Origin of the sequence: Thermus amyloliquefaciens, from assembly GCF_000744885.1 — a bacterium.
Taxonomy (GTDB): Bacteria; Deinococcota; Deinococci; order Deinococcales; family Thermaceae; genus Thermus; species Thermus amyloliquefaciens.
In genome coordinates this window covers 1,588,282-1,698,019 of the sequence record NZ_JQMV01000003.1, presented here as the reverse complement: position 1 = coordinate 1,698,019, position 109,738 = coordinate 1,588,282, and the positions used below count along the sequence as shown (strand labels likewise).

The window sequence follows — 109,738 nt, the reverse complement described above, 5'->3', positions numbered from 1 at the left end:
GTGGTGCTTTGGAGCCGGGCCTGGGACGAGAAGGGGAATACCCAGCCCACCCGGGAGGAGTTCTTCAAGAAGTGGGGCAGGAACAACCGCTACCACTACAACGCCATCCAGGCCTGGCGCATTCTGCCCAACGGCCGGGTGGTGAACGGGGACAGGCCCTTGGGCCAGCAGGCCTTCGGGCCCATGGGCGGATGCGGGGGGGAGGTGTTTGATGGCTAAGCGCGTTTTGGTCCTTCTGGCCCTCCTGGGCCTGGCCGTGGGGGCCCGGTACAACCTGGGCACCCCCATCTCCGAGGAGCTTGCGGCCCAGTACGACCTTAGGCCCGTGGTCCTCCCGGACGGCCGGGGGCTTCCCCCGGGGGAGGGGAGGGTGGAGGAAGGGGAGCGGATCTATGCGGAAAAGTGCGCCTCCTGCCACGGGGCTAGGGGCGAGGGCTACCCCTTCAACCGCCTGGTGGCGGAGCCCTTCCCCATCACCCCGGATACCGAGCCCGCCGAGTTCGCCATCGGCAACTACTGGCAGTACGCCACCACCCTTTACGACTACATCCGCCGCGCCATGCCCTTCGGCGCTCCCGGCACCCTCACGGACGAGGAGGTCTACCACCTGGTGGCCTTCCTCCTCTACATGAACGGCATCATTGACGCCCAAGAGCCCATCAACCAGAAGACCCTGCCCCAGGTGCGGATGCCTGCCCGGGAGCTTCTGGAGTTGGATCCTGAAACCAAGCGCCGCTTCCCTTGGCTCACCTTGCCCTAGGATGAAGGCATGAGCGTTTCCCTGGCGGCGGCGTTTTTTGCGGGGGTGCTCTCCTTCCTTTCCCCCTGCGTCTTGCCCCTGGTGCCCACCTACCTGGTCTATTTGGGGGGGGAAAGGGGGCGCCCCCTTTTCAACGCCCTCTTCTTCGTTTTGGGTTTTGGGTTGGTCTTCTTCCTCTTGGGGCTACCCTTTACCTTGCTGGGAGGGCTTCTTTTTGAACACCGCCAGACCTTGGCCCGGGTGGGGGGAGTGGTCTTGATCCTCTTTGGCCTATATATGCTGGGCCTCAGGCCCCGATGGGGGGTGAACCTGCGCTACGAGGGGGAGACGGCCCGCCCCTTGGGGGCTTTTCTCCTGGGGGCTACCCTGGCCCTGGGCTGGACCCCCTGCATCGGGCCCATCCTGGGGGCCATCCTCACCCTGACGGCGGTGGGGGGTGGGGTGGGGTTGCTTGTGAGCTACATCCTGGGCCTGGCCGTGCCCTTTTTGTTGGTGGCCCTGTTTGCCGAGCGCATCAAGGGGTGGCTGCGGCGGGCGGGGCGGCTTTCCCACTACGTGGAGTTGCTGGCGGGGGTGGTGCTCCTGGTGGTGGGGGTTTTGCTTCTCACGGGGACCTACAGCGCCCTGAACGCCTTCTTCCTCCGGATTACGCCGGAGTGGCTGCAGAAGTACCTGTAGGGGTGAACCCGGGAGGTCTTTCCCCCTCAGGGGGACGATTGGCCCTCCGGGATACCCCTAAACTGGTATAGGCATGTTGCTTCGCTTGCAGGGGATCTCCAAGCGCTTTGGCCGGGACTGGGTGCTCCGGGACCTTTCCTTCACCCTGGGGCGGGGGGAGGTGGTGGCCCTGTTGGGTCCGAACGGTTCGGGGAAGACCACCCTCTTGCGCCTTATGGCTGGGCTTCTCAAGCCCACCCGGGGGCGGGTGGAGCGGGCGGGGGAGGCCCTCTTCCTGGCCAACCCCCCGGCCTTCCACCGCCACCTCACCGCCCGGGAACACCTTCTTTACGACCTGGCCTTTTACGGCAAGGGGGGGGACTGGAAGGGGACCTTGGCCCGCTTTGGCCTGCCCGAGGACCTGCCCCTCCTGGCTTTTTCCAGCGGCATGAGGAAGAGGCTGGCCCTGGCCCGCCTCAGCCTTCTGGCTCCCGAGATCTGGCTTCTGGACGAGCCGGAAACCGCCTTGGACCGGGAGGGGCGGGGGCTTCTCCTGGCCCTTTTGGCCGAGGCCCGCCAAAAGGCGGGGGTGGTCCTGGCCACCCACGACCGCCACCTGGCGGAGGAGGTGGCGGACCGGGCCTTGGAGCTGGGGGCATGAGGCTTCCTGCCGAGGGATGGCCGCAAGCCGCGGGAAGCGGTAGGGTAAGCGGGGTGGGACGGATTTGGCTTTTGGCCTTGCGGGATCTGCGCCTCGAGGTCCGAGACCGGGCCGGCCTCCTTTCCATCCTGGCCTTTTTTGCCGTGATGCTCTTCATCATGGCCCTGGCCCTGGGGCCGGAGGAGGAGCCCCTGCGCCGGGCCGCCCCTGGGGTGCTCTGGGTGGCCTTGGCCTTTGGGAGCACCTTGCTTTCCACCCGGGCCTTTGCCCTCGAGGTGGAGGAGGGCACCTTGGACGACCTCCTCCTGACCCCAGGGGGGAAGGAGTGGATCTACCTGGGCAAGCTTCTTTTCCAGATGCTCCTCCTCCTGCCCTTGGCCGCCCTGGCCCTTTTGATGGTGGCGGGCCTCTTTTACCTGCCCCTGGAGCGCCTTCTCCCCCTTTTCCTGACCCTGGCCCTGGGGGTCTTGGGGTACGCCAGCGTGGCCACCTTCTACGCCGGCCTCCTGGCCCGCCTTAGGGGGCGGGAGGTGCTTTTGCCCCTGCTCCTCTTCTCCCTGGTGGTGCCCGTGGTCCTGGCCTCGGTGCGGGCCACCACGGGCTTGGCGGAAGGCCTACCCCTGGCGGAGGTTTCCGCCTGGTGGCAACTCCTCTTGGTTTTTGATGTGGTCTACCTCACCGCCAGCGCCCTCCTTTTCCCGGTGGTTATGGAAGGGTAGGGCCTGGGGTATGGGGGCCACAGATTTTTAACCCTCCCCTTGGCTATGCTGGGGGCCGTGGAGGTCAAGATGCTAAAGGCAGCGCAACCCGACCGGCCGGATGCCCTCACCTGGGTCTTTCTGGGGCTAGGGCTTTTGCTCCTCCCCGTGGGGCTCTATTTGGCCCTCTCCGCTCCTCCCGATGTGAACCAAGGCTACCTGGCCCGCATCATGTACCTGCATGTGCCGGGGGCCTGGCTGGGCTATCTGGCCTTCTTCGTCACCTTCCTCTACTCCCTCCTCTACCTCTTCCGGCAGAACCCCAGGTACGACCGGGTGGCCCTGGCGAGCGCGGAGATCGGCCTGGTCTTCATGGGGCTGGCCCTGGTGACGGGGATGCTCTGGGCCCGGCCCACCTGGGGGGTCTACTGGACCTGGGAGCCCCGGCTCACCACCACCGCCATTCTCTTCGCCGTCTACGTGGGGTACTTCCTCCTCCGGGGGGCCATCGAGGACCCGGAGCTTCGGGCCAAGGCGGCGGCGGCGGTGGGCATCCTGGGCTTCATCAACGTGCCCATCAGCTACATGTCGGTGAAATGGTGGCGGAGCCTGCACCAGACCCAGTCCATTGACCTCACCACGGGGAAGATCCACATGGACCCGGCCATGCTTCAGGCCCTTCTTTTCAACCTCTTCGTCTTCACCCTCCTCTATTTGGGCTTTGTGCGCTTCCGTGCCCTTTTGGCCGCCCTCGAGGCCAGGAAGGAGGAGGCGTGAGCGAAATCTTCGTCACCTGGGTCTACGCCCTCACCTACCTCACGGTCTTCGGCTACCTGGCCTACCTCTTCTGGCGCTACCGGAGGGTGAAATGAGGGCCAAATACCTGGTGGGGCTTTTGGTCATCCTGGGGGCCTTGGCCTACTTGATCTTCGGCGGCCTGGGCCAGAACCTGGTTTACTTTCTCACCCCTTCCGAGTACCTCCAGGACCAGGCCCGCTACCAAAACCGTCCCGTGCGCCTGGGCGGCTTGGTGAAGGAGGGGACGGTGCGCTACGACAAGGACCAGCTGGAGCTCCGCTTCATCCTCACCGACGGGGTGGCCGAGGTGCCCGTGGTGCATAAGGGGACGCCTCCTGGCATGTTCAAGGAGGGGCAGGGGGTGGTGGTGGAGGGCCGTTTCCAGGAAGGGATCTTCCGGGGCACCAACCTCTTGGTGAAGCACTCCGAAACCTACCAGGCGCCCAAGGCGGGCTGGACCCCGGAGGAAGTGCGCAAGCTGATTGAGGAGGCCAAATGACCCCGGCCCTTCTGGGCAACCTGGGCGTCAGCCTGGCCCTGGCCTTTAGCCTGCTGGGCCTGGCCCTGGCCCTCCTTGCCTATTCCCAAGGGGATGGGCGCTTCCTCAAGGGGGCCAAGGCCTTGGTCCTGCCCGCCTTCTTGGCGGCCCTGGTGGCCTTTTTGGCCCTGGAATGGGCCCTTCTCACCCACGACTTCAGCCTGGCCTATGTGGCCCGGAACCACTCCACCCAAGACCCCCTTTGGGTCACCCTGGTGACCCCCTGGGCGGCCCTCGAGGGGAGCATCCTCCTCTGGGGTCTCCTGCAGACCCTCTACACCCTGCTGGCCAGCCGCAGGGCCTTAGATCCTTGGCGGGCCTCCCTGGTGCTGGCGGTGCTCTTTGGCGTCCAGGTCTTCTTCTTCGGGGTCATGGCCACCATCGCCAGCCCCTTTGAGACCCTGCCCAACCCCCCCATGGACGGCGCCGGGCCGAACCCGCTTTTGCAGAACCACTGGATGATGGCCGTCCACCCCGTGCTCATGTATCTGGGTTTCGTGGGCTTAAGCGTCCCCTTCGCCTACGCGGTGGCGGCCATGGCGGTGCGGCGCTACCAGACCTGGGTGGGGGAGACCCGGTGGTGGACCCTCATCGCCTGGGGCTTCCTCACCGCTGGGAAGGTGGCGGGGATGTGGTGGAGCTACGAGGTTTTGGGCTGGGGCGGGTACTGGGCCTGGGACCCGGTGGAGAACGCCAGCTTCATCCCCTGGCTCTTGGCCACCGCCTTCTTGCACACCGCCATCGTCCAGGAGGCCCGGGGGGCCTTTAAGGCCTGGAACTTCGCCTTCGTCACCCTGGCCTTCGCCGCCACGGTGCTCGGCACCTTCCTCACCCGGAGCGGGGTGATCCAGTCGGTGCACGCCTTCGCCGAGGGGCCGGTGGGGCCGGCCTTCTTGGGCTTCTTCCTCCTCGCCACCGGCTTGGGCTTGGGCCTCCTCTCCCGGGTCAGCCGGGAGGTGCGGGACCCTGTGGCCTTCCGGCTCCTTTCCCGGGAGGGGGCTTTGCTCCTTGGGGCCTTCTTCTTCGCCGGCTGGGCCTTGGTGGTGGTGCTGGGCACCTTTTACCCCTTGCTGGCCGAGGCCTTCACCGGGGCTAAGGTGAGCGTGGGGGCCCCCTTCTTTAACCAGGTTTCCGCGCCCCTCGGGGTGGGGATCCTCCTCCTCATGGGGGTGGGGCCCATCCTGCCCTGGCGGAGGCCTAGGGCGGAGGTCTTCCGCAACCTGTACCTCCTGCTGGCGGTCTTGCTGGTGGGTACCCTGCTTGGGCTTCTTCGGGGCTATACCGTGGGGGCTTCCTTGGCCCTGGGGCTTTTCCTTTACAACACCGCCGCCATCTTCCTTCTGGTGCGGGAGGGGGTGCTGGCCCGCCTTAGGGCCGGGCTTTCCCCTTGGGGGTTCTTGGGGAACCGCCGCCGGGTGGGAAGCCTTTTGGCGCACTTCGCCGTGGCCCTTATGGGCCTGGGCATCGCCTTCAGCCAGGCCTACCGCCTCGAGGCGGAAAAGACCCTCTACCGGGGCCAGGCCTGGGAGGCGGGTGGGGTGCGCATGGAGTTCCTGGGGGTGCGGGCCTTGGACGAGGGGCGGCGCTTTGCCGTGGAGGCCCTTTTGCGCACCGACCGCTTCGGGGAGGTGCGCCCCAGGCTCCACTTCTACCCCCAGATGAACGCCCCCCTGCCCGCCCCCAAGGTCCTCTACACCCCCGGCAACGACTACTACTTCCTCCTCATGGACTTTGACCGGGAGAAGGGGGGGTGGGCCTCCGTCCGGCTCATCGTCACCCCCCTGGTCTTCTGGATGTGGGTGGCCGGGGGGCTTTTGGCCTTGGCCACCCTGTACATCCTCTGGCCCGCGGGGAGGCCTGAGGAGCTCAAGGGGGTGAGCCCGGCATGAGGGGCTGGCTCTGGGTCCTGGTGGTCCTGGCCCTGGGAGGGCTTTTCTACTGGGGGATGCAGCGCAACCCCAAGGAGCTGCCCTCGGTCTTGGCCAAGGAGCGCCGACCGGCCCCCGACTTTACCCTTCCCCTCCTCCCCCCCTACCGGGAGGCGTGGGGGGAGACCCTGCGCCTCGCCGACCACCTGGGCCAGCGCCCCATCCTCCTCAACTTCTGGGCCAGCTGGTGCTACCCCGCCTGCTACGAGGAGGCCCCGGTCCTCGAGGCCACCTGGCGCCGGTATAAGGACCAGGTGCTGTTTGTGGGCATCAACACCCAGGACAAGGAGGGGGATGCCCTGCGCTTCATAGAGCAGTTTGGCCTCACCTTTCCCCAGGTCTTTGACCCCCGGGGCCGGGTGGGGGTGGACTACGGGATGTACGGGGTTCCAGAAACCTTCCTCATCGATCGGGAGGGCCGGGTTTTGCTCCGCCACGCGGGGGCCATTGACCAGGAAAGCTTGGAGAAGTACCTGAAGGAGGTGTTGCCGTGAGGGCTTGGCTGCTGGTCTTCTTCCTGGCCCTGGGGGTCTGGGCCCAGGAAGGCCCCGCCTCCCCGCCCCCGGACCTCCCTCCTGAGGTCTTCGCCATCGCCCGGGAGCTTCGCTGTCCCGTGTGCCAGGGGGAGTCGGCGGCGGAGTCCAACTCCGGGGTGGCGGTGGAGATGCGGCGCATCATCGCCGAGATGCTCCAGGAGGGCAAAACCAAGGACGAGATCAAGGCCTTCTTCGTGGACCGGTACGGGGAGTGGATCCTCTACGAACCCCCTAAGCGCGGGGTGACCCTTTGGGTCTGGGTGCTGCCGGTTTTGGGTCTGGCCCTTTTGGGCATGGGCCTGTTCGCCTACTTCCGGCCCAAGAAACCCCTGCCGCCTGAGCTTTTGGAGGAGGCGGAACGCCGTTTAAAGGAGCCCCCCGCATGATGGCTACCCTGATCTTTCTGGTCCTCTTTTTCCTCGGCCTGTACCTGGCCCTGAGGCCTCTTCGCGGACCCAGGGAACCCTTCCCCGAGCCTCCCAGGCGGGAGGAGCTTTTAAGGGAGCTGGAGGTCCTGAAAGAAGAGGTGCAGAACCTGGAAGGGGAGGAGAAGAAGCTGGCCCTGGCCCGGATGGTGGAGCTGGAGCGGGCCCTGGAGGGCTGGCGGCCGCCAGCGCCCCGCCCCTTCAACCCTTGGCCCGTGGCCCTGGCCCTGGGGGTGGTGGTCCTCCTGGGGGTAGGGCTTTGGCGCTACACCCTGCCCAGGCTTCCCGGGGAGACCACGGTCACGCAACGGGCCGAGGCCCGGGAGCTCAAGGCCCTGCAGGACAAGGCCAAGCGCACGGGGGAGGTGGCGGACCTCCTGGCCTGGGGAAGGCGGGCCTATGAGCTACAGGCTTTTGACCAGGCGGCGGAGGCCTACCTGGAGGTCTTGAGGAAGGACCCCAGGAACGTGGAGGCGGTGCGCCGGGTGGGGATTCTCCTTTTCATGGGGGGGCGGCTGGAGGAGGCGGAGATGTTCCTCCAGATTGCCCAGCACGCCGACCCCAAGGCGGCGGAGGGCTGGCTTTTCCTCGGGAACCTCTACTTCCAAAAGGGCCAGACAGAGGAGGCCATCGCCGCCTGGGAGAAGTACCTGGAGGTGGGCGGGGAGGCCAGGGAAAGGGTGGAGGGCCTCATCGCCATGGCCCGGGCCCAAGGGGGGAAGGATGGGAAGAGCGTGTACCAGGCGCGTTGCGCCGCCTGCCACGGGGCGGAGGCCCAGGGGGGGGTTGGGCCCAGGCTGAAAGGAAACCCCATCGTAAAGGCCCCGGAGGCGGTGCGGGAGATCGTGCTCAAGGGCCGGGGCCAGATGCCGGCGGTGCCCTTGGCCGAGGGGGAGCTTAAGGCCCTTCTGGACTACCTATCGGGCTTATGAGGCGGCGCGACCTCTTCTTCTACGTTCCCGTGGCCGTGGCCGGGGGTTTTTCGCTTGGTTTGGGGTGCGCACCTACAACCTCCGCTTCCGCTCCAGACCCGGGGCGGGGGAGCCCACCTGGAAGGAGGGGCCCAAGGTGGCGGTGGCCCGGCGGGGGGAGCTTGGGGTTTGGCAGGGGAAGCCCTTTGAATACCCCCTGCCCCTTGGGCCCCTAAAGGCCTTCCTCCTCCGCCTTCCCGAGCCCGTCCTCGGGGGGCTCTCCCTGGGGGAGGAGCACTACCTCGCCTTAAGCCGCATCTGCACCCACCAGGGGTGCACCGTGAACTACGTGCCCGACCCCGAGGCGGCCTCCATCCTCTACAACTTCCGCCACGAGAGGCCCTTTTTGGGATGCCCCTGCCACTTTGGGGCCTTTGACCCTCTCCTGGCGGGCAAGGCCATCTATGGGCCTCCCCGCTACCCCTTGCCCCGGCTCCGCCTCGAGGCGGAGGGGGATACCCTCTTCGCCACCGGGCACGAGGTACCCCTTAGGCCCATGGAGGGTTCTTAAGGGGGGCCCCAGAAAGACCTTGGGCATTGCCCTTCTTCCCCGCCTATTGCGGCAACCTCCAGGCAAGGGCGCTTAGTCTCCTAGCCGCACCCGCACGAAGCGGTCCTTCCCCCGCTGCAGGACCCGGGGACGGGAGAGGTCCACCTCCAGTCCCGGGTCCTCCACCAGCTCCCCGTCTATGCGCAGGCCCCGGTTCCCGATGAGCCTTCGGGCCTCGGCGTGGGAAGGGGTGAGGCCCGCCAAGGTGAAAAGCCTCGCCACCCAGATGCGCCCCTCCTTCAGCTCGGAGGCGGGGATGAGGACCTCGGGCAGGTCCTCAGGGATGAGGCCCTTGGCCACCTGGTCGTAGCGGGCCTCGGCCTGGCGCACCGCTTCCGGCCCCGCCTCCTTGTCCCTCCCCAGGGCCTCCCAGGCGTAGCCCAGGCTCTCGTAGAAGGACCGGTCGATGCGGGCGGGGAGGGTGGGAAGGGCGTAGGCGGCGGTGAGGAGACGGGCCAGGACCCGGTGGGCGGGGACGGGGCCCGCCTTTAGGAGGGTTTGGATCTCGTCCTCCTCCAGGTCCGTGAGGAGGCGGAAGTAGCTCTCAAGGAGGGCGTCGGGCACCCACATGAGCTTCTTGAACATCACCTCGGGGGGCTCCGCCACCCCGATGTAGTTGTCCAGGCTCTTGCTCATCTTCTCCCGCCCGTCCAGGCCCACCAGGAGGGGCATGAGGAAGGCCACCTGGGGCGCTTGCCCGTAGGCCCGTTGCACCTCCCGGCCCACCAGGAGGTTGAACCTTTGGTCCGTGCCCCCCATCTCCACGTCCGCCCGGATGGCCACGGAGTCGTAGGCCTGGGCGAAGGGGTAGAGGAACTCGTGCAGGGAGATGGGCACGCCCTCCTCGTAGCGCTTCTTGAAGTCCTCCCGTTCCAGCATCTGGGCCACGGTCATGAGGGAGGTAAGGCGCACCACCTCCTTGAAGGTGAGGCCCTCCAGCCACTCGGAGTTGTAGCGGAGCTCAAAGAGGTGGGGCTCCTGCCTGAGGATCTTTCCCGCCTGTTCCACGTAGGTCCTGGCGTTTTCCCGGGTTTCCTCGAGGGTAAGGGGCGGCCGGGTTTTGCTCCGGCCCGAGGGGTCCCCGATCATGCCCGTGAAGTCCCCGATGATGAGGACCACCTTGTGCCCCAGCTCCTGGAACTGGCGCATTTTCCTCAGGACCACCGCATGCCCCAGGTGCAGATCCGGCCGGGTGGGGTCGGCTCCCAGTTTGACCACCAGGGGGCGGTTCTCCTTTAGTTTTTCCAGGAACTCCTCCTCGGGGATGATCTCCTCGGCCCCCCGCTTGAGGAGGGCCAAGGCTTCTTCCAAAGAGGGCTTGATCTCGGCGCCCGCCATGAGCCCAAGTATACTGAAGGCAATGCGGAGCCTGCTCTTGTTGGCCCTTTTGGCCCAGACTTGACCGTTATACCCCTTTTGGGGTAAATGATTCCCATGACCCTGCGCGAAGCCCTATCCCAGGTTCCCGACCCCCGGGCCCACAACCGCCGCTACCCCCTCTGGGGCCTGCTGGCCCTGGTTCTTTTGGCCTTCCTCTCCCGCGTGGACTCCCTGCGCGGCGTCTCCCGCTTTGCCCGCGCCAACCCCCACCTCCTCCCCCACCTGGGCCTGCGCAAGGCCCCGGGCCACACCGCCCTCACCCAACTCCTTCACCGCCTGGACCCCCAGGCCCTGGCGGAGGCCCTGGCCAAGGTCTTCCCGGGAAGGGAGCTGGAAGGGGAAAAGGTCCTGGTGGCCGACGGCAAGGTGCTGCGAGGGAGCGGGAAGGGCAAGAGCCCCCAGGTCCGCCTGGTGGAGGCCTGGGCCCTTTCCCTGGGGCGCACCCTGGCCCAGGCCAGGGCGGAGGGAAGGGAGGACAAGGCGCTTCTGGAGCTTTTGGAGCGCCTGGGGGCCGAGGGGCTTGTGGGGAAGGTGGTGGTGGGGGATGCGGGGTTTTTGTACCCCGAGGTGGCCCGCCAGGTGCGGGCAAAGGGGGGGAGTACCTCCTGGTGGTGAAGGGGAACCAGGGGGGGCTTTTGGGGTGGGTGCGGGAGGTGTTTGCGGGGATGGCGCGAGGAGCCCTGCCTGGGGAGACGCGGGCGGAGTGGGTGCGGGAGGCAGACGGGGAGGTGAGGCGGTACGAGGTGTGGGCTTCTCCGGTGTTGCCCCCGGAGGTGGCGGCCTTTCCTGGGGCCAGGCAGGCGGTGCGGCTGGTGCGGGAGGTGGTGGTGAAGGGGACGGGGGAGGTGAGGCGGACGGAGGGGTACGCGCTCACGAGCCTGGGGCCGGAGGAGGCGGACGCCCGGGTGCTGGGGGAGATTTGGGTGGGGCGATGGGGGGTGGAGAATGGTTCCTTCTGGGTGCGGGATGTGCTTTTGCGGGAGGACGCCTTTCAGGTGCGGGGGCGAGGGGGTGAGGTGCTGGCGGTGTTGCGGGCGCACTTGGTCTCGTGGTTGAACTGGAAGGGGGTGCGCCGGAAGAAGGCGGCCTTGGAGGTTTTCTCCTTCAACCCCCTGGCTGCCCTGCGGTTCCTGGGGCTCTATGCAGAATAGCGGTCAAGTCTGCCTTTTGGCCTTGGGGCTTTACTGGTATGCGGAGCGCTACGGCCTGGCGGTGGGCTACCCCCCCTTCCTCCCGGTCTTCTACTGGAACTACACGGGCGAGGCCCGGTATGCCCTCCGGGTCAGTGGCCTCCACGATGCGGTGAAGGTCAAGGTGACGGGAAGCTTGCAGGAAGGCGAGCTCTCCGTGTCCCTCCTCAAGGAGGGCCGGTCCGTGGGGGAGCGGGTGTACAGGGGTAGCTTCCAAGAAGAGGTGCGCTTCCCCGTGGACGCAGGGGAGTACCTCCTCCGCTTTAGGCTTCAGGGGGCCAAGGGCCAGGTGCGCTACGACTGGGTGGCCACCAAGTTTGCCCCTTAGGGCGGGGTGTGCTACACTTAGGCCTGGTCTGCCCCTAGGGGGCACGAGGGGAGAACGATGGCGCAGAAGAAGCCCAAGAAGAACCTTTCCGCTCTCAAGCGGCACCGGCAGTCTTTGAAGCGCCGGCTTCGCAACAAGGCCAAGAAGTCGGCCATCAAGACCCTGAGCAAGAAGGCGGTCCAGTTGGCCCAGGAGGGCAAGGCCGAGGAGGCCTTGAAGATCATGCGCATGGCGCAAAGCCTCATCGATAAGGCGGCCAAGGGGTCCACCCTGCACAAGAACGCCGCCGCCCGCAGGAAGTCGCGCCTGATGCGCAAGGTGCAGAAGTACCTTTCCGCGGTGAGCGCCTAGGAGGGGGAGGATGGGCAAGGGCGACCGTCGCACCCGTAGGGGCAAGATCTGGCGGGGCACCTACGGCAAATACCGTCCGCGCAAAAAGAAGTAAGCCTTCGGCCCATGGCGGTGCCCGGGCATGGGGGTTGCCGCAAGATGGGGCTTTTCCCCCTGGCAGGGCCCCCGCCGGGGCGCAGGCCAAGGGGGCCCTTAGGCCTAGGGGAAGCCCCTAGGCCTTTTCTTTTTCCATCTCCCAGGTGAGGTCCCTCAGGAGCCAGCCCCGGCCCGGGGGGGCAAGTTCCCCCGAGGCCAGGGCCTGCACCAGGTAGCGGCGCACCAGGCCGAGGGGGACCCCTGAGGCGATCACCTCCCCCAGGTTGCGGGTGCCGTCTAGGAGGGCCTGGAGCTGACCGAACTCCTCCAGGGTCTTGCTTCTTTTCCCTTGGTACTTGATCCGCAGGGCGTACCAGGCGTAGCGGCGCAAGGGGTAGAGGTCCCCCTCCCTCACCCCCATGTAGGCCCTTTCCATGGCGATGAGGAGGGGCACGCCCCAGGCCTTGGCGGCGGCCCGTACGCTCTTGCCCCCTTGGAAGACCTCGTAGGGGGGTTTGGGGCGGATGGCCTCCAGGACCCGGCTTGGGGAGTCCACCAGGGTGCGGAACCGGTCCCACTCGTCGTTGACCCGGGCCCACTCCCCCAAAAGGGCGGAGAAGGGCATCAGGGGTGGCTCTGCGGTGGGCGGGGTTACGCCGAAGCGGAAAACCCCTTCCTGGGGGTGCAGGGGGAAGCTGAAGAGGGCCTCGAGGCCCTCCCAGTCCAGAATGGCCGCCCCCACCACCTCCCCCCCGCTGAAGCGCAAGGAGAGGGGCAGGTAACCCACGGAGAGTTCCAAGACCCCGGAACGCCGGTGGCCGTGGATCAGTTCCAGAAGCTCCACCAGGGGGATGGCGTTCAGGTTTCCTTCCAGAAGTATCCCTCCCCTATACCCAAGATTAAGGTACGCCCCTCCCCCCGGTAGCCCTCTAAGGCCTTGGCCACCTTTTCCAGGCTATCCTCCCAGGCCAGGGCGGCCACGGTGGGACCCGCTCCCCCCACGAAGGCAGCCAGGGCCCCCGCCTCCAGGGCGGCCTCGAGGGCCTCCAGCGCCCCCGGCATCAAGTGGGCGCGGTAGGGCTGGTGCAGGCGGTCGCGGCAGGCCTCCCGGAGGGCCTCGAGCCTACCCGAGTAGAGGGCGGCAGGCCAAAGGGCACTGCGGGCCAGGTTGAAGACGGCATCCCGTAAGGGGACCTGTTCCGGCAGGGCCGCCCGGGCCGAAGGGGTGGGCACCTCATAGGGGGGTATGGCCAGGACAAAGTAGACCCCTTGGGGCCTGGGAAGGGGGATGGCCAGGGGGGGGTCGGCCAGGGCGGCCACAAACCCCCCATAGACCGCCGGGGCCACGTTGTCGGGGTGGCCCTCCAGGCTGGCGGCTACCTGGAAAACCCCTTCCCGTCCCAGCCTTCCCCCCGAGTACCGGTCCGCCAAAGCCACCCCGGCCACCAGCGCGGCGGAAGAGCTTCCCATCCCCCTGGCCAGGGGGATGGGGTTGAAGGCGCGGATGAGGAGGGGTTCAGGGCGGAGGCCCAAGGCCTCCATTCCCGCCCGGTAGCCCTGGTGGATGAGGTTGTCCGTCCCCTCCACGTGGTCCTCGCCCTCGTAGAAAAAAGCGTCCTCCCTTGCGGGCTCGGCCTCCACCTCCAGGTAGAGGTCCAGGGCCACCCCTAAGGCGTCAAACCCCGAGCCCAGGTTGGCCAGGGTGGCGGGGACATAGAGGCGGGTTGGGTGATCCATACGTCCTACACCGCCCCCAGAATACCAGGAGCTTTCTGGGGTCTTGACAAGAAGAAGAAGAAGAAGAAGAAGAAGTCCTATCTTAGGGGTGGAGGTGGTACAATGAAGCTGGCCACGCTAGGAGGGCTTGTGTTTATGGTCTTGGGTTTGCCGGTGGCCATGGCTCAGGCCATGCCCTTCCCTCAAGAAGGGCCTTCTTGCCCATTGCCGGGCAATGAGATGGTGAAACCTCTAGAGAACCAGTGCTTGGACCCCGGCAATGGTGGCTCAGCGGTATGCGGGAGCTATAATTGCTTTACAAGGTGTGAGACTATAACGGTCAACAATTGCGTGTGGCGATGGGTTTGCGCAGCCTTTGCTGCGACATGTGTTTATTGGACCACAGATCCCAGGGGAAAGGCGGTCTGTGCATTAACAGCCTTTGTGTGCACTGCCTATGACTGGCAGCAAGTTTGCACCCCGAGGCAGGAGGAGAGATGCCAAACGTATTGCGTTCGCTAAGGGAAAGGTTTCGGACTTTGGTAGACATTGCTTTCTACTCTTCTTTAGCGGCGCTGCAATTTAAGCTGTGGCTCTCCGTTTTTGATGATCTTTTTCGCAATGAGAGGCTTGAAACCGGGGACGTTTTCGTGGTGTTTTGCCTCCTCCTGACCCTCTGGTTTGCCTATAGGCGCATAGGCCTACCTTATGCCAGCGCTCTTCTCGGAATGATCTGGGCTGCCTATCTTCAATCCGGGCACTGATAAGGCAGGAAGCTGCCTTCAAAGATCGTTTCTCAAGAAGAAGAAGAAGAAGCCCTATCTTAGGGGTGGAGGTGGTGCAATGAAAGCGAAGGGGGGTGTTGGGATGGCCTTTCGGAACCGAGAAGTCCCAAAAAGACTCCTCTCATTTGGGCTATTTGTGATTTTCACGGTTCTTGCGTTTCTTCTTGAACAGAAGGGCATTTGGGGTGGGTTGCAGCTGCTGTTGGGCTTGGGTGCGATTTTGGCCTTCTACCTGGGCTGGGGTAAGGGCGTGGTCCTTAACTTCCCGAAAGCCTTGGTCTTCTCCCTCTTTGCCGTAATCCTCTTTTACCTCTTCCTGGATTTGGTATTTCCTGGGACTTTTGCCTGTCGCCTGGGCGATATGGCCGTGGAGCCCTACGCTATAGGGGTCGTCTTGGCCCTGCTTCTTTTTCGCCCAGGGCGTGTTTCGAGTGTTTGAAGGGGACCGGTAGGGGTGGGTGGCGGAGTACAGACCCGCTTACCAGCCCGCCTTCTACCAGCATCCTTGCTAGGAGGGCTTGTGTTTATGGTCTTGGGTTTGCCGGTGGCCATGGCTCAGGCCATGCCCTTCCCTCAAGAAGGGCCTTCTTGCCCATTGCCGGGCAATGAGATGGTGAAACCTTTTGAGAAAGCGGGGGTGGAGGAGCAGGTTTCGCCCCTCAGCTGTGGCGCCCAGCCTTGTCTGGATCCGGGGGATGGCGGGGGTGGCGGAGGTGGATCAAGCCTCAATCCTGTCTGCTTCCTTGTCTGTCGACAGGTTTGCCGACCGGTTGTTGAGTATGCTTGTAGGCGCGTTGGGGGTGCGTGGTCTTGCGAGGCCGTTTCGCGAATTGTTTGTACCGAGGTTTGCCAAAATGTTTGTAGGTAGGAGGTGCTGCTATGGATAGATTTCAAAGGCTTTGGGGTCTTGCAAAGAGAACGCTAGCCTTGGGCATTTCTGTTGGGCTAGGGCTCTTAGCCCTCCGGTTTGAGGGTGTCCTCGGACCCGCTACCTTTGCCCTTGGGGTTATCTCCGGGGCCCTGTTGGACTATGTCTCCCTTGGGCAGGTGCGCTTAACGAACAGGATAGAAGTGGTGGCTCTCCTAGCAGCCACTTTGGCGGTTGGTTATTTCGTTGAGCTGGTTAGCCCGGGGTACTGGACCCGTTTCCTTCAAGGACCCGCCGGTACCCCGTATTTTTTGGGGCTTTTCCTGGGCGAGCTCCTTTTCTACTCATATAGCAAGGCCGAGGGTAAGGTTATCCGCTGAATGAGGGCAGGAGGAGGCGCTCATACCCGGGAAAAGGGCCAGGGCGCCTGCCCTCCTTCCAAAAGCCTCCGCGCCCGGGGAAGAGCCTCCGCCACCTCCCGGGCCAGGAGGCCGACCCCCTTTTCCTCCGCTAAAAGGTCCCCTGCCAGGCCGTGGAGGTAAACCCCAAGCCGGGCGGCGTCAAAAGGGGGAAGGCCTGCCGCCAGGAGGGCGGCGATGGCCCCAGAGAGCACGTCCCCCGTTCCCCCGGTGGCCAAGGCGGGGTTGCCGGTGGGGTTCACGGAGAGGCGGCCACCTTCCGCCACCACCGTGGGGTTTCCCTTCAGGACCACCACCTGCCCCGTGGCCTCCGCCAGGGCCTGGGCCGAGGCCAAGGGGTCCTGGGCCACCTCCTCGGGGGCCTTCCCAAGGAGCCTGCCCGCCTCCCCCGCATGGGGGGTGAGGACGGTGGGGATCCCCGCCTTGCGGTAGGCCTCAACCACCTCAGGCTGGAGGGCGTCGGCGTCCAGCACCGTGGGGAGCCGGGCTTCCAGGGCCTTCAGGGCCCACTCCCGCCCCCAAGGCCCCCGCCCATCCCCACCGCCAGGGCCTCCACCCGCATGGGCGGCAAGGCGGGGGCCAAGACGGGGTGGAAGACGGCCTCGAGGGGCTCCAGGGGCGTCCCTTCCGGGGCCACCAGGTGCACCAGCCCCGCCCCCATGCGGTAGGCGCCCAGGGCGGAAAGCACCGGGGCCCCGGCGTAGCGAAGCCCCTCGCCCCGAAACCCCCCTAAAACCCCCACCCGGCCCACGCTCCCCTTGTGGGCGGTGAGGGGGCGTCTTGGCAGGAGGGGCAGGAGGGCCTCCGGGGTGGCCACCTCGGGAAGGTCCTCCCGCTCCAGAAGGGCCTTGGGTAGGCCGATCCCCGCCAGGAAAAGCTGCCCGCAGGCCTCCCGCTTGAGGAAATGGGGAGTTTTGAAGGCGGCGAAGGCCACGGTGGCCGTGGCCTGCACATGGGGGGAATAGGGGAGCCCCGAGGGCAGGTCCAGGGCCAAGATGGGCAGGCCGGAGGCGTTCATCCGCTCCACCAGACCCCTGTGGAAGCCTTCCAGGGGCCCCTTCAGCCCGGTGCCGAAGAGGGCGTCCACCAACACCTCTTCCCGGTCCCAGGCGGCTTCCTCCAGGGAGCGGATCTTCACCCCGTGGGCCTGAAGAGCCCCTCGGGCCAGGAGGGCATCCCCCTGCTGGCCCTCTGCGGCGTAGACCCGCACCGCCACCCCCTCCAGGAGGAGGTGCCGGGCCAGGACCAGGCCGTCGCCGCCGTTATTCCCTTTGCCCGCCAGGATCACGGCGGGGGCCTTTCCGAATAGCTCCCTATAGACCCTTGCCGCCTTCATCCCCGCCCACTCCATGAGGAGGAGGGTGGGGTAGCCCATTTCGGCCGCCTTCTGGTCGGCCTCCCGCATGGCCTCAGGGGTAAAGAGCCTCAGGGAGGTGGCCATGGCTTCCAGAATACTCCGGAAAGTACCATGGATTTATGGGGTTGGGGAAAGCTCGTTCGCGGCTTAAGGAGGCCCGGAGGGTGGCGGTCCTAACGGGGGCGGGCATCTCCAAGCCCTCGGGCATCCCCACCTTCCGCGATGCCGAAGGGCTTTGGAAGGAGTTCAATCCCTTGGACTACGCCACCCCGGAGGCCTACGCCAGGGATCCGGAGAAGGTCTGGGGGTGGTACGCTTGGCGCATCGCCAAGGTGCGGGAGGCCCTTCCCAACCCCGCCCACCTGGCCCTGGTGCGCCTGGAAGAGGAGGTTTTGGCGCGAGGGGGGGAGTTTCTCCTGGTCACCCAGAACGTGGACGGCCTCCACGCCCGCGCCGGCAGCCGGAACCTGGTGGAGCTCCACGGCAACCTTCTTCGCGCCCGGTGCGAGGCCTGCGGGCACCGTTTCCCCCTCCCGGAGCCCTTCATCCCGCCCCCGCACTGCCCCCGCTGTGGGCATAGGGCCCGGCCCGACGTGGTCTGGTTCGGGGAGTTCCTGCCGGAAGGGGCTTGGGAGCGGGCGGAGGCCGCCTTTGCCCAGGCGGAGGTGGCCCTGGTGGTGGGCACCAGCGCCGAGGTGGAGCCCGCCGCCTCCCTGGGGCGCATTGCCTACGCTTCCGGGGCTTACCTCATTGAGGTGAACCCCGAGCCCACCCCCCTTACCCCCTTGGCCCACCTCTCCCTAAGGATGGGGGCGGTGGAGGGGTTGGGGGCCCTTTTGGATGAGGATGGCCTGGACCCGGCTTCTTGCTGATCTCGCCACCTTGGCCCGGGGTGGGGTGGTGGTCCTGGTCCTCCTCCGGGTAGGGGAAGGGCCCGAGGCCTTGGCGAGCGTGGTCCGCCTGCTCCTTTTGGGCTGGACCTTGGATGTTCTGGATGGCCTTCTGGCCCGGGCCTCTTCCCTGAGGGGCCGGCGTGGGGGCTTGGGGTGGCGGCCTTGGTGCTCCTTCTTTGGCGCTAGCCTTCCTCCCGGCGCCCGCGGAAGACCAGGCGGAAGGGGATTTCCTTAAGGTCCAGGTCCTCACCGATGCGGTTTCTCAGGTAGTTCTCAAAGGCCCGGGTCACGAACTCGGGGTGGTTCACAAAGAAAACGAAGGTGGGTGGGGCCACCTCGGGCTGGGTGGCGTAGAGGATCTTGAGGGGCTTGCCCTTGAAGTTGGGAAGCTGGACCTTGGCGGTCCACACGGAAAGCCAGCGGTTGAGCTCGGCGGTGGGGATGCGGGTGTGGTTGAGCTCGTGGAGGCGCACCGCCTCACTGAAGATCCTGTCCAGGTTCTGCCGGGTAAAGGCGGAGGTGTAGACGCGGGGCAGGTGCTCCAGGTGGGCGAGCTTTTCCTTCAGTTCCCGCCGCACCTTGGGGGCCTCCTCCTTCCGCACCAGGTCCCACTTGCTGATGACCAGGAGCACGGGCTTTCCCTTTTCCAGGGCGTGGTTGGCCAGCTTGAGTTCCCGGTCTCCCACCTGGAAGGGGTCTATGACCAGAAGGACCACGTCCGCTTCCTCAATGGCCTTGAGGCTTCGCCGGATGGCCAGCTCCTCCACCAAGGTTTCCGGGCGCTTGCGGATGCCGGCGGTGTCCACCAGGATGAAGGGCTGGCCGCGGAAGGTGAAGTGGACGTCAATGGCGTCCCGGGTGGTGCCGGGTTCCTCGGAAACGATGACCCGTTCCTCCCCCAAAATGGCGTTGAGGAGGCTACTTTTCCCGGCATTGGGCCGGCCCACGATGGCGAGCCTGATGCCCGCCACCTCCGGTTCCGACTCAATGTGCCTGACGGGAAGTTTGGCCCAGATGGCCTCGAGGAGCTCCTCCAAACCCCTGGCGTGCTCGCTGGAGGTGGGGATGGGCTCGCCGAAGCCCAGGGCGTAGAGGGGGCCCAGGTAGTGCTCGTGCTTGGGGTCGTCCACCTTGGTGGCCACCAGGATCACGGGCTTGCCCTTTTTGCGCAGGTACTCCGCCACCTCGTAGTCCGCCTGGGTGAGCTCGGCGCGGCCGTCCACGGCGAAGAGGACCACCTCGGCGTCCTCTAAGGCCTGGTCCACCTTTTCCTGGATCTTCTTTTCCCAGCGGTCCCCCGACCAAAGCCCCCCGGTGTCCACCAGGAGGAAGCGTCCCTTCTCGCTTTCCACCACACCTTCCTTGAGGTCGCGGGTAACCCCGGGAACATCGGCCACCACCGCGCTCCTTTTGCCCAGGAGGCGGTTGAAGAGGCTGGATTTGCCCACGTTGGGCCGGCCTACGATGACCACCTTATGCATCTTCACCCCAACAAACCGGGGTGGGGAAGCCCCCACCCCGCCTTTGAACAGTCTACCACAGGGGGTATACTTTCAGGGTATGCGGAAGCTGGCAGGTCTGGTGTTGCGGAGCCTGGGGTGGCGGTACCACATGCCGCCCCCTCCCAGCAGGAAGTACGTCCTCATCGGTGCCCCCCACACCTCCAACTGGGATTTCCCGATTGGCCTTTTGGCCCTATGGGCCTTGGGGATTCGCGCCCGCTGGTTGGGGAAGAAGGAGCTTTTCCGACCCCCCTTGGGCTGGCTCTTGAGGCTTCTCGGCGGCATCCCCGTGGACCGCTCCCGCCGGAACAACCTGGTGGACAGCGTGGCGGAGGTTTTTCGCCGGGAAGAGGAGATGGCCATCCTCATTACCCCAGAGGGTACCCGGGGGAAGGCCCCTTACTGGCGGACGGGTTTTTACCACATGGCCCTCAAGGCCCAGGTTCCCATTGCGCTGGGCTATGTGGATTTCCGGAGGAAGGAGGTGGGGATTGGGGGCTACCTTTGGCCCAGTGGGGACATAAAGCGGGATTTTGAATCCATCCGGGCCTTTTACCAGGACAAGGTGGGCCTTAGGCCGGAAAAGCAAGGGCCCATCCGCATCCGGGATGAGGAGGAGGTGGTGGCCTAAGCGCCCCGGGGTGGTTTGCGCCACGATGGTGCTCCAGAAAAGCTTCGGGCATCCCCCTTTTTTTCTGCCCAGGGGTCCCAGGCAAAGCCCGTGGCTTGGGGCAGCCCCCATGCACCGCCCCTTAGGCAAGCGGGAGCCTCGAGCCCCCCTTTTCATGGAGCAACCCCCTCCCTTGACGGAGGCGGAGCGCACCTGGGCGGTGGTGGCCCACCTGGCGCTCCTTGCTCTTTGGAACATGGTCCGAGGGGCTTTGGCGGCGGGCAAGGGGGAGAGCTACGCCTACGCCCTTATCCTGCGCCTGGTGCCCTAGCCTCCAGGACCACCACCGCCAGGGCGTGGCCCTTCTCGTGGCTTAGGGAGAGGTGGGCGAAAAGGCCTTCCGCCTCGAGGCGGGCCCTTACCCGCGGAGCAAAGCGCAAAACCGGTCTTCTCCCCTCCATCCCCACCCAGACCTCCTTCCAGGAGAGGTTTTCAGGCCAGCACTTCTGAAAGGCCTCCTTGGCGGCGATCCGGGCGGCCAGGCTGGGGACGGGGTCCTGATGGCGGAGGGCGTAGGCCAGCTCCTCCTCGGCAAAGAGCCGCCTCAAGGCCCTCTCCCCGTGCTGGGCGAGGAGCCTCCGCACCCGGGCGATCTCCACCAGGTCGGCGCCCAGGGCCCGGATCATCGGGGGTCAGGGCGGACGCACGCCCCCCGCCCCCGGGGGCTTTCCGGCCGGCTTCCTCCTGCGGCATCCTGAGGGGAAAATCCCGGTTTCCGCCCTCCTCGGCTCATGGCCCCATTCTAGGGGGCCTTTGGCTTGTGCCGGGGGGGTTGGTTGTGCTAGGGTACTCCGGTGCTGCCCAAGGCCTTCCTCTCCCGCATGGCGGAGCTATTGGGGGAGGAGTTTCCCCTTTTCCTCAAGGCCCTCACCCACGGGGAAAGGACCTATGGCCTGCGGGTAAACACCCTGAAGCTGGCCCCGGAGGACCTGGCGAGGATCGCCCCCTGGCCCTTACGGCCCATCCCTTGGTGCCCGGAGGGGTTCTACTACCCTCCGGAGGCCCGTCCCGGCCCCCACCCTTTCTTCTACGCCGGGCTTTACTACATCCAGGAGCCCAGCGCCCAGGCGGTGGGGGTGCTGGTGGACCCGCAACCGGGGGAGAGGGTTTTGGACCTGGCGGCGGCCCCCGGGGGGAAGACCACCCACCTTCTGGCCCGCATGGGGGGAAAGGGACTCCTTTTGGCCAACGAGGTGGACGGCAAGAGGATCCGGGGCCTTTTGGAGAACGTGGAGCGCTGGGGGGCGGGCCCAGCGGTGGTCCAGGCCCCCCTAGGGTTTTGGCCGAGGCCCTCGGTCCCTACTTCCACCGGGTGCTTCTGGATGCCCCCTGCTCCGGCGAAGGTATGTTCCGCAAGGACCCGGAGGCCATCCGCCACTGGGGGCCTGGGGCTCCCAAGAGGGCTTCCGAGGTCCAGAGGGCCCTTCTTTCCCAGGCGGCAAGGTTTCTTGGGCCAGGGGGGGTGCTCGTCTACTCCACCTGCACCTTTGCCCCCGAGGAGAACGAGGGGGTGGTGGCCCATTTCCTGAGGGAGCACCCGGAGTTCCACCTGGAGGAGGCCCGCTTCCACCCCCTTTTCGCCCCGGGGGTACCGGAGTGGGGGGATGGCAACCCCGAGCTAAGGAAGACCGCCCGCCTCTGGCCCCACCGCCTCGAGGGGGAGGGCCACTTCCTGGCCCGCTTCCGCAAGGAGGGGGGCGTCTGGGGCACGCCGCCCAAGGAGCGCATCCCTCCTTTGGGCCAGGAGGTCCGAAGGGCCCTCGGGGGCTTTCTGGAGGAAACGGGCCTGGTTCTGGAAGGGCCCATCTGGGAGCGCTCGGGCCACCTCTACCTGGTGCCGGAGGGGCTTCCCTCCCTGGCTGGCCTCAAGGCCCCTGCCCCTGGGCTTTACCTGGGCCAGGTGCAAAAGGGCCGCTTCCGTCCGGCCAAGGCCCTGGCCCTGGCCTTTGGGGCCACCCTTCCCTGGCCCAAGCTTCCCCGGGTGGCTTTCCCGCCGGAGGATCCCCGGGCCCTAGCCCTGGCCACGGGGGCAGGCGTGGCGTGGGAAGGGGAGGACCTCCCTTTGGCCCTTCTGGTCCTGAGGACGGAGGCGGGGGAGTTTCCCTTGGACTTTGGCAAGGCCAAGGCCGGGGTGTTGCGGCCGGTGGGTTTGGGGCTTTAGGCTTCGCACCGCACGCCCTAGGGTTTTCAGGGCTTCCTCGTGGTCAAAAGGGCCCCGCTGACTTCCGGGAAGCCTGGGGCGGGGAGGGCCTGGGGGCCATGGATGGGAAGCCCTTAGGCTTTCAGCCGAGAAAAGCCTTGGGCATGCCCTTTATTCCCCGGCTACGGCGGCAACCCCTTGGCACCTAACCTTCGCCAAAAAGGCCAAGCCCCTCGAGGGCCTCCCGCCACGAGGCGAAGGCCTCCTTTAGGGTTTTTTCGGGAAGGGGCTGGACGACGAGCCGGCCCAGGCCCAGGGGCACCACCCAGTGGAGGCTTTCCGAGACCTTCTTCTTGTCCCGGGCCAGGTAGGGGAGGAGGTCCTCCCAGGCCAGCCGGGGCAGGGGGGGTGGGGTCAGCCAGCGGAGGAGGCGGAGGGTGAGGGGAACCAGGTCCTCCCCTCCCAGGGCCCGACCCAACAGGGCGGCGTAGAGGAGGCCATAGGCCACCGCCGCCCCGTGGGGCAAGGCGTGGCGGGTGTAGGCCTCCAGGGCGTGCCCCAGGGTGTGGCCCAGGTTGAGGAGGCGCCTTTCCCCCTTTTCCAAGGGGTCTTGCTCGGTGATGGCGATCTTCACCCCCACCGCCTGGGCCAGGTAGGCCTCCAGCCTGGGGCTTTCCGGGGTGAGGCCTTCCACCTCCAAAAGCCCCTCGTCCCCGGAGATCAGCCCGTGCTTGAAGGCCTCCACCAGGCCCTCCCTGAAGGTGAAGGGCGGGAGGGTGCCAAGGGTCTTGAGCTCCGCATACACCCCTTGGGGGAAGTGGAAAGCCCCCACCAGGTTCTTCCCCTCGGGGAGGTTGAGGCCGGTTTTGCCCCCCACGCTGGCGTCCACCACGCTCAGGGTGGTGGTGGGGAAGGCAAGGTAGGGGATGCCCCGGAGGTAGGTGGCGGCCACGAAGCCCCCCAGGTCGGTGAGGGTGCCCCCGCCTGCCACCAGCAGGGTGGTGTTCCGGGGGAGGCCCCGTTGTGCCAGCCAGGAAAGGACCCGGCCGTAGACCTCCAGGGTCTTGGCCCCCTCCCCCCCCTCCAGCCCCAGGCGGTGGGGTACCCCTAGGGCCTCGGCCACTTCCTGGGCGAAGCCCTCCACCTTGCGGTCGTAGAGGAGGGCCTTGGGGCCCTCGGGCAGGTTCACCTCGGCCAGCACCCCTTTTCCGATTCGGATGGGGTAGGGAAAGGGTTTACGGACGCTTAGCCTTTGCATGGCTCCAAAGCTTCTCCACGATCTCCTCCACCACCTCCTCCACCTTCCGGCCGTCCGTGGAGACGTGGATGTGGGCCTCCTGGTAGATGGGCCTGCGGGCCTCGAGGAGGGTCCTTATGCGCTCCAGGGGGTTTTCCACCTGTAGGAGGGGCCTTTGCCCTGGTTTGCGGGTGGCCCGCTCCAGGATGGTCTCGGGGCTCGCCCAAAGGGCCACCACGGGGCCCCGCCCGAGGAGCATGGCCCGGTTTTCCGGGTCCACGAAGGTGCCCCCGCCCAAGGAGAGGACCAGAAAGTCCTTGGCCACCAGTTCCCGCACCGCCTCCTTCTCCATGCGCCGGAAGGCCTCCTCCCCCAGGTGGCGGAAGATGTCGGGGATGGAGAGGCCGGTGCGCCTTTCGATGTAGCGGTCCAGGTCGATGAAGTGGAGCATGAGGGCGCGGGCGAGCTCCCAGCCGATGCGGCTTTTCCCCACCCCCATGAAGCCGGTGAGACTTACGAAGGTGGCGGGACGGGGCACCTCGAGGCGGGTCATGGGGCCATCCTACGCCTTTAGTAGCTCCGGACCCGGGTTTTGTACCGCTCCACTCGTTCTTGTATCTCTTCCATAGTGTCCCCGCCAAACTTCTCCAGGTAGGCCTGGGCCAGCACGATGGCGGAGAGGGCGCAAAGGATCACGCTGGCTGCGGGTACGGCGGTGACGTCGGAGCGCTCCCTGGCGGCGTCCGCGGGCTCGTGGGTCACCACGTCCACGGTGGGAAGGGGTTTCATCAGGGTGGCGATGGGCTTTAGGGCGGCCCTCAGGATGAGTTCCTCCCCCGTGGTCATGCCCCCCTCGAGGCCCCCCGCCCGGTTGGTCTTGCGGTAAAAGCCCCGTTCCGGGTCCCAGTAGATGGGGTCGTGCACCTCCGAGCCCCGCCGCATGGCGTTCTCAAAGGCCGGGCCGATCTCCACCCCCTTCACCGCGGGGATGGAAAGGGCCATCTGGGCCAGGCGCCCGTCCAGCTTCCGGTCCCAGTGCACGTGGCTGCCCAGGCCCGGAACCAGGCCGCGGAAGCGGGCCTCAATCACCCCGCCCAGGGTGTCCCCTTCCGCCTTGGCCTGGTCTATGCGGCGGATGGCTTCCGCCTCCGCCTCGGGGTCGGTCATGCGCAGGGGGCTTTCCTCTATGCGGGGCACCAGGTCCCAGGAGAAGGGCACCCGGGCCCAAACCCCGGCCATCCCCGGCACGTACCCTACGCCTTCCACCCCCAGGAGGGAAAGGAGCTTCAGGGCCACCGCCCCCACCGCCACCCGCATGGCGGTCTCCCGGGCGCTGGCCCTCTCCAGCACGTCCCTAAGGTCCTTGTGCCCGTACTTGATGCCCCCCGAGAGGTCCGCATGGCCAGGGCGGGCAGCGGTGAGCGCCTTCTTGCGGGGCTCGTTCCCCGGGGCGGGGTCCATGATCTCCACCCAGTTCCGGTGGTCGGCATTTCGGATGGCCAAGGCCACGGGGGCCCCCGTGGTGCGGCCGGCCCTGACCCCGGCGCGGAACTCCACCCGGTCGGTTTCTATGACCATGCGCCGGCCCCGCCCGTAGCCCTTTTGCCTTTTTTCCAGCCAGGGGTTGATGTCCTCCTCGGTGAGGGGGAGGCCGGCGGGCAGGCCTTCAATGATGGCCAAGAGCTCGGGCCCGTGGGACTCGCCTGCGGTGAGAAACCTCATGGGGCTATTGTAAGGGTTACCGGAACACGGTTACGCAGGAAGAAAAAATCAAAAAGGCCCCCCTGGGCGAAGCCAGGGGGAGCCTTGTTCGGGCTCTTATTTACCAGCAGCGGCTATTGGAGGCAGAACGGCGAACAGAATATAGTCTAAAGTCCTGCCACCGGTGGTAATACCCTGCCCAGGCGCTGCTAGAGCAGTTTGTATTGCTGTAGGCTACGCTCATGCACTGGGAAGAGGGCCATCCCGAGTAGTAGCAGGGGGCTGGCCAATCGTTGCCAGCCCTTGCCGAAGTTCGCGTTTCCACGCTTCCCCAGATGACGGATCCTGTGCTACAGGTGGCCGTGGCATAGGCCTTGGCTCCTGCTGAGCCCGTGGTGGGCATGGCGGAGGCCGCCAGGCTGCAGGAGGGGAAGAGGGACTGGGGCGTAAGGCTTTGGACGAGGATGGGGAAGGTGTCTGGGCCTATTACCATTCCCCCGTCGGGGGTCCTGAGCTGGGGGGGTAGGTCTGGCTTGGGTAGGTCTTTAGGGTCCATGCCCTGTTTCATCAGGCGGACGATCTCCCGGAGCTTGGCCCGAAGAGCCTGGCGGTCTGCGTCGCTCAAGGGCAGGGGAAAGCGGCTTAGGGTGGCGAACTCCAAGACCATCACTGCCATTTCCTCACTCGCCCAGAGAGCGAGTTGTCTTTTGACCCAGGCGACTTCTTCCTCCCAATACTTTTTCTCCTCGTCCTTGACGGCCTTACCCATTTGTTCTTGGGCAAACTTTTCAAACTTCGCCACCCCTTCCTCGGTGAAGAGGGGAGGGTTGTAGTCCAACGAGACCCGTCCTTCCCCCATCATCTTGTAGTGGATCCCAGGGGCCAGCTCCACCCAGCCATCCGCATTCGGTAATGGGCTGGTTTGGGGTTCTGACCTGGACGTGCTGTATCCGGAAAGAAGGACTAAAAGGAAGGCCGACCAGATAAAGGACCGCATTTTCATCACCCCTCTCTCATTTTAGAAAGAAAAGACTTTGTCAACCCTTTCCTGTCCACAGTTAACACAGAAAGGAAAGGTCAAGTGCCGATGCATGGAGGTTGCCGCAATGGGCAGGAAAGAGGGGCAATGCCCAAAGTCTTTCTGGAGTCCTTCGTCGTGGCTTGTGCCATGACGAAGGACCCCAGGCCATGGGAAGAAAGCCATAAGCCCAGGAAGCTTAGGCCTCTGAGGCTTTAGCTTCCCGGGCTTATGGGAGGCTAGCGGCTTGCGGTTTCCTTCAGGATGTCGGCGGTGATGACCACCAGAAGTTCCCGGTCGGTGGTTTCCTGGGTGCGCTGTTTGAAGAGTTCCCCGATGAGGGGGATATCCATGAGGAGGGGGACTCCCTGCTGCACCTGGTTGTTCTCCTGAGAGGTGAGGCCCCCCAGGACCACCGTCTGCCCGTCCCGCACCCTGAGGGTGGTGGTCACCACCTGCTTGGTGAAGCGGTCCACGTCCCCGTCCACGGGGTTGCGTTGCACGTTGCCGGAGACCTCCGCCTTGATGTTGAGGAGGATCTGCCCATCGGCGGTGATCTGGGGGGTAACCTCCACGATGATGCCGATGTCAAAGGGCACCCTTTCCACCCGGTCCCCCACCACCCGGCGGATGAGGAAGGTCTCCCCGGACTGGAGTCGGGCGGTCTGGTTGTTGAGCACGGTCTGGTTCACGTCCCTTAGGGCCCGGGAGAGGCCTTGGCGCTGGAGGGCCTCGAGGGTGGCCAGGATGTTCAAGGCCGCCAGGCTCCGGGTGCTGTCAAAGATGAGGGAAAGCCCCGAATCCAGAATGCTGGCGGCCACGTTCCCGCCGGCGATGGTGTTCCACTTGAGGCCTAGGTTGCGGGTGAAGTTGGACTGCACCTCCTGGATGCGCACCCTAAGGTTCACCTGAGGCACCGCCTGGTCCAGCCTGGGGATAAGGCCTTCCACCAGGCTCAAGTCCTCCTGGGTGCCCGTGACGATCAAGGTGTTGGTGCGCTCGTCCGCCACCACCGTGGCTTGGCGCAGGGGGGTTGGCGACGGGGCCTGGCCCTGGGGCGTTTGCGCCTGCCGGGCCTGCAAGGCCTCCTGGAGCACCTTGGCCAGCTCCGAGGCCTTGGCGTTGGAAAGCTGGTAGGAGCGCTGGAAGACGGGTGGCCCCTGTTCGGGGGCCCGGTCGATTTGGGCCAGCAGGTTCTCCACCTCCGCCAGTTGCTTCTCCGTGCCCCGCACCGAAAGGACCGATTGCCCAGGCACGGTCTGCACCACGATCCCCGGCACCTCCCGGGCCAGGAAGGGGGCCACCTTTTCCGCGTCGGCGAAGCGCAAGGGGTAGAGCCTGCGCACCGTGGCCTCCTGGGCGGGCGGGGCCACCTGGGGAGGCACATCCGCGGCCTTAAGGATTTCCGTGAAGAGGGCCTGATCGGCTTCGGTGGCCTCCAGGAGGAGGGCTTTGGGATTTCCGGGAATGGCTTCTAGACGGGCTCCCTTCAGCTCCTTGTCCAGGATGGGGCGAAGCCTTTCCTGGGCCTCCTGGAAGGTGAGGTTTTGCAGGGCGTAGACCCGGCGTACCACAGGGGTGGGTCTGGGCACGTCCGCGGTCTTGAGGAGTTCGCTAAGGCGGGTGTGGTCCTCCTCGGTGGCGGTGACGAGGGCCCGTTTGGGGTCCGTGGGGACGGGGGTGATCTGGGCGCCCGGCACCTGGTTTTGCAAGAAGGGGAGGAGCTCGGGGAAGCTGGCGTGGCTGAGGGCGTAGGTGCGTTCCACCCGGGGCTTAGGCAGGGTCAGGGCGGGCAGGGGGCGGAAGTCAATCCCCGCCCGCTGGAGGATGTCGGAGAAGCGGGCGTGCTGTTCCGGGGTGGCCAGGACGGAAAGAAGGGCCCTGAGCTTGCCGCTTTCCTCCACCACGATCCAGTTCACGCTGAGGCCTGCCGCCTCGCGGGAGAGGAAGGGGAGAAGATCGTTTTGCACCCAGCCCTTGGCCCCATCGATGTTCACCACGGTGCGGGTTTGGCCTTGGGCGTCGGTTTCCGTGCGCCGGTAGGCGATCTCGGGGATGGCCACCAGGTAGGGTTTCCGCTCCATGGCCCCGGTGCGGCTTGGGGCGTCCACCAAGGCGGTGATCACCTGGGTGGGGGCCACCACCACCACGTCCGGGGGCAGGAAGAGGTAGTCCAGGTTGAACTGGGTGCCATAGGTGGCGAAGAGGAGCTCCCAGACCTCCCGGAAGGGCTTGCCCTGAAAGTCCAACTTGATGTTGGGCAAGGGGGGCTGGGCCTTGGCCGGGTCCCCGGTGGGGTCGTAGGCCCGGTAGATGAGGGGCTGGAGCCCCACGCTCCGGGCCAGGGCTTCCAGGACCACGTCTAGGGGCAGGGTGAGCCCAGCCCGGACCTGGCTTTCGGAAACCTTCAGGTCCACCTTGGCGTCAAAACGGGGCTCCTGGGGAAGGCTTCCCGCCCATCCCACGCCCAGGGCCAAAGAAAGGGGGATCAGAAGTTTGATAAGGGCTTTTCTCACTGGCCACCTCCTGCTTGCATGCTTTCCAGAGAAAGTTCAAGGCTCTCGTCCTTTAGTGCCAAAACCACCCGGTCGCTTTCGATGCGCCGGAGCACCGCCTCGCTACCCGGAAGGAGGCTGCCCACGGGTAGCACCAGGTACCCTTCCTTGCTTTCCAAGATGGCCACGCTCACCGGGCCTAGAAGCGTGCCGGCAAGCTTGAGGCCCTTTTCCTCCACCAGGGTTTCCAAGGGGGTTTTGGGTGGGGTAGGGGCCGGTTCGGCCTTCCCTTCCCCTTGGGGTGCCTGGGTGGGCAAGGGGGCTTCCACAAGCCCTGCTGGTGGGGTGAGGGTGGGAGGGGCTTCCACCTCAGCCTTGGGCGTTTCCGCCCGGAAGGCCGGGGCCAGCACCTTGGGAGCGGGCAGGGCCCCTTGGCTTCCGGGGAGGGGTTGGGAGGGCGTCTGGGCCACTGGGGGGGTGGGCAAGGGGGTTCCCGGGCTCACCCGGACGGGAGTACCCGTGGGTACGGGTGTGGGCCTGGGGGCAGGGGTGGGGGCGGACAGGGGAGCAGGGGGTGGCGCCTCCACCACAAGGGGAACAAAGGGATTGGGGAGGGGAGCCTCCTTGCGGGGTTGCGGTACCGGCGTGGGGGCTTGGGCCTTTGGGACCTCCGTGGCCTGGGGTTTTTCCGCCTGGGCCTTAGGGGAAGGCGGGGTTGCCGTGGCTTGGCCTTGCGCCTCGAGGGGAGGGATGGGAGGAGCCTCTATGGCCTTGGGGGTGGCCTGGGGCGTGGGGGCAGGGGTGGGCTCGGCCACGGCGGGCACTTGGGCGGGCAAGTAGAAGCCCACGTACCAGATGGCCACGGCGCTCACCAAGAGGAGGCCCGCCAAGAGGAGCTTCGTGGACTGGGGTAGGTTGCGCCAAGCCTCGGCCAGGCGTGAAAGAAGGGGTTTCACTGGCCACCTCCTTGGGCTGTTGGCGGGGGTGCGGCTTGCGTCTGGGTGGAGCCTTCGGGCTCGCCCAGCTCCTTGGCCAGCATGTAGAGGGTCAGGGTCAGGCTGGTGGAGAGGAGGGGGTTTGCCTCCTGGCCCTGGACGCTGAGGTTGAGCCCGGAAAGGGAGCTAAAGCGGGAAAGCCCCTCCAGGCGCCTCAGGTAGGCATAGGTTTCGGGGAAGGGCGCCTCGAGGGAGAGGGCCAGGTTCACCGCCCGCACCTCGGGCACCGGGGCCGAGGTGGGGGAGCGGGTGAAGGAGCGCACCGTGACCCCGCTGCGCAAGGCCTCGGTCAGGATCTCGTTCAAGACCTGGGCCAGGCGTTCTTCCCGGGGAAGGGCCCTGAGGAAGGCCTGGCGCTCGGCCTGGAGCTCGGCGATGGCTGCCCGGAGTTCCGGTAGGGCCCGCTGGGCCTGACGGCCCCTATCCCGCTCGGGGATCAGCCGCGCTATCTCCTGGCGAACGGTTTCCGTTTTTTGGCGCAGGGGGACGATGAGGAGGAAGTACCAAAGGAGGGCCACCACCAGGGTGAGGGCGATGGCGATCAGGGCCCATTCCCGCTGTCCCAGCCTAGCGAGCACCTTCCTCACCTCCCACCAAGCCCACCCGGGCGCTGAAGGTGTAAAGCCCCCGGTTCTGGTCCAAGGAAGCCCCTTGGAACTCTATGCCGAAGCGGGGCGAGGTTTCAAAGGCCCGCACGAAGTTCACCAGGGCGTTTTGGTTCAGCGCCTCCCCCTGTACGGTGAACTCCACCCGCACCCGCTTGCCGTCAAAGGTGCCTGCCTGGGCCATCTGGGTGGCCTCTTCCGCGGGAACCGCCCGGGTGCCCACGGAACGCAGGGCCACGGGAAGCCGGCCCCCCTCCTGGGGGATCTGGCGGATGAAGGCGGCCAGATACTCCGACCAGGGGACGAAGTTCTGCTTGAGGCCTTCCCGGATGGCGAGGAGGGCCTCGAGGGTCCGCCTCTCCTGCTGCAGGCGGTTCTGCTCCGCGATAAAGGGTTTTAAGGCCTCCACCTCCGCCTGTAGGGCATCCCTTTCCTGCTGGGCCAGGGTAAGTTCGGTGTAGGCCGTGTAGTGGAGAACGCCCAAAAGGGAAAGGGTCAGCAGGGCGAAGACCCCCGCCGCCAGACGCCACCAGCCCGGTTCAATGCGGCGGCGTAGATTCTTGGGGAGAAGGTTGAGCCTAATCAAGGGGCATCACCCCCCGCAAGGCCAGGCCCATGGGCACCATGAACTCCGGCCCCATCTGCTTTATCCCTTCTAGGTCGAAGCGCCGGGGATCCACTTGGATGCCTTGCCAAGGATCGGGGACGGTAAAGTTAACCCCCAGGGTATCGGTCAGCAAGGTGGCCAGGCCCCGAAGCCGGCTCCCCCCGCCATAGAGGTACCCCACCTCCGGTTGCACGTCCCCCAGTTGCACCCGGAAGAACTCCAAGCTCCTCCGGATCTCCTGGGTGAGCTCCACCAGAACGGGGCGGATGGCGTCGTAGATTTTGGCGGGGCTGTAGCGTTCCCTCTCGGCGTCAAAGTCCAGAAGAAGCTCCTCGTCCTCGGTGGGGATGGTGGCGAGGCCGTAGGTGCGCTTCACCTCCTCGGCGGTGAGGAAGTCCAGGCCGAAGTTTTTCCCGATGGCTTCGGTGAAGTCCTTGCCGGAAAGGGTGAGGATGCGCACCGCCAAGGGGCGGTTTCCCTTAAGGAGGACCAGGCTGGTGCTTTCCGCCCCGATCTCCACGGCCACGGAAACCCCCTCGGGGTCGCTGGTGAGCTGGGCCTCCAGAGGGTAGAGGCCGGCGAAGGGTTTGACGTCCAGGACGATGGGGGTCAGGCCTGCTCCCCGGAGGGCCTCCAGGAGGGAGGCCACCGCTTCCTGCCGGGCGGCGCCCACCATCACCTCCACCTGCTCCCCCTCGGCCACCTCGGCCAGGGGATCCAAGGGGGCGAAGTCCAGGACCACCTCGTCTATGGGAAAGGGGATGTAGCGTTCCGCCTCCCAGCGCACCGCCTCCTCCATTTCCTTAAGGGGCATCTTGGGTACCTGAAGGGTGCGGAGAATCACGCTGGGGTTGGGGACGGCGGTCACCACATAGCGCTTGCGCACCTTGGCTTCGGCCAGGAGCTCCTTCAGTTCCTGGGCCAGGGCCTGGGGCTCGGTGATGACCCCTTCCGCCAGAATGCCCGTAGGGGTGGGCCGGGTGGCCAGGGCTCTGAGGGCAGGAGGGTTTCCGGAAAGCTCCACCAGCTTTAGGTTGGCGGCGCCGATCTCCAGGCCCAGCGCCTCCACGCGGGGTTTAAATAGCTTGCTCAAACCCGAAAACACGCTACCTCCTTAACCCTGGGTGATGTAGCTCCTATAAGCCATAGGCGAACCTATCTGCAGCATACACGATTTTACCCGGAATGGGGAGGGGAGTCCCTCGGCTTTCGTTCTAAGTGCCCCGTCGTGGCTTGGGCCACGACGGGGGCCCTAGAAAGGCTTTAGGCATCGCCCTTCCCTGCCCATTGCGGCAACCCCCAGGCATCGGCACTTATTCGCCCCGGTCCCAAAAAGCTTTATGCCCCTCGAGGGCCTCCCCTCGAGGGGCGCCTGGGGCCCAAGCCTTAAAGGGCCTTAAGCGTTTCCACCACCGCCTTGGTGAAGGTTTCCGTGGTGGCAGTGCCGCCCAGATCCGGGGTACGGGGGCCCCTTTCCAGCACCAGGTCCACCGCCTTCTCCACCTTCTTGGCGGCTTCCTTCTCCCCCAGGTACTCCAGCATCATGGCGGCGGAGAGGATGGCCGCCGTGGGGTTGGCGATCCCCTTTCCGGCGATGTCGGGGGCGGAGCCGTGCACAGGTTCAAAGACCGCGGTGGTGTCCCCGATGTTGGCGGAGGGGGCCAGGCCCAGGCCCCCCACAAGCCCCGCGGTCAGGTCGGAAAGGATATCCCCCAGAAGGTTGGTGGTCACGATCACGTCAAAGCGCTCGGGGCGCATGACGAGCTGCATGGCGCAGTTATCCACGATGATGTCCTGCACGTTCACCAACGGGTAGTCCTTGGCAACCTCCCGTACGGTGTCCAGGAAAAGCCCCTGGGTCACGGGAAGCACGTTGGCCTTGTGGGCGATGTGCAGGGTTTTACGGGGGCGGCTTTCCGCGATCCTTAACGCCACGCGCCCAATGCGCTCGCTGGCCTTCTTGGAAATCACCGCATCGGCGATGGCCACGTCCAGGTAGCGCCGCTCCTGCTCCACGTAAAGCCCCTCGGTGTTCTCCCGTACGATGACGAGGTCCACCCCACTCCGGCTTCCCGGCACGGGGCGGCTTTTGGCGGGGCGCACGTTGGCGTAAAGGTCCAGCCTGCGCCTCAAGTAGCGGATGGCTCCGAAAAAGCCCGGTACCTTCCTGGTGGGACTGGTGGCGGCCCCGAAGAGGGTGGCCTGGCAAGAAAGGATTTTCTCCACGGTTTCCTCTGGGACGGAGGTCCCTCTTCGCTCAAAGGTTTCCCAGCCCGCCTCGGCCTCCACGAACTCCAGGGGAAGACCGGTGGCCTCCAGAACTTGCCTTGCCGCTGGGATGACCTCGTGGCCGATCCCGTCGCCCTCAATCAAGCAGATGCGATACGCCATGTTGCCTCCGGACATAGGGGTAAGCCCCCTTCTTGGGAATATACACTACACCGGGAGCGCTGGGCTCAAGGGCGAAGGGCAAGTAGGAGGAGGACCAACACGAGGAAGGCCAGCACCCTCAGGGCCCCTTGGCGCAGGGGAAGCCGCCTTCCGCCTACCCTGAGGGCTCCTTCCACCACCACCCCGGCGATCCCTGCCAGGATGAAGAGGTCCCCCGGGCTCACCGCCTTGCGCAGGGGGGGCAGGGCGATCACGTCCCCCAGGAAGGGGAGGCGGGTGTTCTCGTCTAGAAGGCTATGCACCGCATCCCCCCGGGTTTTTAAAAGCTCCTCCCAGCCCTCAATACCCGCCCTTTGCAAGGCCTCCAGGCTCACGGGCATATGCCCCCCGTTGGCGAAGATGACCAGGGCGTTCAAGGCGAGGCCCACCAGGACCAGGTAAAGGCTTTTCAGGTGACGGTTTTGGTAAAGGCCATAGCCCACCAGGAGGAGGACCAAGGCCTTGGCCAGGGGGCCGGCCCACTCGGGCTGGAAAAGGCCCCGGTGGGTGCCGTAGGCCAGGCCCCCCTCCGCCAAGGCGGCCAGGAGGAAGGTCCAAGGGGCCCGGAGCTCTATGCTCCCTAGGTCCTTCGGCCGGGCTCCGAGGGCGAGGGCGAGTCCGAGGCCGAAAAGGGCTGCGGCAAGGTAGAGCGTGATACCGATCCCTCCTTTGCTTCCAGGTAGGCCTGGCGGTCGCGCCACAGGGGATCCTGCTGCCAGAGCTCGGTGAAGAGGCGCACCAGCCGGGGGTCAAACTGTAGGCCGGAGAGGTCCTGGATCTCCCTCAAGGCCTCCTCCGGGGATTTGGCCGGGCGGTAGGGCCGGCCTGCGGTCATGGCCTCGTAGGCGTCCGCCAGGCCCACGATGCGGGCCTCCTCCGGGATATCCTGCCCGGCGAGGCCGTCCGGGTACCCCGGCCGTCCCAGCGTTCGTGGTGGTGGCGGATCACGTTGTAGACCAGGGGGCCGAAGGCCACCTTCTCCGCGGGTTTTAGGAGTTCAACCCCCTTGGTGGTGTGGCTTTGTACCAGTTCGTACTCCTCAGGCGTAAGCTTGTCGGGTTTGAGAAGAAGGCCTTCGGGGATGCCGATCTTGCCGATGTCGTGCAGACGGGCGGCCCGGTAGATCTCCTGGGCTTTGGCCTCGTCCTTGTAGTGGGCCCGGGCCAGGTCGGCGGCGATGTCCGCCACGCGCTCGGAGTGCAAGCGGGTTTCCTTTTCCTTGGCCTCCAGGGCGTGCATGAGGACTTCCAGGGTGGCGTCAAAGGCCTGTTCCAGGCGCACCTTCTCGTCCCAGTAGAAGCGGCTGTAGTAAAGGGGAATCAGGAAAAGGAGCACCGTCCACCCTCCCCAACCGCCGATGAGGGGCGTTTCGTAAGCCCGGGCCAGGAGGAGGGCTATAGGGGAGAGGAGGAGGTAGCTGACGGCAAGCCAGCCGAAGTTCTTCTGCCAGATTTTCCGCAAAGGAGTGCCGCTCGCCAGGTGAATGATAAGGGTGACCAAGCCGGTGTTAACGATAAAAAAGGCCACCGCGGCCAGGCCGATGCCCGCCCCAGCGCTCAGGTCCAGGCTTCCCAGGTAAAGGGGGTTGCTCTGGAAAAACCGCCACACCAGCACGGCGGCCAGGGTGGCCAGGGCATCCTGGGATCGGTTGAAAAGTTGCTTGTACCAGGTGTTCCCGCTGTATTGAAAGAGGAACACCCATAGGGGGGCGAGCCAGGGGGGGGCGAGGACCGCCAGGGCTAGGGCGAAGAGGAAGAGGTGGCTCATGCTGGCGCTTAAGGGGAGGCAGATTCGCACCCGTACACTCCAGAAGAGGAGGGCCGCCCAGAAGAGGAGGTCAAACCAGGAGAGGCCAGGGGGAGGAAGGCGGAAGCCGTGGCCCAGGAGGAGGTAACCTTCTAAGACCAAAAAGATCCCGAAGACGGCCAGGATGAAGGCCAGGACCCGGGGGGGAGGGAGTTCCAGGCGGCGTTTTGGGAGCATCCTGGCCTAAGGATAGCACAAGGCCCCAGCCTTGGGGGGCTAAAAGAAAAAACGACCAGCTTGTGGCCGTTTTTACTTCCAGTGCATGCTTGCCCCAGCCGCCAGGCCCAGAGCCACCAGAGAGCCGAGAAGCGCCAGAACCTTAGCGATCAGCTTCTTCATCTTCATCCCTCCTTTGCTTCCGCTTCCGGGGAGTCGGCCCCGTTTGCTTGTCTTTCACTTTAGGGGGGGTTTGTCAATACTGTCAGGGCTTGCCTAGTAAATCGCCTTGTACCCCCCCTGAGGGGGAAGCAGGGTGAGCAGGATGCGCAGGCCGTAGGCAAGGAACTCCATAAAGGCCCGCCACATGGCCGTATGCGGTTTCCGCTCCTGCAAATAACCCCTCCGCAAACGCGTCTTCATCCCCCCAAACACCCCCTCCACCACCCCTCGCCTCCGATACACCTCCCCGTCCCACCTCGCCGCTACCTCCCGCCGCACCTCATCCCGCACCTCTCCCCCTCCCCGCAGCCGGATCAGGGGCCACACCCCAAGCCCTCGCACCACCTCCCACACCTCCCTCCCGTCAAAGCCCGCGTCCCCCAAAAGCACCCCGCCCCCCAGCCCAAACCGCAGGAGCACCCCCGCCCCAAGCCTCGGGTCAGGGGCATACGCCCGCCCCACCCCGCCCCCCAAGGGGCCAAAAGCTTCTGCCCCCTCCTCCACCGCACCAGGGCCAAAAGCCGGCTGTGCCCCCGCATCCGCCGCTCCTCCTGCCCCCTGCGCCAGCGCAGCACCGTGTCTTTGCTACGGTAGGCCAGCCCCGTGCTGTCCATCAAGAAAAGGGGGGTTCCCCTTCCTCTTGGGGAAGCCGGGCTTCCACTTCCTGTACCAGCCGTTCCAGCAGCGCCTGCAGCACCTCTTCGTTCAGGTGTTTCTGTGCATAGGCGGCCAGGGCCTGGTGGGAGGGGAAGGGGCCCTCTAGGAGGTCCTGGAGATGGGCCTCTGTGGCTCGGTAGGTGAGGCCGTAGAAGGCGCGGAAGAGGAGGAGGGCCAGGTACAGGGCATGGGTGTAGCGCCAGGGTCTGCCGCGGTGGCCTTTGGGGGTGGGTGGGGCCACCTCTTGGGCCAGGTACAGGCAGAGCTCCAGGACTTCCTTGGGCCTCGGTTCCCTTCGGACGAAGCCGCGCTTGCCCATCTCGGGAAATGCATAACTCAAGAGGGCTTGCAAGGCAAGCTCATACTGTCAAGAGGGGAAAAATAGGTATTGGAACGGTAGAAATAGCCATTACCCTGACAATTTTTGGGAGCCAATCAGATTTATACTACCCAGCCTAGCACATCCCTGGCCAGCTGGGTAGTACCCTGTTGGGCGAGGGGGAACCTTCCGGGTTTGGGGGAATTGGCAACCCTAAAAAAACAGGGCGACTGCGGGGCCTAGGCCCTCACAGTCCACCCAATGCACCTACTTGAACACACCCCCAGAATTCCACCGGCAATACCCTATAAATGCCTTGAGCGCCGAAAATGCGTTAACCTGAATACCCACCCGGAATCCCAATCCTTTGTTTCAGGTTCCCACCCCCTTCAGGGGTAGTCTAGCAAAGATGGCGACCCGGGATGGGGGTAAAGAAAAACTGCCCTCCAAGGGAGGGCAGTTTGGCTTTCCCCTGGTGCCGAGGGGCGGAATCGAACCGCCGACACTGCGATTTTCAGTCGCATGCTCTACCAACTGAGCTACCTCGGCCTGGCGGCCCCGACGGGACTCGAACCCGCGATCTCCCACGTGACAGGCGGGTGTGTTAACCAACTACACCACGGGGCCTTGGGTTGTTGCCGGGTCGGGGGCGTCCGACCGGGCACTTAGGATGATAGCCGGGGGAAGGGGCGGTGTCAAGCTTAAGCTGGAGCGAGGTTTTCGCCTACCACCGGACCCGGAAGGGGATTGGGCGGCAGAGCCTCTTGGTGGACCGGGGGGAGTCGGGGTACCGGAACGTTTTCTTGCCGGATGGGCGCATCCTCTACCAGGGGGAGGGGAAGCGGGGAAACCAGGAACCCCTAGGGGGGAACCTGCGCCTCCTTTGGGCCCAGGAGAAGGGCACCCCCCTTCGGGTCTTCCTGCGGGAGCGTCCCGGCCTTTGGCGGGACCTGGGGTGCTACCGAGTGGAGGGGCACCGGTATGGGCTTTTGCCCGAGGAGGGGCGGTGGGTGTACTGGTTTACCCTAGCCCCTTGTGGATGCGAAGGAGGCCCTTAAGGGTTAGGTCCTCGTCCACCACGTCAAAGGAGGGGCAAAGATCCCGTAGGGTTTCCGCAAACCCCCCGGTGGCGATCACCAGGGCCTCCCCGGCTTCCTCCTTGAAGCGGCGCACCATGCCCTCCACCAAGGCGGCGTAGCCCAGGACCAGGCCCGAGCGCAGGGCGTCCAGGGTGTTCTTGCCCACCACCTGGGCGGGGGGGACCAGGTCAATGCGGGGAAGCTTGGCGGTCCGGGCGGCCAGGGCGTCGGCGGCGGTCTGGGGGCCGATGGTGATGGCCCCGCCCAGGTAGCGGCCCGGGGCCTCCACCAGGTCAAAGGTGGTGGCGGTACCGAAGTCCACCACGATGTAGCGCCCCGTGGGGCTAGGGTAGCCCAAGGCGCCCACGGCGTTCACCAGGCGGTCCGTGCCGGCCTCCCGGGGGTTGTCTATGGCGATCTCTAGCCCCGTGGCCCCGGGGTCCACCACCCGGGCCTCTATGCCGAAGAGCTTTTCTATGGCCTGCTTCATCTCCCGCTCCACCGGGGGTACCACGCTGGAGAGGAGGGCGGCCTTGGGAGGGGGAAGGTTTTCTAGGGCGAAGAGGTTTCGTAGCATCACCCGGTACTCGCTTTCCATGCGCATCCGGTCGGTGTGGATGCGGAAGTGGGCGATGAGGTCGTCCCCGGAAAAAACCCCCAAGACCGTGGAGGTGTTGCCGATGTCTATGGCCAGGAGCATGGCGCTTAGCCTTGGGCCTCTTCCCAGGGTTCCAGCACCACCTTGACGGTGATCTCTGCGTTGAGGCTGGCGGAGACGGAGCAGTACTTGGTGTGGGAGAGGTGGGCGGCGCGCTCGAGGGCCTCCAGGGTCACCCCCGGCCCCGAGGCGATGTGGGTGACGGTGATGTGGGTGTAGCGTTTGGGATGGGTTTCCGCCCGGATGCCCTCCACCTCCACCCGGTAGCGGGCCAGGGGCTGCTTTTTCTTCTTCATGATGTCCACCACGTCGTAGGCGGTGCAGGCCCCCAGGGCCATGAGGAGGAGCTCCATGGGACGGGGGCCGGCGGCGGGCTGATCCCCGTCGATCATCACCTTATCGCCTTGCTCGTTCACCCCCAGGAAGCGGTGCCCCACCAGGTGATGGATCACGACCTTCTTCGTCATGAGCCGGATTTTATCAAGCTTTAACCTTTCCCGCTAGAATGGGCGTAGATGCGGGTATGCCTCCTGGTTTGTATCTGGCTATGGAGCCTGGCTTGGGCTTTCCCCCGGATAGGGGTGCACGAGGGCTTTACCCGGCTGGTGTTTGATCTTCCCTCCAAAGAGGTGCAGCACACCCTTTCCCAGGAGGATGGCCTTCTGGTCCTGGTCCTGAAGGGGGTGAAGGCGGCTCCCCTGGACCAGGTGGTGAACTCTTCCGAGGTGGCTTCCGTCCAGACCCTACCGGAGGAAGGGCAGGTGCGGGTGGTGGTGCGCCTGAAGGGGAGGGTGGAGGCCACGGTGCGCCGCTATTCGGACCCGGAGCGGTTGGTGGTGGACCTGAGCCTGAAGAAGGAGGCCTCCGCCCCGGCCAAGCCCGCCCAGGCAAACTCCGACCCGCCCCGCAACCGGCCGCCGAGGCCACCCAAGCCCGTGGTCCTCCTGGACCCCGGCCATGGGGGGGTGGACCCAGGGATGGTGGGGTATGTGGTGGAGAAGGAGGTGGTCCTGGACGTGGCCCTGCGCCTGAGGCGGCTTCTGGAAAGGGAGGGGATTGAGGTGCGGCTCACCCGGGACCGGGATATGCACCTTTCCCCGGAAAAGCGGGAGGACCTTTCCCGCCGGGCCTCCCTGGCCGACAGCTCCCAGGTGAACCTCTTCATCTCCATCCACGTCAACGCTACCCCTACCCGTACCGCCCAGGGGGTGGAGGTCTTCTACTTCGGCCAGGCCCAAGACGCCAGGGTCCTGGCCCAGGTGATCCGGGAAAACGGCGGGGGGGAGCTGGGAAGGCGCCTCACCCAGGAGGCCCGCACCGTGGCGGAGCGCATCCTATCGGACATCGTGGCCCAGGCCAACCAGCGCTACAGCCAGCGCCTGGCGGAAACCCTAGGCCGGAAGCTTTCCCAAACCACGGGAAGCCCCTTCCGGGGGACCTTTCCCGGCGATTTATTCGTGCTTCGCTACGCCAAGGTGCCTGCGGTGTTGGTGGAGATCGGCTTCGGGGACCATCCCGTGGAGGGTCGGCGGCTCGCCGACCCCGCCCACCGGGAGAAGGTGGCCCAGGGGCTCCTTGCGGGCATCCTCACCTTCTTGGCCAACGGGGCCTATGCCAGGTGAGCAAGGGTTAGAGCTGGGCCTCGAGCCCCGCCATCGCCTGCCAGGAGAGGGGCTTCCAGGAATAAGGCAAGGGGCCCCTTAAAAAGGGAACCCCTCGAGGGCCTCTTTGGCCGAGGGGAACCGTTCCCTAGGGGATTTGGCCAGGAGGCGTTCCAGGTAGGCCTGTTGTGGGGGGGCTAGGCCGGGGACGGGGGGAACGGGTTCCTGAAGGTGGCCAAGGAGGACCTCATCGGGCCCCCCCACGAAGGGGTGTTCCCCGGAGAGGATCCAGTACAGGATGATCCCTGCCGCATACACGTCCGCTTCGGGGCCCGGGCTTTGCCCCAGGACCTGTTCGGGGGCCAGGTAGGGGAGGGTGCCCAGCCTTAAGGGTTTTTTGAAGGCCTCCAGGGCCGGCCCCGAGAGGTCGTAGTCCACCAGCTTGGCCTCGTCGGTGCCCGCCACGATGATGTTCTCCGGCTTCACGTCCCGGTGCACCAGGCCCTTGCCGTGCATGTGGGCCAAGGCCATGAGGAGCTGGCGGAAGACGGCTAAGGCCCGAGCCCGCCCGGGGCGGCGGACCATCCAGCGCCCCATCTCCTCCCCGGGGGCGTAGGCCAGGAGGAGGGCGGGGCCCTCCTCCAGGTCCAGGCTTTCCAGAACCGGGTTCAGGTTAGGGTGGGAAAGCTGCTTTCCCACCCAGAACTCCCGGTTGCGCCTGGCTTCGGCCCCCTTGGGGAAGACCTTGAGGGCGTAAGGGGCGCCGAAGCGGTCAAAGGCCAGGTAGACGGTGGCCAAGGCGCCTTGGCCCAAGGGGCGCACCACCCGGTAACGGTTCAAAAGGACCTTCCCCGCCAGGCTCACCGCCTCCACTATATCCACCCCTCACCTCTTTCACCCAGAAGCCGTTAGGATTTTGGCGTGCGCGGCTTGGCGCTTTCCGGTGGGGGGGCCAGGGGGCTTGCCCACCTCGGGGCCCTCGAGGTCTTCCTGGAGGCGGGCCTGGACTTCCAGGTGGTGGCCGGGACCAGCATGGGGGCCATCGTGGGGGCGCTTTTCGCCGCCGGAAAGACCCCGGAGGAGATGCTGGCCCTGGCCCGCCGGACCCCTTGGCTTGGCCTTTTGGGCCTCTCCGCCAGGGAGGGGATTTTTTCCCGCAGGAAGCTGCGGGATTTCCTGGCGGAGCACCTTCCCCCAAGCTTTGACCGCCTGAAAAAGCCCTTGGCGGTCACCGCCGTGGACGTGGTCTCGGGGCGGCTTCTCTTTCTTACCCAAGGGGACCTGCCCAGCGCCATCCTGGCCTCCGCCGCCTATCCTGGGCTTCTTGCCCCGGTGGAGCGGGAGGGCCGGCTCCTTTTTGACGGCGGGGTCCTGGACAACCTTCCCGTGGATGCCGCCCGGTTCCTAGGGGCCACGGAGGTCTGGGCCTTGGACGTGACCCCGGAGCGGGAGGCGGCGGAGGCCCCCAAGGGCCTCTTGGCCCTGGCCCGGCGGGCGGTGGACCTCATGCAGCTCCACCTCACCTCCCTCCGCCTCAGCCTGTATGCCCCGGAGGTGTACGTGAGGCCCCCTCTTACCGGCGTGGGCATAGAGGACTTCCGCCGTCTGGAGGAGATCGTGGAGGCGGGGCGCAAGGCGGCAAGGCAGGCGATCGCGGGTAGAGTAGGAGGGGTATGAAGGCGTTTTGGGACTATCTTTTCAAGGAGTGGTTCCGCCAGGTGGGGGAAGCCCTTCTGGTGGCTTTTTTGGTCACCACCTTTGTCTTCACCACCGTGGGGGTGGTGGGGCAGAGCATGTTCCCCACCCTGCAAAACGGGGAGCGGGTATTGGTGCCCAAGTGGGAGACCTGGCTGGTGCGCTTTGGCCTGATGGACTGGAGGCGGGGAGAGATCGCCATCCTGAAACCCCCCGAGGGCACCCCCAACGCCACCGCCCGCTTCCCCCTCCTGGGCTTTAGCTTCCGGGCTTTCTTCATCAAGCGCATCGTGGCGGTGCCGGGGGACGAGGTCTATGTGGAGCGGGGGGTGGTGTACGTGAACGGCAAGCCCCTGGAGGAAAGGCACATCACCGACCGCATCGCCCCTTGGCCCGACTCCTTTCCCGGGGTGTGCTACAAGGACGGGCGCATGACCCGGATCCTCACCCAGCAGGGGGATTTCCCCGTGGAGCTTCTGCCCGCCTACCTGAGGCCCCTTAGGGAGATGCTCCTACCCCCCTCGGAGGAGGTCTTGGCCCGAAGCCGCCTGACCGAGGCCTGCGAGGTGGGGAGGATCCGCCTCAAGGAGGGGTACTACTTCGTCATGGGGGATAACCGGACCTTGGGGGGGTCGGAGGACTCCCGCACCTTTGGGCCGGTGCCCGTGCAGGCCATCGCTGGCCGGGCCAGCTTCGTGTGGTGGCCCATCTTCGTGCGGGATGAGGGTGGGCTTCGTCTCAACGTGAGGAGGCTTGCCCCACCCCCCGCCTACCAGGTGCCCTGAAGCACCGCCACCACCAGCCTCCCCGGGCCGTGCACGCCCTTCACCATCACCTGGCCGATGTCGGCGCTTTTGGAGGGGCCGGAGTGGAGGCCCAGGGCGCTGGGAAGGGATTTCAGGTCCAAGAAGGCCTCGAGGAGACTGGGGTAGACCCTTTTTTCCTCCACCAGGACCAGGTGAACGGGGGGTAAGAGCTGGGCCCGCCTCCCGTCCTCCGAGGAGAGGGCCACCGTCCCCGTTTCCGCCACGGCGAAGAGGGCCCGGGACACCCCCAAGGGGGCCTCTTCGGGAGGGAGCTCCGGAAGGAGGCGGAGGGCAGCGGGAACCCCCTTGCCGTAGGCGGCCCCGGGAAGCCCTTGGGCCAGGTTTGCCAAAAGCCTCTTCACCCCTTCCTCGTCCAGGAGGTGGCCCTCGGCCCCGTTTTCCGCAAGGCGCTTGAGGAGAAGCTCCCGCGGATCCTGGGAAAGGGCAGGGTGGGGATGCTCAGGGAGAAGGGCCTTGGGCCTTTCCTTGAGGGCATGCTTGATGCGGCTTAGGATGCGGGATTCTGCTTCCATGGCCTTACTCCTTGAGTTCCTGCCAAAGCTGGTGGAAGGGCTTGGGGCTTGGCTTCAAGGGGCCGCGCCCCTCGGTCCAGGCCCGGAGGAGGGGAAGCCAATCCTGGGGCAGGGGAAGGCCCCTTAGGCCCTTGGAGAAGAGCCGGTAGAGGCTTGGGCTTTGCATCACCTTGGAGAAGGCCTGGATGGCGGCCCTTTCCCAGCCCTGGGCGAGGCCCTGTTCCACCGCCCGCCTCCGCCAGGTGAGGAGGAGCTTGGGGATGGGGATTTTCACCGGGCAGGCCTCATAGCAGGCCCCGCAGAGGGTGGAGGCGTAGGGAAGGGGGTGGGTGTCCTCGAGGCCCAGAAGCCCGGGGTCCAGGACCGCCCCAATAGGCCCCGAGTAGACGTAGCCGTAAGGGTGGCCCCCGGTCTGGCGGTAGACGGGGCAGGCGTTGAGGCAGGCCCCGCAGCGAAGGCACCGCAACACCTCCCAGGCCTCGGGGTCGTGGAGAAGGGCGGTGCGGCCGTGGTCCACCAGGACCACGTGCACCTCCTCTGGGCCCTCCTCTCCCTCCTTCGCCGGCCCTTGGATGAGGGAGACGTAGGTGGAAAGCCGCTGCCCCGTGGCCGCCCGGGCGGTGAGGGGGAGGAAGAGGGCGAGGTCGTGAAGGCGGGGGAGGAGCTTCTCAATCCCCACGAAGGCCACGTGGACCTTGGGGAGGCTGGTGGCCAGGCGGATGTTCCCCTCGTTTTCCATGAGGACCAGGGTGCCGGTCTCCGCCACCAGGAAGTTGGCCCCGCTGATGCCCAGCTCGGCGGTGAGGAAGGCCTCCCGCAAGACCCTTCTGGCCACGGCGGCCAGGGCCTCGGGGGAGGCGTCCAGGGGGGTGCCGAAGCGGCTGTGGAAGAGCCTTTGGATATCGGAAAGGGCCAGGTGGATGGCCGGGCCCACGATGTGGCTTGGGGGTTCCCCCAGGAGCTGGATCAGGTACTCCCCCAGGTCGGTTTCGTACACCTCCACCCCCAGGGCCTCCAGGAGGGGGTTCACCCCGAGCTCCTCGGTGAGCATGCTCTTGGCCTTCACCGCCCGCCTCACCCCGCGGCGAGCCACGATCTCCCTCAAGATGCGGTGGGCCTCCTCGGGGTCTTCCGCCCAGTGCACCTGGACGCCCTTTTCCTGGAGCCGCTTTTCCGCCAGCTCCAGGTACTGGTCCAGGTGGGTGAGGAGGTGGTCCTTCACCCGCTTGGCCCTTTCCCGCCAGGCCTCGGCGTCCACCTCCTGGTAGGCCTTCTTGCGGCCCGCCTCGAAGTGCAGGGTGGCCCCGGTGACCGCATCCCGCACCCCGGGTTTTTCCCTTAAGAGCCTGGCAGCCTCCTTGGGGTAGAGCTTGGCCTTAACCCGCATACGCCTCCCATAAGAGGGTGGCCAGGGGGACCACCCGCATGCCCTTTCCCTGTTTGCCCATGCGCCCGGAAAGGTGGAGGAGGCAGCCGGCGTCGGTGGAGGTGAGGACCTCCGCCTGGGGCAGGGTGGCCAGCTTGCGGTCGGCCATGGCCAGGGAAACCTCGGGAAGCTTCACCGAGAAAAGACCCCCGAAACCGCAACACTCCTCCGCCGCCTCCCAGGGAAGGACCTCCGCCCCGCTGTTTTTCAGGAGCAAAAGGGGCTCCTCCCGGACCCCAAGCTCCCTTAAGGCGTGGCAGCCGTGGTGATACGCGATTTTTTTCCCCGAAAGCCCCTTTCCCAACTCGGACACCCCCAACACCCGCACCAGGAACTGGGAGAGCTCGTAGGTCCTTTCCGCAAGCTCCAGGGCCTCTTTGTTCCCGGGAAGGAGCTCCAGATAGTGGTTTTTCACCATGCTGGCGCAGCTTCCCGAGGGCAGGACCACGTACTCGGCCTCCTGGAAGACGCCTAGGGTCCGCAGGGCCAGGGACCGGGCCTCGTTCCAGTGGCCGGCGTTGAAGGCGGGCTGGCCGCAGCAGGTCTGCTCCTGGGGAAAGTCCACCTCCACCCCCAGGGCCCTCAGGAGGCGTACCGTGGCCACCCCCGCTTCCGCATAGAACTGGTCGGCCAGGCAGGTGATGAAAAGGGCTACCCGCATTTGCCCCCATACTAACGCTTTGGCCAGCCCGAGGGGGATGGTCCCTCGGCGGGGGTCGGGAAAGGCCGCCTTGACCCTATCCCCCGGGGGGTGTATAATCCCAAGAACGACGCGCATACCTTTGCCTACACCAAACCCCAAGCGAAAGAAGGAGCCCTAAGATGACCTGGAAGGAAGCCTACCCGGATATCCCCCTAGGCCAGGACGCCTGCGGCATCATCGCCATGGCGGAAAAAAGCGGCAAGCCCTCCCATCGGATCGTGCGGAGGACCCTGGAGAGCCTATACCGCATGGCCCACCGGGCGGGGGCCATCCGGGGCGAAGGGGATGGGACGGGCATCCAGACGGACATCCCCCGGGAGCTATGGGCCCGCTTCCTGGAGGAGGCGGGGCTGGACCCGGAGCTGGCCTTCAACCCCCGCTTTTTTGTGGGGCATTTCTTCCTGCCCAAGGGGGAGGAGGGACGCCTGGAGGAGTTCTACGCCCTGCTGAAGAAGGAGGGCCAGGGCTTGGGGGTGCGGCCCGTCCACTTCCGCCGCGGGGAGGTGGTGAGCGAGGTGCTGGGCCCGGTGGGCCGGCGCACCGAGCCCATCTTCCTGCAGGTGGCGGGGCTTAGCCCCGATGGGGACGGTCCCTTGTGGGAGCTGGGCCTGAGGCTCGAGGCCCAGTTCCCCGTGCACGTGGTCTCCCTTTCCACCTACAGCGTGGTCTACAAGGTGCGGGGGGCGGCGGAGCTCCTGAAGCGCTACTACCCCGAGCTTTCCCGCCCCGAGTTCAAGAGCACCATCGCCCTCGGCCACAACCGCTACTCCACCAACACCCTCTCCACCTTTGAACAGGTTCAACCCTTCGGGCTGATCGGCCACAACGGGGAGATCAACACCATAGAGCGCCTGAGGCGGGAGCTGGACTTCCTGGGCATCCCCCGCACCGGGGGCTCGGACTCCCAGGACCTGAACCGCATGCTGGAGGGGCTCATCTACCGCTACGGCCTCTCCTTGCCCGAGGCCATGGACCTGGTCTTCCCCCCGGTGCTGGGGGAGGTGAAGGGCCTGGCCCCCGAGCTTCAGGACCTCTACCTGGCCCTAAGGCAGCGCTTTGGGCCCTTGGCCCAGGGCCCCGCGGCCATCGTGAGCCGCCACCGGGACGAGGCGGTCTTCGCCACGGACGCCATGGGCTTGAGGCCCCTTTGGCAGTTGGAGACCCCCTATGAGGTGGTCTTTTCCTCCGAGCGGGGGGTCTTCAGCGCGGAGGAGTTTGTCACCGAGCCCAAACCCCTGGCCCCGGGGGAGAAGGTTTACCTGCGCCTCACCCCGGAGGGGCCCAAGGTCTATCCCTTCGACCGGTACCAGCGCCTGGTGTTGGAGCGCATGGCCGCCCGCACCCCGGTGGCGGGGTACCGGGTGCACCTCGCGGGCCCCATCCGCCAGGCCCCGCCCCCCGTGGCCGGGGGAAGCGGGGTGGAGGTGGAGGAGAAGCCCGCCCCGCCCCCCCTGGGCCTGGAGCGGGCCTACGGCTGGGACCGCTGGGATGCGGCCTACCTCGAGGCCCTGGCCAAAACCGGCAACGAGCCCATCGGCTCCCTGGGCTACGACGGCCCCCTGGCCGCCTTGAACCCGGAGAAGCCCAACCTCTCCGAGTTCTTCAAGGAGACCGTGGCGGTGGTGACCAACCCGGCCATCGACCGCGAAAGGGAGATCGAGCACTTCTCCACCCGCACCCTCTTGGGCCGCCGCCCCTTGCCCGACGGCCGGGGTGGGGGCAGGGTGGAGGAGCTTCTCCTCCCCCTCGTCTTGGAGGAGGACGAAGGCCTGGCGGAAAGCTTCGGCACCCTCACCCTAGGGGAGGTGAAGGCCCGGTTCAAGACCGCCACCCTGGTGCCCCAGTTCACCGTGGAGGAGGGGCTTCTCCTGGGGCTTAGGCGGCTGGAGGAGGAGGCGGTGCGGGCGGTGGAGGAGGGGGCGGAGGTCCTCATCCTCTCCGACCGGGAGGCCTTCCAAGGAGGGGTCTGGATTGACATCGGCCTGGCGGTGGCCGCGGTGAACCGGGCCCTCCTGAAGCGGGACGCCGAGGGGGTGGCCTTGAGGCGGCGCACCTCCCTCCTGGTCCATTCGGGCGGGGTCAGGAACCTGCACGACGTGGCCTTCCTGTTGGGCCTGGGGGCGGAGGCGGTGGCCCCTTGGCTTCTTGAGGCGAAGGCCCGGGCCCTGGAGGGGCGGAAGGGGGTGGCCAACGCCCTCGAGGCCCTGCGCAAGGGCCTGGAGAAGGTCATCTCCACCATGGGCATCCACGAGCTTAGGGGCTACGGGAAGATCTTCAGCGCCATCGGCCTCAAGCCGGAGCTGGCCGAGTACTTTGGCACCCGCAACTTCCTGGGCTCGGAGACCGGGGGGTATGGCTTTTTGGAGCTGGAACGGACCCTCCTGGAGCGGGAGGGCTTCTTCCGGGCGGAAAAGGTCCTTCCCGCCAAGGACTTCCGCTTCAACCCCAGGATCTACAAGGCGGCCCAGGAGGTGGCCTCGGGCCAGGCCCCCTACAGCCACTTCCAGGAGAAGGTCCGCTCCCTGGAGCGGGAAAGCCCGGTGGCCGCCAGGCAGCTTTTGGAGGTGCGCTTCCCCGAGCGGAGCGAGGTTTCCCCGGAGGAGGTGGACCTCTCCGTGGGGGGCCACTCCCTGCCCTTCATCATCAGCGCCATGAGCTTCGGCTCCCAGGGGGAGGCCTCCTTCCGGGCCTACGTGGAGGCGGCCAAGCGGCTCAACATGCTCTGCATCAACGGGGAAGGCGGGGAGATCCCCGACATGCTGGGCCGGTACACCCACTGGCGCGGGCAGCAGGTGGCCTCGGGCCGCTTCGGCGTCCATGCCTACATGCTGAACTCGGCCAGCGTCATCGAGATCAAGATCGGCCAGGGGGCCAAGCCGGGGGAGGGGGGGCACCTGCCGGGGAAGAAGGTCTCCCCCAAGGTGGCCGCCGCCCGGAACGCCGTGCCCGGGGTGGACCTCATCAGCCCCTCCAACAACCACGACCTCTACTCCATCGAGGACCTGGCCCAGCTCATTGAGGAGCTCAAGACGGTGAACCCCAAGGCCCTGGTCTCGGTGAAGGTGCCCGTGATCCCAGGCATCGGCACCATCGCCGTGGGCATCGCCAAGGCGGGGGCGGACGTGATCACCCTCTCGGGGTTTGAGGGGGGTACGGGGGCGGCCCGGCTCCATGCCCTCAAGTACGCGGGGCTTCCCGTGGAGCTTGGGGTGCGCCGGGCTCACCGGGCTTTGGTCCGGGCGGGCCTGCGGGACCGGGTGGAGATCTGGGCGGATGGCGGCCTCAAGACCGCCTACGACGTCTTGCGCATGGTCCTTTTGGGGGCGGACCGGGTGGGCATGGCCACCATGGCCATGGTGGCCATCGGCTGCACCATCTGCCGGGGGTGCCAGCTGGACACCTGCCACGTGGGCATCACCACCCAGATCGAGACGGTGGAGGAGGCCCTGGCCCATGGCCTCAAGCGCTTCGTGCCCCAGGACGTGGACCGGGCGGTGGAGGCGCTTACCCGCTTCTTTGAGGCCAAGGGGGAGGCCCTGAGGGAGCTGGTGGCCGCCTTGGGGGCCCGTTCCCTAAGGGAACTCAGGGGGCGGGTGGACCTCCTTTTCCAGCGGGACCACCTGGAGGAACTGGACCTCTCCTACTTCCTCCTGCCCGTGGAGGAGCCCGAGTGGCTTAAGGACACCTCGGCCCACGTGCTGAGAAAGCCCTTGAACCAGCTCACCCGCACCATCACCGAGGTGGTGATGGCGGCCTATGGGGAGGGAAGCCGCAGGCTGGTTTTCCAGGAGGGTCCGGTGAACTCCACCGACCGCGCCCTGGGGGCCCACCTGGCGGGGGAGATCGCCAGAAGGCGCCTCTACGGCAAAGGTTTTGACGCCGAGGTGGAGCTCCGCTTTGATGCGGGAAGCGTGGCCGGGAATGGCCTTGCGGCCTTTAACCTGGAGGGCATGAAGGTGGTGGTGGAGGGCGGGGCCCAGGACGGGGTGGCCAAGAGCGCCTTCGGGGGCACGGTGGCGGTGCTCAAGGGCCGGAACCCCTACGGGGCCTATGTGGACGGCTCCGTGGGCAAGAGCTTCGCCTACGGGGCCATCGGGGGCCTCCTCATCGTGGAGGGGGTGGCGGACAGCCGCTTCTGCATCCGGCTTTCCGGGGCGGACGTGGTCCTGGGCGGGGAGCCTGAGCGTCCCCTCAGGGATGACCTCGGCAACCTGGCCGCCCGCGCCCAGGCCAAGGGCTTCGCCTTTGAGTACATGACCCGGGGGCGGGCCTTGGTCCTGGGGGACCCGGGGCCCTGGATCTGCTCGGGCATGACCGGGGGGCGGGTCTACCTGCGCCACTGGCCGGAGATGGGCCTCACCGAGGAGGCCATGAAGCGCCGCCTGGCCAAGGGGGCCAAGGTGGCGGTGAAGCCCCTGGACCTAAGGGGGGTGGAGGATGTGCAGGAGCTCCTTTCCGCCTACATCCGGATCCTGAGGGAGGCCAAGCGGGAGGAGAAGGCGGCCCGCCTGGAGAAGCTCCTCCTGGACCCCGCCCAGCACTTCCGCATGGTGGAGCCCGTCAGCCAGCAGGTGGAGCAGGGGGTGAGCACGGAATAAGGACACCCCATGGCCATGGGGGACGGAGGGGAGGCCCCAGGGAGCCCGGCCCTGGGGCCTTTGGCCTGGACACGGCGGAGCAGGGGAGGTACATTTGTCCCGTGGACCCCGGGGCCCTTCTGGAACTTCTCAAGCGCCGCACCGGTTTTACCGAGGCCCATGCGGCCCTTCTGCGGGACCTGGGTTCCCTTATGGCGCCCATGGCGCCCGAGGTGGCCTTGGCCTTCTACGACTACCTGGGGCGGGACGAGGAGCTTGGGGCCATCCTCCATGCGGTGCCTGGCAGGGTGGAGCGGCTTTACGGCACCTTTGCCCGCTGGTACGCCGAGCTTTTTTCGGGCACCTATGACCGGGCCTATGCGGAAGGGCGCAGGCGGGTTGGCCTGGTGCATGCCCGGTTGGGGATAGGCCCCCGGGCCATGATCCCCGCCATGGGCGTTGTGCAGGAGCTCTCCTTGGAGCACATGCGCTCGGCGCTGCGGGGCCCGGAGATCTATGGGGCGGTGGAGGCCTTTGAGAAGATCATCGCCATAGAGGTGGCCCTCATTGAGGAGAGCTACCTCGAGGCCCTTTCCCTGGGCCTCGCCCAGGGCCACCTGGACCTCAGGGAGGCCCTGGCCCAAGGGGCGGCCACCCTTCTCAAGGCCCCCGGGCCAGGTCGTTGAAGCGCACGTGGGCGGCGTGGAACTGGAGCTCCACCGTGCCGGTGGGGCCGTTGCGCTGCTTGCCCACGATGATCTCCGCAATCCCCGCCTTTTCGGAGTGGGGGTTATAGTACTCGTCCCGGTAGATGAACATCACCAGATCGGCGTCCTGTTCAATGGAGCCGGACTCCCGGAGGTCGGAGAGCATGGGGCGCTTGTTGGGCCTGGCTTCCACGGCCCGGGAAAGCTGGCTTAAGGCGATCACGGGCACGTGGAGCTCCCGGGCCAAGGCCTTAAGCCCCCGGGATATGGCGGCGATTTCCTGTTGCCGGTTTTCCCCTTGCTTGCCCGCCCCGGGTCCGGACATGAGCTGCAGGTAGTCGATGATGAGAAGGCCCACCGCGTGCTGGCTTCTAAGCCGCCGGGCCCGGGCCCTGAGCTCCATCAGGGTGAGGTCTGGGGTGTCGTCGATGTAGATGGGGGCCTCGGAAAGCCTGCTCGCCACGTCCACCAAGCGGGAGAAGTCGCGGTCCGTGAGCTGCCCCAGGCGCACCCGGTTCATGTCGATGCGGGCTTCCGAGCACATGAGGCGCAGGGTGAGCTGGGAGGCGGGCATCTCCAGGGAGTAGATCCCCACCCCTATCCCCTCCTTTAGGGCGGCGTGCTGGGCGATGGTGAGGGCGAAGGCGGTCTTGCCCATGGCGGGGCGGGCGGCGATGATGTTCAAGGAGCCCGGGGCCAGGGTGCCGATAAGCTGGTCCAGTTCCTTGAAACCGGTGCGTACCCCGGCCACCTCCCCCTTGTTCTGGAAGAGGGATTCGATGTGCTCAAAGGTTTCGTGCACCAGCTCCCGCATGGGGCGGGCCTCGGTTTCCGTCTGGATGAGGGCCACCTCGAGGATCCTTTTGCCCGCGGTGTCCAGGATCTCATCCAGGCTTCCCGCCTCCTCGTAGGCCAGGCGCATGGCCTCGCCCGCCGCCTGGATCAGCTTTCTTAGGGTCCACTTCTCCGCCACGATGCGGGCGTAATGCTCCGCATAGGCGGCGGTGGGGGTGGCCTCGGAAAGCTGGACCAGGTAGCTTACCCCTCCCACCCCTTCCAGCTCCCCCCGGCGGGAAAGCTCCTCCGCCAGGGTAACCAGGTCCACGGGCTTGCCCTGGGACCTTAGGGCCTGCATGGCCGCATAGATCTTGCGGTGGGCCTCCGCATAAAAGGCCTCCGGGGAGGGGAGGAGGCCCTCCAGCTCGTCCAGCACCTCCGAATCCAAGAGAATGGCCCCCAGGACGCTCTGTTCCGCCTCGAGGCTGTGGGGGGGAATACGGCCCTCCATAAGCCCTACTAGGCTACGCTCAGGCCCCGGGGTTTTGCCAGGGGGCTTCCGTTAAGGAAAGGAATGCCTTTCCCAAGGCGGAGGGGAAGCCTGGCCTTTGGGCTTGCCATGGGGCTTTTGCTAGGGTAGGGGTGTGCGTGGGTTGCTGCTTTCCTTCCTCCTGGCCCTTACCTCCTGCCAGGCCCAACGCCTTCCCGAACCCTTCGCCGCCCTGGAGGGGGGAAGGGTGGAGGAGGTGCGCCAGGTGGCCCTGGGAGGGGAGGGATATGCCCGCATGCTGGCGGGCTGGCTGCTGGTGGACCGGGAGGAGGTTCCCTTGGCGGAACGGGCGGAGTATGCCTGGCGCTACGCCCTCTTCTTGGAGGGGGTGGAGGCCTTTGAACCGGGCTGGGAAGCGCGGCCCGCTTGGCGCAAGGCGGCCTCCCTCCTCCAAGAGGCCAAGGACCCCCGCGCCTTTTCCGCCTGGGAAAGGCTCCTTCCCGAAAAGGAAGCCGTGGAGGCCCTCCTTTCCCTGGGAGAGGGGGAGGGGCTTTGGCTGGCCCTTTTCCGGGGGAGGGCCTACGAGGCCCTCCTGCGGGTCCTCCCCCAGGGAAGCCGCCTTGACCTCCGCGCCCAGGCCCTCTTCCGCCTGGGCCGCTACCGGGAGGCCTTGCCCGTCTACCAGGAATGGTCCAGGCGGGAAGATCGGGGGTACCTGGGCCTGGGCTATGCCCTGTGGCGGCTTGGGCGGAGGGAGGAGGCCCTGGAGGCCCTGGCCCGCTACCCCCACCCGGAAAGCCGCTACGCTCAAGGGCGGATCCTGGAGGAGATGGGGAGGCTCCTCGAGGCGGTGGAGGCCTACCGGAGGAGCACCCCGGAAGGGGTTTGGCGGGCCACGGGGCTTCTGGAGCGGCTGGGCCTCAGGAGGGAGGCCCTGGAGCTCTATTTGGACCTGGCCCGGGGCTCGAGCCGGTATGCGGATGATGCCGCCCTTCGGGCCTATTTCCTGGCGGGGGAGCTGGGGCTAGGGGGGCTTGGGGAGGAGGCCCTGAGCCTTGCGCCGGGGGGGTTAGGCCTCCTCCTGGGGAAGGAGCCCGTGCCCCCGCCCCCTGCCCCTCCCTCCTCGCCCCCGCCGGAGGCGCCCCTGGTGGAGGCCCTGGTGGCCTCCGGTAAGGAGGCCTGGGCCCGGGGTGTGGTGCGCTACGCCCTGTGGCAGCGCCCCCAGGACTGGCCCGCCCTGGTGCCCCTCCTCTACCGCCTGGGGGCCTACCGGGAAGGCATTAGGGCCGCCTGGCCCACCGCCTTGGCCTACCCCCGCCCCTACCGGGATTGGGTGGAAGGGTACGCCCGGAGGGAAGGCCTGGACCCCGACCTCCTCTACGCCCTCCTCCACGTGGAAAGCCGCTTTGATCCCCTGGCGGTGAGCCCCACGGGGGCCTTGGGGCTGGCCCAATTCCTGCGGAGCACCTGGGCCGACGTGGCCCGGATGCTGGGGGAGCCCCCCGCCGACCCCTTTGACCCCGAGGCCAGCATCCGCTACGCCGCCCGCTACCTGCGCTGGCTCCTGGAGCGGTGCGCCGCCTTCTCGGGCCTGGAGCAAGTAGCCTGCGCCCTCACCGCCTACAACGGGGGCATCGGCTACACCCTAAGGGGCATCGCCCGGGAAGGGGGCCTCTATGCCTTCCTCCGTTTCCAGGAGCGGGACGAGCCTAGGGAGTACCTGGCCCAGGTCCTCGCCGCCTACGCCGCTTACCGGGCTATTCCTTAGCCTGGCGCAAGCCCTTTTCCGTCCAGGCGATGAGGGGTTTTAGGGCGAAGGGGGCGAAAAGGGTGGTGAAGACCACCATGAAGAGGACGATGGCGTACTCCTCCTCGTTGACCGCCCCCGCGGCCAGGCCCAAGGCGGCCACGATCAGCCCCACCTCTCCCCGGGGAGCCATGCCCACCCCCACGGTGAGGGCCGAACGCACCCCCTGGGTGAGGGAGCCCAAGAACCCTCCCAGCACCTTCCCCAGGATGGCGATGACCGTGACCACGCTTCCCGCCGCCAGGGTGGCGGGGGAGATCAGGGCGGCCAGCTCCAACCGCACCCCCACCATGGCGAAGAAGATGGGGGCCAGGAAGCTTTCAATGGCGAAGATGGGCTCCTCCAGCCTGTACTTTTCCCGCACCTCGGAGAGGAGCATGCCCCCCAGGAAGGCCCCCACGATGGGGGCTAGGCCGATGGCGGCGGCCAGGGCGGCCATGCCCACCCCCAGGGCCAGGGCGAAGCCCGTGGGGCTACCCACGGGGAGCTTTTCCAAGGGCAAGCGGGCGAAGAGGGGCGAAAGGGCCACGGCCAGACCCACGAAGACCACGGAGAGCAGGATGAGCTGGAGGATGGCCCCGGTTTCCACCTGCCCGGTTTTGGCCACCCCGTTCACCACCGCCAGGACGATAAGGCCCAGCACGTCGTCAATGACCGCTGCCCCCAGGATGACCCGGGCGTAGGGGCGGGAAAGCACCCCAAGCTCCTGCAACACCCGGGCGGTGATGCCCACGCTGGTGGCCACCAAGGCGGTGCCCAGGAAGAGGGAGGGCAGGGTGGCGAAACCGATTTGCAGGCCGAAGAGGTAGCCCCCCACGAAGGGGAAGGCCACCCCCAAGACGGCCACCAGGAAGGCCTCCTTGCCCACGGCCAGGATGTCCTTGAGCCGGGTTTCCAGGCCCACCATGAGGAGGAGGAAGATGGCCCCGAGCTCCGCCAGAAACTCCAGGATCTCCCCCTCGTGCACCAGGCCCAACAGGGCCGGCCCCACCAGGATCCCCGCCAGGACCTCCCCGATGACCACGGGCTGGTTCAGCCGCTTGAAGAGAAAGGCCATCGCCTGGGCGGCCAGAATGAGGTAAAAGACTTCCAGGATGTGTCCGGCCCCGTGCATTAGGTCCTCCTCAGGATGAGCTTGAGAAAGTCGCTACGGGTGAGGATGCCCACCAGGCGTCCATCCTGGTCCACCACCGGGAGGTGGCGCACCTCGGAGGTGAGGAGGAGCTCCAAGGCCCGGCCCACGGGGTCCTCGGGGTGCAGGCGGGGGATGTCCGTGCGCATGACCGCCTTTACCGGTGTTTTTTGGTAGCGGCGATAGATCTCCGCCAGAAAGTCCCCGTCCACCCACTCCCCGAAGAGTTGCAGGGCCTCCACGTCGGAGAAAGGGATGTTCTCCGGGTGGGGCAGGAGTTCCTCCACCTGGAGGATCCCCAGGAGGTGCCCCTCTTGGTCCACCACGGGGAGGCTGCCGTAGCGTTTTTCCAGGATGCGCCGGGCCGCTTCCTCTAAAGTGGCCTCGGGGCTGATGGTGTCGGGGTTTTTGGTCATCAGCTCGGCTACCTTCATGGGCCCAAGTCTACCAGCGACGCCACCTGCGGGCCAAGCGGGGGCCAGGAGCACCCCGTAGAGGAACCCCCCCAGGTGGGCCCACCAGGCCACCCCGGGGAGGCCCAAAAGGCCCTGGAGGAGCTGAAGGAAGGCCCAGTAGCCCAGGTAGAACCCGGCGGGGAAGGTGACGAAAAGGGGGAAGAGGAAGAAGACCACGGAGACCACGTAGGCCCGGGGGAAGAGGACGTAGTAGGCGCCTAAGACCGCGGACACCGCCCCGCTGGCCCCGATCATGGGAACGGTGCTATAGGGGCTGAAGAGGCCTTGGGCTAAGGCGGCGGCCAGACCCCCCAGGAGGTAGAAGAGGAGGAAGCGCCCACTTCCCATGCGGTCCTCCACGTTGTCCCCGAAGACCCAGAGGAACCACATGTTGGAGAGGATGTGGAGGAAACCCCCGTGGAGGAACATGCTGGTGAGGAGGCGGTAGGCCTGGCCCACCGGGTCCTGAAAGAATAGGGCCGGGATAAAGCCATAGGCCTGGGCGGACCCTTCCACGCCCACGGAAAGCTGCCAGAGAAAGGCCAAGGCGTTGAGGAGCACCAGGCCCTTGACCACGAAGGCCGGTCGGCGGGCGTGGTTGATGTCGTAGAGGGGAAACACCTAAGGCCTCCCGGGTTCCTGGTGGCGGTAGGGCATGGGCACGTACTGCACGCTGGGCTTGCCCCCCTGGGCCTGGGGGTAGAGGTCCATGAGCTCGTAGACCTCGAGGGGCATCTCCGTGCTCACGGGCAGGCCCATCGCCCGGGCCTGGGCCACGTCAATGGGGTAGTCGTGGGTCCAGGTGCCTTGGGAGAGGAGGGTGGCCACCTCCTCCGCCTTTTCCTCGGGCATGCGCTTCATGAGCAGGTTTTTCACCGTGGCCTTCACCTGCTTGAGGGCCTTCTCCGCCACGTCCGCCAGGATCAGGGTCTGGTCGTCTATTTCCTGGATGGGCTTCTTCTCCAGCACCTTTAGGATGCTGGCCGCTGGGTACTGGCCGAGCTGGGGGTCCACGGGCCCCAAGACGGCGTTTTCGTCCATGACGATCTCGTCCGCGGCCAGGGCGATGAGGGTCCCCCCGGACATGGCGTAGTGGGGCACGAAGACCGTGACCTTGGCCGGGTGGCGCAGGAGGGCCTCGGCGATCTGCTCCGCCGCCAGGACCAGGCCCCCGGGGGTGTGGAGGATGAGGTCAATGGGCACGTTCTTGTCCGTGAGGCGGATGGCCCTTAGGACCTGCTCGGAGTCGTCAATGTTGATGAAGCGGCTTATGGGGATGCCCAAAAAGCTCACCGCTTCTTGCCGGTGGATCATGGTGATGACCCGGCTCTTGCGCTTTCTTTCCAGCTCAGCGATCTTCCGGGCCCTGGCCCCAAGGAGCATTTGCTGCTGTAGGTAAGGGGATAGGGCCGAGAGGATGAAAAAGAGCCAGAAGAGCTGGAAAAAGATCTCCATAGGTGCGCCTCCTTAATCCAGATAATACCCGGGGTGCCTTGTGGAACAGGGAGTGGTTTAGGGGGTTTTCGCTTGGGCGGGTTTTGCCCTTGGGCCCTTGGGGTAGAGCCAGCGTCCCAGCTCCGGAGCAAAGCGGATGAGGAGTGCCCCCAAGGGGATGGAGACCAGCACCATGAGTGCCACCACCGTCAAATGGTCGTGGATCTCGCTCCTGAGGAAGTCGGAGAGGCGCTTGAGGTCGTTCTTGTCCACATCCAGGCCCGCGGCTAGGCGGAAGGCCGTCCTTACCCCTCCTGTACCGGGATCTTCACCGGAGGCTCGGGCGGGCGCTTCTCCCGGGGGATTTTTACCTCCAGCACCCCCTTGTGGAGCCTGGCCTCGAGGCCTTCCCTCTTGGCGTCTTTGGGGAGGAGGTAGGAGCGGTAGATGCGCCCGTAGACGATCTCCGAAAGGTGCTTGGTGCGCTTTTCCTCCCTTTTCTCCCCCTCCACCACCAATTGGTCCCCCTCGAGGCGCACCTCCAGGTTCTCCGGACCCAGGCCCGGGACCTCCACCCGCAAGAGGTAATGGTCCTCGTGCTCGGAAAGCTCGGAGAGGGGTTCTAGGGTTTCACCCTCTTCCTTGAAGACCTTTTCCAAGGCTTCCTCAAAGGCTTTGCGCACCCGGTTACGCCCAAAGGGCCAAAGTTTTTCCAACATACTCCCCTCCTTTGGTGGGAAGGGCCCCACCCGAAGGCGGGGCCCTTCTTTTTAGCGGACGTTTCCCGTTTCCAGCTTCCTGGCCCTCAGGTCCAGGAGGCTGTACTCACCCTCGGAGAGGTCCCCCGGTACCACCACCCAGCTGGCGCCCAGCATCTCGTGTTTTTGGCCCTTGCCGGCGGCGATGACCAGGAGGGGGTTATGGGTCTTGATGAGGTGGGCCACCTCGTGGGAGCCCACCTCCCCAAGCCCCTTATGGTAGGGCAGGGTGTGGAGGAGGAAGATCTTGGGGTAGTCCTTGAGGTCCCAAAGGGCCTTCAGGTGGTACTCCGCCACCCAGGCGGGGTAGCGCAGGGCCTCTTCCTCCTCGGGCTCCCCGTCGTCGGTGATCTCCCCGCCCATCCCGGCCACCAGGTAAGGCCCCTTCCAGAAGGTGAAGGTCTCGTGGACGTTGCGCATCTCGGGCCGCACCAGCTCAATGTTGGCGGCTTCCCTCAGGTATTCCCAGATGGGGGCGTCCTGGGGACCGGGGATATAGGCGGTGGGGAGATGGGCCTCGGCAAGGATGCGGAAGAAGGCGGCGTAGTCCCGGCTTTTGGCCGTCTTGGGCATGAGGTTGCCCACGATGGCCAGGGCATCGGCCCCCGTGTCCGGGGCAAGCCGCACCAGCTTTTCCAGGGCCTCGAGGTCGCCCATGGGGTTGGAAGTGGCCAGGATGTACCGCGTGGTCCGCCGCATACCTCACCTCCTATTCCACCTGCACCTGGATCTTCTTGGGCTTGGTTTCCTCGGCCTTGGGCACGAGGAGGTGCAAGACCCCGTGGCGGAAACGGGCCTGCACCCGGGAGAGGTCGTAGGTGCTGGGCACGTTGAAGCTCCGGGCAAAGCTGCCGTAGGGGCCTTCCAGGCGATGGTAGGCCACCCCCTCCTTCTTCTCAAAGGGCCGCTCCGCCTTCACCGACAAGACGCCCTCCTCCGCCACCACCTCCACCTTCTCCGGTTCCACCCCGGGCAGGTAGATGTAAAGGTGAAGGCCCGCCTCGTCCTCCATCACGTCCACCGGCGGGGCGTACACCCTGGGCCCCTGCTGGGGGGCGGTGCCAAAGGCCCTTGCCAGACGCTCCTGCAACTCCTCCAGCTCCCTAAAAGGATCAAACCGCACCATCCTCCTCACCTCCTTTCACCACCTCAAGAGCGCGGCCATGCCTCCGCGCTCCAAAAGGGCTTTTTCCGCATCTCCCCGTACAAACTCCAGTTTGGCCGCATAGCCCGTGGCCAGCTCGGGCAGGACCACGGCCAGGGGCTTGGCCTCGGGGTTTTGGCAGGAGGCCAGGGCCCTGGCCTCCTCGGGGAAGAACACGCCCTCGCAGGCGTACACCACCTGGTCCAGGTGCCAGGGAAGCACCCAAAGCTCCACCCGGCCCTCCTGCACCCTTTCCAGAACCTCGGGGCCGAAGGCCGCTTTGGGGTAGGCCTCCTCCAACCTCTTGAGGAGCTCCACCTCGGCTTTGCGCTCCACCTCCTCCAAGGTGGGCTCCAACCGCTTGAGCACCTCACCCGGCGTGGCCCCAGGGTGGGGAAGGGAAGGATGGAGGGCCACCACCCGCTCCTTCAGGCGCTTGGGAAGGTAACCCAGGAAGAGCTTGGTGTGCTCTTCCGGCCCCATGAGGATGAGGCGGGTGAACCCCCGTTCCTCCACAAGCTTTTCCAGCTCATGGCTTAGGCTCTTGTAGAAGCGTTCCTCCCAGGCGGCCAGACGCTTGGCGAAGAGGTCCTGCCCCGCCCCGCCCCGGGAGACGCCCCCTAGGTTGAAGCGGCGCCCCGGGGCGTCCAGGGATAGCCTCCGCCAGGCCTCTGTGTCCAGGGCCAAGAAGGCATCCCCCACCTCCTGCACCTCGCCCAGGAAGACCTCAAACACCCGCCAGCGTTCCTGGTCCAGGTACACCACCCCATAGCGCTCGTACTCGTCCAGGGCGTAGAGGAGGGGCAGGAGGAAGGGCTCGCCGTAGTGGGCCAGGGCCCCGTCCGTGAGGAGGCGGCGCTCCTTCTCCCCTAAGAAGGTGGTTTTGAGGCTACTCACCAGGGGGAGTTCCACCTGCAAGAGGAAGGTTTCCCAGCGGTCCTCCCCCACGAAGAAGACCGCGGTCTTGGCCTCCAGCACCTGGTTCTTCAGGACCTCCAGCACCCGCTCCTCCAGGACCTCCGGCACCCCCAGGGCCTTCATGGCGTCCTTGGCCCTCAGGGCGTAGGCCCGGTTGCGGTTTTCCGGCTTGGCGGGGTTGATGTCCAGGTAGAGGGAGAGGATCGGCCCTTCCTGGAGGGCCAGGCTTTCCTTGATGCGCCGAACGTCTTCCCTGCTGATCATAGACCACCTCCTAAAAGGGTCACGGCTTTGCGCACGGCCTCTTGGTTGAGCTTTTCCTCCTGGCCAAGCCGGGTGAAGAGGGCCTCGAGGTCCGGCTCGGGGAAGGTGCTTTCCAGGTAGTAGGCCCGGTCAAACCCTTCCTCGGAAAGGAGGCGGAGAAGGGCCTCCCACCCCTCCTCTTCCACCTTGGGCGTGGGGGGAGGAGGGGCGCCGAGGCGGCGCAAGGCTTCCGCGATGGCCTCGGCATGGGCCCGCTCCCGGTGGGCCACCTCCTCCAGGAGGGCCCGGATGTGGGGGTAGGGGACCCTCTCCGCCGCCCGCTCGGCCCGGAGGGCATCCAGGAGTTCATCCCGGTAGGCCCGTTGCAGGACTTCCACCACCTTCATGCCGCCTCCTTTCCTACGCCTGGACGCGCTCCTCCACGCGGAAGACCAGGCCCGCAGGACCTTTGTCCACCACCACCGTGTCCCCCTCCTTGATCTCCCCGGCCAGGATCTTCACCGCCAGGGGGGTTTCCAGCTCCCGGCCGATCACCCGCTTGAGGGGCCTGGCCCCGAAGACCGGGTCGTAGCCCCGTTCGGCCAGGTGGTCCTTGGCCGCCTCCGTTAGGGTGAGGGCGATGCGCTTTTCCCCAAGGCGCGCCCGGAGCCCTTGGAGCTGGATCTCCACGATCTCGCGGATTTGCTCCTTGGTGAGGGGCCTAAAGACCACGATCTCGTCCAGGCGGTTCAGGAACTCGGGGCGGAAGTGCCGTTGCAACACGGCGAAGACCTCCTCCCGGATGCGCTCGTAGGGCAGACCCTTTTGGATGCCTTCCAGGATCAAGGGGCTTCCCAGGTTGGAGGTGAGGATGATGACGGTGTTGCGGAAGTCCACGGTGCGCCCGTGGGAGTCGGTGAGGCGGCCGTCGTCCAGGATCTGCAGGAGGATATTGAAGACGTCGGGGTGGGCCTTCTCGATCTCGTCAAAGAGGATGACCGTGTAGGGCCGCCGCCGCACCGCCTCGGTGAGCTGGCCCCCCTCCTCGTAGCCCACGTAGCCGGGAGGGGCCCCGATGAGGCGGCTCACCGCGTGCTTCTCCATGTACTCCGTCATGTCAATGCGCACCATGGCCTCCTCGGTGTCGAAAAGGGTGGCGGCCAGGGTTTTGGCCAGCTCCGTCTTGCCCACCCCCGTGGGGCCCAGGAAGAGGAAGCTCCCGATGGGGCGGTTCGGGTCCTTAAGGCCGGCCCGGGCCCGCCGTATGGCGTCGGCCACGGCGCGGATGGCCTCCTCCTGGCCCACCACCCGCTTGTGGAGCTCCTCTTCAAGCCGCAAAAGCTTCTCCCTTTCCCCTTCCAGGAGCTTGGAAACCGGGATCCCCGTCCAGCGGGAGACGATCTCGGCGATGTCCTCCTCGGTCACCTCCAGGCGCACGAAGCGGGCGTTTTTGAGCCTCTCGGAGAGGGCCTCCACCTCGGCCTCGAGGCGGGGAAGCTCCCCGTAGCGGAGCTCCGCGGCCCGGTTCAGGTCGTACTGGCGCTCGGCCAGCTCAATCTGCCGCCTCACCTCGTCCAGGCGGTGCTGGGCCTCGCGGAGCCGCTTCAAGACCTCCCGCTCCGCCTCCCACTCCGCCTTGAGCTTGGCGATCTCCTGGGTGAGGGCGGCGATCTCCTCCTCAATGGCCTTTAGGCGCTCCAGGGAGTCGGGGTCCTTTTCCTTCTTAAGGGCTTCCCGCTCAATCTCCAGCTGAAGCTTCTTGCGCTCCAGGGTGTCGATTTCCTCGGGGGCGCTTTCCAGGGCCATGCGCAGGCGGGCAGCCGCCTCGTCAATGAGGTCAATGGCCTTGTCGGGGAGGCGCCTTTCCGTGATGTAGCGGTGGGAAAGGACCGCGGCCGCCACGATGGCGGGGTCGGAGATGCGCACCCCGTGGTGCACCTCGTACTTCTCCTTGATGCCCCGCAGGATGGAGATGGTCTCCTCCACGCTGGGCTCGTCCACGTAAACCGGCTGGAAGCGCCTTTCCAGGGCGGGGTCCTTCTCGATCTCCCGGTACTCGTCCAGGGTGGTGGCCCCGATGAGCCGAAGCTCTCCCCGGGCCAGGGCGGGCTTCAGCATGTTGCCGGCGTCCACGGCCCCTTCCGCCTTGCCCGCCCCCACCACGGTGTGCAGCTCGTCGATGAAGAGGATGATTTCCCCTTGGCTTCCCACCACCTCCTGGATCACCGCCTTCAGGCGCTCCTCAAACTCCCCCCGGTACTTGGCCCCGGCCAGGAGGGAGCCCATCTGCAAGGAGACGATGCGCTTGCCTTTTAGGCCCTCGGGCACGTCCCCCTTGACGATGCGCTGGGCCAGGCCCTCCACGATGGCGGTCTTGCCCACCCCGGGCTCGCCGATGAGCACGGGGTTGTTCTTGGTGCGCCGGAGGAGGATCTGGATGGTGCGCCGGATCTCCTCGTCCCGCCCGATCACCGGGTCCAGCTTGCCCTCGGCGGCCAGCTTGGTGAGGTCAATGCCGTATTGCTCCAGGGCGTTGTAGGTGCTTTCCGCGTGTTCCGTTTGCACGGTCTTACCTCCTCTGAGTTCAAGCAGGGCTTTCCTCAAAGAACCTTCCTCGGGAAGGTGGGCCTGGAGGGAGGGCTCGCCTGCGCTCTTGACCCAGGCCTCCGCCAAGGCCAGGACCAGGGTGTCCAGGGCCACGAACCGGTCCTTAAGCTCCCCCATGAGGGCCTCGGCCCGGTCCAGGGCCCGGGCGAGCCTTTGGGAAAGGTACTGGCCCACCTCGGCCCCCTCCACCCTGGGTAGCCGCCCCAGTTCCCGCTCGGCGCTTTCCTTAAGGGCCTTGGGGTTTCCCCCTGCCTTTTCCAAGAGCTTCCAGGCCAGGCCCGTGGGGTTCTTGAGCAGCACGGCCCACAGGTGGGGCAGGTCGATGGCCTGGTGCTTCATCTCCCGGGCCAGGACTTGGGCCTGGGCCAGGGCCTCGCGGGCGGCTTGGGTCCAGCGTTCCAGGTTCATGCCCCTTTGCCTCCTACTAACCCAATCATATCACTTGATAAGGCTAGTGTCAAGTAATGTGCACAGAGTAAACACCCAACGAAACCCCATGTTGCGGAGAGGTTCACCCAACGGAGGGATGCCAGCGCTCTTTGCCTTGATTATAGGGGGGAGGGAGGGGAGGGATGTCCCGCCTCGAGGGGGGCCAGGGCTTTAGCGGTGCTCCAGGATCTCCACCACCAAGGCTGCCCCCACCAGGTTGGCTCCAAGGTCGCGGCGGATGCGTTCCGCCTTGAGCATGCGGAAAAGGTCCTCTTCCCGGAAGTACCAGGCGCCCCCCACTTCCAAGGGCTCCACAAAGCCAATCTCCACGTAGGCCCGCACCGCTCCCAAGGAAAGGCCGTGCTCCGCCAGGGCCTCCATGGATAGGTAGGCGCTACGCGCCAGCATACCGCACCTCCTTGAGCTTCCGCCAAAGCGCCTCCTCCTCGGGGGAGAGGTGCTCGGGGATCACCACCCGCACCTCCAGGTACAGGTCCCCGCGGCCATGGGGTCCGGGGAAGCCCTTGCCCTTCAGCCGGAGCTTTCTGCCCGCCTGGGTTTTGGGGGGGATGGTGACCTCCACCGGGCCCTCCAGGGTGGGGGCCCGCACCTTGCCCCCCACCACGGCGATGGGGGCGGGAACGTCCAGGGTGGCGTGGAGGTCCTGGCCCTCCAGGCGGAAGACCGGATGGGGCAGAAGCCGCACCGTGAGGAGGAGGTCCCCCGGAGGCTCCCCCGGGCCGCCTAAGCCTGCCAAGCGGATGGTGCTTCCCTCCCGGACCCCGGGGGGGATCCTCACGGAGACCCGCCTGTTCCCCACCTCCACCACCTTTTCCCCCCCGTGGAACGCCTCCTCGAGGCTAAGGGGAAGCTCGGCCCTGAGGTCGCGGCCCTTCCTTGGCCTCCTCCGCCCCATGCCCCCGAAGAGGCCCCCGCCGAAGAGCTCCTGGAAGAAGTCGGAGAAGTCCTCCACGTCAAACCCGGAGAAGTCGTAGCCGCCCGGGGGTGGGGGCGGGGGAGGCGTGGCGGTGCCGTAGGCGTCGTAGACCTTGCGCTTTTCCGGGTCGGAGAGGACGGCGTAGGCCTCGTTGATCTCCTTGAAGCGCTCTTCCGCCTCCGGGCTTTTGTTCACGTCGGGATGGTACTGGCGGGCCAGGCGCTTGTAGGCCCTTTTGATCTCCTCCTGCGTGGCGTTTCTCGGTACCCCTAGGATGGCGTAGTAGTCCTTCATGGCCTACTCCACGCCCTCTTCTTCCGGGCTTTTTTCCATGCCCACCGCCACCCGGGCCGGGCGCACCAAGGCCTCCCCCAGGCGGAAGCCCCGCTGGAAGACCCTGGCCACCTTGCCGGGCTCCCCGGGGAGAAGCCCGATGGCCTCGTGGTAGCGGGGGTCAAAGGCCTCGCCCTCCCCGGGCACCTCCTCGATGCCAAGCCCCGCCAGGATGCGGAAGAAGCCCTCCCGCACCGCCTTCACCCCCTTGAGGATGCTCTCCGGGTTGGCCTCGGCGAACTCCAGGGCCCGTTCCAGGTCGTCCAGAACGGGAAGAAGGGCCCGGACCGCCCGGAGGGTCCCCTCCCGTTCCCGGAGCCTAAGCTCCTCCTCCATGCGCTTGCGGTAGTTGTCAAAGTCCGCAAGGAGGCGCACGTACCGGTCCTTCAGGGTTCGGAGCTCCTCCTCCACGGCCAGGAGGCGTTCTTGGGCCAAGGCCTCCTCGCCTCCCGCCTGGGCGGCCTCGGCTTGTTGGGTTTCCTCGCGTTCCTTCTCCATGTTGCCTCCGAAAGGGGGTAAGGGGAGGCCCCTGCCGGGGCAGGGGCCAGGGCGGGTGGGCTTTAGTCGGCGGGCTTGTAGTCGGCGTCGATCACGTCCTCGGGGCCGCGGCCGGAAGCCCCCGTGGCCCCGGGGGTGGCGGCCTTCTCGTAGGCCTCCACCGCCTGCAGAAGCTCCTGGGTAGCGGCCTTCAGCTCGGGGTCAGGGGCGTCCTTCTCCACCAGTTCCTTGGCCTTGGCGATGGCCGCCTCCAGGCGGGAGCGGGCCTCGGGGCTGCCTTGCTTCTCCTGGAGCACCCTTTCCGCCTGCACCCGGGCGGAGTCCAGGGCGTTTTTGAGCTCGGCGTGCTCCTTGCGGCGCCGGTCCTCCTCCGCATGCCGCTTTGCCTCCTCGATCATCCGCTGGATTTCCTCCTCGGAGAGGGTGGTGGTGTTCTGGATGGTGATGGAGGCCTCCTTCCCCGTGGACTTCTCCTTGGCGGTCACGTGGAGGATGCCGTTGGCGTCGATGTCAAAGCAGACCTCAATCTGGGGAACCCCGGCGGGCATGGGGGGGATGCCCTCGAGGCGGAAGCGGCCTAGGCTCTTGTTGTCCTGGGCCATGGGCCGTTCGCCTTGGAGGACGTGGATCTCCACCGCGGTCTGGTTGTGCTCGGCGGTGGTGAAGATCTCGCACTTGCGGGTGGGGATGGTGGTGTTCCGGGGGATGAGGACGGTCATCACCCCGCCCTTGGTCTCCACCCCCAGGGAAAGGGGGGTGACGTCCAGGAGGACCACGTCCCGCACCTCCCCCATGAGGACCCCCGCCTGGATGGCGGCCCCCATGGCCACCACCTCATCGGGGTTCACGGAGCGGTTGGGCTCCTTGCCCAAAAGCTCCTTCACCACCCGCTGCACCGCGGGCACCCGGGTGGCCCCGCCCACCAGGATGACCTCGTCGATCTGGCTCGGGGAGAGCCCCGCGTCCTTCAGGGCCTGCTCCACCGGGCCCCTGAGGCGCTTCAGCAAGGGTTCGATGAGCTCCTCAAACTTGGCCCGGGTGAGCTTTTTCTCCAGGTGCAAGGGCGTCTTGCTGGCGGGGTCCAGGGCGATGAAGGGGAGGCTGATGGTGGTCTCAAAGGTGCTGGAAAGCTCAATCTTGGCCTTTTCCGCCGCCTCGATGAGGCGTTGGAGGGCCTGGCGGTCCGCCTTGAGGTCCACCCCGTACTCCCGTTTGAACTCCTCGGCCAGCCAGTTCACGATGGCGTGGTCCATGTCGCTGCCGCCCAGGTGGGTGTCCCCGGAGGTGGACTTCACCTCAAAGACCCCCTCGCCGATCTCCAGCACCGTCACGTCAAAGGTGCCGCCCCCCAGGTCAAAGACCAGGACGGTCTCGTTCCCCTTCTTGTCCAGGCCGTAGGCCAGGGCGGCGGCGGTGGGCTCGTTGATGATGCGCAGCACCTCGAGGCCCGCGATCCGCCCGGCGTTGGCCGTGGCCTCCCGCTGGGCGTTGTTGAAGTAGGCGGGTACGGTGATCACCGCCTTGGTGATCCTTTCCCCCAGCTTCTTGGAGGCGTCCTCCACCAGCTTGCGGAGGATCATGGCGCTGATCTCCTCGGGGGTGTAGAGCTTGCCCTTGATCTCCACCCGCACCCCGCCGTCGGGCCCCGGGACCACCTTGTAGGGAACCCGCTTGGCCTCCTCCTGGACCTCCTCCCAGCGGCGCCCGATAAACCGCTTGATCTCAAAGACGGTCCCCTCAGGGTTAAGGACCGCCTGGCGCTTGGCCATGCGGCCCACCAGGGTTTCGCCATCCCGGAAGGCCACCACGCTGGGGGTGGTCCTTTCGCCCTCCGCGTTCTCCAAAACCACGGGCTTGCCGCCCTCCATGACGGCGATCACGCTGTTGGTGGTGCCCAGGTCAATGCCCACTGCCTTAGCCATGGCTACACCTCTCACCTGAAGCATAGACCATCCCACATGGGTAAGTCAAGAGACTTGAGCAGGTTTGTATCATGGTGCTCCACGCTACCCGGACTTCCCCTCGGGCGTGTACCCTAAGGGAAGACATGTCCCGGCTTCCCTTGAACTTCCTGGTCTTCGCTTTGGGCCTGCTCCTTTTGGCCTGGGCCTTCAGCCTGGCGGGTACCGCGGGCAACCCGGCAAGCGGGGTGAACTACACCACCTTCCTCGAGGACCTGCGGGCGGGCCGGGTGAAGGAGGTGGTGGTGCGCGCCGGGGATACCCGCATCCAGGGCACCCTCACGGATGGCTCCGTCTTCACCACCTACGCCGCCAGCCCCCCGGATAACCAGACCCTCGAGGCCTGGATGCGCCAAGGGGTCAACGTGCGGGTGGAGCCTCCTCAGGGCCAAAGCCCCGTGGGTTTCCTCTGGCCCCTCCTCCTGGTGGGCCTTTTGGTGGGCGCCCTCTTCTACTTTTCCCGTAGCGGGCGCGCTGGCCCCTCGGACTCCGCCTTCAGCTTCACCAAGAGCCGGGCCAAGGTGCTCACCGAGGCCCCCAAGGTCACCTTCAAGGACGTGGCCGGGGCCGAGGAGGCCAAGGAGGAGCTGAAGGAGATCGTGGAGTTCCTGAAGAACCCCGCCCGCTTCCACGAGATGGGGGCCAGGATCCCCAAGGGGGTCCTGTTGGTGGGCCCCCCTGGGGTGGGGAAGACCCACATCGCCCGGGCGGTGGCGGGGGAGGCCAAGGTGCCCTTCATCACCGCAAGCGGCTCCGACTTCGTGGAGATGTTCGTGGGGGTGGGGGCGGCCCGGGTCAGGGACCTCTTTGAGACCGCCAAGCGCCACGCCCCCTGCATCGTCTTCATCGACGAGATCGATGCCGTGGGGCGCCGGCGCGGGACAGGGGTTGGGGGCGGCAACGACGAGCGGGAGCAGACCTTGAACCAGCTCCTGGTGGAGATGGACGGGTTTGAAAAGGACTCCACCATCATCGTCATGGCCGCCACCAACCGCCCGGACGTGCTGGACCCGGCGCTTTTGCGCCCGGGCCGCTTTGACCGGCAGGTGGCCATTGACGCTCCCGACGTGAAGGGCCGGGAGCAGATCCTCAGGATCCATGCCCGGGGGAAGCCCTTGGCGGAGGACGTGGACCTGGCCCTTCTGGCCAAGCGCACCCCGGGCTTCGTGGGGGCGGACCTGGAGAACCTCCTGAACGAGGCCGCCCTCCTGGCGGCCCGGGAAGGCCGGAAGAAGATCACCATGAAGGACCTCGAGGAGGCGGCGGACCGGGTGATGATGGGCCCAGCCAAGAAGAGCCTGGTCCTCACCCCCCGCGACCGCCGGATCACCGCCTACCACGAGGCGGGGCATGCCCTGGCCGCCCACTTCCTGGAGCACGCGGACGGGGTGCACAAGGTGACCATCGTGCCCCGGGGGCGGGCTTTGGGCTTTATGATGCCGAGGCGGGAGGACATGCTCCACTGGAGCCGGAACCGCCTCCTGGACCAGATCGCCGTGGCCCTGGCCGGACGGGCAGCGGAGGAGCTCGTCTTTGAGGACGTGACCACGGGGGCGGAAAACGACTTCCGCCAGGCCACGGAGCTGGCCCGGCGCATGATCACCGAGTGGGGCATGCACCCCGAGTTCGGCCCCGTGGCCTACGCCCTCCGGGAGGACACCTACCTGGGCGGGTACGACGTGCGCCAGTACTCTGAGGAAACCGCCAAGCGCATCGACGAGGCGGTGCGCCGCCTCATTGAGGAGCAGTACCAGCGGGTGAAGGACCTCCTTCAGGGGAAGCGGGAGATCCTCGAGCGGGTGGCGGAAACCCTTTTGGAGCGGGAAACCCTTACCGCAGAGGAGTTCCAAAGGGTAGTGGAGGGCCTCCCCTTGGAGGAGGAGACCACCCCCCAGGAGCGCCCGGAAAAGGAGCCCCCCCGGGTGGTGCCCAAGGTGAAACCGGGGGGAGCCTTGGGCGGGGCCTAAGGGCCCCAGGAGGAATAGACCCGGGGGGCAAAAGCCCCCCGGGGGAAGGGAATACCTTACTTCTTGACCTTTTCCTTGAGGGCCTTGCCCGGCTTGAAGGCGGGATACTGGGTGGCGGGGATCTTGATCTTCTCCTTGGTGCCGGGCTTCACGCCGGTGCGGGCCTTGCGCTTGCGCACCTCAAAGGTGCCGAAGCCGGTGAGCTGGACCTTGTTCGCTCCCGCCAGGGCCTCTTCCACCTTGGAGAGGAACGCATCCACCGCCGCCTTTACGTCTTTTTTCTTGAGGCCCGTGGCGGCAGCCACCTGATCCACCAGATCCGCTTTGGTAACCGTTTTCTTTGCTGCCATTCTTCACCTCCTTCCTCTTTTCCCTTCCGCAAGGACTATAGCACCCGCGAATGGGGCCACGCAATACTCTGAGCCATTTGTATACTTGTGTATAGCAATGTGTGATAACGGAAGCATTGGCTCTAGCGGTACTGGGGTGGCAGGAGTTCCCGTACCCGGGCCTCTATTTCCCGGGTCAGGGTTTCCAGCTCCTGGTGGGTAAAGCGGGGCGGCCTCGGAACCAGTATGGGTTTGCCGTAGATCACCCGGATGGGCCTGCGCCACCGGAAGAACTTTCGCCCCACGGGCCAGGCCTGGTCGGTGCCCACCACCGCCACGGGCACCACGGGGCTTCCGGTGCGCAGGGCGATGGCCGCCACCCCGGTCTTGAAGGGCTGGAGTTTACCCGTGCGGCTTCGGGTTCCTTCCGGGAAGATGCCGAAGGCCATGCCCCGCTCCAGGGCGCGTATGGCCCCTTTGATGGCGGAAAGGTCGCTTTGGCCCCGCTCCACGGGGATGGCGTAGAGCCGGGGCAGGAGCCAGGAGAGGAGGGGTAGGCGGAATACGTCCGCCCGGGCCAGGAAGCTCACGGGGCGTTTTACCCCGGCCCCGATGGCGATGGGGTCCAGGATGGAGAGGTGGTTGCTGGCCAGGATCACGGGGCCCTCCCGGGGTACGTTCTCCGCCCCTTCCACCCGGTAGCCGAAGAGGAGGTGCAGGAGAAACCGGGCCAGGTACCAGGCGGCCCGGTAGACGGGGTTTGGCCGGTGTGCCTCCACGGGGTCCAGTTTACGGGTCTAGGCGGTTCAGGGGGTCCTGAGGAGGGCCCGGCCCGCCTCGAGGTGGGCCAGGCGCAGGGGCTCCGGCAGGCGGAAGCGGGTGGGAAGGCCCTTCACGAAGGCCAAGGCTTCCTCCAGGCCTACCCGGTGCCCGGGGGAGATGTAAAGGGGCTTTACCCCCTGGCGGCTACGGTAGGCGTAGCCCAGGGGGCGGCCTTCCGGGGAGAGGATCCTTACCGCACTCCCCTGTTCCTGGGGCAAGGGGGCCTCGAGGCGGCCATAGAGGAGGTGCTTGGCCACGCCGATGCTGGGGAGGTCCAGGTGCACCCCCAGGTGGCTGGCGATGCCCAGGCCCCGGGGATGGGCGATGCCTTGGCCGTCCACCAGAAGGGCCTCGGGGGGCTCGGGAAGGGCGCTTAAGGCCTGGAGATACGCAGGGGCCTCCCGGAAGGAGAGGAAGCCGGGGATGTAAGGGAAGAGGGCCTCCTCGGGCACCACCCCTAGCCCCACGGCCAGGGGGCCCTTCTTTAGGTGGTAAAGGAGGGCCACCGCCACCAGGGGCTTTCCCTTTTTATGGGAGGCGTCCAGGGCAGCGATGCGCCTTACCCCTTCCAGGCTTCCCTCGAGGACCACCTTCTGGGCCAAGGCCCGTTGCAGGGCGAGGGCCGCCTCGAGGTTTTCCGGTTTGGGAAAGGGGGGAAACTCCATCGGGTCTTACCTCCCTAGGGGCCAGCGCGCCTCACCGCAAGGGGAAAAGGCAGGGCAACCATCCGTTTTGGCGCAAGCCACAACGGGGTATTTAGGTGGCCTCCCTGAGGCGCTCCAGCACCTCGGGGTCGGAGGGGTCCACCCCGTAGAGGAGGGCCAGGTAGTAGGCGGTCCAGGCCAGGCGGTACCAGAGGGCCACCGCCTGGGCCAGGCGGCTTCCAGGAGGGGCGGGCACCTCGGCCACCGCGTCCACCCGGGACTCCAGGATCTCCTTGGCCAGCCTTACCGCCTCCCCTTCCCCCAGGAGGAGGGCGGCCAGGGGGTCGCCCTGCTCGTGCCGGGCCTCCATGCCGGTGAGGAAGAACTCCAGGGCGCTATGGGGCGGGGTGAGGGAGAGGCTTTTCCCGATGCGGGCGAAGAGGTTCTGCCCCGCCTCCTCCAAGGGGCGGAAGAAGGGGGCGTAGAGGAGGGGAAGCCTTTCCAGGAGGGTGTAGGCCAGGAGCTTGGCCAGGTTTTCCTCGAGGGGCACCTCCGGCGTGAGGCGCCGCCTTTCCTGGAGAAGGGCCTCGTCCACCTCCTTCAGGGCCTCCTCCTGCCCCGTGGCCAGGAGGAGGAAGCGCAGGTAGCGGTAGGGGGCAAGGGGGCTTGGGGGCAGGTAGGCGGCGCCTTCACGGAAGCCCAGCCGCACCACCCGCACCCGCTCCGTCTCCGCCACCAGGGCCAAGGCGGCCGCCTCCCCCAGGTCGTAGCCCCCCTCCAGCACGAAGAGGGTGCCCTCCTCCGTCCAGTCGGGGAGGCCCGAGAGCTGGGCTGCGAACCAGCCCTCCCCGTAACCCAAGGCGGCGTAGGGCCCGGGGTAGGCCTCCGTGGGCACCGGCCCTGAGCCCACCAGGTCCCTTAGTTCCAGGGCCAGGCCCCGGCGGTCGGCCAGGTAGGTTTCCTCGCGGTCCAGGTCGCGCATACCCCTTATGCTAACCCCCATGCGGCGGCTAGAGCCTAAGCCGGTGGCCAGGGTCTGGGGGGGGAGCGCCCTGGGCTTCGGTCCCGGGGTGGGGGAGGTGTGGCTGGCCGAGGCCCCCCTTTTGGTGAAGCTCCTGGACCCGGCCGATTGGCTTTCCGTGCAGGTCCACCCTCCCCACCCCTACGCCCAAAGGGTGGAGGGGAAGCCCGGGAAGTACGAGGCTTGGTACGTCCTTTCCCCGGGGGAGATCGTTTACGGCTTCGCCCGGCGGGTGAGCCGGGAGGAGGTGCGAAGGAGGGCGGAGGAGGGCACCCTGGATGCGGTCCTCAACCGCATGCGGGTGGTCCCGGGCCAGGTGGTCTACCTCCCTGCGGGGGTGGTGCACGCCCTGGGGCCGGGGACCCGGGTCTATGAGGTGCAGACCCCCTCGGACCTCACCTACCGCCTCTACGACTACGGACGCCCCCGGGAGCTCCACCTGGAGAAGGCGCTGGCGGTGGCCCTTTTCGAACCCACCCCCCTGCCCGCCTGGACCCCTGAGCCCGTGATGGGAGGGGAGCGCCTCCTCCGCACCCCCTACTTCGCCCTTTACCGCTTCCCCCTCCAGGGGCGGCTAAGGCTTCGGGCCCCGGCTCCCCTCCTTCTCACCCTCCTGGAGGGGGAGGCCCGGCTTTCGGGGGAAGGGCTTACCCCCCCTGCCACCTTCCTCCTGGAGCCGGGGGAGGAGGTCCGGTTGGAAGGGGAAGGGCTTCTTCTAGGGGCTAGCCCCGAAGGCGCCTGAGGAGGGCTTCCACCTCTGGGGAAGGGCTTTCCCCCAGCTCCTCCCTAAGCCGCTTCCGGTAGGCTTCCAGAAACCTTTCCGCCCGCGCCCGTTGGCCCCGGGCCAGGCAACGCTCCACCAGGGGCAGGAGGGCCTCCTCGTCCAGGGGGTCTAGCTCCAGGAGGCGTTCCAGGAGGTGGGGCTCCTGCCGCTTCAGGAAAAGGGCCCGCACCCGGTGGAAGACCTCTTCCCGCTTGCGGTCCAGGAGGGGGTGGTCCAGGCCGGGGAAGAGGGGTTCCTGGTAAAGGGCCAAGACCCGCTCCGCCTCCTCCTGCCTAAGGGCTTCCTCCAGGGCCAAGAGGTCCGCCTCCACCCGTTGCAGGCCCTCCTCTCCTAGGTAGGTGGGCACGCCCCAAGGCTCCAGGAGCTTGCGCAGGCGGGCGAGCCACACGTGGAGGTTGTTCAGGGCGGCCCCCTCGGGAAGGTCCGGCCAAAGGGCGAAGGCCACTTCCTCCCGGGGAAGGCCAAGGAGCAGGAGGGCAAAGACCTCCTGGGCTTTGCCCCTTAGCTCCACAGGGCCCAGGGGGGTTTCCACTTGGAAGCGACCCAGGACCCAAACCCTTAAGGGGGGGATCTCGGCGTGCCGTAGGGCGATGGCCTCCTTCCAGCCGAGACGCAGCACCTCCAGGAGGGGGTAGGCTTGGGAAAGCTCGGGCCGCTTGCGGGGGAGGCTTTCCAGGGGAAGGAGGCCGGGGAGGATGCCCTCCTCGAGGTCCGTTAGGCCGAGGAGGGCCTCTAGATCCTCCTCTTCCCGCAGGAGGCGGTAGCGGGCGGCGTGCCAGAGAAGCCTTTCCTCCCGGCCTTCCGGATAGGGAGGGAGGAGGCCGGGATCCCCTTGCAGGAGGGCCCGGGTGAGGCTTGGGAAAAAGCCAAAGAGCCCCTCCAGCAGCCCCGGGTCCCGCCTCAGCTCCGCCAGAAGGGCCCGCCCCCTTTCCACCAGGTAGGGGGCTTCCCAAAGCTCCGCCTGGGCCACCAGGCGGGCGAGGGTTTCGGCATCCCCTTCCAGGTGGGCGAGGAGCATCCTGGCCTCCAGGGAGGCCAGGGGGTGGCCGGGGGTCTGGATGGCCCTTTCCAGGTAGGCGCGGGCCTTTTCCCTTTGCCCCAGGAGCAGGTGGTACCGGCCCAGGTCCCTGAGGTGGCCAGGGAGGTTTTGGGACATGTGCTCCGCCAGGGACCTTACGGCCTCCTCTAGGGCCTGGATCCTTTCCCTGAGGCTTCCCCTAAGCTCGAAGCGCAGCAGGGAGAGGTTGAAGAGGGGGGCGAGGCGGTAAGGGCTTTCGGGGGGTAGGTGCCGGAGGGCTTCCTCCAGGAGATGGGCGGCCTCCTCCGGCTTGCCCTCGGCGAAGGGAACCCGGGCCGCGTCGTTCAGGAAGCGGCCGGCCAGCTCCGGCCTCACCCTTGGGACCAGTTCCAGACCCCTTTCCAGGTAAACGCGGGCCCGGGCCAGGTCTTTTTCCCAAAGGACATCGGAGAGGTAGTAGGCCAGGTGCCCTAAGGCGATGAGGGCCAGGGAGGGGTCCTCATCCGGGGATTCCGCCAGCGCTTCCAGAAGGGGTATCCCTTCCCTCCTCCCGCACTGGGCCAGGGCCTCCCCCAGGCGCAGATGGGCCCTGGGCCCTCCGCGGCGCAGGAGGTCCTGCCACGCCAAGAGCCTTTCCGCGGGAATGGGGAGGTCGCTGGGGCGTTCCAGGAGGTCCAGGAGTTCCCCCTCCAGGCCCGCTTCCCAGTAGGCCTCCGCCAGGAGGGCGGGGGGGAGGCGTGAGGCGTTTTGGCGAACCGCCTCCTGCACCTCTGGCCGCAGGCTACGCTTGGCCATCTCCTTGAGGAGGGGGTGAAGGGCGTAGCCCTCGGGCAGGAGCCTTAGGAGGCCCTTGTGGAAGAGGCTTGCCGTTTCCGGGCGGGCGTGGGAGGGGGGCAGGTGGGGCAGGGCGGCCAGCAGGAGACCCTCTTGGAACTCCTCCGGGGAGAGGCTCTCCCTAAGCCCCTGGATAAGGGCCCAGGGCTCGGGGGGGCTTCCCGTGAAGGCGGAGAGGAAAAGGGGCAAGGGCCAGCCCCCCGTGGCCCGGTGGGCCTCCTCATACCCCTCCCTGCCGGCGAAGAGGAGCCTGGCCTCCTCGAGGGTAAAGGCCAGATCCACCGCCTTCAGGTGCACCAGCCGGCCCTCGGCCAGGAGCTTGGGGATCTCCACATAGGGCAGGGGGTTGCGGCTTGCCAGGACCACCAGGGCGGGAAGGGTTCTCAGGAGGGGGGAAAGATCCTCCTGGCCCGAGAGGTCTTCCAGGACCACCAGGCTGGGCTCCTCCTTGAGGGCCTCCACCACCGCTCCCCAGGGCACCCCCTCGGGGAGGCCTAGGGCCTTGGCCAGAAGCTCTTTGGGCTCGCCCAGGAGGGCGCTGGCCCAGAGGGTGCGAAGGTGGAGCCGGCTGGCCAGCTGCCCCGCCAGGACGCTTTTGCCGAAGCCCGCGGGGGCCTCGAGGTACACCGCGAAGCCCGGTGCCTCGGGCAAGAGGTCCAAAAGCCGCCGCCTCTCCAGGTAAACCGGGCTTTGCCAGGCCAGGGCCATGCTTCGCTCCCATTTTAAGGGCCGGGGCATGGGGGCGTGGCAAGATATGGGCATTGCCCTTGACCAAAGCCTTTAGGGCCAAGGAGACTAGGGACCATGGACCGCACCTTCCTGGACCTATCCCCCTGCGGCCCCCTGCGGGGCGCCTTGCGGGTGCCGGGGGACAAGTCCGTGACCCACCGGGGGCTCATGCTCCTGGCCCTGAGCCAGGGGGAGGGCAGGCTTTACCATCCCCTCAAGGCCGGGGACACCCTTTCCACCGCCCGGGTTCTGAGGGCCTTGGGGGCGGAGATCCTCGAGGAGGGCCCCCACTTCCGGGTGCGGGGCCAGGGGCTACGCCTGAGGGAACCCGAGGACGTGCTGGACTGCGGCAACGCGGGAACCCTCATGCGCCTCCTCCTGGGCATCCTGGCGGGGCAGGAGGGGCTTTTTGCCGTGCTCACCGGGGACGCTTCCCTGAGGCGCCGCCCCATGGGCCGGGTGGCGGAGCCCCTCCGGGCCATGGGGGCCGTCATAGACGGAAGGGATGGGGGGAGGAGGGCTCCCTTGGCGGTGCGGGGTGGGAGGTTGCAGGGGATTGCCTACACCCTTCCCGTGCCCAGCGCCCAGGTGAAAAGCGCCCTTCTCCTGGCCGGGCTTTTCGCCGAAGGGGTCACGGAGGTGGTGGAGCCCGTGCCCACCCGGGACCACACGGAAAGGCTTTTCCGCCACTTCGGCCTGCCCTTGGCCGTGGAGGAAGGCCGCATCCGCACCTGGAAGACCGGGCCCTTCCCCGCCCGCGACCTCACCGTGCCCGGGGACTTCTCCTCCGCGGCCTTCTTCCTGGTGGCGGCTTTGGTCACCCCGGGCTCCGAGGTGGTGGTGGAGGGCGTGGGCCTAAACCCCACCCGCACCGGCCTCCTCACGGTGCTTCAGGGGATGGGGGCGGATTTGGAATGGCGGGTGCTGGAGGGAGAAGAGGGGGAGCCCGTGGGCTGGATACGGGCGCGGTACAGCCCCCTCAAGGGGGTTTCCGTGGACCCCGGCCTCATCCCCCTCATGGTGGACGAGGTGCCCGCCTTGGCCGCCGCGGCCGCTTGGGCGGAAGGGGAGACCTATATCCCGGGCCTCGCCGAGCTCCGGGTGAAGGAGTCGGACCGGGTGAGGGCCATTGCCCACAACCTCCGGGCCCTGGGGGTGGCGGTGGAGGAGGGGCCGGACTGGCTCCGCATTGAAGGCGGTGGGGTGCGCCCAGGGGAGGTGGAGCCCTTCCACGACCACCGCATCGCCATGGCCTTTGCCGTGGCGGGCCTTCCCGTGGGGGTCAGGGTGTGGGAGCCGGAGTGGGCGGAGATCTCCTACCCCGGCTTCTTCCAAGACCTGAAGGGGCTATGCGCGGCATCGTGACCATCGACGGGCCCTCGGCCTCGGGGAAGAGCTCCGTGGCCCGGCGGGTGGCCCTGGCCCTGGGGGTGCCCTACCTCAGTAGCGGCCTCCTCTACCGGGCGGCGGCCCTTTTGGCCCTCCGGGCGGGGGTGGACCCGGGGGACGAAAAGGGGCTTTTGGCCCTTTTGGAAACCTTTCGCGTGCGCCTCCTGCCCAAGCCGGAGGGGAACCGGGTGGTGGCGGAGGGGGCTTCGGGGCAGGAGGACCTGACCCCTCACCTCCACACGCCGGAGGTGGACCGGGTGGTTTCCCTGGTGGCCCGCCATCCCGGGGTGCGCGCTTGGGTGAACGCTCGGCTTAAGGAGGTGCCCCCGCCCTTCGTGGCCGAGGGGCGGGACATGGGGACGGCGGTCTTTCCGGAGGCGCCCCACAAGTTCTACCTCACCGCCAGCCCGGAGGTGCGGGCCAGAAGGCGTACCCTGGAGCGCCCCCAGGATTACGGGGAGGTGCTCCGGGAGCTGATCCGGCGGGACGAGCTGGACCGGGCCCAAAGCGCCCCCGCTCCCGAGGCCATCGTGATCGATACCAGCGGGATGGCCCTCGAGGAGGTGGTGGCCCGGGTGCTCTCCCACCTTCAGGATTGACCATGGTGCCGGGAGCCAAGGAGCGGCCTGTCCAGGAGTTCCTGAACCTGCTCCTCTACCGCCCCTTGGCCCATCTGGTGGTTCTCCTCCTTTTCCGCACCCCCATCCGCCCCCACCACCTGGTCCTCTTCCACACCGGTTTGGTCCTCCTCGCCGCCGGGCTTCTCCTCCTGGGCCAAGACCTTTTCGCCGCCCTTCTCCTCCAGCTCAAGACCGTTTTGGACAACGCCGACGGGCAGCTGGCCCGCCTGCGGGGGGAGGTTTCCGAGATGGGCCGCTACCTGGACACGGAGCTGGACCTCTTGGGGAACCTTGCCCTTTTCCTGGCCCTGGGGGCGCGCACGGGGACCTGGGGCTTGGCCCTTTTGGCCTTTTTGGTCTTTACCCTGGTCCAGTCCTACGACTTCAACCTGGAAAGGCTTTATAAGGAGGCCCGGGGGCTACCCCTGGGGGCGGAGCGGCGCGACCCCGAGGGGCCGCTGCTCCGCCTCTTACGGGGGGTCTACCGCCTCTTCTTCTGGCCTCAGGATTGGGGGATCACCGCCTGGGAGCGCCGCCTCCAGGCCCGCCTGCGCCTGGACCCCCAGCGCTTCTGGGACGAGGCCGCCGTGGCCGGGGTGGTGAACCTGGGGCTTTCCACCCAGCTCTTCTTCCTGGGGGTCTTCCTCCTCTTCCATCAGCCTGGGGCCTACCTCACCTTCGTCCTCCTCCATGGCCTGTATCTTGGCCTTTGGTACGTATGGAGGATCATCCGCGCTATCCCATCCCCACGGTAGGGGCCCTGGTGGAGCAAGAGGGCCGGGTGCTCCTGGTGCGCACCGATAAGTGGCGGGGCGCATGGGGGGTTCCCGGGGGAAAGGTGGAATGGGGGGAGAGCCTCGAGGGGGCCTTAAGGCGGGAGTTCTGGGAGGAGGTGGGGCTTGCCCTCAAGGAGGTGCGCTTCGCCCTGGTGCAGGAGGCCATCTTTAGCCCGGAGTTTCACAAGCCCACCCACATGCTCCTCTTTAACTACTTCGCCCTAGGGGAAGGGGAGGTGCGGCCCGGTGAGGAGATTCTGGAGTGGGCCTGGTTGCCTCCGGAGGAGGCCTTGGCCTATCCGGTGAACAGCTTCACCCGGGCCCTGCTTAGGGCCTACCTGGGGATAAAGGGGGAGGGATGAGGACCGCCTTGGTTACGGGGAGCGCCAAGGGCATCGGCCGGGCCATCCTCCTGGCCCTGGCCAGGGAGGGCTTCCATGTGGCGGTGCACTACCGCACCTCCGAAGGGCTGGCGGAGGCCACCCGCCAGGAGGCCGAGGCCCTTGGGGTGAAGGCCATCAAGGTGCGGGCCGACCTCACCCGGGAGGAGGAGGTGGCCTCCTTGGTGGAGGAGGTGGGCTACCACCTGGGGGGGGTTGGCGTTTTGGTGAACAACGTGGGGGACTACCTCTACAAGCCCATAGAGGAGGTCTCCTTGGAGGAGTGGCGCTGGATCCTGGACTCCAACCTCACCAGCACCTTCCTCCTCACCCAGAAGGTGCTTCCCCTCATGGTGGCCCAAGGGTACGGGCGCATCGTGAACCTGGGCTATGCCGGGGCGGGGAACCTCCTGGCCCGGCCCCACATCACCCCCTACGCCATCGCCAAGACGGGGGTGATCCTCTACACCAAGGCCATCGCCAAGCGCTTCGCGGGGGCAGGGATCACCGCCAACGTGGTGGCCCCGGGGGTGGCGGAGAACTCCATATCCAAGCCCCTCCAGGAGATCCCCATGGCCCGGCTGGCCCTCCTGGAGGAGATCGCCCGGGCGGTGCTCTTTTTCGTGCGGGAGCCCTACCTCACCGGGCAGGTCCTGGAGGTGGCGGGGGGGTGGAACCTCTAGGGCTACCCCAACCCAGCAAAGGCCGGGGAAGGGAACCCTGAAGAACCCCTCTTCCGGCCTAACCTGCCTTTTGCACATCATGTTGTGCTAACCATGAGGCCATGGGCCGGAACCTCACCCTAAGGCTTTCCCCAGAGCTGGTGCGCCGGGCCCGGGCCTTGGCCCTCAAGCGGGGCTTGAGCCTAAACGCCTGGGTAGCGGAGCTTTTGGAGAAGGAGGTGGAGCGGGAGGAGGGCCTGGAAGAGGCCTTTAGCCGGCAACTCTCCTGGATGCGTCAGGGGATCCTGGATACCGGGGGTGTGCCCTTGCCCTCCCGGGAGGAGGTCCATGATAGAGCCCCCTGAGTTTGTGGATACCCACGTTTTGGTCTACGCCTACGACCGTTCCTCCCCGGCCAAACGGGAGCGAGCCGTGGCGCTTCTGGAGCGCCTTATGGTGGAAAGGCGCTTGGCGTTATCCCTTCAAGTGCTTCAGGAGTTTTACGTGGTCACCACCCGGAAGCTCCAAGCCCCCCCTTTCCCCGGAGGTGGCCCGCCAGGTCTTGACCGACCTCGGTAAGGCTTGGGTGCACGTGGGGGACATCCTTAAGGCCACCCACTTGGCAGAGCGCCACCGGATCTCCTTCTGGGATGCCCTCATCCTGCAAAGCGCCCGGGCCCTGAAGGCCCGGGTGGTGTGGAGCGAGGACCTCCACCCTGGGGCCTATGGGGGCCTCGAGGTGAGAAACCCCTTTGCGTGATAGGTTATAGCCTATGGACGCAAACGCCCCCGACCCCAAGTACTGGGAGAAGATGCGCCTGGTGGCCGAGGTGCTGAAGACGGTGGAGGGCCCCATCTACATCGCCACCCACGTGGACCCCGATGGGGACGCCATCGGTAGCTCCCTGGGCCTGTACCGGGCCCTGAAGGCCCTGGGCAAGGAGGCCTACTGGGTGGCCGAGCCTCCCCGCTTCCTGCGCTTTTTGCCCAAGGAGGAGGAGTACTCGGACCCCGTGGAAAAGCTTCCCGTGGGGGCTACCCTGGTGGCCCTGGACAGCGCCGAGCCTTCCCGGGTGGTGGGGGTGCCGGTGGAGGGGTTTGTCATCAACATTGACCACCACGGCACCAACCCCCGCTTTGGCCACATCGCCGTGGTGGACCCCTCCAAGGCGGCCACCGCCCAGATGGTGAAGGACCTCATCGACCTCCTGGGGGTGGCCTGGACGGCGGAGATCGCCACCCCCGTGCTCACGGGCATCGTCACGGACACCGGCAACTTCCGCTTCGCCAACACCAGCCCCGAGGTGCTTAGGGTGGCGGCGGAGCTTTTGGGCTACGGGGTGAAGCTCGCCGAGCTCACCGACCGCCTCCAGTTCCGCCCCCCCTCCTACTTCCGCCTCATGGGGCAGGTGCTTTCCACCGTGGCCTTCCACTTCGGCGGGCTTCTCGTCACCGCCCACCTCCCCGAGGAGGCTAAGCGGGAAGAGGAGGACTCCGACGACTTCGTGGGCCTCATCCGCTACGTGGAGGGAAGCGTGGTTTCCGTGTTCCTGCGCAGGCGGGAGGAGGGGGTGAAGGTCTCCATCCGCTCCCGGGGCGGGGTTTCCGCCCAAAACATCGCCTTAAGGCTTGGGGGAGGGGGGCATGTGCCCGCCGCGGGGGCCACCCTGAAGGGGGTGGACCTGGACCGGGCCTACGAGCTGGTCCTCGAGGCGGTGGCGGAGGAGCTCAAGCGGGCGGGCTACCTCTAGGGGGTTGCCGAAAAACGGGGGGCATTGCCCCCCAGGGGTTCCGGACGCCTCCACCCGGAGGCGGTGCCGTCTTTTCAAGCCCCGTACTTCAAGAGCCTCCCCGCGTGGGCCAGGAGGAGGGGCATGAGCTCCACCCCCCTCAGGTGCCCCAGGCTTCCCTTGGCGGCCTCGCTTTCCGTGAAGCGTTGGGCGGCATCCCCTCGCAGGTAGGGGGCCTTGAGGAGGAGGGGCACGGGGTGCCAGGAGTGGGCCTTGAGGAGGGCGGGGGTGGAATGGTCCCCGGTGATGGCCAGGACGTCGGGGCCCAGGGCCAGGATCTCCGGAAGAAGGGCGTCAAAGCGCTCAATCTCCCCCACCTTGCCAAGGAAGTCCCCGTCCTCCCCCTTGGCGTCGGTCTTCTTGAAGTGGAGGTAGAAGAAGTCGTACCGCTCCCAGTGTTCCCGCAGGGCCTTTAGTTTTCCCTCGTGGGCGTCCCCTTCCCCCTCCACCGGCAGGACCTCCATCCCCACCAGGCTGGCCAGGCCCTTGTACATGGGGTAGCTGGCGATGGCCGCCGCCTTTAACCCGTAGACCCCTTCCATCTTGGGGAAGGCGGGCTTGCGGGAGGCCCCGCGGAAGAGGGCCCCGTTCAGCTTGGGCTCATCCCGCAGGGCTTCGCGGATGCGCTCCGAGAGCTCGTTCACCACCCGGGCGGTCTTGGCCGAGGCCGGGTCTAGGGCCTGGGCCTTCAGGGGGGGCAGGCCCGGCTTCTGGGGGTCGGTGTCCGTCACCCCGTCCCCCAGCCCCTCACCCCGGAGGACCACCAGGAAGCGGTGCTCGCTTTCCGTATGGAAACGCACCTCCACGTCCTCTATGCGGGGGATGGCCTCCTGGAGCCGGGCCACCACCCGCCGGTTTTCCTCGGTGCTGGGCCGGCCCGCCCGGCGGTCCAAGACCAGGCCTTCCGGGCTCAAGGTGGCGAAGTTTCCCCTAAGGGCCACGTCCCCATCCCGGAAGTCCACGCCCAGGCCCAGGGCGCTCAGGGCCCCCCGGCCCACCAGGTAGCGGAAGGGGTCGTAGCCGAAGAGGGCCAGGTGGCCGGGGCCGCTTCCGGGGGCGAGGCCGGGGTAGACGGGGGTGAGGAGGCCCAGGGCGCTCTCCGCCGCCAGCCGGTCTAGGTTGGGGGTCCTGGCGGCCTCCAGCTCCGTGGGCCCCCCGGGCTCCAGGGGGAGGCCCCCTACGCCATCCAGGACCACCAGGAGGATTTTGCTTTCGGCCTTTTGCTGAAGCTCTTTGATGACGGCAAAAAGGTCCATGCCGCCATTTTATGGGCAAAAGGCCCCCGGTTCCTCTGCGAAAAGTCCCAGGGCCAGCGCAGCCAATAGGGCGTACCCAATCTTCCGCATAACCACCTCCGGGTTGATGCCTTCCGATTTTACCCCCGAAGGCCCTTCCTGCAAGTATGATGGGCGGGTATGGCGAAGGAGAAGGGCCTAACGCCGCAGAGCCAGGACTTCAGCGAGTGGTACCTCGAGGTCATCCAGAAGGCGGAGCTCGCCGACTACGGGCCCGTGCGGGGCACCATCGTGGTGCGGCCTTACGGCTACGCCCTTTGGGAAAACATCCAGGGGGTTTTGGACCGGATGTTCAAGGAGACCGGCCACCAAAACGCCTACTTCCCCCTCTTCATCCCCATGAGCTTCCTGAAGAAGGAGGCGGAGCACGTGGAGGGCTTTTCCCCGGAGCTGGCCGTGGTCACCCACGCCGGGGGCGAGGAGCTGGAGGAGCCCTTGGCGGTGCGCCCCACCTCGGAAACGGTGATCGGGTACATGTGGTCCAAGTGGATCAAGAGCTACCGGGACCTGCCCCAGCTCCTGAACCAGTGGGGGAACGTGGTGCGCTGGGAGCTTCGCACCCGGCCTTTCCTGCGCACCAGCGAGTTCCTCTGGCAGGAGGGGCACACCGCCCACGCCACCCGGGAGGAGGCGGAGGAGGAGGTGCGCCGGATGCTTGGCATCTACGCCAAGCTGGCCCGGGAGTACGCGGCCATCCCCGTGGTGGAGGGGATGAAGACGGAGAAGGAGAAGTTCGCCGGGGCCGTCTACACCACCACCATTGAGGCCCTGATGCGGGACGGCAGGGCCCTGCAGTCGGGCACCAGCCACTACCTGGGGGAGAACTTCGCCCGGGCCTTTGACATCAAGTTCCAGGACAAGGACCTCCAGGTGAAGTACGTGCACACCACCAGCTGGGGGCTTTCCTGGCGCTTCATCGGGGCCATCGTCATGACCCACGGGGACGACCAGGGCCTCATCCTGCCCCCCCGCCTGGCCCCCATCCAGGTGGTGATCGTGCCCATCTACCGGGAGGAAAGCCGGGAGAGGGTTTTGGAGGCAGCCTTTGACCTGAAAAGGCGCCTTCTCCAGGCGGGCCTCCGCGTCCATTTGGACGACCGGGACCAGTACACCCCGGGCTACAAGTTCCACGAGTGGGAGCTCAAGGGGGTGCCCTTCCGCATTGAGCTTGGCCCCAAGGACCTCGAGGCGGGCGAGGCCGTGCTCGCAAGCCGCCTAGGGGGAAAGGAGCGCCTGGCCCTGGACGCCTTCCCCGTGGCGCTGCCCGGGAAGCTGGATGCCTTCCACCAGGCCCTTTACCAGCGGGCCCTGGATTTCCGGGAGGCCCACACCCGCAAGGTGGACACCTACGAGGCCTTCAAGGAGGCGGTGGGGGAGGGGTTCGCCCTGGCCTTCCACTGCGGGGACCGGGCCTGCGAAAAGGCCATCCAGGAGGAGACCACCGCCACCACCCGCTGCGTGCCCTTTGAGGGGGAGCCAGAGGAGGGCTTCTGCGTGCGCTGCGGCCGGCCTTCCGCCTACGGCAAGCGGGTGGTCTTCGCCAAGGCGTACTAAGCTTCTCGGCGCCTTCTCCCCTCTCGCCAGTCCCGGACGGGCGGGGTGGGGGATTGCGCCTTCTTGAAAGCTTCCTGACAGGAAGGGGGGGGCGTGGTAACCTCACCCTTGAGGGGGTTGAGCCATGCGCAAATTCCTCTTGGTGCTGATGGCCTTTGGGCTTTTGGCCTATGCCCCGTTGGGCGCTAGGGCGCAGGGGCACATCCTGGCCCTGGGAGTACGGGGTGAAGTTCAAACAGTTGAGTGGGCTACTTCCTTGCTTGAATCTCCTTCGCTTTTTTCGGATGAGGAGCTAGCTCTTTACGAGGGAGAGGGAGTTATCGCGGGGGTTATTGGTGGTCTTTCAGGGGCGATTAGTGCTGCTTTAGCGTATACGGTAGATGCAGCCATAGGTTGCAATACCGGGCGTTGCGATGCGAATGCTCGTGACTTTGCGGCGAACGTTGGTAAAGGTTTTGTTTATGGATTTGTGTTTGGACTCTTAACTTCGCCTTGGTGAGGTATGGCGATGATGTGGAAACTTAGGCCTTGGCAATCCTTTCTTCTTGTGGCTTTAGCTTTCTTTGGACTCATTAACCTGTTTACGTTGGTGCTCGACAAAAGAGTAGAGGCTAGAGAAGCTCCTGGGCTACTGTTGCAGGCCTTTTTCTTCAGTTTCCTGTATCATGCCACACTCTCTTGGGTGAAAAAGGTTGGCGAATGGCGTGCTTTGGGCGTTCTTTCCTTGGTCGCCTTAATTGTTGTGGGTTTATCATTTCTTGTTGTTCTTTTCTACTCCCGCGGATACTGAGCCTTAGCCTTTGATGATTTTCTTGTCAGATCGAACACCAGGCTGGTTCTACTCAGGATGGCTAGGGTGGAGCTAAGAGGTAACACAGGAAGGCGTAAGTCAAAAGATGGCTTGTGTCCCCGCGGCTCCTATATTGCATCTCATCCTCCCACTTCTCTTCTGGGTGTTTTTTGCCGAAGCAAGTGCCCTGTCTTCTTATCGCACCCTTCGCTACACCCACGTCGTCGGCCAGACGGACTGGTACACCTGCGGCGCGGCGGCGGTGGCCACGCTGCTCACCCACTACTATGACGACCCGGCCACGGAAGGCGAGGTCCTAAAGGTGGCCGTGCGTGAGACGGAGGCCTCGGGGAAGGACCCGCGGGAGGGGCTTACCGCCCTTTCCCTGAAGCGGTACCTGGAGGGGCGGGGGTACGAGGTGAGGGCCTACAGGGTGAACCTGGAGCAGCTCGCTGACTACTTCCGCTGGGGCGGGCTTCCGGTCATCGGTCACGTCACCAAGCCCCAGCTCCACTTCCTGGTGATCGCGGGTCTCGTGGACCCGCCCGGGGGCGGCCCTGCCCAGGTGCTCCTCGCCGACTCCTCGTGGGGCCGGCGCATCGTACCCATAGAGGCCCTAGTGACGGAGAAGGGCTTCTCCGGGGTCATCCTGCTGGCCCTTCCCCGGTCGGCGGCCCAGATGGGGCGGGTAAGGGCCAACCAGGAGGCGGAGCTCTCCTGGGCGCTTTCCCGGCTTCGCCGGCTGGAGGCCCTCGGGGGGAGGTGGCCTTGAGGCTTCTGCCCCTCTTCCTGGCCTTCGCCGCCTGGGCCCTGGCCCAGGTGGACCCCTTGCGCCCGGCGGAGGAGCCCCCCCTGGGCTACCGCCTCACCCTCTCCTACGCCCCCTCTGCCCTCCAAGGGGTGGGGGCGGACGAACGGGGTCCCTACGCTTTCCTGCGGGTGGGGCACGGATTGAGCCTGTCCTTGGGTCTCAGCTACCGGGTGGCTCCAGACCTCTTCCTGGAGGGCAGGCTGGGGGGCGGCTACACCCTCTTTGGGGAGAGGCGGGACTACGGGGAGGCAGGGGAAGTCCTCTGGCGAGGGGAGGGCAGGCCTTCCCTTGGGGTGGGGCTGGCCTACCGGTTTCCCGACCTCTGGGGCCGCCCCCGGGTGCGCCTGGGGCTGGGGTACCCCTGGGCCCTGGAAGGGGAGGCCAGTGGGAGCCTCCTCAGGGATCCGGTGGTGGCCACCTGGGCCCTGGGGGTCTCCTACCCCCGGGGCGGTGTGCCTCTCCTGGGGCTGGGCTTGGGCTTATCCCTGGTGGCCAACGAGGTGTGGAGCCTAGGGCTTGGGACCTCCCTCTCCCTGCCTCTGGGGCTGGAGCCCCCCGGGGGAGCCCTCCTCCTGCGGGCGGGGTACGCCCTGGACCCCGAAGGGAAGGGAGAGGTGGGGGTGCGGGTAAGGTACGGCGACGGGGGCTTTGCCCTAGGCCTGGAACTCACGGGCCCCCTCTAGCCTCAGCGGAATAGGGCTTCCTCCAGGGGGAGGCTCACCTGGGCTTCCAGGGTTTCTCCCCGGGAGAAGAGGACCCACCGGTCCCCCGTCCGGAGGTAGCCCTCCGACCTCACGGGATAGCCCGCGCTCCCCTCCTTCCGAAGGTCCCGGTAGAGGGTCAGGGTCTCCATCCCGAGCACGGGGGAGAAGTGCCCCTCCCCCACCACCTTCCCTTCCTGTACGTAGACCTCTCCCTCGTAGGGTTTAGCCTCCAGCACTCCCTTGGGGAGACAGGCGTGGGACCGGCGCGCCACCCGGTAGGCCTCCGCCTCGCTGCCATCGGGGAGGGTCACTTTCCCCAGGGAAGCCACCTCGTCATAACCGAAGGCGGCCCCGGTGAAGCCTGTCTGCCAGGCGAAGATGAGCTCCAGGAAGAGGCGGTCGTCCAGGGGGGTTTCCCTGCCGTCCGGGAGGCGGAGGAACTGGCGCTCCCGGGTGTAGACCAGGGTGGCGGGCGCCTTCTCGCCCTCGGGGGCGATCTCCAGGCGAAGGCGGCAACCGCCGAGGTCAAGGTAGGTCCGGATCCGCAAGACCTGCGTTTCCTGGCCCTCGGGGGTGAAGTAGACTACCCGGTCCAGGCCCTGGTAGGTCTTGCCCCTCCAGTCGCCGAAGGCGGCCTTGAGGGCGGATTCCACCGCTTCCTTGGGGGACTGGGTGAGGGCCAACGGGCTGAACAAGGCCAGAATCAGGGCAAGGGATCGTTTCATGGTATGAGCTTAACATTCCTTCGTGTGCTACCTCATAGCTCCACCCCGGCCATCTTCAGGAGCACCCGGCTACGGATGAGGTTGTGAACGAGCAGGATGAGGTTCACCCGGGCCACCAGACCCCAGTAGGACCGCGCTTCTATCCGATGAAGCCCCAAAGACCGGACCATCACGCTGAAGCGGGTCTCTATCCAGTTCCTGACCCTCCCCATCCACTCTCTCCACCCCGTCTCCACCACCTTCCCTCCCCTGACCCGATAGGGCGGGGTCTTGACCCCCTGGACCCAGCGGAAGCCCCGGTCCCCCAAGACCGCGGGCAGACCGTCCAGCAGGTCCCTCCCCCAGGTCTCCCGGGCGTTGCCGGGGAGAATGGCCCAACGAAAAAAGAGGCCCCGCTCGTTCATCACCGGCATGAGAACGTAGCCCGCGAAAGCCCCCAGGGGTCCCACCCCCACGGCGGCCTCAGGAAGAGAGAGGCCGTGAATCCGGTGGCCGTGAGCCAGGGGGATGGGTTTAAGGTCCACCACCTGCAGGAGGCCTTTTCCCCCGGAGAGCCTCATGGCCAGGTGAGCCAACAGCCCCTGGGCCTTCTGAAGGACCCGGTAGAAGCGAGAGCTGCTTCCCCGAAGGAGAACATCTTGGGGTGGGGGAGGGAGGGGAAGTAGGCCTTGAGGGTGGTCTTGGCGGCCAGGTAGCCTTTGGCGAGGTCCTGGCCCTGGAGGAGCAAAAAGATGGCGAGGGTCAGGAGCTCGGCCAGGGTGGCTTTCTGGTGCTTTTGCTTTGGGGGGAGCTTGAAGCCTTGGGCCTGCAGGGCCTTCAGTTCGTCATCTACCCAGATGTAGGTAGCCACCAGAAGGGTCTCTGCGTCAAGATAGTAGGTCAGCCAAAGGCTACGTTCTGGGGGTGCTCACGATCTTGCCGCATGGCACCCCCTCTTTTTTCACACCCCGAGGGTCTAGGTCAAGTAGCACACGAAGGCATTAAGTGGGGTACCATGGGGGCACGATGCGCGTCTTGGGGCGGAGGGTCTACTGGCGCTGGTACGGGGAGGTCCTCCTGGAGGGGGGCGTGACCTTGCGCATGACCGGGGACGTGGCCAAGTGGCTGAGGCCCGGGGATAGGGTGAGGCTTCGCACCGAGTTCAAGAAGCCCGTCCTCGGCTTTGACGAGTACGCCCTCGAGGGCGCCTTCCCCCTCTGGCCCCCCTTCGCCAAGACCCTGGAGCACGTGCGGGAAAGCCCCCTGGGGGGCGAGGCCTACCGCTACCGCCTGAGGGTGCGGGAGGCCACCTACGAGGGGGATTTTGAGGCCATCGCCGAGCTGGAGCAGTTCCACTACGCCTCGGAGAAGGAGGTGGTGGCCCTTTGGGTGTGCACCCAGTGCCACAAGACGCTGTTGGCCAACGCCAAGCCTCTTTGCGACTGCGGCGGGGAGGCGAGGCTTAAGGAGATCCGAGGGTCCACTCCGGCAAGCCGCTTTCTGGTTTTGGAGCTTGTGGAGCGGCTTCCCTTTGAGCCCAGGATCCTGGGTTATTTGCGTTTGGATCCCCCCATTCCCCGGATGCACCGCAGGATTCCCGGGGGCGTGGAGCGGAACATCCGGGAGCGCATCTTTCCTGAGGACTGGTTCCATCCCACCTTTGAGGGGGGCAGGGAATGGGAGAGCGCCTTGGACCGGGTGCGCACCGCTGCCAGCCGCATCGCCCGGGTGGTGGTGCACCCCGACTACCGCTCGGAGGGCCTGGGGGCTCTTTTGGTGGAGCTGGCCTTGGCCTGGGTGAAGGAACGGGCTGTTCCCGAGGGAAGGCGGGAGAAACACCTGGTGTACACCGTGGCCCAGATGGCCCGGTACCATCCCTTCTTTGAGAAGGCGGGTTTCCGCTACCTCTTTGACACCGCCTCGGGAAGGCCGGTGCTGGCCTATCCCCTTACGGAGGAGGCGGAGTATTACCTGGAGCGGTTTTTGAAGGAGGATCCTTACGCCAGGGCCCATGGGGGGAGGCTTTTCGTTTCCCGGTTTGGGAGGGTCCAGGGGCTTTCAGGGCCCATCCGCCTGGTGAGGGTGCGCAAGAGTTACCGGAGCCACCTGGAGCTTTCCGATCTTTCCCCCGAGGTGCAGGAGACCCTTGCGGCCTTCGGGGTTAGGGCCCGGGTGTTGGAGCGGGCGATTCTTAGGGAGGCGGACCTCGAGGTCCCTCCTGGCAGCGTGGTCGCCTTGGCTGGGGCCAGCGGGGCGGGAAAGACCACCCTCCTTCGCCTCCTCCTGGGGGAGCCCCCGGATGGGGGAGAGGTGGAGGTGCCCACCGCCAGGCGGGTGGCCCTGGGGCTTGGGAAACTGGTGCGTCAGGCGGGCGTCACCCTGGTGGTGGCCACCCATCGCCAAGAGGTGATCGCCTCCTTGGATCCCGACCTCCTGGTCTTCGTGGGGTACGGGGGGCTTATGGCCATACCTCGGAGAGATCCACAAACATGACCCTGCCGGGCTTTTTGGGTACGAAGAGGGGTTTTTCGTAACGGAAGGCGTTGCGCAAAACCCAGGCGTAAAGGGGCTCTTCCCCGGCATAGGCCCGCAGAAAGGCCTCCTCCGCCAGATGCTTTTCCGGATGGGCCAGGAGTTCCTCCACGGTGAAGGGGCCCTCCACGTCTAGGAGGTCCGCCTGGCCGATGAGATACCCGCCGGTGACGATCCCCAGGGGACCCCGGTGCCGGGTATAGCGTTTGCGGATCTCCCAGGTCTTTCTTCCGTCCACGATGAGGCTGGCATAGGGCTCCCGCACGATGAGGCCCAGCTTGGGCTTTTCCACGCCCTCATTGTAGAGTAGACCCCGTGGGTTGCCCTAAGGAAGGGCCAAAGGAGAAGAAGGCGCGGGCCTTGGCCATCCTCGAGGCCCTGAAGGCGGCCTATCCCGGGGCCAAAACGGAGCTAAAGCACCAAAACCCCTTTCAGCTCCTGGTGGCCACGGTGCTTTCCGCCCAGGCCACGGACAAAAGCGTGAACGAGGCCACCCCCGCCCTCTTCGCCCGCTTCCCCGACGCCAAGGCCCTGGCCGCGGCCACCCCAGAGGAGGTGGAGCCCTTCATCCGGCGCATCGGGCTTTACAGAACCAAGGCCAGGAACCTGGTGGCCCTGGCCCAGAGGCTCGTGGAGGCCCACGGGGGGGAGGTGCCTAAGGACAAGCGGGCCCTCATGGCCCTTCCCGGGGTGGGGTGGAAGACGGCCACCGTGGTGCTGGGGGCGGCTTTTGGGGTGCCGGGGATCGCCGTGGACACCCATGTGGCCCGCCTGGCCAAGAGGCTCTGCCTCTCCCAGGCCGTGAGCCCAGAGAAGATCGGGGCCGATTTGGAGAGGCTCTTCCCCAAGGAGGACTGGGTCTTTGTTCACCACGCCCTGGTCCTTCACGGCAGGTACGTGTGCCTGGCCCGGAAGCCCCGGTGCGGGGACTGCGCCCTTGCCCCCCACTGCCCAAGCCGGCAAGGGGCATAGCCTCTTTTGCTTGCGCCATGGGGCCTCTTGCCAGGCCTTGAGAAAGGAGTGGGGTGCGGAACATCCTGGCTTCGCCTGCTTACCGGTTGGTTTTGGGGAGCTTTCTCTGGTCCTTTGGGGCCAATCTGGTCTATTTCTTCCTGAACTTCCACCTCGAGGCCCTAGGCTTCAGGCGCCAGGCCATAGGGTTGGCCCAGGCCCTTCTCCTCCTGGTGGGGGTGGTCTTCGCCCTGCCCCTGGCCCACCTCATCCCCCGCCTGGGTTACCGGAGAAGCCTGCTTCTGGCCCTCGCCTTGGCGGTGGGGAGCGGGTTGTTCTTGGGGCTTGGCCTCTTGGTTTTCCCTTCCCTCACGGGGTATGGCCTGGCCGGGGCCTTGGTGCAAGGGGCGGGAGCCCCCCTTTTGGCCCGGCTGGTGCCGGCGGAGAGGCGGGTTTCCCTATTCAGCCTCCAGGCGGCCCTTACCACCGCCTCGGGGTTTTTCTCCACCCTTTTGGCGGGTGCCCTTTCCGAATGGGTGGGGGCCCGGTGGGTTCTCCTTTTCGGGCTTCCCTTTTTTCTCCTGGCCTTGCCCTTTCTCCTGGGGCTTCCCGAGGGCCAGGGTACGCCCCCGAGGCTTGCGGGACGGTTTGGCCTCTGGCTGCGCCTCTTCGTGCCCCAGGCCATCATCGGCTTCGGTGCGGGGTTGGTGATCCCCTTTTTGAACCTGTACTTGCGGGAGAAGTTTGGCCTCAGCTACAGCGTCACCGGCTTTATTTTTGCCCTCTCCGCCCTGGCCACCGGGGTGGCCATGCTCCTCCAGCCCCTTCTGGTGGAGCGGATGGGGAAGCTGGGGGCCATCGTCCTGGTCCAGGCCCTCTCCCTGCCCTTTTTGGCCATTCTGGCCTGGGTCCCCTGGCTCCCCTTGGTCACCTTCGCCCTCCTCGTCCGCGGGGCCCTGATGAACGCCGCAGGGCCGGTCTATGCGGCCTTGGTGATGGACTACCTGGAGGAAGGGGAGCGTCCGGGCTTCTTCCTGGTGGAGGGGGCCCTTTGGAGCCTTCTTTTTGCCCTGGGGAGCGCCCTTTCTGGCGTGGTTCAGGAGGCGTTGGGCCTTTTGGCCTTCCACTACCTCTTCGCCGTTACCCTGGTCCTCTACGCCCTGGGGATCGCCCTTTGGCCCTGGGCCTTTGGCGGACTCCGGAGGGCTTATGAGGAGCGTTCTTCCTGAGGCCTTGCGCTTTGCCCTAGACTGGGCCTATGCGCACGGGCATCAGCGTGGATGAAGCCTTAGCCCTGGTCTTGGAGGAGGCCAAGGGGGAGCTTCCCGTGGAGGAGGTACCCCTGAAGGAGGCCTATGGCCGCGTCCTGGCGGAGGACCTGGTTTCCCTGGTGAACCATCCCGACCAGGACGACACCGCTGTGGATGGCTATGCCTGCCGGGAGGAGGACACCTTGGGGGCGAGCCCGCAAAACCCGGTGCGCCTGAGGGTGATCGGGGAATCCCCGGCGGGGAGGCCCTTTGCCGGAAGGGTTGGCCGAGGGGAGGCGGTGGCGGTGTACACGGGCGCCCCCATCCCCGAGGGGGCGGATGCCCTCATCCGGGTGGAGGACACCCGGCGGGAAGGGGAGTACGTCCTCCTCCTGGCCCCGGCCAGCGCCAAGGACATCCGGCCCCAGGGGGATGACCTGCGGAAGGGGGAGGTCTACCTGCGGCGGGGGGACCTCCTCACCCCGGGGCGGCTGGGCCTGGCGGCGGCCATGGGCCATCCGCGCCTCAAGGTCTTCCGGCGCCCCCGGGTGGGGATCCTCTCCACGGGGGATGAGGTGGTGGAGCCCGGGGAGCCTTTGCCCTACGGCGGGGTCTACAACTCCAACGCCTATAGCCTGCTTGGCCTGGTCTTGGAGGCGGGGGGGGAGCCGGTCCTTTTGGGCAAGGTGGAGGACCGATCCGATGCGGTCCTGAAAAGGCTGGAGGAGGCCGGGCCTTTGGACCTCCTCCTCACCTCCGGGGGGGTGTCCATGGGGGAGTACGACGTGGTGCGCAAGGTGCTGGAGGAGAGGGGGGAGGTCCTCTTCTGGAAGGTGAGGCAGCAGCCCGGGGGGCCCCTCCTCCTTGCGCGCCTGGGGGAGCTTCCCGTGCTGGGCCTGCCCGGAAACCCGGTTTCCAGCATGGTGACCTTCTTCCTCTACGGCAGGGCCTTCCTCTTCCGGCTTCTCCAGCGCACCGAGCCCCCTTACCGCGCCCTCAAGGCCAGGGCCCTCACCCCCTTCCGCGGGGCCCCGGGCAAGCGGGTCTTCCGCCGGGGCGTGCTCTCCTTTGAGGGGGAACTGGTGGTGCGCTCCACGGGCAACCAAAGCAGCGGGGTGCTCCGCTCCATGGCCCAGGGCAACGCCTTGGTGGTGGTGCCTCCGGACCAGAACGTGGCGGAGGGGGAGGTGGTGGAGGTCATCCCCTTGACTTTTGTGCTCTAGTTCACTAAACTTGAAAGGTTTACGGGCTTTACCCCTCCTTTTCGGGCGCGGGTGGGCCCGGGAAGCGAGAGAGCATGGAGTACAAAGACTTTCCCCTGAAGGACGAGATCAAGGAAGCCCTTTTGCGCCGCGGCATCACTTCCCCCACCCCCATCCAGGCGGCGGCCTTGCCCCTGGCCCTCGAGGGCAAGGACCTCATCGGCCAGGCCCGCACGGGCACCGGCAAGACCCTGGCCTTCGCCCTGCCCATCGCCCAGGCCCTCGAGGCCTCCTCCGAGCGGGGCCGCCCCCCCAGGGCCTTGGTCCTCACCCCCACCCGGGAGCTGGCCCTGCAGGTTTCCGGGGAGCTCCAGGCCGTGGCCCCCCACCTCAAGGTGGTCACCGTGTACGGGGGCACCGGCTACGGCAAGCAGAAGGAGGAGCTCCTCCGGGGGGCGGACGTGGTGGTGGCCACCCCCGGGAGGGCCCTGGACTACCTGAAGCAGGGGGTCCTTAACCTCTCCCAAGTGCAAATCGCCGTTTTGGACGAGGCGGACGAGATGCTCTCCATGGGCTTTGAGGAGGAGGTGGAGGCCATCCTGGCCGCCACCCCTAAAGAGCGGCAAACCCTCCTCTTCTCCGCCACCCTGCCCTCCTGGGCCCGGAAGCTGGCGGAGCGGTACATGAAAAGCCCCGTGGTCATCAACGTGGTGCGGGAGGAGGGGGTCACCTACCAGGAGGAGGCTATCCCCGCCCCTGGGGACCGCCTTGCCCTCCTCTCCGATCTCCTTTTTGTCAAGGCCCCTAAGCGGGCCATCGTCTTCACCCGCACCAAGGCCGAGACGGAGGAGGTGGCCACGGGCCTCCTGCGCCTGGGCCACCCCGCCCGGGCCATCCACGGGGACCTTTCGCAAAGCGACCGGGAAAGGGTGATGAGGGCCTTCCGGGAGGGGGAGGTCAAGGTCTTGGTGGCCACGGACGTGGCCGCCCGCGGCCTGGATATCCCCGAGGTGGACCTGGTGGTGCACTACCGCCTCCCCGACAAGCCGGAGACCTACCAGCACCGCTCCGGGCGCACGGGCCGCGCGGGGAGGGGGGCGAGGTGGTCATCCTTTACGGGCCTCGGGAAAGAAGGGAGCTTTCCGAGCTGGAGCGGGCGGTGGGCCGCACCTTCCGCCGGGTGAACCCGCCCACCCCGGAGGAGGTCCTGGAGGCCAAATGGCACCACCTCCTGGCCCGGCTGGCCCGGGTGCCGGAGAGGGACTACAAGCTCTACCTGGACTTCGCCGGGAAGCTCTTCGCCGAGGGGAGGGTGGAGGTGGTGGCCGCCCTCATGGCCCTTCTCCTGGGCGGGGCCCCCAAGGAAAAGAGCCTCCTCACCGGGGAGGAGGGCTGGCTCACCTTCAAGGCCACGGGGCAGAGGCTCACCCTGCCCCGGCTGGTGGCCTTGTTGAAGGAAAGGGGCCTCGAGGTGGGCAAGATTGCCCAGGGGGAGGAGGCCTTTTACGTGGACCTGCGCCCGCAGGACCTCCCCCGTCTGGCCGAGGTGCAGGGGGTGAAGCTGGAACGGGCCAAGCGGGTGGAGGCTTTGCCTGAAGCCTCGCCCCGCACCCCTCGTTCTGGCCGGGTCCGCTGAACCGCCGGCCCCGTTGGGGGGCCCACCGGGGCCAGCAGAAGGCCAGGTAGACGCAGGCCATCCCCACGCGTGTGGGGACTACGGTCTTACACATAAAGACATGGAACCGAGGCTCGGTCCATCCCCACGTGCGTGGGGACTACGCGGGGGACCCATGAGTAACACGCCCCCCGCTAGGTCCATCCCCACGTGCGTGGGGACTACCCGCAGGGCCCAGGAGCGGGTATCAGGTGGCCCGGTCCATCCCCACGTGCGTGGGGACTACCGCATCATGGCCCTAAGCGGCCAGGAGGTACTCGGTCCATCCCCACGTGCGTGGGGACTACAAAGGCCGAGGAGGAGATAGGGGGTTACCTGGGCGGTCCATCCCCACGTGCGTGGGGACTACGTGGACCTCGGGGGCATCCCGTACCTGCAGGAGGGTCCATCCCCACGTGCGTGGGGACTACATTACCCTGCCAAAGTTGTCTGGGGTCCATATCGGTCCATCCCCACGTGCGTGGGGACTACTTTTCGCGGACGTGGAGGTGCCTCATGGTACCGGTCCATCCCCACGTGCGTGGGGACTACGGCCTGCCAGATCGGCGTGCTGCATATATCGACGGTCCATCCCCACGTGCGTGGGGACTACGGCCCCCTCCCGGGCCCAGGGAGCCGGAATCACGGTCCATCCCCACGTGCGTGGGGACTACGGGGGTCTGGGTGGTTCCCCGTTCGCTGGCCCCCGGTCCATCCCCACGTGCGTGGGGACTACGCTAGGTGTCCCGTCTGTGGGATGCCTCATCGCGGTCCATCCCCACGTGCGTGGGGACTACACAGCACGGGGAACGTCCCGGCGTCCCCTGACCGGTCCATCCCCACGTGCGTGGGGACTACGTTGTGTGAGGCTGGGCGGCCATGGAACCCATCGGTCCATCCCCACGTGCGTGGGGACTACATGCCCACGAATGGGGTTTTGCCGATGCGCACCGGTCCATCCCCACGTGCGTGGGGACTACGGGGGGCGTGTTACTCAAGGGCCCCCCGCCGACGGTCCATCCCCACGTGCGTGGGGACTACATCAATCCCGTACCCGAGGAGCCTTGCCATGCCGGTCCATCCCCACGTGCGTGGGGACTACGCCCTAGCTAAAGGGAAACGGGTATATGCTAACGGTCCATCCCCACGTGCGTGGGGACTACACATGACCAGGACGGCAAAAACCCCCGGTTACCCCCCTCTAAGGGTATTTAAAAAGATCGGCTCCAAGTAAGCTGGCGACTCGAGGCCGGATTGTCAAGATCCGCTCTGGCAACTCGGCCAGCAGGGCTGGGGAGAAGAAGGGGGTAGGCCCTCGCCTTCAAGGATACCACGCCACAAGTTATAATGCACCCAAGATGGCGGGAAAACCCAAAGCCGAGCGCCTTTTGGACCTCGTGGAAGAGCTGAAACTCAGGCCTTATAGCGTGGCCGAGTTGGCCCGGCGCTACGGCGTGAGCCCCCGCACGGTGGAGCGGGACCTCGAGGCCCTCGCCCTCCAGGGCTACCCCGTGGAGCGGGTGGCCTGGGGGCGCTACCGCCTGAGGGACGCCCCGCCTGTCCTCCACCCTGTGGAGGCCTTGGCCCTCTTCGCGGCGGGGAGGCTTCTTTACCACCAGGCCCCAACCCGGCAGTATGGGAACGCCCTGGAAAAGCTGGCCCGGATGCTCCCTGAGCCCCTGCGCGGCCTCCTCCTAAAGAGCACCGAGGGCCTGAAGGGGCGCCAGGGGGATTCCCGCACCCTGGAGATGGTGGCCCGGGCCCTTCTGGAGAGGCGCGTCCTGGCCTTTGAGTACCGCTCCGGGGGTTCCAAGAACTGGCGGCCGAAGGAGCTTTTGGTGTACTTCCTCGAGGCCAACCGCACCAACCTGGGCCTCTACGCGGTGGGTTATGAGCGCACCTACCACCGGGCAGTCCTCACCCTCAAGCTCTCCCGTATGCGCCACGCCCGCCTTCTGGAAGAAACCTATCACCTCCCTCAGGACTTTGATCCGAACGCCTACTTCCGCCAGGCCTGGGGGGTGGTGGGGGTGCGGGAAGGGGGGGTGGAGGTGCGCCTCCGCTTTGCCCCCGAGGCCGCCTGGCGGGTGCTGGAGGGGGACTACCCCGGCCTCCAGGTGGAGCGGGAGCTATCCGACGGGAGCCTCCTGGCCCGGCTTTGGGCCGCCCCTTTCAAGGGCGGGGTGCCCTGGGAGGTGCTGGCCTGGGTCCAGAGCTTCGGGCCCCGGGTGGAGGTCCTTTCTCCCCCGGAGCTCCGGGAGCTCTGGCTGGCGGAGGCCAGGCAGGTCCTGGAAAAGGCGACAGCCCCTGTCGCCTTGGGCGGGTAGGGTGGGCCCATGGACCCCAAGCGTGCGGCCTTAGCCCTCTGGGCCAAAAGCGGGGACCCCTTCCACCCCTTCCACCCCCTCCTGGCCCACATGCTGGACACGGCGGCGGTGGCCCTTGCGGTCCTAGAGGAGGAGCCTGCCCGTACCCGCAGGTTCTACGCCGAGGACTGGGAGCTGGAGGAGGAAAAGGCCCTACGCCTCACCGCCTTTCTGGCGGGGCTTCACGACCTGGGCAAGGCAAGCCCCGTCTTTCAGGCGGCCTGGCCCGAGGGGGCCGAGCGGGTGCGTCAGGCCGGGCTAACCTGGAACGAGGAGCTGATCCGGGAGTCCTGGGTGGCCCACGGGGTCTTCACCGACCTCTACCTTAGGGAGGTCCTCCGGGAATGGGGCTTTTCCAAAGAGGCGGCTTGCCTCCTGGCCCAGGCCCTGGGGGCCCACCACGGCTTCCCGGCGGCGGAGGGGGAGCGTGCCTCGGGAAGGCGGCACGTGCGGAGCGAGCCCCAAGGCTGGCGGGAAGCCAGGACCTATTTGGTGGAAGCCCTGGCGAAGGCCTTGGGCCTCGAGCCCCTCTCTCCTCTTCCCGACCCCAGCCCGGAGGCCCTCCTCCGGGTCATGGCCCTGGCCTCCTTTGCCGACTGGATCGCTTCCGACCCCACCTTCTTCCCCTACGGCCGGGACCCCGAAGCCTTGGGCTACTGGGAAGAGGCGCTTGAGAAGGCCCGGGAGGCCCTAAAGAGCCTCCCCTGGCCCAAGCCCCTTTCCAAGGGGGAAAGGACCTTTCGGGACCTCTTCCCCTTTGCACCCAACCCCTTGCAGGAGGGGGTGTCTTCCCTTCTGGATAGGGTCCAGGAAATCCGGGAGCCTACCCTTCTCCTGGTGGAGGCCCCCATGGGCCTGGGGAAGACCGAGGCTGCCCTGTACGCCTACCACCGCCTCCAGGAACGCTTGGGGCACCGGGGGCTTTACGTGGCCCTTCCTACCCAGGCCACGGCCAACGGGCTTTTCCCCCGGGTAAGGGCTTTCCTGGAGCGCCTGGCGGCGGGGGAGTTCCTGGAGCTTCAGCTCCAGCACGGGGCGGCGCTGCTAAATCCGGAGTACGAGAAGCTCCTGGAGCAGTCCAAGCCCGCCCAGGTTTACGATGCCCGTTATTCCGAAAAGGGCCTGGCCACGGCCCAGGACGCGGAGGAGGGTGGGGTGGGGGCCTCCGCCTGGTTCTCCGCCAGGAAACGGGCCATGCTGGCAGGCCACGGGGTGGGCACCCTGGACCAGGCCCTTTTGGGGGTACTGAGGGTGAAGCACCACTTCATCCGCCTCTGGGGGCTCATGAACCGGGTGGTGGTCCTGGACGAGGTGCACGCCTACGATACCTACACCTCGGGGCTTCTTGTGGCCCTCCTCCGCTGGCTGAAGGCCTTGGGCTCCAGCGTGGTGCTCATGACCGCCACCCTGCCCAGCGCCAAGCGGGAGGAGCTCCTTAGGGCCTGGGGGGCTCAAGTGGAGCGGCTACCGTCTTACCCCCGGGTGGCGGCCTTTGCCGGGGGGAAGCTTTTGGAGGCCAAGCACGTGCCCCAGAAGTCCAGGCAGGTGCGCCTTCAGGCCGCCCCCGTGGAGCCGGACTCCCTTGCCAAGACCCTTTTGGAGCGGCTACCTGGGGCCCTAGGGGCCGTCGTGAACACCGTGGACCGGGCCCAGACCCTCTACCAGGCCTTGGGGGAAGGGGAGAGGCTCACCCTGGAGGGGCTTCTGGAGGCCCTGGGCCATCCTGCCTCGGAGGGCCCCTGGGGCGAACTCTGGAAGGCGCGGGGAGGGAAAGGGGACTTCGTGGTGGGGAAGCGCCTTAAGAACGGCACCCTGGTCTTCCTCCTCCACGCCCGCTTTCCCGCCGAGGAGAGGGCCCTGCGGGAGATGGTGGCCCTTAGCCTCTTCGGTAAAGGAGGCCCCCGGCCCGAGCGGGCCGTCTTGGTGGCCACCCAAGTGGCGGAGCAGAGCCTGGACCTGGACTTTGACCTCCTCTATAGCGACCTTGCCCCCATTGACCTCCTCTTCCAGCGCCTGGGGCGGCTCCACCGCCACGTGCGGGTAAGGCCTGAGGGGCATGGGGAGCCCCTCCTCCTGGTGGGGGGCCTCCAGGGCAAGCCCGAGTTTGGCGGGGAGCTTCGCTGGGATAAGGTTTACGAGGACTACCTCCTCCTTTCCACCTGGCTTTCCCTGCAGGGCCGGAAGGCCCTTGGGATGCCGGGGGACCTCGAGGCCCTCCTGGAGGAGGTCTACGGCCGCACCCCGGTGGGCTTTCCGGAGGATCTGAGGGAGCGGGCGCAAGAAAGCTACAGGCGCTTACAGCAGCGTTGGGAAGGGGAGGCCAAGACGGCGGAAAACTTGTCCCTCATGGACCTTAAGGCCCTCCTCTCCGACACCGAGGCCAGCGCCCTGGCCGCCGACTTCAAGCTGGACGACGACGCGGAGGACAAAAGGACCCAGCGCTTTCTCACCCGCCTTGGGGAGCCCAGCGTGCCTGTGGTGCCCCTCTACCGGGTGGGGGAAAGCTGGGCCCTGGACCCGGAGGGCAAGCGCCCCGTGCGCCTCAAGGGGGAGCTTTCCAAGGAGGAGGCGGTGGCCCTCTGGTCCCGGGCGGTGCGCCTTTCCCGTTACCCCATTCCCCAGGTGCTCCTTAGGGAGGACCCCCCGGCCGCTTGGCGGCGAAGCGGCCTCCTGCGGGGTTTGAGGCTCCTGGAGGTGGGTCGGGTCTTCGCTCATGAGGGCGGGGGCGTGCGGGTGGAGCTGGACCCGGAGCTGGGGGTGGTGTACGGTTCAGGTTAAATCCGACAGCGGATGACGGGTTGGCCCCGTAGCCTGCAGTTAGGAGGTGTCCCTTGGCCAAGTTCAACCTGCTGGAAGAACCCTGGATTCCCGTGCGTGAGGGCGGACGGGTGCGGGAAGTAAGCCTATGGGAGGCCCTGGTCAGGGCCCCGGCCATAGAGCGCATTGAGACCCCCTCCCCCCTCGAGGAGGCCGCCCTCCACCGCCTCCTCCTGGCGGTGCTCTACCGGGCCCTGCCCCCGGTCGGGGGCTTTTGGGATGCCCTGGACTTGCTGGAGCGGGGAGAGTTTGACTCAAAGGCCCTGGAGGGCTACCTAAGCCGTTTCCACGACCGCTTCTATCTTTTCCACGAAGAGGCTCCCTTCCTGCAAATCCCCGACCTGCCCACCAAAGACCCCCTCCCCTGGGCCAAGCTCTTGCCGGAGATGGCAAGCGGCAACAACCCCACCCTCTTTGACCACACCACGGAAGCGAACGTGCCCTTGGCCGCCTACGCCCAGGCGGCTAGGGCCCTCTTGGTGCACCAGGCTTACGCTCCAGGCGGGCTTCTTAAGCGGCTTGGGGTCACCTCGGCCAAGGACGCCCCCCTGGCCCGGCCCGCCGCCTTCTTGGTGGTGGGGGAGAACCTTTTCCAGACCTTGGTCCTGAACCTGGTGCCCCAGAAGGACCCCGGGGTGCCGGTGTGGGAACTCCCTCCCCTCCGTACCCAGGACGTGGCGGGGCACGCCACCAAGTGGCCCCTTCAGGGCGCTGCCCGGGTCTACGCCTGGCCCAGCCGGGGGGTGCTCCTTTTGGACGAGGGAAGCGGCGTGCGGGCAATAGCCTACGGCCCCGGGGTGGAACCTTTGGAGGTGGGTTTCCGCGACCCCATGGTGGCCCACCGCCTGGATGCCAAGGGCCAGGTGTCGCCCCTGCGCCTTAGCGTGGAGAAGAGCTTCTGGCGCGACTTCTCCGCCATGCTTCCCGCCGCTGGGGGGAGCTTTCCCGCCACCCTGGCCCACGCGCTCCGGCTGGCAGAGGAGCTAGGCCTAAGGCGGGAGCTTCGGGTGCCGGGCCAGGTGTCCGACCAGGCCAAGGTGCTGGATGTGCGCCGGGAGGTCTACCCCCTGCCCCAGGGTTTCCTCTCCCCGGTGGCGGAGGAGCTTTTGCAGAAGGGCCTCGAGCTGGCCGAGGAGGTGGGTAGGGCACTGTCCGGGGTAGCCCGGCGGGTAGCCCAAGGGCTCCTGGGGGACAAGGACCCGGAGGAGCTTCGCCGCTTCCAGGACTCCCTTCCCCTCCTGAGGCTTTATTGGGCGGAACTGGATGGACGTTTCCCCCAGTTCCTGGAAAAGCTCGCCGGGCCGGGGGCCATGGACTTCTGGCGGGAGGAGGTGCGGCGGGCGGCCCTTCGGGCCTGGGAGGAAACCCGCGCCTTTTTGGGCACAGAAGGGAGGCACCTCAAGGCTTTGGCGGAGGGGGAAAGGGTCATGGGCTCCGCCCTGGCCCCCACGTGGGGAAAGGAGGGGAAGACACCATGAGCAAGGCCTTTGTGGATTACTTGGAGAGGCTTAAGGGAAGCCGGACCTGGACCGCGGCCCGGGCAGCCCTGCGGAGGAGCTTGGCCTTCCCGCCCGGGGAATACCCGCCTGTACTCCCCTATGTGGAGGCCTTTGTGGACGGGGAGGGGTGGGAGCGGGAGGCCCACTACCTGGTGGCTGCCCTCTACGCCCTGAAGGACGGGGCCCATCAGGAGGGGCGCACCCTGGCCCAGGCCCTTAGGCAAGCCGGGCAGGCCCGGGATTCCAAGAGCGTGGGAAAGCGTTTCCAGGCCCTTTTGGATGCGGACCGGGACCAGCTCCCTTTTCGCCTGCGCCAGGCGGTGGGCCTGGTGGAAGGTGGTTTAGACTTCGCCAAGTTGCTTGAGGACCTCCTCCTCTGGTTTGACGGGAGGAGGCGGGTCCAGGTCCGCTGGGCCCGGGAGTACTACGGCGTGCGGGAAGAGGAGACGCAAGAGGAGATAGAGGAGGTGAAGGCATGAAGCTTCTGGAAGTGCACGTGATCCAGACGGTGGCCCCCAGCAACCTGAACCGGGACGACACGGGAAGCCCCAAGGACGCCCTCTTCGGCGGCTTCCGCCGGGCCCGCATCTCCAGCCAGGCCCAGAAGCGGGCGGTGCGGGTGGCCTTTAGGGAGTGGCCCCTCCTTTCTGAGGCTGAGCGGGCGGTGCGCACCAAGCGCCTCTTGGAGGCCCTTCTGAAGCGGCTGGAGGGCGTGCCCGAGGACAAGGCCCAGCGGGCGGTGGAAAACGCCCTGAACGCCCTGGGCCTTGGGGTAAAGGAAGGGAGGACGGAGTACCTCCTCTTCCTGGGGGCGGGGGAGCTGGACCGGTTGGCCGGGCTCATCCGGGAGAACCTCGAGGCCCTCTCCGCTCAGGAGGCCAAAGGCAAGAAGAAAGCCGAGGTGGACGGGGAGCTCAAGAAGGCCTTGGAAAAGGTGCTGGACGGGGGTAAAGCGGTGGACCTGGCCCTCTTCGGCCGGATGCTGGCGGACCGCCCCGAGTTTGGCGTGGACGCCGCCTGCCAGGTGGCCCATGCCCTTTCCACCCACAAGGTGGACCGGGAGTTTGACTTCTACACCGCCGTGGACGATCTGAACCCCAAGGAGGAGACGGGGGCGGGGATGATGGGGGACGTGGAGTTTTACTCCGCCACCATGTACCGCTATGCGGTGGTGAACCTGGACAAGCTCCTGGAGAACCTGCAAGGGGACCGGGAACTGGCCCAGAAGGGGGCCTTGGCCTTCCTGGAGGCGTTCGCCCTCACCCTGCCCTCGGGCAAGCAGAACAGTTTTGCCGCCCACAACCCGCCCCTCTTCCTGGCTTTCCGTGCCGGGGTGGGGTTGCCCCGCAACCTGGCCACCGCCTTTGAAAGGCCCATCTGGCCCAAGGAGGGCAAAGCCCTTTCCGCCCTTTCCGTGGAGGCCCTGGTCCGGGAGTGGGCCAAGTTTGACCGGGCTTACGGCGCTTTAGAGCCCGAGTGGAAGGGTGCTTTAAACCTCACCGAGGCAGAGGTCCAGGGCATTGACCTGGTGGATGGGCTAGGCGGGCTGAGAAAGAGGGCGGAGGAGGCCCTGAAGGCGTTGCTTGCCCCGGGAGGTTAGCATGCCCACGCTCCTGCTTCGGCTCCAAGGTCCCATGCAGTCCTGGGGCACCCGGAGCCGCTTTGACCACCGGGACACCTGGCCCTACCCCACCAAAAGCGGCGTTCTGGGCCTCCTGGCCGCCGCCTTGGGCCGGGACCGGGGGGAGGACGTCTCCGACCTGGCCGCCCTGCGCATGGGGGTGCGGGTGGACCGGAAGGGGGTCCTGCGGGTGGACTACCAGACGGCCCAGGAGGTGCTGCGGGCGGACCTCACGGGGAAGGGCAACGTCCAGAGCTGGCGTTACTACCTCTCCGATGCCGCCTTCCTGGTGGGCCTCGAGGGGCCTAGGCCCCTCCTGGAGGAGGCCCACCGGGCCCTCCTGAACCCCCGCTTCGTCCTTTACCTGGGCCGGAAAGGGTACGTGCCAAGCCCCCCGCCTTACCTGGAAGACGGCTTGCGGGAAGAACCCCTGGAGGAGGCTTTGCAGAACTACCCCTTCCTGTTTCCGAATGGGCCCCGGGAGGATCTCCTCCTTGTCCTGGAAGCGGCAGAGGGGCGGCTGGTGTACGACCAGCCCATCGCCCCGTTCGCCGCGCGCCGGTTTGGTGCCCGGTACGTTCGGGAGGAGCTCCTTCCGAAAGACCGGGTCAGGTTGAGGGAGGTACCCCATGTGGATCAGCAAGCTGGTGCTTGACCGGCGTTCCAAAGCCGCCCGCAAGGACCTGGCGAGCCCTTACGAGATGCACCGTACCCTCTCCCGGGCGGTGTCCCGGGCTCTAGAAGAGAAGAAAGAGCGGCTCCTTTGGCGCCTCGAGCCCACCCGGGGCCTCGAGGACCCCGTGGTCCTGGTGCAGACCCTCACCGAGCCAGACTGGAGCGTGCTGGAGGAGGGGTACGCCCGGGTTTTCCCCCCCAAGCCCTTCCGCCCTGCCCTCAGGCCCGGGCAGGTCCTCCGCTTCCGCCTGAAGGCCAACCCCAGCAAGCGGGCGCGGGAAACCGGGGAACGGGTGGCCCTCAAGACCCGCGAGGAAAAGCTCTTCTGGCTGGAGCGAAAGCTGCGGGAGGGGGGTTTTCGCCTTTTGGAAGAGGACGGGCGCCTCCTGGCGGACATCCGTCAGGACACCTTCCTGGAAATGCGCCACAAGGACGGCCACCTGATCCAGGTCCAGGCGGTGCTCTTTGAGGGGGTGCTGGAGGTGGTGGACCCCGAGGCGGCCCTGATAACCCTGGAGCGGGGTATTGGCCCCGGGAAGGCGCTGGGCCTCGGCCTCCTCTCCCTGCGTCCTTAGGCCATGCCCCCCGTTCCCCCGGCCCGCAACCTGAAGGAGCTTCCCAAGTTCCGGGATGGCCTTTCGTACCTGTACGTGGAGCACGCCTTCCTGGAGCAGGAGGCCCAAGGCATTGGCGTCTACGACCGGGAGGGCCTCACCTTGGTGCCGGTGGCCGCCCTGGGGGTGCTTTTCCTGGGGCCCGGCACCCGCATCACCCATGCCGCCATCCGGGCCCTTGCCGGCAACGGCTGCACGGTGTGCTGGGTAGGGGAGGGGTACGCCCGCTTCTACGCCCAGGGTCTGGGGGACACCCGCAGCGCCCTCCGCCTCCAGCGTCAAGCCCGGGCCTGGGCCGATCCCAAGCTTCACCTGGAGGTGGTGTACCGCCTGTATGAAAAACGCTTCCAGGAACCCTTGCCCCGGGACCTCAGCTTGGAGCAGGTGCGGGGCCTCGAGGGGGTACGGGTGCGGGCCGCCTACGCCCGTTGGAGCCAGGAAACGGGGGTGCCGTGGAAGGGCCGGAGCTACGACCGCCGGGACTGGGCGGCTTCCGACCCGGTGAACCGGGCGCTTTCCTCGGGGGCGGCCTACCTGTACGGCCTGGCCCATGCGGCCATCGTGAGCGCGGGCTTCAGCCCTGCCCTGGGCTTCATCCACACGGGGAAGCTCCTCTCCTTCGTTTACGATGTGGCCGACCTCTACAAGACCGAGGTCCTGGTGCCCGCCGCCTTCTTGGCGGCGGCGGAGGGGGACCTCGAGGTGGAGCGCCGGGTGCGTCAGAGGCTTCGGGAGCGCATCCTGGAGGCCAGGCTCCTGGAGAGGATGGTGGAGGACCTCCTGGACCTTTTCCAAGGCCTTGGTCTGCCCGAGGAGGCCAAGGAGGAAGAAGAAGACCCCACCCGCCCCGGGGGGCTTTGGGACCCGGAAGGGGAGGTGGAGGGGGGCGTGGCCTATGGTGGTGATGGTCCTGGAGAAGGTACCGAGGAGCCTGAGGGGTGAGCTCACCCGCTGGCTTTTGGAGCTGGACACGGGCGTCTTCGTGGGCCGGGTGAGCGCTGTGGTGCGGGAGCTTCTTTGGGAGAAGGTGGTGGAAAAGGCTGGGGATGGTCGTTGCGCCATGGCCTGGCGCACCAACAACGAACAGGGCTTTGCCCTCAGGCTTCACGGCTACCAGGACAGGTCCTTGCGGGACTTTGATGGTATAGTGTTGGTGTCGGTGCGCACCGCTGAAGCTTTGCGCAAGGCTGAAAAGCTAAAGCGCATGACCAAGGTGGCGCACGGGGATTTTGAAAACCAAACCTCGGAATAACTCCCTTTACAGACCCTTAGCGGGGGGTGAGCGAGGGTTTTTGCCGTCTGGGTCATGTGTAGTCCCCACACGCGTGGGGATGGACCGTTCAATCCAAAAAATCTCCTCCCCGTCGCATTGTAGTCCCCACACGCGTGGGGATGGACCGAGCTGGGCGGGAGATGCAGACTCTGGGGGGAGGTAGTCCCCACACGCGTGGGGATGGACCGACCTTGGCGACGGCCCCCAAGTAGGAGGGAACGTAGTCCCCACACGCGTGGGGATGGACCGGGAGGTGTCCCGGTTCATCCTGGAGCAGGTGGCCCGTAGTCCCCACACGCGTGGGGATGGACCGGGCTGGGCGGATGGGGCCCGGACCGCCGCTAAGTAGTCCCCACACGCGTGGGGATGGACCGTCGGTCCGGGCTTTCCTAGGCCTAGCCCACGGCGTAGCCCCCACGCACGTGGGGATGGTCTAACCAGACCATGGAAAAAAGCACCCCCCTCGTCCTCGAGGGGGGTGCCTTCTGACCTTGGTGCGCCCGGAGGGATTCGAACCCCCGACCTAGGGCTTAGGAAGCCCCCGCTCTATCCTGCTGAGCTACGGGCGCCCACGCCTCTGGGATTTTAGCACCCAGGGAAGGCCCAGGCAAGCGGCCTTGGGGCATATACAGACTTGACCGCTATTCTGCATAGAGCCCCAGGAACCGCAGGGCAGCCAGGGGGTTGAAGGAGAAAACCTCCAAGGCCGCCTTCTTCCGGCGCACCCCCTTCCAGTTCAACCACGAGACCAAGTGCGCCCGCAACACCGCCAGCACCTCACCCCCTCGCCCCCGCACCTGAAAGGCGTCCTCCCGCAAAAGCACATCCCGCACCCAGAAGGAACCATTCTCCACCCCCCATCGCCCCACCCAAATCTCCCCCAGCACCCGGGCGTCCGCCTCCTCCGGCCCCAGGCTCGTGAGCGCGTACCCCTCCCTCCGCCTCACCTCCCCCGTCCCCTTCACCACCACCTCCCGCACCAGCCGCACCGCCTGCCTGGCCCCAGGAAAGGCCGCCACCTCCGGCGGCAACACCGCAGAAGCCCACACCTCGTACCGCCTCACCTCTCCGTCCACCTCCCGCACCCACTCCGCCCGCGTCTCCCCAGGCAGGGCCCCTCGTGCCATCCCCGCAAACACCTCCCGCACCCACCCCAAAAGCCCCCCCTGGTTCCCCTTCAGCACCAGGAGGTACTCCCCCCCTTTGCCCGCACCTGGCGGGCCACCTCGGGGTACAAAAACCCCGCATCCCCCACCACCACCTTCCCCGCAAGCCCCTCCGCCCCCAGGCGCTCCAAAAGCTCCAGAAGCGCCTTGTCCTCCCTTCCCTCCGCCCTGGCCTGGGCCAGGGTGCGCCCCAGGGAAAGGGCCCAGGCCTCCACCAGGCGGACCTGGGGGCTCTTCCCCTTCCCGCTCCCTCGCAGCACCTTGCCGTCGGCCACCAGGACCTTTTCCCCTTCCACCTCTCTTCCCGGGAAGACCTTGGCCAGGGCCTCCGCCAGGGCCTTTGGGTCCAGGCGGTGAAGGAGTTGGGTGAGGGCGGTGTGGCCCGGGGCCTTGCGCAGGCCCAGGTGGGGGAGGAGGTGGGGGTTGGCGCGGGCGAAGCGGGAGACGCCGCGCAGGGAGTCCACGCGGGAGAGGAAGGCCAAAAGAACCAGTGCCAGCAGGCCCCAGAGGGGGTAGCGGCGGTTGTGGGCCCGGGGGTCGGGAACCTGGGATAGGGCTTCGCGCAGGGTCATGGAGAACCGTCTACCCCAAAAGGGGTATAACGGTCAAGTCTGGGGGCATATAGTTTTCCAGGGGGTAATGGGGCACTCCATAAGTGTCCTTTTATCCCAGGGTTCCTGGGCACCGCTTGTGCCTGGCTTCACGGACCCTTACGCTGGAGGGAACTATGACCGAGACCAAGGACCTCACCGCCCTTTCGGTGAACGCCATCCGCTTCCTGGCCATAGACGCCGTGGAGAAGGCCAAAAGCGGCCACCCTGGCATGCCCATGGCCATGGCCCCCTTGGCTTACCTCCTCTTCCGGGAGGCGATGCGCCACAACCCCCTGGACCCTTCCTGGCCCAACCGGGACCGCTTCGTGCTCTCCGCCGGGCATGGCTCCATGCTCCTGTATGCCGTCCTTCACCTCACGGGTTATGACCTTTCCCTGGAGGAGATCAAGCGCTTCCGCCAGTGGGGCTCCAAGACCCCGGGCCATCCCGAGTACGGCCACACCCCAGGGGTAGAGGTGACCACCGGCCCCTTGGGCCAAGGGATTTCCACCGCCGTGGGCCTCGCCTTGGCCGAGAGGAAGCTGGCCGCGGAGTTCAACCGCCCCGGCTATGAGGTGGTGGACCACTACACCTATGTGCTGGCCTCGGATGGGGACCTGATGGAGGGGGTTTCCGGGGAGGCCAGCTCCTTGGCGGGGCACTGGAAGCTTTCCAAGCTCATCGTCTTTTGGGACAACAACCATATCTCCATTGACGGCCCCACCGACTTGGCCTTCACCGAGGACGTTTTGGCGCGGTACCGGGCTTATGGATGGCACACCCTTGCCGTGGAGGACGCGAACGACCTCCAAGCCCTCCGCCACGCCCTCCGCCTGGCCCAGATGGACGAAAGGCCCTCCCTCATCGCCGTGCGGAGCCACATCGGCTTCGGCTCCCCCAAGCAGGACTCCCACAAGGCCCACGGGGAGCCCCTGGGCCTCGAGGCGGTGGAGGCCACCCGCAGGAACCTGGGCTGGCCCTACCCGCCCTTTGAGGTGCCGGAGGAGGTCTACCGGCACATGGACATGCGGGAGAAGGGGAGGGCTTGGCAGCAAGCCTGGGAAGCGCTCATGGAGGCCTATGCCCGGGCCTATCCCGATCTCCACCAGGAGCTTTCCCGCCGCCTGCGGGGGGAGCTTCCCTCCCTTCCCGAGGAGCCCCCGGCCTTTGACAAGCCCGTGGCCACCCGGGCGGCGAGCGGCAAGGCCCTGGACGCCATCGCCCCCCGGATGCCGGAGCTTCTGGGGGGAAGCGCCGACCTCACCCCCTCCAACAACACCCAGGCCCAGGGCATGGCGGACTTTTCCCCGCAAAACCCCACGGGCCGCTACCTGCACTTTGGGGTGCGGGAGCACGGGATGGGGGCCATCCTGAACGGGCTGAACCTCCACGGGGGCTACCGGGCCTACGGGGGCACCTTCCTGGTTTTCTCCGACTACATGCGCCCCGCCATCCGCCTGGCGGCCCTCATGGGCACCCCCACGGTCTTCGTCTTCACCCACGACACCATCGCCCTGGGGGAGGATGGCCCCACCCACCAGCCGGTGGAGCACCTCATGAGCCTGAGGGCCATGCCGGGCCTTTGGGTGATCCGCCCCGCCGATGCCTACGAGACCTTCTACGCCTGGCAGGTGGCCCTAAGGCGTAAGGAGGGCCCCACGGCCCTGGTCCTCACCCGGCAGGCGGTGCCCCTCCTTTCCCCGGAGAAGGCCAAGGGGCTCCTTTGGGGCGGCTACGTGCTGGAGGATGCGGAAAGGCCCGAAGGGGTGATCGTGGCCACGGGGAGCGAGGTGCACCTGGCCCTGAAGGCCCGGGCCCTTTTGGCGGAGAAGGGGCGCCGGGTGCGGGTGGTGAGCCTGCCCTCCTTTGAGCTCTTTGAGGCGCAGCCCGAGGCGTACCGGAAGGAGGTGCTCCCCCCCGGCCTCCCCACCGTGGCGGTGGAGGCGGGGGCCAGCTTGGGCTGGGAGCGCTACGCCCAGAAGGTGGTGGGCCTGGACCGCTTTGGGGCCAGCGCCCCTTACCCCGAGGTCTACGAGAAGCTGGGCTTCACCCCGGAGCGGGTGGCGGAGGCCTTGGAAGAACTCCTATGAGGTTTTGGGTGGACCCCCTTCCCCGTCCCGGTGCCTATGGGGGCACGGCCATCGTGGTGGACGTGATCCGGGCCACCACCACCGCTTCCGCTTACCTCCGGGCTGGAGCCCAGGCCTTGATCCTGGCCAGGGGGGTGGAGGCCGCCCGGGCTTTACGCCAGGATGGGGAGGTTCTGGCCGGGGAGGTGGGGGGGCTTCCCCCAGAGGGGTTTGACCTGGGCAACTCCCCCCGGGAGGTGGATGGGGTGGTGGGGAAGGTCGTGGTCATGGCCACCACCAACGGTACCCGGGCGGCCCACGCCGCCTTGGGGGCCAGGCACATCCTTCTCGGTTCCCTGCAAAACGCCCGGGCGGTGGCGGAGGCGGCCAGGCAAACCGGGGAGGAGATCCACCTGGTGTGTGCGGGGAAGGAAGGCCACCTGGCCTTGGACGACCTCTACACCGCCGGGGTCATTGGGAAGCGCCTTAAGGCCCTGGGGTTTTCCCCGGAAGGGGAGATGGCCCAACTGGCCCTTTTCCTGGCGGAAAACCCCCCCTTTCCCGTCCTTGCCGCCAGCGAGGCCGCCCGCGCCCTGGTGGGGGTGGGTCTTGGGGAGGATGTGGCCGAGTGCGCCCGGGTGGACGCTCACGGGGTTGTCCCCCGCTTTTTGGGCCTGCGGGGTGAGGGCATGGTCTTCGGGGTATAGGGGGGAAGGATGCTGGCCACCTTACGGGAGGTTATTCCGGAAAAGGGCCGGGCGGTGGGGCCTTTGATGTGGTGGGCCTGGAGTGGGCTGAGGCCATCCTGGAGGGTGCGGAAACCCTGGGCCTTCCGGTGATCCTCAGCGTGGCCCCCACCTGGGAGGGCCCCCCTGGAGGCCCTGGCCCCTGGGCTTCGCCATCTGGCGGGGGAGGCTAAGGTACCCGTGGCCTTGCACCTGGACCATGGGGAAAGCCTCCAGGAGGTGGTACGGGCCCTGAAACAGGGCTTCACCAGCGTGATGCTGGATGGAAGCCACCTGCCCCTGGAGGAGAACCTCCGCCTCACCCGCCTGGCGGTGGAGGTGGCCCGGGCCTATGGGGCCACGGTGGAGGGGGAGGTGGGGGCGGTGCCGGGAGGGTACCACGGGCCGGTTTCTCAGGAGCCCGTGGCCTACACCGATCCAGCGGAGGCCAGGCGCTACCTGGAGGAAACCGGGGTGGACGCCCTGGCGGTGTCCATCGGCACCCGCCACGGCCTGCACAAGGGTCCGGTGCGCCTGAACCTGCCCCTTTTGGAGGAGCTCAGCCGGCTTCCTGTTCCCCTGGTCCTCCACGGGGCCTCGGGCCTGAGCCCGGAGGACTACCGGGCCGTGGTGGCCCGGGGGATCCGCAAGATCAACCTCTACGCCGACCTGGCCCTCGAGGCGGCCTCGGTCCTCCGGAAGGTGGAGGCGGAGGACTATTTGGGCCTGATGGCGGCCGTGAAGGAGGGCCTAAAGGATCTGGCCATGGCCCGGATGCGCCTATGGTGGGGGAGCTGAAGGCCCTGCTTTGGGACCTGGACGGCACCCTGGCGGAGACGGAGGAGCTCCACCGGGAGGCCTTCAACCGGGCCTTTGCCCACTTTGGCCTTCCCCTATTCTGGGACCAGGAAACCTACGCCCGCCTCCTTTGGACCACGGGGGGCAAGGAGCGCCTG

The 109,738-nt window shown here is 66.7% G+C and carries 108 protein-coding genes, 3 tRNA genes, 10 pseudogenes and 2 CRISPR repeat arrays (2 of these 123 running past the window's edge); of the genes and pseudogenes, 65 read left to right on the top strand and 56 right to left on the bottom strand.

Annotation, left to right across the window (positions count from 1 at the left end):
• From soxC to BS74_RS09030, 12 genes and pseudogenes are all read left to right on the top strand, one after another.
• Positions 1-219 carry the end of a sulfite dehydrogenase gene (soxC, locus tag BS74_RS09085; protein WP_038058159.1) on the top strand. Its footprint begins 1,065 nt before the window's first position, so the window shows 219 of its 1,284 coding nt (coding positions 1,066-1,284); its start codon lies off the left edge, out of view; it ends in the stop codon at positions 217-219.
• A complete protein-coding gene (locus BS74_RS09080) occupies positions 212-760 on the top strand; it encodes a c-type cytochrome (protein WP_038058157.1) in 549 nt (182 codons plus the stop codon). The genes soxC and BS74_RS09080 overlap by 8 nt, the downstream gene beginning before the upstream one ends.
• 9 nt (positions 761-769) lie before the next feature.
• Positions 770-1,438, top strand: a complete 669-nt coding sequence (gene ccdA / locus BS74_RS09075) for a cytochrome c biogenesis protein CcdA (RefSeq protein WP_038058150.1) — start codon at positions 770-772, stop codon at positions 1,436-1,438.
• A 73-nt stretch (positions 1,439-1,511) separates the two neighbouring features.
• Positions 1,512-2,078 carry an ABC transporter ATP-binding protein gene (locus BS74_RS09070; RefSeq protein ID WP_038058147.1) on the top strand — a complete coding sequence of 189 codons (567 nt, stop codon included), beginning with the start codon at positions 1,512-1,514 and terminating at the stop codon, positions 2,076-2,078.
• Positions 2,079-2,131: 53 nt separating this feature from the next.
• Positions 2,132-2,797, top strand: coding sequence for a heme exporter protein CcmB (locus BS74_RS09065; protein WP_038059111.1), 666 nt, complete (start codon positions 2,132-2,134; stop codon positions 2,795-2,797).
• Between the two features lie 69 nt (positions 2,798-2,866).
• Positions 2,867-3,553, top strand: coding sequence for a cytochrome c biogenesis protein CcsA (ccsA, locus tag BS74_RS09060; protein ID WP_038059108.1), 687 nt, complete (start codon positions 2,867-2,869; stop codon positions 3,551-3,553).
• A gap of 91 nt (positions 3,554-3,644) precedes the next feature.
• Positions 3,645-4,073, top strand: a complete 429-nt coding sequence (gene ccmE, locus BS74_RS09055; RefSeq protein WP_038058145.1) for a cytochrome c maturation protein CcmE — start codon at positions 3,645-3,647, stop codon at positions 4,071-4,073.
• The gene (locus BS74_RS09050) at positions 4,070-6,001 is read left to right on the top strand and encodes a heme lyase CcmF/NrfE family subunit (RefSeq protein ID WP_038058143.1); all 1,932 of its coding nucleotides are present in this window, start codon (positions 4,070-4,072) and stop codon (positions 5,999-6,001) included. The genes ccmE and BS74_RS09050 overlap by 4 nt, the downstream gene beginning before the upstream one ends.
• Positions 5,998-6,534 carry a TlpA family protein disulfide reductase gene (locus BS74_RS09045; protein ID WP_038058141.1) on the top strand — a complete coding sequence of 179 codons (537 nt, stop codon included), beginning with the start codon at positions 5,998-6,000 and terminating at the stop codon, positions 6,532-6,534. Before BS74_RS09050 ends, BS74_RS09045 begins: the two co-directional genes overlap by 4 nt.
• Positions 6,531-6,962 (top strand): cytochrome c-type biogenesis protein, encoded by a 432-nt coding sequence (locus BS74_RS09040; protein ID WP_038058140.1) that lies wholly within the window; start codon positions 6,531-6,533, stop codon positions 6,960-6,962. Before BS74_RS09045 ends, BS74_RS09040 begins: the two co-directional genes overlap by 4 nt.
• Entirely contained in the window at positions 6,959-7,933 is a 975-nt protein-coding gene (locus BS74_RS09035; protein ID WP_038058138.1) for a c-type cytochrome, read from the top strand. Before BS74_RS09040 ends, BS74_RS09035 begins: the two co-directional genes overlap by 4 nt.
• Positions 7,930-8,483: pseudogene (locus BS74_RS09030) on the top strand (QcrA and Rieske domain-containing protein). Before BS74_RS09035 ends, BS74_RS09030 begins: the two are co-directional and overlap by 4 nt.
• Before the next feature lie 72 nt (positions 8,484-8,555).
• Here BS74_RS09030 and tyrS read toward each other — a convergent pair.
• Positions 8,556-9,860 (bottom strand): tyrosine--tRNA ligase, encoded by a 1,305-nt coding sequence (gene tyrS / locus BS74_RS09025; RefSeq protein ID WP_038058135.1) that lies wholly within the window; start codon positions 9,858-9,860, stop codon positions 8,556-8,558.
• A 96-nt stretch (positions 9,861-9,956) separates the two neighbouring features.
• On the opposite strand from tyrS, the gene BS74_RS12620 reads away from it, so the two are divergent.
• The 5 genes from BS74_RS12620 to BS74_RS09000 are packed head-to-tail and all read left to right on the top strand — an operon-like array spanning position 9,957 to position 11,865.
• Entirely contained in the window at positions 9,957-10,517 is a 561-nt protein-coding gene (locus tag BS74_RS12620) for a transposase family protein (RefSeq protein ID WP_038058182.1), read from the top strand.
• Entirely contained in the window at positions 10,511-11,053 is a 543-nt protein-coding gene (locus BS74_RS12615; protein WP_245606109.1) for a DDE transposase family protein, read from the top strand. The genes BS74_RS12620 and BS74_RS12615 overlap by 7 nt, the downstream gene beginning before the upstream one ends.
• Positions 11,043-11,420: a hypothetical protein gene (locus BS74_RS09010; RefSeq protein WP_038058132.1), complete on the top strand. Its 378-nt coding sequence runs from the start codon at positions 11,043-11,045 to the stop codon at positions 11,418-11,420. The genes BS74_RS12615 and BS74_RS09010 overlap by 11 nt, the downstream gene beginning before the upstream one ends.
• Before the next feature lie 57 nt (positions 11,421-11,477).
• Entirely contained in the window at positions 11,478-11,771 is a 294-nt protein-coding gene (gene rpsT, locus BS74_RS09005; protein WP_038058130.1) for a 30S ribosomal protein S20, read from the top strand.
• Between the two features lie 10 nt (positions 11,772-11,781).
• Positions 11,782-11,865, top strand: a complete 84-nt coding sequence (locus BS74_RS09000) for a 30S ribosomal protein THX (protein WP_008632889.1) — start codon at positions 11,782-11,784, stop codon at positions 11,863-11,865.
• Between the two features lie 117 nt (positions 11,866-11,982).
• On the opposite strand, the gene BS74_RS08995 is transcribed toward BS74_RS09000, so the two are convergent.
• Positions 11,983-12,720, bottom strand: a complete 738-nt coding sequence (locus tag BS74_RS08995) for a DUF4388 domain-containing protein (protein WP_038058127.1) — start codon at positions 12,718-12,720, stop codon at positions 11,983-11,985.
• Complete coding sequence (gene thrB / locus BS74_RS08990) at positions 12,705-13,583, bottom strand: homoserine kinase (protein WP_038058124.1); 879 nt, start codon at positions 13,581-13,583, stop codon at positions 12,705-12,707. Before thrB ends, BS74_RS08995 begins: the two co-directional genes overlap by 16 nt.
• A gap of 822 nt (positions 13,584-14,405) precedes the next feature.
• Here thrB and BS74_RS08980 point away from each other — a divergent pair.
• Both BS74_RS08980 and BS74_RS08975 read left to right on the top strand, forming a co-directional pair.
• Positions 14,406-14,786 carry a hypothetical protein gene (locus BS74_RS08980; protein WP_038058109.1) on the top strand — a complete coding sequence of 127 codons (381 nt, stop codon included), beginning with the start codon at positions 14,406-14,408 and terminating at the stop codon, positions 14,784-14,786.
• 440 nt (positions 14,787-15,226) lie between these two features.
• A complete protein-coding gene (locus BS74_RS08975) occupies positions 15,227-15,595 on the top strand; it encodes a hypothetical protein (protein WP_038058106.1) in 369 nt (122 codons plus the stop codon).
• Positions 15,596-15,615: 20 nt separating this feature from the next.
• Here the strand turns inward: BS74_RS08975 and BS74_RS08970 are convergent.
• Positions 15,616-17,063, bottom strand: a pseudogene (locus tag BS74_RS08970) (NAD(P)H-hydrate dehydratase).
• Between the two features lie 47 nt (positions 17,064-17,110).
• On the opposite strand from BS74_RS08970, the gene BS74_RS08965 reads away from it, so the two are divergent.
• Positions 17,111-17,863, top strand: a complete 753-nt coding sequence (locus tag BS74_RS08965) for an SIR2 family NAD-dependent protein deacylase (RefSeq protein ID WP_038058102.1) — start codon at positions 17,111-17,113, stop codon at positions 17,861-17,863.
• A 203-nt stretch (positions 17,864-18,066) separates the two neighbouring features.
• On the opposite strand, the gene der is transcribed toward BS74_RS08965, so the two are convergent.
• The gene (gene der, locus BS74_RS08955; RefSeq protein ID WP_038058097.1) at positions 18,067-19,365 is read right to left on the bottom strand and encodes a ribosome biogenesis GTPase Der; all 1,299 of its coding nucleotides are present in this window, start codon (positions 19,363-19,365) and stop codon (positions 18,067-18,069) included.
• A gap of 79 nt (positions 19,366-19,444) precedes the next feature.
• On the opposite strand from der, the gene BS74_RS08950 reads away from it, so the two are divergent.
• Both BS74_RS08950 and BS74_RS13235 read left to right on the top strand, forming a co-directional pair.
• Positions 19,445-20,017, top strand: a complete 573-nt coding sequence (locus tag BS74_RS08950; RefSeq protein WP_051946827.1) for a lysophospholipid acyltransferase family protein — start codon at positions 19,445-19,447, stop codon at positions 20,015-20,017.
• A 211-nt stretch (positions 20,018-20,228) separates the two neighbouring features.
• Positions 20,229-20,327: pseudogene (locus tag BS74_RS13235) on the top strand (DUF4870 domain-containing protein); the annotation flags it as partial.
• On the opposite strand, the gene BS74_RS08940 reads toward BS74_RS13235, so the two are convergent.
• Positions 20,305-20,682 (bottom strand): 4'-phosphopantetheinyl transferase superfamily protein, encoded by a 378-nt coding sequence (locus BS74_RS08940; RefSeq protein WP_038058085.1) that lies wholly within the window; start codon positions 20,680-20,682, stop codon positions 20,305-20,307. The pseudogene BS74_RS13235 and the gene BS74_RS08940 sit on opposite strands and share 23 nt — an antisense overlap.
• Positions 20,683-20,850: 168 nt before the next feature.
• On the opposite strand from BS74_RS08940, the pseudogene rsmF reads away from it, so the two are divergent.
• A pseudogene (rsmF, locus tag BS74_RS08935) lies at positions 20,851-22,217 on the top strand (16S rRNA (cytosine(1407)-C(5))-methyltransferase RsmF).
• 184 nt (positions 22,218-22,401) lie between these two features.
• On the opposite strand, the gene BS74_RS08930 reads toward rsmF, so the two are convergent.
• The 16 genes and pseudogenes from BS74_RS08930 to BS74_RS08860 all read right to left on the bottom strand — a co-directional run bounded on the left by BS74_RS08930 (position 22,402) and on the right by BS74_RS08860 (position 37,071).
• A complete protein-coding gene (locus tag BS74_RS08930; protein ID WP_038058077.1) occupies positions 22,402-23,454 on the bottom strand; it encodes a 3-dehydroquinate synthase in 1,053 nt (350 codons plus the stop codon).
• Positions 23,432-23,986 (bottom strand): shikimate kinase, encoded by a 555-nt coding sequence (locus BS74_RS08925; RefSeq protein ID WP_038059102.1) that lies wholly within the window; start codon positions 23,984-23,986, stop codon positions 23,432-23,434. The genes BS74_RS08930 and BS74_RS08925 overlap by 23 nt, the downstream gene beginning before the upstream one ends.
• A gap of 17 nt (positions 23,987-24,003) precedes the next feature.
• Positions 24,004-25,155 carry a chorismate synthase gene (gene aroC / locus BS74_RS08920; RefSeq protein WP_038058072.1) on the bottom strand — a complete coding sequence of 384 codons (1,152 nt, stop codon included), beginning with the start codon at positions 25,153-25,155 and terminating at the stop codon, positions 24,004-24,006.
• A gap of 100 nt (positions 25,156-25,255) precedes the next feature.
• Positions 25,256-26,026 (bottom strand): hypothetical protein, encoded by a 771-nt coding sequence (locus BS74_RS08915; protein WP_185747717.1) that lies wholly within the window; start codon positions 26,024-26,026, stop codon positions 25,256-25,258.
• 365 nt (positions 26,027-26,391) lie between these two features.
• Complete coding sequence (locus BS74_RS08910) at positions 26,392-28,668, bottom strand: secretin N-terminal domain-containing protein (RefSeq protein WP_038058071.1); 2,277 nt, start codon at positions 28,666-28,668, stop codon at positions 26,392-26,394.
• A complete protein-coding gene (locus BS74_RS08905) occupies positions 28,665-29,603 on the bottom strand; it encodes a hypothetical protein (protein WP_038058066.1) in 939 nt (312 codons plus the stop codon). Before BS74_RS08905 ends, BS74_RS08910 begins: the two co-directional genes overlap by 4 nt.
• Positions 29,600-30,220 (bottom strand): type IV pilus inner membrane component PilO, encoded by a 621-nt coding sequence (locus BS74_RS08900; RefSeq protein ID WP_038058065.1) that lies wholly within the window; start codon positions 30,218-30,220, stop codon positions 29,600-29,602. Before BS74_RS08900 ends, BS74_RS08905 begins: the two co-directional genes overlap by 4 nt.
• Positions 30,210-30,833: a competence protein gene (locus BS74_RS08895; RefSeq protein ID WP_038058059.1), complete on the bottom strand. Its 624-nt coding sequence runs from the start codon at positions 30,831-30,833 to the stop codon at positions 30,210-30,212. Before BS74_RS08895 ends, BS74_RS08900 begins: the two co-directional genes overlap by 11 nt.
• Complete coding sequence (gene pilM / locus BS74_RS08890) at positions 30,826-31,959, bottom strand: type IV pilus assembly protein PilM (protein ID WP_038058057.1); 1,134 nt, start codon at positions 31,957-31,959, stop codon at positions 30,826-30,828. Before pilM ends, BS74_RS08895 begins: the two co-directional genes overlap by 8 nt.
• Before the next feature lie 281 nt (positions 31,960-32,240).
• Positions 32,241-33,245: a homoisocitrate dehydrogenase gene (locus tag BS74_RS08885; RefSeq protein ID WP_038059096.1), complete on the bottom strand. Its 1,005-nt coding sequence runs from the start codon at positions 33,243-33,245 to the stop codon at positions 32,241-32,243.
• Between the two features lie 65 nt (positions 33,246-33,310).
• Positions 33,311-33,859, bottom strand: a complete 549-nt coding sequence (locus BS74_RS08880) for a DUF5317 domain-containing protein (protein ID WP_185747751.1) — start codon at positions 33,857-33,859, stop codon at positions 33,311-33,313.
• A 5-nt stretch (positions 33,860-33,864) separates the two neighbouring features.
• Positions 33,865-35,267, bottom strand: a pseudogene (locus BS74_RS08875) (HD-GYP domain-containing protein).
• 255 nt (positions 35,268-35,522) lie between these two features.
• A pseudogene (locus BS74_RS12610) lies at positions 35,523-36,103 on the bottom strand (transposase); the annotation flags it as partial.
• Positions 36,082-36,444, bottom strand: a complete 363-nt coding sequence (locus BS74_RS12605; protein ID WP_051946690.1) for a hypothetical protein — start codon at positions 36,442-36,444, stop codon at positions 36,082-36,084. The gene BS74_RS12605 and the pseudogene BS74_RS12610, both read right to left, overlap by 22 nt.
• Before the next feature lie 473 nt (positions 36,445-36,917).
• Positions 36,918-36,993: transfer RNA gene (locus tag BS74_RS08865), tRNA-Phe, on the bottom strand.
• A gap of 1 nt (position 36,994) precedes the next feature.
• Positions 36,995-37,071: transfer RNA gene (locus BS74_RS08860), tRNA-Asp, on the bottom strand.
• 65 nt (positions 37,072-37,136) lie between these two features.
• Here BS74_RS08860 and BS74_RS08855 point away from each other — a divergent pair.
• The gene (locus BS74_RS08855) at positions 37,137-37,502 is read left to right on the top strand and encodes an SRA domain-containing endonuclease (protein ID WP_038058052.1); all 366 of its coding nucleotides are present in this window, start codon (positions 37,137-37,139) and stop codon (positions 37,500-37,502) included.
• On the opposite strand, the gene BS74_RS08850 is transcribed toward BS74_RS08855, so the two are convergent.
• Together BS74_RS08850 and BS74_RS08845 are read right to left on the bottom strand one after the other, a co-directional pair.
• Positions 37,465-38,223 (bottom strand): type III pantothenate kinase, encoded by a 759-nt coding sequence (locus BS74_RS08850; RefSeq protein WP_038058050.1) that lies wholly within the window; start codon positions 38,221-38,223, stop codon positions 37,465-37,467. The two genes, BS74_RS08855 and BS74_RS08850, sit on opposite strands and share 38 nt — an antisense overlap.
• 5 nt (positions 38,224-38,228) lie before the next feature.
• On the bottom strand, positions 38,229-38,648 hold the full coding sequence (locus tag BS74_RS08845; protein ID WP_038058048.1) for an OsmC family protein: 420 nt from the start codon (positions 38,646-38,648) through the stop codon (positions 38,229-38,231).
• Positions 38,649-38,696: 48 nt separating this feature from the next.
• Between BS74_RS08845 and BS74_RS08840 the strand changes: the two genes are divergently transcribed.
• Positions 38,697-39,803: an N-acetylmuramoyl-L-alanine amidase gene (locus BS74_RS08840; RefSeq protein ID WP_038058046.1), complete on the top strand. Its 1,107-nt coding sequence runs from the start codon at positions 38,697-38,699 to the stop codon at positions 39,801-39,803.
• 78 nt (positions 39,804-39,881) lie between these two features.
• Here the strand turns inward: BS74_RS08840 and BS74_RS08835 are convergent, their stop codons facing one another.
• The gene (locus BS74_RS08835) at positions 39,882-40,655 is read right to left on the bottom strand and encodes a serine/threonine-protein kinase (protein ID WP_038058044.1); all 774 of its coding nucleotides are present in this window, start codon (positions 40,653-40,655) and stop codon (positions 39,882-39,884) included.
• Positions 40,656-40,703: 48 nt separating this feature from the next.
• Between BS74_RS08835 and BS74_RS08830 the strand changes: the two genes are divergently transcribed.
• Entirely contained in the window at positions 40,704-41,459 is a 756-nt protein-coding gene (locus tag BS74_RS08830; RefSeq protein WP_038058037.1) for a patatin-like phospholipase family protein, read from the top strand.
• A complete protein-coding gene (gene lepB, locus BS74_RS08825; protein WP_038058035.1) occupies positions 41,456-42,262 on the top strand; it encodes a signal peptidase I in 807 nt (268 codons plus the stop codon). Before BS74_RS08830 ends, lepB begins: the two co-directional genes overlap by 4 nt.
• Here lepB and BS74_RS08820 read toward each other — a convergent pair.
• The 3 genes from BS74_RS08820 to BS74_RS08810 are packed head-to-tail and all read right to left on the bottom strand — an operon-like array spanning position 42,247 to position 44,903.
• On the bottom strand, positions 42,247-42,816 hold the full coding sequence (locus tag BS74_RS08820; RefSeq protein WP_038058033.1) for a LutC/YkgG family protein: 570 nt from the start codon (positions 42,814-42,816) through the stop codon (positions 42,247-42,249). The genes lepB and BS74_RS08820 overlap by 16 nt on opposite strands.
• A 4-nt stretch (positions 42,817-42,820) precedes the next feature.
• Complete coding sequence (locus BS74_RS08815) at positions 42,821-44,203, bottom strand: LutB/LldF family L-lactate oxidation iron-sulfur protein (RefSeq protein WP_038058031.1); 1,383 nt, start codon at positions 44,201-44,203, stop codon at positions 42,821-42,823.
• On the bottom strand, positions 44,193-44,903 hold the full coding sequence (locus BS74_RS08810; RefSeq protein WP_038058029.1) for a (Fe-S)-binding protein: 711 nt from the start codon (positions 44,901-44,903) through the stop codon (positions 44,193-44,195). The genes BS74_RS08815 and BS74_RS08810 overlap by 11 nt, the downstream gene beginning before the upstream one ends.
• A gap of 161 nt (positions 44,904-45,064) precedes the next feature.
• Here BS74_RS08810 and BS74_RS08805 point away from each other — a divergent pair, with 161 nt between their 5' ends.
• A complete protein-coding gene (locus BS74_RS08805) occupies positions 45,065-49,543 on the top strand; it encodes a glutamate synthase-related protein (protein WP_038058026.1) in 4,479 nt (1,492 codons plus the stop codon).
• Between the two features lie 101 nt (positions 49,544-49,644).
• Positions 49,645-50,208, top strand: a complete 564-nt coding sequence (locus tag BS74_RS08800) for a protoglobin domain-containing protein (protein ID WP_038058023.1) — start codon at positions 49,645-49,647, stop codon at positions 50,206-50,208.
• Here BS74_RS08800 and dnaB read toward each other — a convergent pair.
• Complete coding sequence (gene dnaB / locus BS74_RS08795) at positions 50,183-51,517, bottom strand: replicative DNA helicase (protein ID WP_038058020.1); 1,335 nt, start codon at positions 51,515-51,517, stop codon at positions 50,183-50,185. The two genes, BS74_RS08800 and dnaB, sit on opposite strands and share 26 nt — an antisense overlap.
• Before the next feature lie 133 nt (positions 51,518-51,650).
• On the opposite strand from dnaB, the gene BS74_RS08790 reads away from it, so the two are divergent.
• Positions 51,651-53,264: a transglycosylase SLT domain-containing protein gene (locus BS74_RS08790; protein WP_038058017.1), complete on the top strand. Its 1,614-nt coding sequence runs from the start codon at positions 51,651-51,653 to the stop codon at positions 53,262-53,264.
• Here the strand turns inward: BS74_RS08790 and BS74_RS08785 are convergent.
• The 15 genes and pseudogenes from BS74_RS08785 to dnaK all read right to left on the bottom strand — a co-directional run bounded on the left by BS74_RS08785 (position 53,254) and on the right by dnaK (position 66,113).
• Positions 53,254-54,417 carry a cation:proton antiporter gene (locus BS74_RS08785; protein WP_038058014.1) on the bottom strand — a complete coding sequence of 388 codons (1,164 nt, stop codon included), beginning with the start codon at positions 54,415-54,417 and terminating at the stop codon, positions 53,254-53,256. The genes BS74_RS08790 and BS74_RS08785 overlap by 11 nt on opposite strands.
• Positions 54,417-54,869 (bottom strand): CBS domain-containing protein, encoded by a 453-nt coding sequence (locus BS74_RS08780; protein ID WP_038058011.1) that lies wholly within the window; start codon positions 54,867-54,869, stop codon positions 54,417-54,419. Before BS74_RS08780 ends, BS74_RS08785 begins: the two co-directional genes overlap by 1 nt.
• A gap of 10 nt (positions 54,870-54,879) precedes the next feature.
• Positions 54,880-55,511: pseudogene (locus tag BS74_RS08775) on the bottom strand (rhomboid family intramembrane serine protease).
• Positions 55,512-56,345: an SDH family Clp fold serine proteinase gene (locus BS74_RS08770; protein WP_038058008.1), complete on the bottom strand. Its 834-nt coding sequence runs from the start codon at positions 56,343-56,345 to the stop codon at positions 55,512-55,514.
• Positions 56,346-56,528: 183 nt separating this feature from the next.
• Positions 56,529-56,621, bottom strand: a pseudogene (locus tag BS74_RS13150) (DUF1931 family protein); the annotation flags it as partial.
• 8 nt (positions 56,622-56,629) lie between these two features.
• Positions 56,630-57,043 (bottom strand): Hsp20/alpha crystallin family protein, encoded by a 414-nt coding sequence (locus BS74_RS08760; RefSeq protein ID WP_038058003.1) that lies wholly within the window; start codon positions 57,041-57,043, stop codon positions 56,630-56,632.
• Positions 57,044-57,094: 51 nt separating this feature from the next.
• On the bottom strand, positions 57,095-57,781 hold the full coding sequence (locus BS74_RS08755; RefSeq protein ID WP_038058000.1) for a metallophosphoesterase family protein: 687 nt from the start codon (positions 57,779-57,781) through the stop codon (positions 57,095-57,097).
• 10 nt (positions 57,782-57,791) lie between these two features.
• On the bottom strand, positions 57,792-58,208 hold the full coding sequence (locus BS74_RS08750; protein ID WP_038057997.1) for an Hsp20/alpha crystallin family protein: 417 nt from the start codon (positions 58,206-58,208) through the stop codon (positions 57,792-57,794).
• 15 nt (positions 58,209-58,223) lie between these two features.
• A complete protein-coding gene (locus BS74_RS08745; RefSeq protein ID WP_038057994.1) occupies positions 58,224-59,408 on the bottom strand; it encodes a VLRF1 family aeRF1-type release factor in 1,185 nt (394 codons plus the stop codon).
• Positions 59,405-59,794: a ferritin-like domain-containing protein gene (locus BS74_RS08740; protein ID WP_038057991.1), complete on the bottom strand. Its 390-nt coding sequence runs from the start codon at positions 59,792-59,794 to the stop codon at positions 59,405-59,407. The genes BS74_RS08745 and BS74_RS08740 overlap by 4 nt, the downstream gene beginning before the upstream one ends.
• 13 nt (positions 59,795-59,807) lie before the next feature.
• Positions 59,808-62,402, bottom strand: coding sequence for an ATP-dependent chaperone ClpB (gene clpB, locus BS74_RS08735; protein WP_038057988.1), 2,595 nt, complete (start codon positions 62,400-62,402; stop codon positions 59,808-59,810).
• A gap of 192 nt (positions 62,403-62,594) precedes the next feature.
• Entirely contained in the window at positions 62,595-62,831 is a 237-nt protein-coding gene (locus BS74_RS08730; protein ID WP_038057985.1) for a chaperone modulator CbpM, read from the bottom strand.
• Positions 62,818-63,654, bottom strand: coding sequence for a DnaJ C-terminal domain-containing protein (locus BS74_RS08725; RefSeq protein WP_038057982.1), 837 nt, complete (start codon positions 63,652-63,654; stop codon positions 62,818-62,820). The genes BS74_RS08730 and BS74_RS08725 overlap by 14 nt, the downstream gene beginning before the upstream one ends.
• Before the next feature lie 3 nt (positions 63,655-63,657).
• Positions 63,658-64,191, bottom strand: coding sequence for a nucleotide exchange factor GrpE (locus tag BS74_RS08720; RefSeq protein ID WP_038057979.1), 534 nt, complete (start codon positions 64,189-64,191; stop codon positions 63,658-63,660).
• A gap of 62 nt (positions 64,192-64,253) precedes the next feature.
• Positions 64,254-66,113, bottom strand: a complete 1,860-nt coding sequence (gene dnaK / locus BS74_RS08715) for a molecular chaperone DnaK (protein WP_038057976.1) — start codon at positions 66,111-66,113, stop codon at positions 64,254-64,256.
• 125 nt (positions 66,114-66,238) lie between these two features.
• Here dnaK and ftsH point away from each other — a divergent pair, with 125 nt between their 5' ends.
• Positions 66,239-68,119, top strand: a complete 1,881-nt coding sequence (gene ftsH / locus BS74_RS08710; protein WP_038057973.1) for an ATP-dependent zinc metalloprotease FtsH — start codon at positions 66,239-66,241, stop codon at positions 68,117-68,119.
• A 56-nt stretch (positions 68,120-68,175) separates the two neighbouring features.
• Here the strand turns inward: ftsH and BS74_RS08705 are convergent, their stop codons facing one another.
• The 4 genes from BS74_RS08705 to BS74_RS08690 all read right to left on the bottom strand — a co-directional run bounded on the left by BS74_RS08705 (position 68,176) and on the right by BS74_RS08690 (position 70,896).
• On the bottom strand, positions 68,176-68,469 hold the full coding sequence (locus BS74_RS08705) for an HU family DNA-binding protein (RefSeq protein ID WP_038057970.1): 294 nt from the start codon (positions 68,467-68,469) through the stop codon (positions 68,176-68,178).
• A gap of 122 nt (positions 68,470-68,591) precedes the next feature.
• Positions 68,592-69,227 (bottom strand): lysophospholipid acyltransferase family protein, encoded by a 636-nt coding sequence (locus BS74_RS08700; protein ID WP_038057967.1) that lies wholly within the window; start codon positions 69,225-69,227, stop codon positions 68,592-68,594.
• Positions 69,228-69,254: 27 nt separating this feature from the next.
• Positions 69,255-69,935, bottom strand: coding sequence for an endonuclease V (locus BS74_RS08695; RefSeq protein WP_038057964.1), 681 nt, complete (start codon positions 69,933-69,935; stop codon positions 69,255-69,257).
• Positions 69,936-70,026: 91 nt separating this feature from the next.
• Positions 70,027-70,896 (bottom strand): SIS domain-containing protein, encoded by an 870-nt coding sequence (locus tag BS74_RS08690; protein ID WP_038057961.1) that lies wholly within the window; start codon positions 70,894-70,896, stop codon positions 70,027-70,029.
• A 19-nt stretch (positions 70,897-70,915) separates the two neighbouring features.
• Between BS74_RS08690 and BS74_RS08685 the strand changes: the two genes are divergently transcribed.
• Positions 70,916-71,677: a class I mannose-6-phosphate isomerase gene (locus tag BS74_RS08685; RefSeq protein ID WP_038059094.1), complete on the top strand. Its 762-nt coding sequence runs from the start codon at positions 70,916-70,918 to the stop codon at positions 71,675-71,677.
• Here the strand turns inward: BS74_RS08685 and BS74_RS08680 are convergent.
• Positions 71,658-74,279: a BTAD domain-containing putative transcriptional regulator gene (locus BS74_RS08680; RefSeq protein ID WP_038059092.1), complete on the bottom strand. Its 2,622-nt coding sequence runs from the start codon at positions 74,277-74,279 to the stop codon at positions 71,658-71,660. The two genes, BS74_RS08685 and BS74_RS08680, sit on opposite strands and share 20 nt — an antisense overlap.
• A 96-nt stretch (positions 74,280-74,375) precedes the next feature.
• Here BS74_RS08680 and aroA point away from each other — a divergent pair, with 96 nt between their 5' ends.
• The 9 genes from aroA (at position 74,376) to BS74_RS08640 (ending at position 79,878) form a co-directional block, all read left to right on the top strand.
• Complete coding sequence (gene aroA / locus BS74_RS08675; RefSeq protein ID WP_038057957.1) at positions 74,376-75,665, top strand: 3-phosphoshikimate 1-carboxyvinyltransferase; 1,290 nt, start codon at positions 74,376-74,378, stop codon at positions 75,663-75,665.
• On the top strand, positions 75,650-76,288 hold the full coding sequence (cmk, locus tag BS74_RS08670; RefSeq protein WP_038057954.1) for a (d)CMP kinase: 639 nt from the start codon (positions 75,650-75,652) through the stop codon (positions 76,286-76,288). Before aroA ends, cmk begins: the two co-directional genes overlap by 16 nt.
• 2 nt (positions 76,289-76,290) lie before the next feature.
• Complete coding sequence (locus BS74_RS08665; RefSeq protein ID WP_038059090.1) at positions 76,291-77,064, top strand: CDP-alcohol phosphatidyltransferase family protein; 774 nt, start codon at positions 76,291-76,293, stop codon at positions 77,062-77,064.
• Complete coding sequence (locus BS74_RS08660; RefSeq protein ID WP_038057944.1) at positions 77,028-77,447, top strand: NUDIX domain-containing protein; 420 nt, start codon at positions 77,028-77,030, stop codon at positions 77,445-77,447. Before BS74_RS08665 ends, BS74_RS08660 begins: the two co-directional genes overlap by 37 nt.
• Positions 77,444-78,148: a bifunctional dihydropteridine reductase/dihydrofolate reductase TmpR gene (gene tmpR, locus BS74_RS08655; protein ID WP_038057940.1), complete on the top strand. Its 705-nt coding sequence runs from the start codon at positions 77,444-77,446 to the stop codon at positions 78,146-78,148. The genes BS74_RS08660 and tmpR overlap by 4 nt, the downstream gene beginning before the upstream one ends.
• A gap of 101 nt (positions 78,149-78,249) precedes the next feature.
• Positions 78,250-78,492 carry a toxin-antitoxin system HicB family antitoxin gene (locus BS74_RS08650; protein WP_038057938.1) on the top strand — a complete coding sequence of 81 codons (243 nt, stop codon included), beginning with the start codon at positions 78,250-78,252 and terminating at the stop codon, positions 78,490-78,492.
• Entirely contained in the window at positions 78,476-78,706 is a 231-nt protein-coding gene (locus tag BS74_RS12595) for a PIN domain-containing protein (protein ID WP_245606108.1), read from the top strand. The genes BS74_RS08650 and BS74_RS12595 overlap by 17 nt, the downstream gene beginning before the upstream one ends.
• A complete protein-coding gene (locus BS74_RS12590) occupies positions 78,690-78,887 on the top strand; it encodes a PIN domain-containing protein (RefSeq protein ID WP_245606107.1) in 198 nt (65 codons plus the stop codon). Before BS74_RS12595 ends, BS74_RS12590 begins: the two co-directional genes overlap by 17 nt.
• Before the next feature lie 13 nt (positions 78,888-78,900).
• A complete protein-coding gene (locus BS74_RS08640) occupies positions 78,901-79,878 on the top strand; it encodes a DHH family phosphoesterase (protein ID WP_038057935.1) in 978 nt (325 codons plus the stop codon).
• Between the two features lie 74 nt (positions 79,879-79,952).
• Here BS74_RS08640 and BS74_RS08635 read toward each other — a convergent pair whose 3' ends face one another.
• Complete coding sequence (locus BS74_RS08635) at positions 79,953-81,173, bottom strand: 2,3-bisphosphoglycerate-independent phosphoglycerate mutase (RefSeq protein WP_038057932.1); 1,221 nt, start codon at positions 81,171-81,173, stop codon at positions 79,953-79,955.
• A 159-nt stretch (positions 81,174-81,332) separates the two neighbouring features.
• Here BS74_RS08635 and proS point away from each other — a divergent pair, with 159 nt between their 5' ends.
• The 5 genes from proS (at position 81,333) to BS74_RS08620 (ending at position 85,050) form a co-directional block, all read left to right on the top strand.
• A complete protein-coding gene (gene proS / locus BS74_RS08630; protein WP_038057930.1) occupies positions 81,333-82,766 on the top strand; it encodes a proline--tRNA ligase in 1,434 nt (477 codons plus the stop codon).
• A 124-nt stretch (positions 82,767-82,890) separates the two neighbouring features.
• The gene (locus tag BS74_RS11945; RefSeq protein ID WP_126177914.1) at positions 82,891-83,265 is read left to right on the top strand and encodes a hypothetical protein; all 375 of its coding nucleotides are present in this window, start codon (positions 82,891-82,893) and stop codon (positions 83,263-83,265) included.
• A 9-nt stretch (positions 83,266-83,274) separates the two neighbouring features.
• Positions 83,275-83,556 carry a hypothetical protein gene (locus BS74_RS11940; protein ID WP_219228117.1) on the top strand — a complete coding sequence of 94 codons (282 nt, stop codon included), beginning with the start codon at positions 83,275-83,277 and terminating at the stop codon, positions 83,554-83,556.
• A 163-nt stretch (positions 83,557-83,719) separates the two neighbouring features.
• Positions 83,720-84,328, top strand: a complete 609-nt coding sequence (locus BS74_RS08625) for a C39 family peptidase (RefSeq protein ID WP_245563302.1) — start codon at positions 83,720-83,722, stop codon at positions 84,326-84,328.
• The gene (locus BS74_RS08620) at positions 84,319-85,050 is read left to right on the top strand and encodes a hypothetical protein (RefSeq protein ID WP_018111707.1); all 732 of its coding nucleotides are present in this window, start codon (positions 84,319-84,321) and stop codon (positions 85,048-85,050) included. The genes BS74_RS08625 and BS74_RS08620 overlap by 10 nt, the downstream gene beginning before the upstream one ends.
• A 2-nt stretch (positions 85,051-85,052) precedes the next feature.
• On the opposite strand, the gene BS74_RS08615 is transcribed toward BS74_RS08620, so the two are convergent.
• Positions 85,053-85,796 (bottom strand): hypothetical protein, encoded by a 744-nt coding sequence (locus tag BS74_RS08615; protein ID WP_018111708.1) that lies wholly within the window; start codon positions 85,794-85,796, stop codon positions 85,053-85,055.
• Positions 85,797-85,828: 32 nt separating this feature from the next.
• Positions 85,829-86,720: pseudogene (locus tag BS74_RS13145) on the bottom strand (transposase family protein).
• Between the two features lie 81 nt (positions 86,721-86,801).
• Between BS74_RS13145 and BS74_RS08605 the strand changes: the two are divergent.
• Positions 86,802-88,268, top strand: coding sequence for a GNAT family N-acetyltransferase (locus BS74_RS08605; protein WP_038057927.1), 1,467 nt, complete (start codon positions 86,802-86,804; stop codon positions 88,266-88,268).
• On the opposite strand, the gene BS74_RS08600 is transcribed toward BS74_RS08605, so the two are convergent.
• Positions 88,234-88,599 (bottom strand): ASCH domain-containing protein, encoded by a 366-nt coding sequence (locus tag BS74_RS08600; RefSeq protein ID WP_038057925.1) that lies wholly within the window; start codon positions 88,597-88,599, stop codon positions 88,234-88,236. The two genes, BS74_RS08605 and BS74_RS08600, sit on opposite strands and share 35 nt — an antisense overlap.
• A gap of 23 nt (positions 88,600-88,622) precedes the next feature.
• On the opposite strand from BS74_RS08600, the gene nth reads away from it, so the two are divergent.
• The 13 genes and pseudogenes from nth (at position 88,623) to cas2e (ending at position 104,208) form a co-directional block, all read left to right on the top strand.
• Positions 88,623-89,279 (top strand): endonuclease III, encoded by a 657-nt coding sequence (gene nth / locus BS74_RS08595; RefSeq protein WP_038057923.1) that lies wholly within the window; start codon positions 88,623-88,625, stop codon positions 89,277-89,279.
• 53 nt (positions 89,280-89,332) lie between these two features.
• A complete protein-coding gene (locus BS74_RS08590; protein WP_245606104.1) occupies positions 89,333-90,487 on the top strand; it encodes an MFS transporter in 1,155 nt (384 codons plus the stop codon).
• Between the two features lie 29 nt (positions 90,488-90,516).
• On the top strand, positions 90,517-91,731 hold the full coding sequence (locus BS74_RS08585; protein ID WP_038057920.1) for a molybdopterin molybdotransferase MoeA: 1,215 nt from the start codon (positions 90,517-90,519) through the stop codon (positions 91,729-91,731).
• A gap of 74 nt (positions 91,732-91,805) precedes the next feature.
• A pseudogene (locus BS74_RS08580) lies at positions 91,806-93,346 on the top strand (DEAD/DEAH box helicase).
• Between the two features lie 53 nt (positions 93,347-93,399).
• Positions 93,400-94,527: direct repeats of the CRISPR family, unit length 29 nt; unit sequence CGGTCCATCCCCACGTGCGTGGGGACTAC.
• Between the two features lie 195 nt (positions 94,528-94,722).
• Positions 94,723-95,691 (top strand): helix-turn-helix transcriptional regulator, encoded by a 969-nt coding sequence (locus BS74_RS08575; protein WP_038057914.1) that lies wholly within the window; start codon positions 94,723-94,725, stop codon positions 95,689-95,691.
• A 9-nt stretch (positions 95,692-95,700) separates the two neighbouring features.
• The gene (locus BS74_RS08570) at positions 95,701-98,508 is read left to right on the top strand and encodes a CRISPR-associated helicase/endonuclease Cas3 (RefSeq protein ID WP_038057912.1); all 2,808 of its coding nucleotides are present in this window, start codon (positions 95,701-95,703) and stop codon (positions 98,506-98,508) included.
• 53 nt (positions 98,509-98,561) lie between these two features.
• Positions 98,562-100,025 (top strand): type I-E CRISPR-associated protein Cse1/CasA, encoded by a 1,464-nt coding sequence (casA, locus tag BS74_RS08565; protein WP_038057910.1) that lies wholly within the window; start codon positions 98,562-98,564, stop codon positions 100,023-100,025.
• Complete coding sequence (gene casB, locus BS74_RS08560; RefSeq protein WP_038057909.1) at positions 100,022-100,525, top strand: type I-E CRISPR-associated protein Cse2/CasB; 504 nt, start codon at positions 100,022-100,024, stop codon at positions 100,523-100,525. The genes casA and casB overlap by 4 nt, the downstream gene beginning before the upstream one ends.
• Positions 100,522-101,646, top strand: coding sequence for a type I-E CRISPR-associated protein Cas7/Cse4/CasC (gene cas7e / locus BS74_RS08555; RefSeq protein ID WP_038057908.1), 1,125 nt, complete (start codon positions 100,522-100,524; stop codon positions 101,644-101,646). Before casB ends, cas7e begins: the two co-directional genes overlap by 4 nt.
• Before the next feature lies 1 nt (position 101,647).
• Complete coding sequence (gene cas5e, locus BS74_RS08550; protein ID WP_038057905.1) at positions 101,648-102,322, top strand: type I-E CRISPR-associated protein Cas5/CasD; 675 nt, start codon at positions 101,648-101,650, stop codon at positions 102,320-102,322.
• Positions 102,297-102,917, top strand: coding sequence for a type I-E CRISPR-associated protein Cas6/Cse3/CasE (gene cas6e, locus BS74_RS08545; RefSeq protein WP_038057903.1), 621 nt, complete (start codon positions 102,297-102,299; stop codon positions 102,915-102,917). The genes cas5e and cas6e overlap by 26 nt, the downstream gene beginning before the upstream one ends.
• A gap of 3 nt (positions 102,918-102,920) precedes the next feature.
• Complete coding sequence (cas1e, locus tag BS74_RS08540; protein WP_038057902.1) at positions 102,921-103,898, top strand: type I-E CRISPR-associated endonuclease Cas1e; 978 nt, start codon at positions 102,921-102,923, stop codon at positions 103,896-103,898.
• On the top strand, positions 103,852-104,208 hold the full coding sequence (gene cas2e, locus BS74_RS08535; protein WP_038057901.1) for a type I-E CRISPR-associated endoribonuclease Cas2e: 357 nt from the start codon (positions 103,852-103,854) through the stop codon (positions 104,206-104,208). Before cas1e ends, cas2e begins: the two co-directional genes overlap by 47 nt.
• A 58-nt stretch (positions 104,209-104,266) precedes the next feature.
• Positions 104,267-104,603: direct repeats of the CRISPR family, unit length 29 nt; unit sequence GTAGTCCCCACACGCGTGGGGATGGACCG.
• A 118-nt stretch (positions 104,604-104,721) separates the two neighbouring features.
• Here the strand turns inward: cas2e and BS74_RS08530 are convergent.
• The 3 genes from BS74_RS08530 to BS74_RS12570 form a co-directional block, all read right to left on the bottom strand.
• A tRNA-Arg gene (locus tag BS74_RS08530) sits at positions 104,722-104,798 on the bottom strand.
• A 72-nt stretch (positions 104,799-104,870) separates the two neighbouring features.
• Positions 104,871-105,413: a DDE transposase family protein gene (locus BS74_RS12575; RefSeq protein ID WP_245606103.1), complete on the bottom strand. Its 543-nt coding sequence runs from the start codon at positions 105,411-105,413 to the stop codon at positions 104,871-104,873.
• Positions 105,407-105,967: a transposase family protein gene (locus BS74_RS12570; RefSeq protein WP_038057898.1), complete on the bottom strand. Its 561-nt coding sequence runs from the start codon at positions 105,965-105,967 to the stop codon at positions 105,407-105,409. Before BS74_RS12570 ends, BS74_RS12575 begins: the two co-directional genes overlap by 7 nt.
• 155 nt (positions 105,968-106,122) lie before the next feature.
• On the opposite strand from BS74_RS12570, the gene tkt reads away from it, so the two are divergent.
• The 5 genes from tkt to BS74_RS08500 all read left to right on the top strand — a co-directional run.
• On the top strand, positions 106,123-108,078 hold the full coding sequence (tkt, locus tag BS74_RS08515) for a transketolase (RefSeq protein ID WP_038057895.1): 1,956 nt from the start codon (positions 106,123-106,125) through the stop codon (positions 108,076-108,078).
• On the top strand, positions 108,075-108,764 hold the full coding sequence (locus BS74_RS08510; protein ID WP_038057893.1) for a 2-phosphosulfolactate phosphatase: 690 nt from the start codon (positions 108,075-108,077) through the stop codon (positions 108,762-108,764). Before tkt ends, BS74_RS08510 begins: the two co-directional genes overlap by 4 nt.
• A 68-nt stretch (positions 108,765-108,832) precedes the next feature.
• A complete protein-coding gene (locus BS74_RS12565) occupies positions 108,833-108,976 on the top strand; it encodes a hypothetical protein (protein ID WP_245606102.1) in 144 nt (47 codons plus the stop codon).
• Between the two features lie 7 nt (positions 108,977-108,983).
• A complete protein-coding gene (locus tag BS74_RS08505; RefSeq protein WP_245606101.1) occupies positions 108,984-109,580 on the top strand; it encodes a class II fructose-bisphosphate aldolase in 597 nt (198 codons plus the stop codon).
• On the top strand, positions 109,565-109,738 hold the start of the coding sequence (locus BS74_RS08500; RefSeq protein WP_038057891.1) for an HAD family hydrolase. Its footprint extends 291 nt past the window's final position; only the first 174 of its 465 coding nucleotides appear in the window; its start codon is at positions 109,565-109,567; its stop codon lies beyond the right edge, outside the window. Before BS74_RS08505 ends, BS74_RS08500 begins: the two co-directional genes overlap by 16 nt.

Bases quoted from the DNA above. Each gene is read 5' to 3' on its own strand.
- BS74_RS09080 (WP_038058157.1), top strand. From the start codon at position 212: ATGGCTAAGCGCGTTTTGGTCCTTCTGGCCCTCCTGGGCCTGGCCGTG.
- ccdA (WP_038058150.1), top strand. From the start codon at position 770: ATGAGCGTTTCCCTGGCGGCGGCGTTTTTTGCGGGGGTGCTCTCCTTC.
- BS74_RS09070 (WP_038058147.1), top strand. From the start codon at position 1,512: ATGTTGCTTCGCTTGCAGGGGATCTCCAAGCGCTTTGGCCGGGACTGG.
- ccsA (WP_038059108.1), top strand. From the start codon at position 2,867: ATGCTAAAGGCAGCGCAACCCGACCGGCCGGATGCCCTCACCTGGGTC.
- ccmE (WP_038058145.1), top strand. From the start codon at position 3,645: ATGAGGGCCAAATACCTGGTGGGGCTTTTGGTCATCCTGGGGGCCTTG.
- BS74_RS09050 (WP_038058143.1), top strand. From the start codon at position 4,070: ATGACCCCGGCCCTTCTGGGCAACCTGGGCGTCAGCCTGGCCCTGGCC.
- BS74_RS09045 (WP_038058141.1), top strand. From the start codon at position 5,998: ATGAGGGGCTGGCTCTGGGTCCTGGTGGTCCTGGCCCTGGGAGGGCTT.
- BS74_RS09035 (WP_038058138.1), top strand. From the start codon at position 6,959: ATGATGGCTACCCTGATCTTTCTGGTCCTCTTTTTCCTCGGCCTGTAC.
- tyrS (WP_038058135.1), bottom strand. From the start codon at position 9,860: ATGGCGGGCGCCGAGATCAAGCCCTCTTTGGAAGAAGCCTTGGCCCTC.
- BS74_RS12620 (WP_038058182.1), top strand. From the start codon at position 9,957: ATGACCCTGCGCGAAGCCCTATCCCAGGTTCCCGACCCCCGGGCCCAC.
- BS74_RS09010 (WP_038058132.1), top strand. From the start codon at position 11,043: ATGCAGAATAGCGGTCAAGTCTGCCTTTTGGCCTTGGGGCTTTACTGG.
- rpsT (WP_038058130.1), top strand. From the start codon at position 11,478: ATGGCGCAGAAGAAGCCCAAGAAGAACCTTTCCGCTCTCAAGCGGCAC.
- BS74_RS09000 (WP_008632889.1), top strand. From the start codon at position 11,782: ATGGGCAAGGGCGACCGTCGCACCCGTAGGGGCAAGATCTGGCGGGGC.
- thrB (WP_038058124.1), bottom strand. From the start codon at position 13,583: ATGGATCACCCAACCCGCCTCTATGTCCCCGCCACCCTGGCCAACCTG.
- BS74_RS08980 (WP_038058109.1), top strand. From the start codon at position 14,406: ATGAAAGCGAAGGGGGGTGTTGGGATGGCCTTTCGGAACCGAGAAGTC.
- BS74_RS08975 (WP_038058106.1), top strand. From the start codon at position 15,227: ATGGATAGATTTCAAAGGCTTTGGGGTCTTGCAAAGAGAACGCTAGCC.
- BS74_RS08965 (WP_038058102.1), top strand. From the start codon at position 17,111: ATGGGGTTGGGGAAAGCTCGTTCGCGGCTTAAGGAGGCCCGGAGGGTG.
- der (WP_038058097.1), bottom strand. From the start codon at position 19,365: ATGCATAAGGTGGTCATCGTAGGCCGGCCCAACGTGGGCAAATCCAGC.
- BS74_RS08950 (WP_051946827.1), top strand. From the start codon at position 19,445: ATGCGGAAGCTGGCAGGTCTGGTGTTGCGGAGCCTGGGGTGGCGGTAC.
- BS74_RS08940 (WP_038058085.1), bottom strand. From the start codon at position 20,682: ATGATCCGGGCCCTGGGCGCCGACCTGGTGGAGATCGCCCGGGTGCGG.
- BS74_RS08930 (WP_038058077.1), bottom strand. From the start codon at position 23,454: ATGCAAAGGCTAAGCGTCCGTAAACCCTTTCCCTACCCCATCCGAATC.
- BS74_RS08925 (WP_038059102.1), bottom strand. From the start codon at position 23,986: ATGACCCGCCTCGAGGTGCCCCGTCCCGCCACCTTCGTAAGTCTCACC.
- aroC (WP_038058072.1), bottom strand. From the start codon at position 25,155: ATGAGGTTTCTCACCGCAGGCGAGTCCCACGGGCCCGAGCTCTTGGCC.
- BS74_RS08885 (WP_038059096.1), bottom strand. From the start codon at position 33,245: ATGGCGTATCGCATCTGCTTGATTGAGGGCGACGGGATCGGCCACGAG.
- BS74_RS12605 (WP_051946690.1), bottom strand. From the start codon at position 36,444: ATGGGCAAGCGCGGCTTCGTCCGAAGGGAACCGAGGCCCAAGGAAGTC.
- BS74_RS08850 (WP_038058050.1), bottom strand. From the start codon at position 38,223: ATGCTCCTGGCCATAGACATCGGCAACACCTCCACGGTCTTGGGGGTT.
- BS74_RS08845 (WP_038058048.1), bottom strand. From the start codon at position 38,648: ATGACGAAGAAGGTCGTGATCCATCACCTGGTGGGGCACCGCTTCCTG.
- BS74_RS08840 (WP_038058046.1), top strand. From the start codon at position 38,697: ATGCGGGTATGCCTCCTGGTTTGTATCTGGCTATGGAGCCTGGCTTGG.
- lepB (WP_038058035.1), top strand. From the start codon at position 41,456: ATGAAGGCGTTTTGGGACTATCTTTTCAAGGAGTGGTTCCGCCAGGTG.
- BS74_RS08820 (WP_038058033.1), bottom strand. From the start codon at position 42,816: ATGGAAGCAGAATCCCGCATCCTAAGCCGCATCAAGCATGCCCTCAAG.
- BS74_RS08815 (WP_038058031.1), bottom strand. From the start codon at position 44,203: ATGCGGGTTAAGGCCAAGCTCTACCCCAAGGAGGCTGCCAGGCTCTTA.
- BS74_RS08810 (WP_038058029.1), bottom strand. From the start codon at position 44,903: ATGCGGGTAGCCCTTTTCATCACCTGCCTGGCCGACCAGTTCTATGCG.
- BS74_RS08805 (WP_038058026.1), top strand. From the start codon at position 45,065: ATGACCTGGAAGGAAGCCTACCCGGATATCCCCCTAGGCCAGGACGCC.
- dnaB (WP_038058020.1), bottom strand. From the start codon at position 51,517: ATGGAGGGCCGTATTCCCCCCCACAGCCTCGAGGCGGAACAGAGCGTC.
- BS74_RS08785 (WP_038058014.1), bottom strand. From the start codon at position 54,417: ATGCACGGGGCCGGACACATCCTGGAAGTCTTTTACCTCATTCTGGCC.
- BS74_RS08780 (WP_038058011.1), bottom strand. From the start codon at position 54,869: ATGAAGGTAGCCGAGCTGATGACCAAAAACCCCGACACCATCAGCCCC.
- BS74_RS08770 (WP_038058008.1), bottom strand. From the start codon at position 56,345: ATGGAGATCTTTTTCCAGCTCTTCTGGCTCTTTTTCATCCTCTCGGCC.
- BS74_RS08760 (WP_038058003.1), bottom strand. From the start codon at position 57,043: ATGTTGGAAAAACTTTGGCCCTTTGGGCGTAACCGGGTGCGCAAAGCC.
- BS74_RS08755 (WP_038058000.1), bottom strand. From the start codon at position 57,781: ATGCGGCGGACCACGCGGTACATCCTGGCCACTTCCAACCCCATGGGC.
- BS74_RS08750 (WP_038057997.1), bottom strand. From the start codon at position 58,208: ATGGTGCGGTTTGATCCTTTTAGGGAGCTGGAGGAGTTGCAGGAGCGT.
- BS74_RS08745 (WP_038057994.1), bottom strand. From the start codon at position 59,408: ATGATCAGCAGGGAAGACGTTCGGCGCATCAAGGAAAGCCTGGCCCTC.
- BS74_RS08740 (WP_038057991.1), bottom strand. From the start codon at position 59,794: ATGAAGGTGGTGGAAGTCCTGCAACGGGCCTACCGGGATGAACTCCTG.
- clpB (WP_038057988.1), bottom strand. From the start codon at position 62,402: ATGAACCTGGAACGCTGGACCCAAGCCGCCCGCGAGGCCCTGGCCCAG.
- BS74_RS08730 (WP_038057985.1), bottom strand. From the start codon at position 62,831: ATGCTGGCGCGTAGCGCCTACCTATCCATGGAGGCCCTGGCGGAGCAC.
- BS74_RS08725 (WP_038057982.1), bottom strand. From the start codon at position 63,654: ATGAAGGACTACTACGCCATCCTAGGGGTACCGAGAAACGCCACGCAG.
- BS74_RS08720 (WP_038057979.1), bottom strand. From the start codon at position 64,191: ATGGAGAAGGAACGCGAGGAAACCCAACAAGCCGAGGCCGCCCAGGCG.
- dnaK (WP_038057976.1), bottom strand. From the start codon at position 66,113: ATGGCTAAGGCAGTGGGCATTGACCTGGGCACCACCAACAGCGTGATC.
- ftsH (WP_038057973.1), top strand. From the start codon at position 66,239: ATGTCCCGGCTTCCCTTGAACTTCCTGGTCTTCGCTTTGGGCCTGCTC.
- BS74_RS08705 (WP_038057970.1), bottom strand. From the start codon at position 68,469: ATGGCAGCAAAGAAAACGGTTACCAAAGCGGATCTGGTGGATCAGGTG.
- BS74_RS08695 (WP_038057964.1), bottom strand. From the start codon at position 69,935: ATGGAGTTTCCCCCCTTTCCCAAACCGGAAAACCTCGAGGCGGCCCTC.
- BS74_RS08690 (WP_038057961.1), bottom strand. From the start codon at position 70,896: ATGCGCGACCTGGACCGCGAGGAAACCTACCTGGCCGACCGCCGGGGC.
- BS74_RS08685 (WP_038059094.1), top strand. From the start codon at position 70,916: ATGCGGCGGCTAGAGCCTAAGCCGGTGGCCAGGGTCTGGGGGGGGAGC.
- BS74_RS08680 (WP_038059092.1), bottom strand. From the start codon at position 74,279: ATGGCCCTGGCCTGGCAAAGCCCGGTTTACCTGGAGAGGCGGCGGCTT.
- aroA (WP_038057957.1), top strand. From the start codon at position 74,376: ATGGACCGCACCTTCCTGGACCTATCCCCCTGCGGCCCCCTGCGGGGC.
- cmk (WP_038057954.1), top strand. From the start codon at position 75,650: ATGCGCGGCATCGTGACCATCGACGGGCCCTCGGCCTCGGGGAAGAGC.
- BS74_RS08665 (WP_038059090.1), top strand. From the start codon at position 76,291: ATGGTGCCGGGAGCCAAGGAGCGGCCTGTCCAGGAGTTCCTGAACCTG.
- BS74_RS08660 (WP_038057944.1), top strand. From the start codon at position 77,028: ATGGAGGATCATCCGCGCTATCCCATCCCCACGGTAGGGGCCCTGGTG.
- tmpR (WP_038057940.1), top strand. From the start codon at position 77,444: ATGAGGACCGCCTTGGTTACGGGGAGCGCCAAGGGCATCGGCCGGGCC.
- BS74_RS08650 (WP_038057938.1), top strand. From the start codon at position 78,250: ATGGGCCGGAACCTCACCCTAAGGCTTTCCCCAGAGCTGGTGCGCCGG.
- BS74_RS12595 (WP_245606108.1), top strand. From the start codon at position 78,476: ATGATAGAGCCCCCTGAGTTTGTGGATACCCACGTTTTGGTCTACGCC.
- BS74_RS08640 (WP_038057935.1), top strand. From the start codon at position 78,901: ATGGACGCAAACGCCCCCGACCCCAAGTACTGGGAGAAGATGCGCCTG.
- BS74_RS08635 (WP_038057932.1), bottom strand. From the start codon at position 81,173: ATGGACCTTTTTGCCGTCATCAAAGAGCTTCAGCAAAAGGCCGAAAGC.
- proS (WP_038057930.1), top strand. From the start codon at position 81,333: ATGGCGAAGGAGAAGGGCCTAACGCCGCAGAGCCAGGACTTCAGCGAG.
- BS74_RS11945 (WP_126177914.1), top strand. From the start codon at position 82,891: ATGCGCAAATTCCTCTTGGTGCTGATGGCCTTTGGGCTTTTGGCCTAT.
- BS74_RS11940 (WP_219228117.1), top strand. From the start codon at position 83,275: ATGATGTGGAAACTTAGGCCTTGGCAATCCTTTCTTCTTGTGGCTTTA.
- BS74_RS08615 (WP_018111708.1), bottom strand. From the start codon at position 85,796: ATGAAACGATCCCTTGCCCTGATTCTGGCCTTGTTCAGCCCGTTGGCC.
- BS74_RS08605 (WP_038057927.1), top strand. From the start codon at position 86,802: ATGCGCGTCTTGGGGCGGAGGGTCTACTGGCGCTGGTACGGGGAGGTC.
- BS74_RS08585 (WP_038057920.1), top strand. From the start codon at position 90,517: ATGCGCACGGGCATCAGCGTGGATGAAGCCTTAGCCCTGGTCTTGGAG.
- BS74_RS08575 (WP_038057914.1), top strand. From the start codon at position 94,723: ATGGCGGGAAAACCCAAAGCCGAGCGCCTTTTGGACCTCGTGGAAGAG.
- BS74_RS08570 (WP_038057912.1), top strand. From the start codon at position 95,701: ATGGACCCCAAGCGTGCGGCCTTAGCCCTCTGGGCCAAAAGCGGGGAC.
- casB (WP_038057909.1), top strand. From the start codon at position 100,022: ATGAGCAAGGCCTTTGTGGATTACTTGGAGAGGCTTAAGGGAAGCCGG.
- cas7e (WP_038057908.1), top strand. From the start codon at position 100,522: ATGAAGCTTCTGGAAGTGCACGTGATCCAGACGGTGGCCCCCAGCAAC.
- cas5e (WP_038057905.1), top strand. From the start codon at position 101,648: ATGCCCACGCTCCTGCTTCGGCTCCAAGGTCCCATGCAGTCCTGGGGC.
- cas6e (WP_038057903.1), top strand. From the start codon at position 102,297: ATGTGGATCAGCAAGCTGGTGCTTGACCGGCGTTCCAAAGCCGCCCGC.
- cas1e (WP_038057902.1), top strand. From the start codon at position 102,921: ATGCCCCCCGTTCCCCCGGCCCGCAACCTGAAGGAGCTTCCCAAGTTC.
- cas2e (WP_038057901.1), top strand. From the start codon at position 103,852: ATGGTGGTGATGGTCCTGGAGAAGGTACCGAGGAGCCTGAGGGGTGAG.
- BS74_RS12570 (WP_038057898.1), bottom strand. From the start codon at position 105,967: ATGACCCTGCGCGAAGCCCTATCCCAGGTTCCCGACCCCCGGGCCCAC.
- tkt (WP_038057895.1), top strand. From the start codon at position 106,123: ATGACCGAGACCAAGGACCTCACCGCCCTTTCGGTGAACGCCATCCGC.
- BS74_RS08510 (WP_038057893.1), top strand. From the start codon at position 108,075: ATGAGGTTTTGGGTGGACCCCCTTCCCCGTCCCGGTGCCTATGGGGGC.